Here is a 112,696-nt window from a genome sequence, read left to right on the forward strand (position 1 = left end):
CGCCGAGCACCTCGCGGACCTGCACCATGTCGATCTGCTTGGTCCAGGTGCCGACGAGGAGGGTGGCGACCGCGTTGCCGGTGAAGTTGGTGACCGCGCGGGCCTCCGACATGAAGCGGTCGATGCCGACGATGACGCCGACGCCGTTGACCAGGTCGGGACGGAAGGACTGCAGACCGCCGGCCAGGGTGGCGAGGCCGGCGCCGGTGACGCCCGCGGCGCCCTTGGACGCGACCATCATGAAGAGCAGGAGCCCGATCTGCTCCGGGATCGACATCGGGGCGCCCGTCGCCGAGGCGATGAAGAGCGAGGCCATCGTCAGGTAGATCGCGGTGCCGTCGAGGTTGAAGGAGTAGCCGGTCGGGACGGTGATGCCGACGACGGGCTTGGAGACGCCCAGGTGCTCCATCTTGGCGATCAGGCGGGGCAGAGCGGCCTCGGAGGAGGAGGTGCCGACGATGAGCAGGTACTCGCGGGCCAGGTACTTCATCAGCGAGAAGATGCTGACGCCGGTGACCAGGCGCAGCAGCAGGCCGAGGACGACGACCACGAAGATCGCGCAGGTGAGGTAGAAGCCGATCATCAGGGTGGCGAGGGCGACGACCGCGCCCCAGCCGGTCTTGCCGACCACCGCGGCGATCGCGCCGAACGCGCCGATCGGGGCGACCCAGAGCACCATCGAGAGGATGCGGAAGACCAGCACCTGCAGCTGCTTGATCGCGCCGAGGATCGGCTGGCCCTTGGCGCCCATCTTCTGCAGCGCGAAGCCGACCAGGAGGGCGACGAAGAGCGTCTGCAGGATGCTGCCGTCCACGAGCGAGGAGAACAGCGAGACCGGGATGATCCCGAGGATGAAGTCGCTGGTCGACTCCGCCTTGAGGTCGGTGGTGTCGTAGGTGGCGCTCGAGATGTCGAGGCCCTCGCCCGGGTGCAGGATGTTGCCGACGACCAGGCCGATGGCCAGCGCGAAGGTCGACATCACGATGAAGTAGCCGAGCGCGAGGCCGCCGACCTTGCCGACCGTCGCGGCCTTGGCGATCGAGCCGATGCCGATCACGATGGTGCAGAAGATGATCGGCGCGATCATCATCTTGATGAGGCCCACGAACGCCTTGCCGACGGGCTCGAGCGTCGCGGCGAACGCGGGGGCGACGAGGCCGACGATCACGCCGGCGACGACCGCGATGATCACGGCGATGTAGAGCCAGTGGTTGCGGTCGATCCGCCGGCGGGTCTTCACGGGGGTGAGGGAGGGGCTGAGCCTGTCGGTGCGGGGCCGGTCGGGGCCGCCGGGCGTCTTCGCCATGCGCGTGTCCTGTCTCTTCGTCGAGCTGGGAGGGGGTGAGACGATGCTCGCCCCCGCGGTCCGCCCGGCCGATGTTGCGTTCATACTGTTCACGGACACCGAGCTGTTCACGGACACCGAGCTGTTCACGGACATCGCGGTCCAGGTCGCGGACGAGGAGGTCGGATGCCCGGAACGAGCCCCCGCGGCAGCATCGCCGCGCGGCTGTTCGCCGTGCAGCTGATCTGCATCCTCGTGATCGGCGCGATCGCGGTGCTGGTCCTCGCGTTCGACGCCCGCGGGCGCGCCGGCGACGACGCGGCCCAGCGGAGCCTGGTGGTCGCGCGCACGGTCGCCGACAACCCGTTCGTCCTCGACGCGGCGCAGGGCGCGGACCCGTCCGCCTCGCTCCAGCCCTACGCGGAGGAGATCATGGCCGACACCGGCGTCGACTTCCTCACGATCATGAACCCCGACCGCACCCGCTACACCCACCGCGACCGCGCGCAGATCGGCCTGCCGTTCATCGGCACCATCGCGCCGGCGATCGAGGGCCGCACCTTCACCGAGACCTACACCGGCACCCTCGGCCCCTCGGTGCGCGCCGTCGCCCCGATCGAGAGCGCCGACGGCACCGTCGTCGCGCTGGTGTCGGCGGGCGTGACCCTCAGCCGGGTCGACGCCTCCTTCCTCCCCCGGCTCCAGGTCGTGGCCGGCGGCGTGCTCGGCGCGGTGGCCCTCGGCGGCATCGGCTCCTGGCTGCTCGCCCGCTACCTCCGCCGGGTCACGGGCGGCCGGGGGCCCGAGCAGATGAGCCAGGTCTTCGCCTACTACGAGTCGGTGCTGCACTCGGTGCGCGAGGGGCTGCTCCTCGTCGACGACCGCGGCCGGCTCGTCCTCGCGAACGACCACGCGCTCGAGCTGCTCGGGCTCGAGGGCGTGTCGATCCCGGTGCCCGTGGCCGAGCTCGACCTCCCCGACGCCCTGCGCGCGGTGCTGCTCGCCGACGAGCCGGTCGCCGACCGCCTGGTCGTGGCGCACGAGCGGATCCTCGTGGTCAACGAGCGACCGGCCGCCTCCCCCGGTGCCCGGCCGCTCGGCACCGTCACGACGCTCCGCGACCGCACCGAGCTGCAGCGGGTGTCCGGCGAGCTGGAGTCGATGCGCACCCTCTCGGACGCGCTGCGCTCGCAGACCCACGAGTTCTCCAACCGCCTGCACACCATCGCCTCGCTGATCGAGCTCGGCCGACCCGAGGAGGCGCTCGCCTTCGCGGCCGGCGAGCTGAACCTCAGCCAGCGGCTCGCCGACCGGGTGCTCGGCTCGGTGCAGGAGCCGGTGATCGCCGCGCTGCTGCTCGGCAAGGCCGCTCAGGCCCGCGAGCGCGGGGTCGAGCTGCACCTCGAGACGCACCTCGAGCCGGGCGCGCAGGGCTTCGAGCCCGGCGACCTGGTGACCGTGCTCGGCAACCTGATCGACAACGCGCTCGACGCGGCCGCCTCCTCCGCCGCCGACCGCGAGCCGTGGGTCGAGGTCTACCTCGGGCTGGCCGAGGACGCAGGTGCCGAGGGAGCCGAGCTGGTGCTGCAGGTCTCCGACAGCGGACCCGGCGTCGCCGAGGCGGCCGACGTCTTCGCGCGCGGCTACTCGACGAAGGAGTCGGACGCGTTCGGCCGCGGCATCGGCCTCGCGCTGGTGCGGCAGGTGGTGCAGCGGCTCGGCGGGAGCATCGAGGTGACCCGGCACGTCGGCGCGGTGTTCACGGTGCAGCTGCCGCTGCGGGACCCGGCCGGGGCGACCCGGTGACCGCCGCGCCGATCCGCGTCCTCGTCGTCGAGGACGAGCCGCTGACCGCGAGCGCGCACGCCGACTACGTCCGGCGCGTCGAGGGTTTCGAGGTCGCGGCGGTGGCCGGCAGCGGCGCGGAGGCGATCCGGGCCCTGCGCGCCGATCCCGCGATCGCGCTGATCCTGCTCGACATGAACCTGCCCGACATGGGCGGGCTCGACCTCTGCCGTGCCGTGCGCACCGCGGGCCTGGACGTCGACGTGATCGCGATCACCGCCGTGCGCGACGCCGCCGTGGTGCGCGCCTCCGTCGCCGCCGGGATCGTGCAGTACCTGATCAAGCCGTTCGTCTTCAGCGTCTTCGCGGCGAAGCTCGCCAGCTACCGCCAGTACCGCGAGCGGATGCACGGTGCCGACGTCGCGAGCCAGCACGAGGTCGACGGCGCCTTCGCCGCGCTGCGGACGTCCAACGCTCCGGGGCTGGCGAAGGGGCTCTCCGCCGAGACACTCGACGCGGTCACCGCGCTGCTCGGCCCGGTCGGCCTGTCCGCCGGGGAGCTCGCCGCCCGGCTCGACGTCTCGCGGGTCACCGCGCGGCGCTACCTCGAGCACCTCGCCGATTCGGGCGTCGCCGAGCGCGCCCCGCGCTACGGCTCGCCGGGGCGGCCGGAGCTGGAGTACCGCAGGGTCTGAGCGGCTACTGCACGTACGACGACAGGAAGTTCCCCAGCCGCTCGATCGCCTCGGAGATGACCCGCTCCTCCGGCAGCGTGACGATGCGCAGGTGATCGGGCGTCGGCCAGTTGAAGCCGGTGCCGGGCACCAGCAGGATGTGCTCGGCGAGCAGCAGGTCGTAGACGAGCCGCCCGTCGTCGCGGATCTCGTGCACCTCCGGATCGAGCCGCGGGAACGCGTAGAGCGCGCCCATCGGCAGCTCGCAGGAGACGCCGGGGATCGCCTGCAGCCCCTTCCACGCGGCGTCGCGCTGGCGCCGCAGCCGCCCGCCCGGCGCGATCAGCGCCTCGATCGACTGCACGCCCGAGAGCGCCGCCTGCACCGCGTACTGCCCCGGCACGTTGGGGCAGAGCCGGGTCGAGGCGAGCAGGGTGATCCCCTCGAGGAACCCCGCGGCGTGCTCGCGCGGCCCGGTGATCGCGAGCCAGCCGGAGCGGTAGCCCGCGACGCGGTAGGTCTTGGAGAGGCCGTTGAAGGTGAGGCAGAGCTGGTCCGGCGCGAGCGACGCCAGCGGGATGTGCTGGGCGTCGTCGTAGAGGATCCGGTCGTAGATCTCGTCGGCGAGCAGCAGCAGCGAGTGCTCCTCGGCGAGCGCGACGATCCCCTCGAGCACCTCGCGGGTGTAGACGGCGCCGGTCGGGTTGTTGGGGTTGATGACGACGATCGCCTTCGTGCGCGCGGTGATCTTCGAGCGGATGTCCTCGAGGTCGGGCTGCCAGCCGTCGTCCTCCGCGCAGCGGTAGTGCACCGCGGTGCCGCCCGCGAGGCTCGTCATCGCCGTCCAGAGCGGGTAGTCGGGCGCCGGAATGAGCACCTCGTCGCCGTCGTCGAGCAGCGCCTGCAGCGTCATCGTGATCAGCTCGGACACCCCGTTGCCGAGGAACACCCACTCGGGGTCCACCGGCGGGAAGCCGGGGACCTCCTCGTAGCGGTAGGTCACCGCGAGGCGGGCCGAGAGGATCCCGCGGCTGTCGCTGTAGCCGTGCGCGCTGGGCATCGCGGCGATCATGTCGCGGACGATCTGGTGCGGCGCCTCGAAGTCGAAGCCCGCCGGGTTGCCGGTGTTCAGCTTGAGGATGCGGTGCCCCTCGCTCTCCAGCCGCGACGCCTCCACGAGCGCCTTGCCGCGGATCTCGTAGAGGACGTTGCGGAGCTTGGAGGACTGCTCGAGGGGGCGCGGCGGGGTCATCGGTCCAGTATTCACCGGCCGACGACCCCGAGCGCCGGTCAGCCCCTCGTGGCGCGGACCGCGGCGGCGATCTCCTCCTCGATGAGGTCGTAGTTGATCGCGGCGGCGACGCGCAGGCCGTCGGCGGCGGCCGCCATCACCTGCGACATCGGCTCGACCAGCGAGCCGGCGGCGAAGACCCGCGGCGCGGTGGTGCGGCCCATCGGGTCGACGGTGATGTGCCGGGCGGCGCCGGAGGGGTGGTCGACGAGCTCGAGGCCGAGGCCGTCGGGCAGGTTGCCCTCGACGCGGGGGCCGACGACCAGCGCGTCGAGCTCGAGCCGGCGGCCGTCGACGACGACGCCGACCAGGCGGTCGTCCTCGACGAGGACCTCGGTGACGGCGCCGTCGATCAGCTCGATGCCGCGGGCGGCGAGTCCCTCGGCCTCCTCCGCTCCCGGCGCGAAGACGCCGTTGGTGAGGATCGACACCCGGTCGCTGAGCTGGCGGAACATCTGCGCCTGGTGGCCCGAGAAGCCGCTGCCGAGCACGGCGATCCGGCGCCCGCGCACCTCGAAACCGTGGCAGTACGGGCAGTGCAGCACGTCGCGGCCCCAGCGCTCGGCGAGCCCCGGGATCCCGGGCAGCCGGTCGGTGGAGCCGCTGGCGAGCAGCAGGCGGCGGGCGCGGAGCACGGTGCCGTCGGCGAGGGTCGCGGTGACGCCGCCGTCGGCGGCCGAGGCGGAGACGATCCGCCCCGGGACGACGCGCACTCCGTAGCCCTCGGCCTCGATCCGGGCGAGGCGGGCGAGCTCGACGGGCGCGGTGCCGTCGCGGGTGAGCACGTTGTGGGCGCCGGGCGAGGGCGCGTTGCGGGGCGGCCCGCCGTCGACGACGAGCACGTCGCGGAGGCTGCGGCCGAGGGCGGTGGCGGCGGCGAGTCCGGCGAAGGAGGCGCCGGCGATGAGGACGTCGGGGAGGTCTGAAGCGGTCATGTCCCGAGCATCCGGTGGCGGCCGCGGTCCGTCGAGGATCCGTGCCGTTCCGGCACGACCGCGCGGCCCGCGTGCCAGGATCGGGGCATGCACCCCGAGCACGACTCCCCCTCCGACGACGAGATCGTCGCCGCCGTCGGACCGCGGCTGAAGCGCCTCCGCCTGCGCCGCGACCGCACGATCGCCTCGCTCGCCGCGGAGACCGGCATCTCGGCGAGCACGCTCTCGCGGCTGGAGAGCGGCGGCCGGCGCGCGACGCTCGAACTGCTGCTCCCGATCGCCCGCGCGCTCGGCACGCCGCTCGACGAGCTGGTCGGCGCCGCGCCCGAGGACCCGCGCGTGCACGGCCGGCCGTTCACCCGGCACGGGATGCGGATCCAGCCGCTCAGCCGCGACGCCGGCGCCCTGCAGGCCTTCAAGACCACGATCCCCGCCGGTCCGGTCCCCGCGCCGGAGCAGCAGCGCACCCACGAGGGCTTCGAGTGGCTCTACGTCCTGAGCGGGCGGCTCCGGCTGCGGCTCGGCGAGCACGACATCGTCCTGCCGGCGGGCGAGGCCGCGGAGTTCGACACCCGGGTGCCGCACTGGTTCGGCCGGGCCGACGAGCAGCAGGTCGAGTTCCTCAGCCTGTTCGGGCGCCAGGGCGAGCGGATGCACGTCCGCGCCTCGACGCGGCGCTGAGACGGCGGCACTGAGACCGCGGGGCGGCTCAGCTCTCGCCGAGCACCTCGCGGACGAAGCCGGTCGTCTTCACGCGCAGGGTCGCGATCCGCTCGGCCTTCGCCGCCTCGACGTCGAAGCCGACGTAGGCGACCGAGGGCCGGGTGCGGACGTTGGCCGAGCACTGGAAGTCCGCGCAGACCAGCGTGCCGAGGGTGTCGCCCGCGCGCCCGGCCGGGCCGGCCTTCTTCGCGCCGAAGAAGACCACGTCGTTGGGCAGGCGGATGTCGCGGCACCAGGAGCACTGCGCCCGCGAGCGCGGGTTCGCGTCGGCCTGGCGGAGCAGGACGCCCACCAGCCGGTCCTCGAGCGGCACGACGACGTAGGCGCGGCGCCCGATCTTCCTGTCGCGCCAGCCGAGATGGTCGAACGACTCCCAGTCGAGGTCGTCGAAGCCGGCGGGGAGCGAGAGATCCGCGACCTCCTTGCGTGAGGCGTTCACGAAGGAGTCGCGGATCTGCTGGTCGGTGAGGGCGCGCATGTCCTCTCCAGCCTAATCAGCCGAGGTGCGCGACGGCCTCCCGCGGTGCCTGCGCGAGGAACTGCTCCTTCTTGATCCGGATCATCGTGAACGCGATGACCGCGGCGAGCACCAGGCCGACGGCCGCCGCGACGAACACCGCGGAGTAGCCGTCGACGAAGGCGACCGGCGAGGACTGCTCCCCCGCCACTCCCGCGTAGAGCGTGGTGAAGACGGAGAGGCCGATCGAGCCGCCGATCTGCATCGCGGCGTTGGCGGTCGCGCCGGCGGCACCGGCGTCGTGGCCGGCGATCCCGGTCAGCGCCACGTTCTGAACCGGCACGAAGATCATCGCCATGCCGACGCCGAGCAGGATCAGGCCGGGCAGCACCTGCACGAGGTAGGAGCCGTCCGCGGTGATGCGGCTGAGGTAGAGCAGGCCGGCGGCCGCGATCAGCGGGCCGACGATCATCAGCAGGCGCGGGCCGACGGTCGGCAGCAGCTTGGTGGCGATGCCCGCGACGATCATGATCGTGACGGTCATCGGGAGATTGGCGAGGCCGGACTCGAGCGGCGCGAGGCCGAGCACGAGCTGCAGGTGCAGCGTCAGGTAGAGGGTCGAGCCGATCATGACGCTGCCGACGATCGCCTGGATCAGGAACGCGCCGCCGCGGATGCGGTCGGTGACGATGCGCAGCGGGAGCAGGGGGTGGTCGGAGCGGGCCTGGATGCGGACGAAGACCGCGAGCAGCAGGACACCGGCGAGCAGGAAGCCGAGGGTGTCGACGCGGAGCCAGCCCTGCTCGGCGAGCGTGAAGCCGTAGACGAGGCTCGCGAGGCCGAGCGCGACGGTGATCGTGCCGGCGATGTCGAAGCGGTTGCGGCCCTCGGCGCGGCTCTCGGTCACCAGCAGGGCGCCGGCGACGACGCCGATCAGCACGACGGGGACGTTGACCAGGAGGCACCAGCGCCAGTCGGCGAACTCGGTGAGCAGACCGCCGAGGACGAGGCCGACCGCGGCGCCCGCCCCGGCGACCGCGCCGAAGACGGCGAAGGCGGTGTTGCGCTCGCGCCCGCCGGGGAAGGAGACGGTGAGCAGCGCGAGGGCGGCCGGGGCGAGCAGCGCGGCGAAGGCGCCCTGCAGACCGCGGGCGGCGATCAGCTCGGTGCCGGAGGAGGCGACGCCGCCCCAGGCCGAGGCCGCGCCGAAGCCGACCATGCCGATGAGGTAGGTGCGCTTGCGACCGGTGTAGTCGGCGATGCGGCCGCCGAGCAGGAGGAGGGCGCCGAAGGCGAGCGCGTAGGCGGTGACGACCCACTGGCGCTCGACGTCGGTGAGGCCGAGGTCGGCCTGCGCGGCGGGCAGGGCGATGGTGACGATCGTGCCGTCGAGGACGACGACGAGCTGGGTCATCGCGAGGATCACGAGGACCCACCAGCGGCGGGAGGAGGAGGGCGCGGGCATTGCTGAGCCTTTCGAAGCGGAGGGAGCGGGACCGGCGGGTCCGGATCCGAGCCGCGTCTCTGGGGCTGAACCACCCCAACTGGTTGGTTGGGCATCGACGAGTGTACAGTTCGAGCGCCCGGAGGTGTAAGCGTGAGCGAGAAGAAGATCGAGCACGATGCGGCGGTCCCCGCCCGCGAGCGCATCCTCCGCGCCGCGACGGCCGAGTTCGCCGAGCACGGGTTCGCCGGCGCCCGCGTCGACCGGGTCGCCGCGGCGGCCGGCCTCAACAAGGAGCGGCTGTACGCCTACTACGGCGGCAAGCGCGGCCTGTTCGTCTCGACCGTGGTCGGCGCCCTGGAGGCGCTCGACGCGACGCTGCTCGCCGAGGCGGCCGACCTGCCGGACCTCGCCGGCCGGATGTTCGACCACGTCTGGGACCGCCCCGAGTTCCTCCGCCTGCTCACCTGGGCGCGCCTCGAGGGCGGCGGCGTCTGGGAGGAGGCGGGCGAGCGCCTCGGCAGCCGCCCCGCGCCGGAGGCCCGCGTGCTCGAGTGGCAGCAGGCCGGGATCGTCGACGCGAGCTGGTCGGCGGAGGACCTCTTCATCGCCCTGCTCGGGCTCTGCGAGATCTGGCACCTGACGCCGTTCGCGCAGCGCGGGGGCGACGGCACCCGCGAGCGCCGCCGCGCCTTCGTCGTGCACGTGGCGGCGCTGGTGGGGTCGCCGGCCAGCGGGCCGACCGGGGTCAGTCCGCGGTCGTGAGCCGCTCGAGGTAGCCGGCGAAGGCGAGCAGGTCGGCCTCGGGCCAGCTGCTCAGCGCCTCCTGCATCCGCTGGCGCTGCTGCCCGCCCAGGTCGCCCATCCGCTCGCGGCCGGCCGCGGTCAGCGTGAGGAAGCGGGCGCGGCCGTCGGCCGGATCGGCGGCGGTCTCCACCAGCTCCAGCGCGCAGAGCTGGCGGATCTGCCGGCTGATCACGCTGCGGTCGACGCCGAGGCGCTCGGCCGCGACGCTCGAGTGCACGGGACCGCAGCGCTCCAGCATCCGGAGCAACCGCAGCCCGAACGGCGGCAGCCCGGGGTCGATGCTCGCCGCCGCGTCGCGCACGGCCGTCCGGACCTGCACGGCGAGCGCGGTGATCTGCTCCTCGACCTGGAGCAGCGCGCTCGCCGGGGCAGCGGTCGGGACGGCCGGTGCGGCGGTCATCAGGGGCGCTCGGCCACGTCGATCGCGCCGGTGGCGGCGTGCCGGGCGTGGGCGACGGGCGCGGCGTGGCGGCCGTGTCCGCTGTCGTCGCGAGCGCGGTCGACGGTGACGCGGTCGACGTGGGTGCGCTCCTCCGCGTGCACCGCGTTGTCGCTCCGGACGCTCTGCCCGACCGGACGCAGCGCGGCCTGGCCGTCGGAAGCGGCGATCCGCGCGTCCTCCGCGCCGGCGACGACGCCCGAGGGCGCCGCCTTCAGCTGCACCGCGTTCTTGGTGCCGAGGTCGACGTTCGGCAGCAGCGTGACCGCGATCAGGGTGATGACGGCCAGCGGGATGCTGAAGAGGAAGACGTCGCCGATGCCGATGCCGTAGGCGCCCTCGACCACGAGGCGCACGGCGTCGGGCAGGGTCGACACCTGCGGGATGGTGCCGCTGCCGAGCGACGCGGCGGCGGCGGCCTGGTCGGCCGGAGCGAGTCCCGCGATGCCGCTCGCGGTGCGGTCGGCGATGACGGTGCCGAGGATCGAGCCGAGCACCGAGACGCCGATGGTGCCGCCGAGGCTGCGGAAGAACGTGACGGCGCTGGTCGCGACGCCGAGGTTCTTCACCTCGATCGAGTTCTGCACCACGAGCACCAGGTTCTGCATCAGCATGCCCAGGCCCGCGCCGAGGATCGCCATCGAGAGGCCGACGTACACGAAGCTCGTGTCGTAGCGGAGCTGGCTGAGCAGCGCCGTGCCGAGCACCGAGAACGACGCCCCGGTGATCATGATCGCCTTCCACTTGCCTGTGCGCGAGATGATCCCGCCGAAGATCGTCGAGGCGATCAGCAGTCCCGCCATCAGCGGGATCGTCAGCAGACCCGACTGGGTGGGCGTGGCGCCGCGGGCGAGCTGCATGTACTGCGCGAGGAAGACGGCGGTGCCGAAGAGCGAGACGCCGACCGAGATGCTCGCCACGACGGCGAGGCTGAAGGTGCGGTTCTTGAACATCCCCATCGGGATGATCGGCTCGGCGACGGTGAGCTCGGTGATCACCGCGGCGACCAGCAGCACGACGGAGCCGCCGACCATGACCGCGGTCTCCCAGGAAGCCCAGTCGAAGTTCTTGCCGGCCAGCGAGACCCAGATCAGCAGCAGCGAGACGCCGCCGGCGATGAGGACCGCGCCGAGGTAGTCGATCTTGACGGTGCGCTTGGGGTGCGCGGGGAGGCGCAGCGTCACCTGGAGCAGGATGATCGCGATGATCGCGACGGGCAGCGCGATGAAGAAGTTCCAGCGCCAGCCGAACGCGTCGGTGACGACGCCGCCGAGCAGCGGGCCGCCGACGGTGCCGATGGCCATCACGCCGCCGAAGAGGCCGGCGTACTTGCCGCGCTCCCGGGGGCTGATGATGTCGGCCATGATGATCTGGCTCAGCGCGGCGAGTCCGCCGGCGCCGAGGCCCTGGAAGACGCGGAACACGATGAGCATGTTCGTGTCCTGCGAGAAGCCGGCCGCGGCCGAGCCGATCACGAAGATCGCGAGCGCGAGCTGGATCAGCAGCTTGCGGTTGAAGAGGTCGGCGAACTTGCCCCAGAGCGGGGTGGAGACGGTGGTCGCGAGCAGCGTCGCGGTGACGACCCAGGTGTAGGCGTTCTGGTCGCCCTTGAGGTCGGAGATGATCAGCGGCAGCGAGGTCGACACGACCGTGCCCGCGAGGATCGAGACGAACATGCCCAGCAGCAGTCCGCTGAGGGATTCGAGCACCTGGCGGTGCGACATGGCCCCGTCGGGGCCGGTGGGGGTGGTGCGCTCTTCTCGAGTGCGCGTGCGCTCTGCGCGGGACATACGGCTCCTTGTTCACGGTGCGGCACCGGTGGCGATGCGGCGGTACTAGTTGACGGCGGTCAACTATTGACCGAGTGCAACTATATAGCCGAGCGAGGTGTTTCCGCCAGTGCCCTGCCCGTGCTCGTGCGCGGGGTGCTCTCAGCGGGCGATGCCGCGCCGGCGCAGCAGCAGGACCGCCGCCACGACCGCGGCAGCGAGCGCGACGAGGACCGCGACGCCCAGCGGCGAGCCGGCCGCGGCGCCGATCACCGCCCAGAGCACGGCGAAGCCGACCGTCGCGTAGATCAGCGCCCAGGCCGCGCAGCCCGGCAGCATCGCGAGCAGGTAGACGCCGAAGCGCATCCGGGCCGCTCCGGCCGCGGCGTTGATCATCGTCTGGAGTCCGACAGTGAGGAAGCTCACCGTGACCGCGGGAGCGCCGTAGCGAGCGAGCAGTGCCGACGCGCGCGTCAGCGCCGGGGACTCCAGCCACCGCCCCCACCGCCGCGAGGCCGCCCCGGTGACGACCGCCCGCGCGAGCCAGTACGTCGCCTGCGCCCGCACCAGCACGATGACGAACAGCGCCGCGAGCAGCTCCACGAACCCCAGCTCGTCGAGGAAGGCGGGCATGCGACGCCTCCCTCTCCTCGCTCGGCAGAAGGCAAGGCTACCCTTCCCTCCCCCGCGCCGAGTCGTGCTGGTCGAGCAGCCCCGCAGGGGCGTATCGAGACCCACCGTCATCAGCAGGGCGGGCCTGCAGACTCGTCCTGCTGACGCTGGCGGATCTCGATACGCCCGCCGCGCGGGCTACTCGATCAGCATGAAGCGCTGACCCTCTCCCGAGGCGCCCGCTCCATGCTGGTCGACCAGCCGCCCTGGGCCGCCCTTCATGCTGGTCGACCAGCTGCCCTCGGCCGCTCCTGCATGCTGGTCGAGTAGCCGCCTCCGGCGGCGTGTCGAGACCCACCGTAGTCGGACACTCGGGAGCGAGCCTCCTCCACAACCTCCGATCCGACGACATCGTCCCCGAGTCGCTCGCAACCATGCCCCGGTGTCGGTGGTCCCTGCTTCAATACTCGTATGACGGAGTTCGGATCGACGGAAGAGGTGCTCGCGCACCTGCGCGTGCTCAGCGACCGTGCCGCCGCGAACGCCCGCGCCGCAGCCCAGCCGCGTCTCGCCGAGGCCCGATATCTCTACGATTTCCACCGCACCGCCCTCGCCCATCCCGACGCCTTCGCCCGCGGCGAGACCCCCGGCGAGACCCGCGATCTCGTCGAGCGCTCCATCCGCGCCGAGCTCGCGGTCGCGGAGGGTCTGTCGGAGCAGGTGATCGCCCGCCGTCTCGAGAACGCCCAGCTGCTCTTCGAGCACCTGCCGCTCACGCGCGCCCTGCTCGCGCAGGCGCGCCTGCACTGGGAGGAGGGTGAGGCGATCTGCGCGACCGCCAGCAGCCTCCCCGAGGGGTCCCGCGCCACTCTCGATGAGCGCGTCGCGGAAGCGGCGCCGTCGATGACGCTCACGCAGCTGCGCCGCGCCCTGCGCCGCTGGCGAGAGGAACTGCACCAGGAGTCCCTCGCGGCGCGGCACGCCCGCGCCCGGACGGACCGGGCCGTGTGGGTCACGCCGGACGTGGACGGGATGGCGACGCTCTGCGTGTACGGGCCGGCCCCTGCGGTGATGGGCGCCTACGACCGCGCGGACCGGATGGCCCGTTCTCTACGCGATGCCGGAGACGAGCGCACGCTCTCGCAGCTGCGCGCGGACGTCGCTGTGGACCTGCTCTGCGACGGCGACATCATCGGCACCACTCCCGACGCCGAGGACCGGCCCGACCCGACGTTCGTCCCCGGCGTGCGCGCGGAGGTGCGGCTCACCCTCGCGGCGTCCACGGCCGTCGACCTCGACGACGAACCAGCGGAGCTGGACGGCTACGGCCCCGTGCCCGCGGCGGTCGCGCGGGAGCTCATCCGGACGGCGGCCTCCTTCACGCGCGTCCTGACCGATCGGGACACGGGTGCGGTCGTCTCCGTCGGCCGCACGCAGCGCCTCCCGCCGTCCCGCATGCGCCTGCACATGCAACTGCGCGATCAGACCTGCCGCTTCGCCGGCTGCCAGCGCACCTCCGCCCGCAGCGAAGCCGACCACACGATCGAGTGGCGCAACGGCGGCGAGACCTCCCTCGAGAACCTCGTCTCGCTCTGCACGGCGCACCATCATCTCCGACACGGCGACCGATGGACCTACACGAAGGACGACGACGGGACGATCGTGTGGACGACGCCGACCGGGCGGCGCGTCAGCAACCGGCCGCCCCCGCTGCCCGGGCGGCCGCCGGACCCGCCCCGGCGACCGCGCTTCGTCGACGCACCGCCGCCGTTCTGACGGTGGTGGATCTCGATACGCCCGCTCCGCGGGCTACTCGATCAGCATGCAACGCCCTCCCCTCACGGAGGCGCCCCTTCCCTACCACCGCGGATCCATGGGGAAGAGACACCCGCCTGCATGCTGGTCGAGCAGCCCCGCAGGGGCGTATCGAGACCCACCGCCATCAGCAGGGCGGGTCTGCAGACTCGTCCTTCCTAGGCTGGCGGATCTCGATACGGCCGCCGCGCGGGCTACTCGATCAGCATGAAGCACTGAACCGCTCCCGAGGCGCACCTTTCATGCTGGTCGAGTAGCCCGCAGGGCGTATCCAGACCCGCCGTGATCAGGCGCGGACCCGCCGTGATCCCGCGGGTGCCCGGCGCGGCTCCGACCCCGCCCCTAGGCTCGACGCATGGACAACATCGATCGGAAGATCCTCGATCTGCTGCGCCAGAACGCCCGCGCGGGCTACGGCGACATCGGCGGTGTCGTGGGGCTGTCCGCGTCGGCCGTGAAGCGCCGCGTCGACCGGCTGGTGGCCGACGGCGTCATCCGCGGCTTCACGATCAAGGTCGACCCCGCCGTCGACGGCATGGCCACCGAGGCCTACGTCGAGCTGTTCTGCCGCGGCACGGTCGCCCCCGACGAGCTGCGCCGCATCCTCTCGGCCGTCCCCGAGGTCGTCGACGCGGGCACGGTCACCGGCTCGGCCGACGCGATCGTGCACATCCGCTCGCGCGACATCCCGAGCCTCGAGCTCGCCCTCGAGAAGGTGCGCATCGCGCCGAACGTCGACCACACCCGCTCCGCGATCGTGCTCTCCCGCCTGATCCAGCGCGGCGAGGCGTAGCGGGAGCGCTCCCGCCTCAGTGCGAGCGGCCCGCGACCACGTCGGCGAGCGTCGCGAGCGGTGACGTCGTCGCCCGGCCCCTCGCCTCCGCCGCGTCGGCCAGGCCGTAGGCGCGGTAGAGCGACGTGACCGCCAGCCAGCGCAGCGGCTCCGGCTCCCACGGCCGCACCCGGTGGCCCACCCACGGCAGCTCGGTGAGCGGCGTGCTCTCGCCGAGCACGAGGTCGCGCAGCGTGCGCCCGGCGAGATTCGTCGCCGTGACGCCGGTGCCGACGAAGCCGCCCGCCCAGCCGAGACCGGTGGCGCGGTCGAGCCCGACGGTCGCGTGCCAGTCGCGCGGGACACCGAGCACGCCGGACCAGACGTGCTCGATCCCGACGCCGCGCAGCACCGGGAAGAACCGCTCGAGGATCTCGCGCAGCCGGCCGACCGTGCGCGGGTCGGTCGCCCCGTCGCGGTCGATCCGGGAGCCGAAGCGGTAGGGCACGCCCCGCCCGCCGATCGCGATGCGGTCGTCGGCCGTCCGCTGCGCGTACATGTAGGCGTGCGCCGCGTCGCCGAGGGTCTCGCGACCGGCCCAGCCGATCTCGTCCCAGACCTCGGGCGCGAGCGGCTCGGTCGCGATCAGCGACGAGTTCATCGGCAGCCACTCGCGGTGGTGCCCGGAGAGCCCGGCGGTGAAGCCCTCGGTCGCGCGCAGGACGATCGGCGCACGGACGACCCCGCGGGGTGTGACGGCCGCGCCGGGTCGGATCTCCTCCACCCGGGTGTCCTCGAAGATCCGCACGCCCAGCGCCTCGACCGTGCGGGCGAGCCCGGCCGCGAGCTTCGCGGGGTGCAGGCGCGCGCAGTGCGGGTGCCAGAGGCCGGCCGACGCGCCGCTGACCGCGATCCGCGCGGTCGTCTCCCGCGCGTCGAGCAGCTCGACGTCGGTGTGCGCGCGGGCGCGGGCCGCCGCCGCGGTGGCCAGGAGCCGGGCCCGCTGCGCCCCGCCGCGCGCCACCTGGAACTCGCCGCCCTTGACGATGTCGGCGTCGATCCCCTCGGCGGCCGCGGCCGCGATCACCGCGTCGACCGTCTCGTTCATCGCGAGCTGGAAGCGGTCGACCGCCTCCGCCCCGTGCGCGCGGGCGTAGGAAGCGACGCCGCCGGTGATCTCGTTCGTCAGCCAGCCGCCGTTGCGACCGGAGGCGCCGAAGCCGGCGAAGCGCTGCTCGAGGATCGCGATCCGCAGCGACGGGTCGGCCTTCGCGAGCGAGTACGCCGTCCACAGGCCGGTGTAGCCGGCGCCGACGATGCAGACGTCGACGTCGAGCGGACCGGGAAGCGCGGCCCGGGGCGTGGAACGACCGAGGGAGGCCCACCAGAACGACACGTCGCCGTTGATCACAGTGGGCCTCCCCCGGTTTCGCGGATCTCAGCGGGCGAGAGTCCCGCGAAGGATCAGAGTCCCGAGCTCGGGAACGTCTGCATCATCTCCGAGAACAGCGCCGCGGTCCAGCCGATCGCGATGATGAAGGAGACCGCCACCACGCCGAGGAAGATCCACAGCGGGAGCAGGCCGCCGCCGGTCACGCGCTTCACGACGACGCTGCGCCCGATCACGTAGACGTACGGAGCGGCGAGGAACGCCCAGGCCCAGTGGAACGGGCGCTGCACGCCGGCCTTCTTCAGCTGCCGGTAGTCGAGGAACGCGAAGACGACCTCGGCCGCGTAGATCAGGAAGCCGACGACCTGCACGGCGCCGAGCCCGACGAGGTAGGCGGTCGACATCCCCATCGAGGCTCGCGGTCCGTAGGTCGACGAGACCGCCGAGTCGGCGATGGCCCCCGGCGAGAGCAGGAAGATCGACAGCGCCGACAGCAGCGGCAGGAGCACGACGACCCAGATCCACGGGGTGCTGGTGACGATGCCCGGGTCGCGCGGCTGCGGCGCGGGGCGGCCGGCGTAGGCGGGCTGCTGGCCGGGCTGCTGGCCGTACTGCTGCGGGTACTGCTGGCTGTACTCCTGCGGCGGCTGCTGGCCCTGCGGCGACTGCTGGCCGTACGGAGCCTGCTGGCTGTACGGCGTCTGCTCGCCGTACCGCGGCTGCTGCGGGATCTCGCGCTCGGGCGCGGACTGACCGGACGCCGACTGGCCGTAGCTCGTGGCCTGGCCGCTCGAGGTCTCGCCGTAGGCGGGGCCGGAGACAGGCGGCACGATCGGCGGCTGCGGCGCCGCGGGCGGCTGCGGTGCGCCCTGCGCAGCGGGAGGGGTCGGGGCAGCGGGAGGGGTCGGGGCGGCGGGAGCCGCGGCGGGAGCGTCGCGCAGCGAATCGGTCCAGCCCTGGCCGTCCCACCAGCGCTGGCGCGGCGAGCCCGCGGGATCCGGGTACCAGCCGGCGCGCGGTCCGGAGGCCGAGGCAGCGCCCCGCTCCTGCTCGCCGTTCCGGTCGTCGCCGTGCTCGTTGCCGCCCTGGTCGTCCGTCATCGCGTCCTCCGCTCCCCTTCGGGCGCTCTGCCCGCCATCGGAGACGAGCGTATCGCCGCGATCCCCGATCGCACCTGGACGCGGCCTTGCCACGACCTCTGCCACGCCTGAGCGGACGCCGTGCGCCCACCTCCGCCAGGATGGACGGATGCCGCACCTCCTCCGCGCCCGCGCCCTGCTCTTCGACATGGACGGCACCCTCGTCGACTCCACCGCGATCGTGGAGACGATCTGGCGCTCCTTCGCCGAGCGCTTCGCCCTCGACCCCGCCGTCGTCCTGGGCGCCGTGCACGGTGTCCGCGCGGAGGACAGCGTCCGCCGCTTCGCTTCCGCGGGCAGCGACGTCGCCGGGATCGTCGACGAGCTGAACGCCTACGAGCTCGAGCACACCGAGGGCACGGTCGAGATCCCCGGCGCCGTCGCCTTCCTCGCCGCGCTCCCCCGCGACCGCGTCGCGCTGGTCACCTCGGCGAGCCCCGCGCTGGCCGCCGGCCGGCTCGCCGCCGCCGGCGTCCCCTCCCCCGCCGCCGTCGTCACCGCCGACGACGTCGTGCACGGCAAGCCGGCCCCCGACGGCTACCTCGCCGCCGCCGGACTCCTCGGGGTCGACCCGGCCGACGCGGTCGTCTTCGAGGACGCCGAGGCCGGGATCCTCGCGGGTCTCGCCGCCGGCATGCGCGTCGTCGTCGTCGGCGCGCACGAGTCCGAGACCACCCGCGGGCTCCCGCGGATCCCGCACTACTCCGACGCGGGCGTCGAGCGCGACGGCGACGAGCTGGTGCTCACCCTGCCCTGAGCCGGCACGCGCCTCCGGCGCTCAGTACCGGATCGCGTCGATCACCTTCACCCGGACCGCCACGATCGCGGGCACGAGCCCGGCCAGCGCGCCCACGAGCGTCGCCGCCCCGAGCCCCAGCAGCGCCGCCTCGACCGGGAACGGCGGGATGTCGCTGATCCCGTTCTCCTTGACGAGCGCGACCGTCCACGGGTTCGTCACCAGGATCACCGCGATCGTCACGCCGACCACGCCGGCGACGACCGTCGCGACGACGCTCTCCATCATGATCGAGAAGAAGATCCGCCCCGAGGAGGCGCCGAAGCTGCGCCGGATGCCGATCTCGCGGATCCTCTGCCGCACGGTGACGAGCGCGATGTTGAGCAGTCCGAGCGCGCCGAGCGCCAGCACGAGGCCGGCGACACCGCCGATCACCCAGGTGAGCACCGCGAACGGGTCGGAGTCGTAGCTGAGGTAGTCCTGCCGGTAGACGTCCGCCTCGAAGCCCGGGCCGAGCGCCGCGGTGACGTCGCGCTTGACGGCCTCGATCAGCGGGTCCGCGATCTCGAGCGGCACCCACATCTCGTAGTTCGGCAGCTGCGGCCCGCCGAACGCGGGGTCCGCCTCGGGCGCGACGGCCGAGTAGGCGTCGACGAGCATCATCGCGCTCGGAGTGGTGTCGTACTGGTTCGAGGGCGTCACCCCGATCACGACCGCGGTCGTGTCGTGCTCGCCGCCGAGGAGGGTCGCGGTCGGGTGGGTCCGCAGGTCCGGGCGCCCGAGGCGGTCCCAGAAGACCTCGTTGATCACGAGAGCGGGAGCGAGCCGCCGCTCGTCGCCCTCGGCGAACCAGCTGCCGCTCGTCAGCTCCACCCGGTGCATCTCCGCATAGGGCTGGTCGACCGCGGTGATCCCGACGTCGACCGCGCCGTCGGTGAACTGGACGCGGGTGCCGCCGTAGGTCGTGCGGCTCGCGTAGTCGATGCGGTAGCGCTCGAGCACCTTCTCCCAGGCGTTCTGCATCACGACCGGGTCGACGACGCCCTCGGGGCCGGTCGTGTAGGCGCTGATGTACAGGCTCGCGGGCCGGCCGCCGCTGCGCTCCGAGACCTCGATGTTCGCCTGCCGGGCGATCCCGCCCGCGGCGACGACGCCGGTGAGCGCCGCGACGGCCACCGCCACGCCGATCAGCGAGAGCAGCACGCGGCCGCGGTGGATCCGCAGCTCGGTCCACGCCTCGACGATCGCGCCGACGACGCCGGTGAGGCCGCCCATCAGTGCCGCCCCGAGCTCGTCGCGGGGGCGGCGGTCGCGGACGTCGAGGCGCTGAGCCTGCCGTGGTCGAGCCGGTAGTGCCGCTCGGCGCGGGCCGCGATCGCCGGGTCGTGGGTGATGGTGACCAGGGCCGAGCCGGACTCCTGGGCGATCTCGTCGAGCAGGCTCATCACGCTCTCGCCGGTGTCGGTGTCGAGCGCGCCGGTCGGCTCGTCGGCGAGGATCAGCCGCGGACGGCGGACGAGAGCGCGCGCGATGGCGATCCGCTGCTGCTCGCCGCCGGACATCCGGCCGGGCATCGAGTCGACCCGGTGCCCCAGCCCGACCCGCTCCAGCATCTCGGCGGCCAGCGACGCCCGCCGCCAGAACTCGGTGCCGGTCGCGTAGAGCAGCGGCGTCATCACGTTCTCGCGGGCGGTGCGGCCCTCGAGCAGATTGAACTGCTGGAAGATGAAGCCGATGCTGCCGCCGCGGATCCGCGCGCGGGCCCGCGAGGAGAGCGACTCGGTGGGCTTCCCCTCGAGCAGCATCCGCCCCTCGGTCGGCTCGTCGATCAGGCCGAGGATGTTCAGGAGCGTCGACTTGCCGGACCCGCTGCGGCCGACGACCGAGACGTGGTCGCCCTCGCCGACCTCCAGGTCGACGCCGTCGAGGATCGTCAGCGGGGGCGCGTCGGGCAGGGGGACGACCTTGCGGATCCCCTCGAGCCGCAGGATCGTGCGCTTCCCGTCGGTCACGAGCCCGTCCGTCACGAGCAGTACACCGAGCCGTCGGCGTTCTGCACGCAGTTCCCCTCGAGCTGCTCGCCCTCGCCCGCGGCGGCGCCCGGCACGAACTGCAGGATCTCGGCGCCCTCGTCCACGCCGCCGGTGACCTCGATGCTGATCCCGTCGGTGAGGCCGAGGGTGACCGGGACCTCCTCGGTCGAGCCGTCCTCGGCGAGGCGGTAGACGACGCCCGACTCGGCGGTGCCCTCGACGGCGGTGGTCGGCACGACGAGCACGTTCTCGGCGAGGCCGCCCGCGAGGGTGACGGTGGCGGCGAGGCCGGGGAACACGGTCACCTCGCCCGGGACCTGGCAGCGGAAGCTGGTGCCGGATCCGCCGGTCGCGCCCGTGCCGCCGGTCTCGCCCGCGGGCGTCTCGCCCTCGCCTGCGAGCGGGGTGGTGATGGTGAGCCCGGTGCAGGTGAAGGCGGCGGGGCCGCCGGTGACGGCGATCTGCGCCTCGGTCGGCCGGTTCTGGATCCGGTACAGCTGCTCGGCGTCGATCGAGCCGGTGACCGCGTAGGTCGGCGGGGCGACCTGGCCGGTGACCTCGCCGACCGCGACGGCCTGGTCGTGGATGACGCCGAGGGCGCTGAGCACGCCGGCCGCCGGGGCGTAGACGCGCTCGAAGCGGACGGAGGGCGGCGGCTGGGTGACGGTGACGAGGCCGTCGGGGCCGGTGGTCTCGACCGGCTCGCGCACGGTCTCGACGCGGATGTCGTAGATCAGGTCGCCCGAGGCGACGGTGGCGCCCTGGGTGATGTAGACGTCGTCGACGGTGCCGACGGCGGTCGCCTTGACCGGCACGGCCGGGTCGGCGGCGACGGTGCCCTGCAGCGTGAGGTCGTTGGTGACGGTGCCGCGGCCGACGACGACGGTCGGCTCGGTCAGCTCACCGGTGGGGACGGTCGGGTCGGCCTCGGCGGACCCGTCCGGGAAGAACGCGATCTTGACCAGCGCGACCGCGACGGCCCCGATGACCACCAGCCAGAGGATCGGGAACACCCATCGTCGAACCGCACCCATGTCTGTCCCCCGACTCCGGCGCCCGTGCGCCCTGCGGCACTCCCCCGTGGCGTGCCGCTCGGCAGCCTATCGACCGCGTGACGCACCGCGCGTCAGCCGCTGTGACTACTCCGGGGGCGGGTCTCGATACGCCCCTCCGGGGCTACTCGACCAGCATGGTGCGGCGGGCCCATGCTGATCGAGTAGCCCGCGCAGCGGGCGTATCGAGATCCACCGGCGTCAGGCGCCGAGCTTCGCGACGACCGCGGCGACGCGGCGCGCCCGCGTCTCGGCGGCCTTCGCGCCCTCGACGGCGGTGACGTGGGCCTTCCGCGCACTCGGCGAGAGGGCGTCGAAGGCGGCGGTGGCCCCGGCCGCGCTCAGCGCGGCGGCGAGGTCCTCCGGCACGGCGACCGTGCGCGGGGCGGAGTCGAGCTCGAGGTCGACCTCGATCGCGTCCCTGCCGGCAAGACCCGACGCGGCGCGCTTCTCCGACGAGAAGGAGATCAGCGCACGGCCGCCCATCGCACCGACCGTGCCTCGGAAGGCGTAGCCGTTGACGACGACGCTCACCGCGGGCCGCTTGCCGCCGCCGAGGGCGTCGAGCACCTCGGACGGAACCTCGATGCCGGTGTTGTTGCCGATCTGGAAGAGCGTCGTCGTGTAGCGCACGGGACGAGGATGGCACGCGGTGGGGATGCCCGCCAGGGGCTCAGCAGTCGCGGTCGGCCGGGTCCTCGCCGTCCTGCCGGCCGGGATCGCCGAGCGCCGAGCGCACGGCGTCGACGGTCATCCGGCCCTCCGGATCGAGGCGGGTGAGCATCCGCGTCATGATGTCGGCGAGCTGCGGGATCTGCTCCGCGTCGAGCGGGTCGATGACGTCCGCGAGCACCGTCGCGACGTGACCCGGGGCGGTGTCGACGATCTTTTGCAGCCCGGCATCCGTGAGCACCGCGTTGGTCGCGCGCCCGTCGGTCGGGCACGGCCGGCGCTCCAGGTAGCCGCGGGCGACGAGCCGGGTGACGACGTGCGAGAGCCGCGGGAGGGTGGCGTTCGTGCGGGCGGCGAGCGTCGTCATCCGCAGGGCCCGGTCGGGCGCCTCCGACAGCATCGCGAGCGTCATGTACTCGAAGTGGGTCAGCCCCGCGTCGCGCTGCAGCTGGGTGTCGAGCGCGCCGGGCAGCAGCTCGACCACCGCGACGAACCGCAGCCACGCCGCCAGCTGCTCCTGCGTGAGCCAGCGCGTACCCGCCGCACCCGCCGCTCCCCCGTCATCCATCCCCCCACCCTACCGCTTTGTTGCCGCGACAAGTAAGCGGAGCGAGCGAACGCCCGTGACAGGAAGCCTCCGAATCGGCGCCCACTCTCAAGGCGATCCGCGGATTCGCGTGCCAGCGAATCCGCGAAGCCGAACGCACCCCGCTCTGCGAAACGCGCCCGCCTCGCGAGCCGACCGCGCCGAGCCGCACAGGGGGCGGCTCGGAAGACAACTCAGACGACGTCGTCGGACAGATCGATCGACGCTCCGAAGCGGTGGTTGGTGATCGAGATCGACTGCTCCCGGAGGAAGGGCAGCAGCTCCACCCGGCCGGCCGGAGTGACGGGGTCGGCGTAGATCGCGACGTCGGGCGAGCCGCCGAGCGCCTCGGCGAGCGCCGTCGACAGCGGCACCCGCGAGCCGTCCGCGCGCACGAGCGGGACGGGCTTGCCGGTGCTGCCGCGGGTCATGCCGCTGACCACGTCGGTGAAGGAGCGGGTGGAATCGCGGACGCTCTGCAGCGCCTCGATCGAGGAGTCCGGGCCGAGCGACGGCGCGGTGCCGCCCTGGGGTCCGCCGAACTCGTCGACCCGGTCCGAGACGATGTCGCCGACGATCCGGATCCGCGAGGCGGTGATCCGGCCGGCCGCGGCGCGGGCGAGCCACTGCGCGTCCGACTCCACGATCACCTTCGGCGCCAGGCCCGCCATCTCGAGCAGCTCGTCGCCGGCGAGCATCCCGGCGACCTTGGGCGGCAGCGGGATCGACGTCGACACGTCCAGGCGCGCCCGCACGAGCAGCGCCGCGGCGATGACGCGGAGGAGCTCGCCGAGGTCGCCGCCGTCGGCCAGCCGCACGGCGACCGGCACCCGGAGGTAGCGGAACAGATTGCGCTCGACGCCGACCTTCGAGATGTCGGAGACGACGCCGAACTCGGTCGCCCAGGCGAGCTGGTCCGAGAGCGCCGAACGGCGCAGCAGGTCGAACTGCTCGAACTGCAGCGAGGACTGCGCGGCCTCGATGAACTGCCGGGCGCGGTCGTCCAGGCCCCGGAGGTGCAGGGTCGTCGACGGGCGGGCCGGCGAGGGCTTCCAGGAGCCGAGCCCGATCAGGTGGTTCGGCCCGCCGGCCTTGGCCCCGCCACCGACGGAGGAGCGCTTCCAGCCGCCGAACGGCTGGCGGCGGACGATCGCCCCGGTGATGCCGCGGTTGACGTAGAGGTTGCCGGCCTCGACCGAGTCGAGCCAGAGCGCGAGCTCGTCCGAGTGCAGCGAGTGCAGCCCGGCGGTGAGGCCGTAGTCCGTGGCGTTCTGCAGGCGGATCGCGTCCTCGAGGGTCGCGGCGTGCATGATGCCGAGCACCGGGCCGAAGAACTCGGTGAGGTGGGCGTAGCTGTTCTCGGTGACGCCCTCGCGCACACCCGGCGACCACAGCCGCCCGGTGTCGTCGAGGCGCTTCGGCTCGACGAGCCAGGACTCCCCCGCGCCGAGGGTGGTCAGCGCGTGCGCGAGCTTGCCGGTCGGCTTCTCGATCAGCGGGCCCATCGCGGCGGCCGGGTCGCTCGGCCAGCCGACGCGGAGGGACGTGACGGCGTCGACCAGCTGCGCGCGGAACCGCTTCGAGCGGGCGACCGAGCCGACGAGGATCACCAGGGAGGCGGCCGAGCACTTCTGCCCGGCGTGCCCGAAGGCGCTCCGCACGATGTCGGCGACAGCGAGGTCGTAGTCCGCGTGCGGGGTGACGACGATCGCGTTCTTGCCGCTGGTCTCGGCGAGCAGCGGCAGGTCGGGGCGCCAGGAGCGGAAGAGCTTCGCCGTCTCGTAGGAGCCGGTGAGCAGCACCCGGTCGACCAGCGGGTCGGTGATCAGGGCGCGGCCGAGCGTCTCCTCGTCGAGGTCGACGAGCGCGACGAGGTCCTGCGGGATCCCGGCGTCCCAGAGCGCCTCCACGAGCACCGCGGCCGAGCGCCGGGCCTGCGGGGCCGGCGTGACGACGACTCCGGAGCCCGCGGCGAGCGCCGCGAGGATCGAGCCGGCCGGGATCGCGACGGGGAAGTTCCACGGCGGAGCGACCACGGTGACCCGCTCGGGCACGAAGGTGGCGCCACCGACGGCGTCCAGCTCGCGGGCGCGGGTGGCGTAGTAGTGGGCGAAGTCGATCGCCTCGGACACCTCGGGGTCGGCCTCGGCGACCGTCTTGCCGGTCTCGGAGGCCATCACCTCGATCAGCCGGTCGCGGTTGGCCGCGAGCGCGAGCCCCGCGCGGTCGAGGATCGCGGCGCGGTCGTAGCCGAGGCGCTCGCCCCAGCGCTCCGCCCGGAGCGCGACCCGGCGCAGCAGCTCCTGCAGCTCCGCCGCGTCGGTGATCCGGGCGCGGTCGGCCGCGAGGGTGCCGATGGTCGATCGCGCGATGCGGTCGGTGATCAGCCGGGCCCAGCGGCGGTTGCCCGGGAGCGCCGGGTCGGTGTCGGGCTCGTTGCGGAAGGCGCTGGTCGCCGCGGTCGCCCCGGAGCCGCGGCGCAGCCCCAGCACCGCCTCGGTGAGACCCTCGGCGGCCGGATCCTGCACACGGGCGCCGGCGCCGGCGTGCTCGCGCACGAGACGGACACCGGAGCCGGACGACCACTCGCGGAGGCGGTCCTGAATGCGGTTCGGGGTCGGCACCGTGTCGTCGAGCGCCTCGAGCGAGGCGCGGAAGCGGCCGAGCTCGCGCTGCAGCACGCTCTCGTCCTCGAGCTCGAAGACGGCCGAGAGGAAGTTCTCCGGGCTGGAGTTCTCCTCCAAGCGGCGGATCAGGTACGAGATCGCGACGTCGAATTCGCGCGGGTGCACGACCGGCGTGTAGAGCAGGAGCCGGCCGACGTCCTCGCGGACGGCGCGCGCCTGACCGGTCGCCATGCCGAGCAGCATCTCGATGTCGACCGCGTCGGCGACGCCGCGCTCGTTCGCGGTGATCCAGGCCCAGGCGATGTCGAAGAGGTTGTGACCGGCCACGCCGATCCGGACCGCGTCCGTCCGCTCGGGCCGCAGCGCGTAGTCGAGCAGCCGCTTGTAGTTCGTGTCGGCCTCGGCCTTGCTGCCGACCGTCGCGAGCGGCCAGTCGTGGATCGCCGCGTCCACCCGCTCCATCGCGAGGTTCGCGCCCTTCACCACGCGGACCTTGATCGGCGCTCCGCCGAGCCGCCGGCGCTCGGTCGCCCACTCCGTCAGCGAGGCCAGCACGCCGAGGGCGTCGGGGAGATACGCCTGCAGCACGATGCCGGCCTCGAGCTGCTGCATCCCCGGCTGCTCGAGGAGACGGCGGAACACCGCGACCGTGAGGTCGAGGTCCTTGTACTCCTCCATGTCGAGGTTGATGAACTTGGGCTCCGGGCTCGCCGCGGCGAACTGGTAGAGCGGGGTCAGCCGCTGCACGACGCGGTCGACGGCCTCGTCGAACGCCCACATCGAGAGCTGGCTGGCGATGCTGGAGACCTTGATGCTCACGTAGTCGACGTCGTCGCGCTCGAGCAGCCGCCGGGTGCCCTCGAGGCGCCGGTCGGCCTCGCGCTCGCCGAGCACGGCCTCGCCGAGCAGGTTGAGGTTGAGGCGGTCGCCGCCCTCGCGCAGCCGGCGGATCGCCGAGCCGAGCCGGGCGTCGGAGGCGTCGACGACGAGGTGGCCCACCATCCGGCGCAGCACCTGGCGGGCCGCCGGGACGACGACCCACGGCAGCACCGGGCCGACGGCGCCGCCGGTCGCGACCGCGGCGCGCAGGTAGGAGGGGAGGAACGCGGGGGTCTTCGCGGTCAGCGCGGCGAGGTTCTCGGCCGCGACCACCGGGTCCTCCGGGCGGGCGACCCCGTCGACGAAGCCGACCGTGAAGTCGAGACCGTTCGGATCCTGCAGGACACCGGCGAGGCGCTGCGCCGCGGGGTCGACCGGGAACGCCCGGCTGCGCACCAGCCAGCGGCGCACCAGCGCCTCGACGCGGGACAGGATCGGCGCCTCGACGTCGAACTCGGGCTTCTGCCGGGGCAGCCGCAGCGCCATGCCGGTCTGGTACTGGCCGGTGTCGCTCAGGGCGTGGCGGTCGACCTTCTCGTCGCGCTCGGTCGGCTCGTCGTGCTCGGTCGGCTCGTCGTGCTCGGTCGGCTCGTCCGGCTCGTCCGTCCGGTCCTGCGGGTCGATCGTCTCGTCCTGCTCCGGGTCGTTCCCGGGCACGGCTGAGGGCGTCGACTTCTCCATCCCCCGAGGCTATGCCCGAGCCGGTGCGACGGCCGGTCGTGTCGCCCCGTCTGTGGACACTCGACGGAGAACTGCCGCTGTGGACGGCCCCCGTCGAGTGGCGATGGACGCGAGCCCGGTGGAGGAGCACCATGGGCGCACCCGACACTCCCGCTCCCGATCGGAGACCCCGATGGATCCGCTGCCCATCCCCCGCGCCGCGATGATCGCCGCGCAGGCCCTGATCGACAGCTCCGCGTCCTACGACGGCGAGGCGACCGGCACCGTCAACCGCGCCGTCCTCGAGCGCGCGCTGAGCCCGATCGAGAACGGCGTGCTGGACGAGGACGGCGTCGTCGTGCCCACCTCCTCGGACGTCGCCGGCGCCGCGGTGATCTGCCTCACCTGGCTGACCGGCCGCCTCGTCGAGGCGAGCGGCCGCTCGAGCGAGGAGATCCTCTTCTCCCTGCGCGAGTTCGTCACCGAGGCGCTGCGCAGCGACGAGCCCTGACCGCCGCGCGCCACACTGGGAACCATGGCCCGACGCGACAGGCACCGCACCCGAAACCTCTCCGAGCGCAGCGGCACCGCGCCCGGCCCGCTGCGCTCCGACACCCCCGCCGCGGTCGATCCCTCGGTCGACGTCGTGATCGTCGGCGCCGGTCACAACGGACTGGTCGCGGCGGCCTACCTCGCCCAGGCCGGACTCGACGTCCTCGTCCTCGAGCGCGGTGCGCGCGCGGGCGGCGCGACCGTCTCGGAGTACCCGTTCCGCGGCGTCGAGGCGCGGCTCAGCCGCTACTCCTACCTCGTCAGCCTCCTGCCGCCGTCGATCCTCGCCGATCTGCGGGTCGACGTGCCGCTCGTGCGCCGCCGCTACTCCTCCTACACGCCCGACCCCGCCGATCCGACGCGCGGGCTGCTCGTCGACACCGGCGACGAGGCCGCGACCGCCGCCTCCTTCGCGCGGATGGGCACCCCGGAGGACGCCGAGACCTTCGCCGACTTCTCCCGGCACACCTCGCGGCTGGCGCGCGCGCTCTGGCCGACCCTCACCCAGCCGCTGCTGCGGCGGGAGGAGGCGCGGCGGCTCGTCGGCGAGGACGCGATCTGGCGGGCGATGATCGAGCGGCCGATCGGCGAGGTGATCGAGCGGAACATCGCGGGCGACGCGGCGCGCGGCGTCCTGCTCACCGACGCGCTGATCGGCACCTTCGCCGGGGCCGGCGACGCCGACCTCGCGCAGAACCGCTGCCTGCTCTACCACGTGATCGGCGGCGGCACCGGCGACTGGGACGTCCCGGTCGGCGGCATGGGCAGTGTCTCCGGTGCGCTGGAGCGAGCGGCCCGGAACGCCGGCGCGCGGATCCTCACCGGCGCCGAGGTGACGAGCGTGGATCCGGCCGGCGAGGTCGTCTACCGCCGCGGACCGCGCAGCCGCCGGGTGCGGACGCGCTTCGTGCTCTCCAACGTCGCCCCGTTCGTCCTCGACAGGCTGCTGGGCGACGGCGAGGCCCTGCGCCCGGGAGTCCGGCGCCCCGAGGGCGCGCAGGTGAAGGTCAACCTGGTGCTGCGCCGCCTGCCGCGCCTGCGCGACGAGAGCGCCGCCCCGGAGGCGGCCTTCGGCGGCACCTTCCACGTCAACGAGGGCTACCGCCAGCTCGACGAGGCCCACCGCGCCGCGGAGCAGGGCCGCGTGCCCTCGCCGATCCCCTGCGAGATCTACTGCCACTCGCTGACCGATCCGACGATCCTCTCCCCGGAACTCGCCGCGAGCGGCGCGCACACGCTCACCGTCTTCGCCCTGCACGTCCCCGACCGGCTGCTGACCGGCGACGACGCTCCGACGCGCGAGCAGCTCGAGACCGCGATCCTCGACTCGATCGACTCCGTGCTCGCCGAGCCGATCCGCGAGCTGCTGCTCCTGGACGCCGACGGGAACCCCTGCATCGAGACGCGCACGACCCGCGACCTGGAGGAGAGCCTCGGCCTGCCCGGCGGCCACATCTTCCACGGACCGCTGTCCTGGCCGTTCGCGGAGGACGACGAGCCGCTGGACACCCCCGCCCAGCGCTGGGGCGTGGCCACCGAGCACCCGCGGGTGCTGCTCTGCGGCGCGGGCGCGCGCCGCGGCGGCGGGGTCTCCGGGATCGGCGGCCAGAACGCGGCGATGGCGGTGCTGGAGGCGCTCGGCGCCTGAGAGCGGGACCGCCTCAGTGCACTCGGCGGATCAGTGCACTCGGCGGATCAGTGCCACCGGTGGTCCTGGATCGTCATCCGCGGGCCGTGCCGCGGCTTGCGCGCGCCGCTCGTCCCGATCAGGCGGATGATCCGCTGCCGGTGCCCGCGCCACGGCTCGAGCAGCTCGAGCATCCCGTCGTCGTCGACCCCGAGGCGCCCGGTCAGCGCGAAGCCGACCGCCGCGGCCAGGTGGTAGTCGCCCACGCTCACCGCGTCCGGGTCGCCGTGGGCCCGCATCATCACCTCGGACGCCGTCCACGGCCCGATGCCGGGCACCGACTGCAGGCGCTGCGCCACCACCTCGCCGCCGCGGCCGAGGGCCAGCGTGCGCTCGAGCCCCTTCGCCACCAGCGCCGCCGTGAGCACGGTGCGCGAGCGCCGCGGGTCGACACCCGCCCGGTGCCAGTCCCAGGACGGGACCCGGCGCCACTGCTCGGCCGACGGCGCCACGTGCAGCGGCACCGGCCCGGGAGCCGGCTCGCCGTGCAGCCGCACCAGCGCGCGGTAGGCGCGCCACGCCTCCGTGCTGGTGACCTTCTGCTCCAGGATCGACGGCGCCAGCATCTCGAAGACGAGGTTCGCCCGGGTCAGCCGCAGCCCCGCCGAGCGGCGCAGCACCTCGGCCAGCGGACCGTGCGCGGAGAGATCGAGCGCGCTCCAGTCGTCGCCGTGGCCGAGCAGCTCGGGCACGTGATCGATCAGCCACTCCGCGCCCTCGCCCCAGGCCCGCGCGTGCACGGCGCCGTCGGCCGCCTGCCGCAGGTGCAGCGTGCCGGGGCCGAGCGGCGTGCGGAAGGCGCGCCAGAAGCCGGTCGCGTCGATGAGCATCGTCGGGTCGCCCGAGCCGCGCAGCAGCGTGCGGAGGGTGAGCGCGAGGCTCACCGGCACGGCGGGCGCGTAGACCGTGGCCAGGAACGGCACGGGAGCGGGGACGGCGGACGACACGCAGCGATGGTAGCCGCGGCCGCCGACACTCGCGGAGGGACCCGGAACGGCGGGCTGATCAGGTGTCCCGCAGAACTGCCATCCACGACGTGTTCGGAGCGGCGGGCGCCCCGGATTGGTTCAGACCGGATGAACACATGCGCAATCTGGATCGCCCGATTCCGCTAGGCAGTGCCCCGATTCCGGGCGTAGTTTCGCGCTGTCGCGGCACAGTCCGTCAGCCCGGCCAACCGCCTATCACTGGAGATGCGCACATGTTCGACACCACATTCATCCGCAACGCGATCGTCAGGAGCTCGGAGACGGCTCTCGACCGTCGCCGCTTCTTCGAGGCCACCGGCGTCGCCGGACTCGGCATCGGAGCGGCGGCCCTGGCCTCCGCTCCCGCCGCCTCGGCCGAAGAGGTCGCCGCTGAGGGCCCCGGCGACGCCGCCGTCCTCAACTTCGCGCTCAACCTCGAGTACCTCGAGGCCGAGTTCTACCTCCGCGCCGTCACCGGCTCCGGCCTCGCGAGCAGCGACACCGGCGGCACCGGCAAGCTCGGCGGCGTCAAGGGCGGCCGCGCCGTCCCGTTCAAGACCCCGTGGCTGAAGTCCTTCGCCCGCGAGGTCGCCAACGACGAGAAGGCGCACGTCAAGTTCCTCCGCGGCCAGCTCGGCGCTGCCGCCGTCGCCCGCCCCTCGATCAACCTCGAGGCCAGCTTCAACGCGGCGGCAGCCGCGGCCGGCCTCATCCCCGCGGGCGGCACGTTCGACCCGTTCCTCAACGAGCAGAACTTCCTGCTCGGCGCCTTCGTCTTCGAGGACGTCGGAGTCACCGCCTACAAGGGCGCTGCCCCCCTCATCCAGTCGAAGCTCTACCTGGAGGCGGCCGCCGGCATCCTCGCGGTGGAGGCGTACCACGCCGGTGCCATCCGCTCGGCGATCTACAGCGCCGGTCTCGACGTGCAGGCGGGCAAGCTGTCCGACGCGCGCGACAGCCTCGACGGCCCCACCGACGACGACCAGGGCGTCAAGGTCGACGGGCAGGCCAACATCCAGCCCACCGACGCCAACGGCATCGCCTTCAGCCGCAACCCCGGCCAGGTCCTCAACGTCGTCTACCTGAACAGCAAGGCCGCGACCTCCGGTGGATTCTTCCCCGCCGGCGTCAACGGCGTCGTCAACACCAGCCAGGCCAACTAGTCACTGACACTCTCTAGTCCCTGAACGACGAAGGGCCCTTCCTCGAGGCGGCGAGGAGGGGCCCTTCGTCGTATCCGGCCGGAGCGGGCGACCCGACCCCGTGCCCGCGTCCTCTACTCTGAGCGGGTGAAGATCGGGATCCTGACCTCCGGGGGCGACTGCCCCGGGCTGAACGCCGTCATCCGCGGTGCCGTGTACAAGGGCATCAAGGTGTACGACCAAGAATTCGTTGGCTTCCGCAACGGGTGGCGCGGAGTGGTCGACGGCGACCTCCTCCCCCTCGGGCGGCCCGAGATCCAGGGCATCGCCAAGCAGGGCGGCACGATCCTCGGCACGAGCCGGACGAACCCCTTCGAGGGCGACAACGGCGGCCCCGAGAAGATCGCCGAGATGATGGACCGCAACGGCATCGACTCGATCATCGCGATCGGCGGCGAGGGCACCCTGGCCGCGGCGAAGCGCCTCACCGACGCGGGCCTCAAGATCGTCGGCGTCCCGAAGACCATCGACAACGACCTCGGCGCCACCGACTACACCTTCGGCTTCGACACCGCCGTCGGCATCGCCACCGACGCGATGGACCGCCTGCGCACCACCGGCGACTCGCACGGCCGCTGCATGGTCGCCGAGGTCATGGGCCGCCACGTCGGCTGGATCGCCCTGCACTCGGGCATGGCCGCCGGCGCGCACGTCATCCTCATCCCGGAGAAGAAGACCTCGATCGAGCAGATCGTGGAGTGGGTGCAGAGCGCCCAGGACCGCGGTCGCGCCCCGCTCGTCGTCGTCGCCGAGGGCTTCTCGCTCGACTCGATGGACGATGCGCACTCCGAGCGCGGCCTCGACGCCTTCGGCCGTCCGCGCCTGGGCGGCATCGGCGAGATGCTCGCTCCGATGATCGAGGACCGCACCGGCATCGAGACCCGCGCCACCACGCTCGGCCACATCCAGCGCGGCGGCACCCCCAGCGCCTTCGACCGCGTCCTCGCCACCCGCCTCGGCATGGCCGCGGCCGACTCCGTCGTCGCCGAGCACTGGGGCCGCATGGTCGCCCTGCGCGGCACCGACATCTACCACGTCGACTTCGCCGAGGCCCTCGGCACCCTGAAGACGGTGCCCGACTCCCGCTACGAGGAGGCGCGCACCCTCTTCGGATAGCGCGGATCTCGAGACGCCCGCTGCGCGGATGCTCGGTCAGCACGCTGCATGCTGGTCGAGTAGCCGCGCAGCGGCGTATCGAGACCCGCCGTCGTCAGCCCTTCGCGCCGTCCGGGGTCGCCGTCGCGACCAGCACCGCTCGCGCGAGCGTGTGGAAGTGCGCGTTGAAGCCGAGGATCGCCGGCGTCGACTCCGGGTCGAGCTCGAGCTCCTCGACGTCGAGGGCGTGCACGACGAAGAAGTAGCGGTGCTCGCGGTCCGGCGGCGCCGCTCCGATGAACTGGCGCAGCCGCATCTCGTTCGGCAGGGTCTGCGCGCCCGCGGGCAGCAGCTCGAAGCCGGCCGCCCCTGCGCCGGTCGGCAGCTCGGTGGTGTCGGCCGGCAGGTTGTAGACCGCCCAGTGCCAGAAGCCCGAGCCGGTCGGCGCGTCCGGGTCGAACACGGTCACCGCGAAGCTCTTGGTCTCGGCGGGCGCTCCCGACCAGCGCAGCTGCGGCGAGACGTCCTCGCCGCCCGAGCCCTCGCCGTAGTGGCGCGGGGCGAGCGCTGCGCCGTCGCTGATGTCGTCGCTCTCGAGGGTGAAGGTCGGCACCTCGCCGAGGCGGGCGTAGGGGTCGTAGTTCCAGTCGGACATCCGGTTCTCCGTTCGGGCGCGGCAGTCGCGCGCCTGGGTCCAGCCTAGGAACCGACGGCCGCAGGTCGAGGGCTTGCGCCGCTCACGCTGCGCCGCTCAGGAACCGAGGTAGCGCCCGGGCCGGTGGTTGAAGGCGAGCACCAGATTCAGCACCACGACGCCCGCGGCCGAGATCAGCACGTTCAGCGGCGGCACCACCAGCAGCGCCGCGACGACCACGCAGGCGTCGAGCGCCATCATCACGTAGCCGGCCCGCCAGCCCAGCCGCTCCTGCGCGAGGAGGGCCAGGATGCTGAAGCCGCCCAGGCTCGAGCCGTGCCGGAACAGGATGAGCAGTCCGATCCCCGCGAGCACGTCGCCGGTGAGCACCCCGTAGACCGGGTCGATGCGGATCGTCCCGAAGGCGAGCGGGTGCAGCCCGGCGAGCACCGACACCAGCAGGATCGAGGACATCGTGCGCAGAGTGAACCGCCAGCCCTTCTTCCACAGCGAGAGCGCCAGGAACGGCAGGTTCACCACGACGAGGATCACGCCGAACGGGATCGGCGCCGCGTAGCCCAGCAGCAGCGCGAGCCCCGCGGTCCCGCCGGTCACCGCCTCGCTCGCACGGAGCAGGAACAGGCCGAGCGAGACGACGAACGCACCGGTCACGAGGCCGAAGACGTCCTCGAAGCGGCTGTGCGGCACGGGGAGAGGAGCGTCGGTCACCGGGAGATGCTGTCATACCCGCGTTGCCGGAGCGTTTCGGCCGACCCGGCCCGGCCCTCGTAGGATGACCCGGTGCTGCCGAAGATCCTGCTGTTCTACCGCTTCGTGCCGCTCGCCGACCCCGAATCCGTCCGGCTGTGGCAGCGCGAGCTCGCCGAGCACCTCGGCCTGCGCGGCCGGGTCCTGCTCTCGAAGGACGGCGTCAACGGCACCCTCGGCGGGGAGATGGGCGCGCTCAAGCGCTGGGTCCGCCGCACCCGCGAGCACTCCGCCTTCCGCGGTCTCGAGGTGAAGTGGAGCGACGGCACGGGCCTGGACGACGAGGGCCGCAGCGTCGACTTCCCCGGGCTGTCGGTGAAGGTGCGCGAGGAGATCGTGTCGTTCGGAGCGCCCGAGGAGCTGCGCGTGGACGGGTCCGGCGTCGTCGGCACCGGCGTCCGGCTCGCGCCCGACGAGGTCGACGCCCTGGTCGCCGAGCGGGAGGACGTGGTCTTCTTCGACGGCCGCAACGCCTTCGAGGCCGAGATCGGCCGCTTCGACGGCGCGGTCGTGCCGGGCGTCGCGAGCACCCGGGAGTTCGTCGAGCAGCTCGACTCCGGCGCCTACGACCACCTCAAGGGCCGGCCGGTCGTCACCTACTGCACCGGCGGGATCCGCTGCGAGGTGCTCTCGAGCCTGATGCTCGCCCGCGGCTTCGGCGAGGTGTACCAGCTCGACGGCGGCATCGTCCGCTACCAGGAGGCCCGCCGCGACACGGGGCTCTGGCGCGGTGCGCTCTACGTCTTCGACGGGCGCGGCTCGCTGACCTTCTCCCCGGACGCCGAGGTGCTCGGCCGCTGCGCCGTCTGCGCGGAGCCGACCAGCCGGATGCGCAACTGCACCGATCCCGCCTGCCGCGCTCAGCTCGTCGTCTGCGAGGGCTGCGGGAGCGCGGCCTGCGCGGCGCACGGCGGGGGCGTCGTGGAGCGGGCTACGGTGCTCGGATGAGCATCGAAGCGCGCGGCCGCACCCTCGTCGACCTCCACACCGCCCCCGAGCTGCTGAGGGTGGTGAACGTCTGGGACGTGGTCTCGGCGACCACGATCGCCGCCCTCCCCGAGACCCGGGCGCTCGCGACGGCGAGCCACTCGATCGCCGCGACCTTCGGGTACGAGGACGGCGAGCGGATCCCGCTCGACCTGCACCTGAGCATGATCGAGCGGATCGTCGCCGCGGTCGACGTCCCCGTCTCGGCGGACCTCGAGGCCGGCTACGGCGACGCCGGCGAGACCGTCCGCCGCGCCATCGAGGTCGGCGTCGTCGGCGCGAACCTCGAGGACCAGGCGAAGCCGCTCGCCGAGGCGCTGCGCTCGGTCGAGAAGGCGGTCGCCGCCGCCGAGGAGGAGGCCGTGCCCTTCGCCCTCAACGCCCGCACCGACGTCTTCCTCCGCGCCGGCGACCGCGACCGCGGCGAGGTGCTCGCCGACGCGATCGAGCGCGGACGCGCCTATCTCGACGCGGGGGCGACCTGCTTCTTCGTCCCCGGCCTGCTCCAGGACGCGGAGCTCGAGGCCCTCGTGGCCGAGCTCGGCCGCCAGCGGGTCAGCGTGATCGGCGTCCCCGGCTCGCAGTCGCCCGCCCGTTTCGAGGAGCTCGGCCTGGCCCGCGTCTCCTACGGACCGTGGACGCAGCGCGTCGCGCTGACCGCGCTGCAGGACGCGGCGACCGCCCTCTACGCCGGCGGTGCGCTGCCCGAGGGCACCCGGCCGCTGAACTGACCCCGCCGCCCGGGCGCGTTCCGCGCGCTCGGGCGTAGCGTGGGCTCATGTTCCGAGCCGTCGTCGTCGAGCAGCACTCCTCCTCCGACACCGAGACCCCGAATCGCGCACGACTGACCGAGCGGGACGATCCCGACCGCTCGCACGGCGACGTGACCCTCGCCGTCGAGTACTCGAGCGTGAACTACAAGGACGCCCTCGCTCTCGCCGGCCGGCCGGGTGTGGTCCGCCGCACCCCGCTGATCGCGGGCATCGACGTCGTCGGCACGGTCGAGTACGCGGACGGCGCCGCGGCCGAGCGCTTCGACTCCGGCGACCGCGTGGTGCTCAACGGCGCCGGCCTCGGCGAGCGCTTCGACGGCGGCTTCACCGAGCGGGCCCGCGTCGACTCCGCGTCGCTGCTGCGCATCCCCGGCGCGATCTCCTCCGCCCGCGCCGGCGCGATCGGCACCGCCGGCTTCACCGCGATGCTCGCCGTCCTCGCCCTCGAGCGGCACGGCGTCCGCCCCGGCGACGGACCGGTGCTGGTCACCGGCGCCTCGGGCGGCGTGGGCTCCCTCGCCGTCGCGCTGCTCGCGAAGCTCGGCCACGAGGTGGTCGCCTCGACCGGGCGCGCGGGCGAGCACGGCGAGCTGCTCCAGCGCCTGGGCGCGACGGAGGTCCTCGACCGGGCCGAGCTGTCCGAGAAGGGCAAGCCGCTGCAGTCGGAGCGCTGGGCCGGCGCGATCGACTCCGCCGGCTCGCACACCCTCGCCAACGCGCTCGCGCAGACCCGCTGGGGCGGCACCGTCGCCGCCTGCGGTCTCGCGCAGGGCGGCGACCTGCCCGCGACGGTGATGCCGTTCATCCTGCGCGGAGTGACGCTGGCGGGCATCAACTCGGTGGAGGCGCCGCGGAAGCTGCGCGAGGAGGCCTGGCGCCGGCTGGCCCACGACCTCGACCTGGAGCTGCTCGACGGCCTGACCACGGCGGTGCCGCTCGCGGGCGCGATCGACGCCGCGGCCGACCTGCTGGAAGGGCGCGCGCACGGGCGCACGCTGGTCGACGTCCGGGGCTGACGCTCCGCAGCTCGGGTCGCGCGGCGGTCCGAGCTACTCGGCGGCCTCGGTGGCGCCGCTGGGCTCGGCGGAAGCGTGACCGACGGAGGAGTCGGGGCGCGGCTTCGCGGCGGGCTTCTTCGGGGTGGGCTTCTTCGCTGCGGGCTTCTCGGGCGCAGGCAACTCGGCGGCGGGCTTCTCAGGCGCCGGCGCCTCGGTGCCGGGCTTCTCGGCGACCGGCTTTTCGGGCGCCGGCTTCTCGGGCGCCGGCTTCTCGGGCGCCGGCTTCTCGGGCGCCGGCTTCTTCGCGGGCGCCTTCTTCGCCGCGGGCTTCTTCGCGACGGTCTCCTTCTCGGCCGGCGTCTCCTCCGCAGGCGTCTGCTCGTCCCTGCGCTCCGCCTCCGCCTGCGCCGCGGCCAGGCGCTCGGCGGCCTGCTCGGCGACGGCCGGCACGACGACGAGGTCGTCGGTGTCGATCACGGGGATCGCCGAGGTCGCGGTCCCCAGCTGCAGCGCCGCGATCAGCTCGGGGGCGTGCTTCGTGCTGACGATCAGTCGCGAGTACTCCTCGTCGACCAGGTCGATCACCACCGCCGCGGCCGTGCGCTTGATCAGCAGGAAGTCCTTGCCGCCGTGGAACTTCCAGGTGCCGGCCGCGAGGGTCAGCGGCACCGCGGTCCCCGGCGCCCGGATGCCTCGCACCCAGATCCACGGATCCTCGGTGACGGTCGCCGAGCGGATGCTCGAGCGCTCGACGACGACGTCGCCGCGGTGCAGGGCGAGCAGCCGTTCGGCGCGGGTCAGGCGGAGTTCGAGGCGGTCGGGGAGCACGGTCACGACGGGCATGCCCCTAGTCTGCCCCGCCCATCGCACTCGGCGCCCGGGGGTCGCGGTGGCAGCATGGAGGGATGGCCACGGATCCGGACGAGCGGCGTCTCCTCGACGCGCGCCTCGCCGAGCGGCAGGCCGAGGCCCGCCGCGAGGCGGAGCGCCTGGACGAGTCCCTCCGCGAGCTCCTCCTCGACCGCGCCGACGGCACCGCCGACGACGAGCACGACCCGGAGGGCACCCCGCTCTCCGCCGAGTGGTCGCGGATGGCCGGGGTGCGCGACGCTCTCGCCCGCACTGAGCGCGATCTCGCCGCCGCCCGCGCGCGCCTCGCCGCCGGCGACTACGGCGACTGCGCCCGCTGCGGCCGCCCGATCGGCGCCGCCCGCCTCGAGGCCCGCCCCACCGCCGACCTCTGCATCGCCTGCGCCCGCGCCGCCGAGTCCCGCCACCGCTGACGGCGCTGTCCACGCCCGCACCTGAAGGCCCCCACAGGCCAAGGCATGCAGAAACCCGGGTGCTCCTGCGAGAGTTCACATGCGGTCGTACCCCCGATGGGTGGTCCCGCTCCCCCTCCCCCTTTCTCCCGCCTCTCGAAAGGCCTCCCTCCGCATGACCGAGACGTCGTCCGACCGCGTGACCGGCGCCCCGCCGGCCCCCGACCGCCGCGCCTGGCGCTCCCTCGTGGTCCTCCTGGCGGGCATGTTCATCGCCCTGCTCGACACCACCATCGTGAACGTCGCGCTGCCGACGATCCGCACCACCCTCGACGCCTCCGAGTCGACGCTCTCCTGGATCATCTCGGGCTACGCGCTCGCCTTCGGCCTCGCGCTGATCCCGGCCGGCCGCCTCGGCGACCGCTTCGGGCACAAGTGGGTCTTCGTCAGCGGCGTGGCGCTGTTCACCGTCGCGAGCTTCGCCTGCGGCCTGGCCGCCGACGACGTCCAGCTCGTCATCGCGCGCGTCGTGCAGGGCCTCGCGGGCGGGATCTTCGTCCCGGCGGTCAACGCCTACATCCAGATCCTCTTCCGCGGCCCCGCCCGCGGCAAGGCGTTCGCGGTGATGGGCGCCGTCCTCGGCGTCTCGTCGGCGCTCGGCCCGATCATCGGCGGTCTGATCATCCAGGCCTTCGGCGACGAGAACGGCTGGCGCCTGGTCTTCTGGGTGAACCTGCCGATCGGCGTCGCGACGCTCATCGCCGCCGCGATGCTGCTGCCGACCCGCCGCGAGCTCCAGGACGGCGACCGCGCCCCGAGTGGGGGCGTCGACTGGCTCGGCCTGATCCTCGTCTCGGGCGGACTCGTCGCCCTGCTCGTGCCGCTGATCCAGGGCGAGGACGAGGGCTGGCCGCTCTGGACCTTCCTCTCGATCGCCGGCGGCGTGATCCTCCTCGCCGCGTTCGGCGCCTGGGAGGTCGCGTACACCCGCCGCGGCCGCGCGCCCCTCGTTCCGCCGACCCTGTTCCGCCACCCCGCCTTCACCGGCGGCGTGATCCTGGCGCTGGTCTACTTCGCGGCCTTCACGAGCATCTTCTTCACCATCTCGCTGCTCTGGCAGTCCGGCCTCGGCCACACGGCGCTGGAGTCGGGCCTCGTCTCGATCCCCTTCGCGATCGGCAGCATCGTCAGCTCCTCGCAGAGCAACCGCCTCACCGCGAAGCTCGGCCGCAACGTCCTGGTGCTCGGCAGCGGACTGCTCGCCGTCGGCCTGATCTGGGTGTGGCTGGTGCTGCTGACCGCGACGCCCGACTCGATCACCAACTGGCAGCTGCTCGCGCCGCTGTTCATCGCGGGCATCGGCAACGGCTTCTTCATCGCGCCGAACGTGCAGTTCATCGTCTCGACAGTCGACCCGCAGGACGCGGGCGCGGCCAGTGGCGTGATCTCGGCGATCCAGCGGATCGGCTCGGCGGTCGGCATCGCCGCGATCGGCAGCATCCTCTTCGGCGGCCTGGTCATCACCGGCCCGGACACCGTCGCCTCGGGCTTCCTCGACGCCGCGGCCCCGGCGATGCTGGTCAGCGCGCTGATGGCGATCGCCGCCTTCGCGCTCGTCTTCGTGCTGCCGAAGTCGGTGTCGCGCCGGGGCTGATCCCCGGCGCGACCGCCTACTCCTGCGGGCGCGCCGCCGCCGCGGCCTTCGCGGCGGCCGGCAGCGCGTCGACGATCCGGCCGATCGCCGCGTCGTCGTGCGCGGCCGAGACGAACCACGCCTCGAACACCGACGGCGGCAGCGAGACGCCCGCGTCGAGCATCGCGTGGAAGAAGGCCGGGTAGCGGAACGACTCCTGCGCCTGGACCTGGGCGTAGTCGCGCACCGGTCCACCGATGTCGGTGAACATGAAGCTGAAGAGGCTGCCCGCGCTCTGCACCGTGTGCACGACGCCCTCCGCCGAGAGCGCGGCCGAGACCTCGCGCTGCAGCGTCAGGGCGGTGCGGTCGAGCGAGGCGTAGACGGCGTCGTCGGCGAGCTGCAGGGTGCGGATGCCGGCGGCCACGGCGACCGGATTCCCCGAGAGCGTGCCCGCCTGGTACACCGGCCCGAGCGGGGCCAGGTGGTCCATCACGTCCGCGCGGCCGCCGAGCGCCGCGACTGGCATGCCGCCGCCGATGACCTTGCCGAAGGTGTAGAGGTCGGCGACGTAGGGCGCCTCGGCGCCATCGGCACCGGCGCCCGCGTTCTCCAGTCCCCACCAGCCGCCGGCGCTCACGCGGAAGCCGGTGAGCACCTCGTCCATGATCAGCAGCGAGCCGTTGGCGTGCACGAGCTCGGCCAGTGCCGCGTTGAAGCCCGGCATGGGCGGGACGACGCCCATGTTCGCGGCGGCCGCCTCGGTGATCACGGCGGCGATCTCGGAGCCGCGCTCGGCGAGGACCGCGCGCACCGCATCGAGGTCGTTGTAGGGCAGCACGATCGTCTGCGCCGCGGTGGCCGCGGTGACGCCGGCGGAGGCGGGCAGGGCGAGCGTCGCGAGGCCGGAGCCGGCGTCGGCGAGCAGGCCGTCGGAGTGGCCGTGGTAGTGACCCGAGAACTTGATTAGCAGATCGCGGCCGGTGACCCCGCGGGCCAGGCGGATCGCGGTCATCGTCGCCTCGGTGCCGGTGGAGACCAGGCGGAGCTTCTCGATCGGCGAGACCCCGCCGGCCGTGATCCGCGCCTCCACCAGCTCGGCGAGCTCGGTCTCGGCCGGGGTCGACGCGCCGAAGGAGAGCCCGCGGGCCGCCGCCTCCTGCACGGCGGCGACGACCTCGGGGTGCGCGTGGCCGAGGACGGCCGGACCCCAGGAGCAGACCAGGTCGACGTACTCGCGGCCGTCGGCGTCGGTGATGTACGGGCCGGTCGCCGACACCATGAACCTCGGGGTCCCGCCGACCGAGCGGAAGGCGCGGACCGGCGAGTTCACCCCGCCGGGGATCGCGTGCCGGGCACGCTCGTACAGGGTGTCGTTCGCGGTGGGAGTCACCCGACCACGATACGGCGCGCGCCTCAGCGGACGCCGGACGCCGGACCGCCCTGCCTACTTCAGCAGATCGTTCGCCAGCTCGACGGCCCAGTAGGTGAGCACGGCGTCGGCGCCGGCGCGGACGATGCCGGTGACCGACTCCACGATCGCGGCCTCGCGGTCGATCCAGCCGTTCGCAGCGGCGGCCTCGATCATCGCGTACTCGCCGGACACCTGGTACGCCCAGACCGGCACGTCGGAGATCGCGGCGACGTCCGAGAGCACGTCGAGGTAGGACATCGCCGGCTTCACCATCACGACGTCCGCGCCCTCGGCGAGGTCGAGCGTCGCCTCGCGCAGCCCCTCGCGGCGGTTCGCCGGGTCCTGCTGGTAGGTGCGGCGGTCGCCCTCGAGCGTCGACTGCACGGCCTCGCGGAAGGGGCCGTAGAAGCTGGAGGCGTACTTCGCGGAGTAGGCGAGGATCGCGGTGTCGAGGTGGCCGGCGCCGTCGAGGGCCGCGCGGATCGCGCCGACCTGGCCGTCCATCATCCCGGAGAGCCCGAGCAGGTGTGATCCGGCCTCGGCCTGCGCGAGCGCCATCTGCTCGTAGCGGAGCAGCGTCGCGTCGTTGTCGACCCGGCCGTGCGCGTCGAGCACGCCGCAGTGCCCGTGGTCGGTGAACTCGTCGAGGCAGAGATCGGTCTGCACGACGAGCGCGTCGCCGACCTCCTCGACGACGACCCGCGTGGCGGCGTTGAGCACGCCGTCGGGGTCGGTCGCTCCGGAGCCCACCGCGTCGCGGGTGGTCGGCACGCCGAACAGCATGACGCCGCCGAGCCCCGCCTCGGCCGCCTCGGTCACCGCACGGCGGACGCTGTCCAGCGAGTGGTGCGACACCCCCGGCATCGAGCCGATCGGCTGAGGTTCCGTGATGCCCTCGGCGACGAAGAGCGGGAGGACGAGCTGGGCGGGGTGGACGCGCGTCTCCCGCACGAGCCGGCGCAGGGCCGGGGTCGTGCGGAGGCGCCGCGGGCGGATCGCGGTCATGCCTCCAGCCTAAGCCGGGCTCGCGTCGCGCCCCCTGACCGTCGACATCCACTCCTCCACAGGATCGTCTCGTCGTCCTTCCTGCACAGATCACCGACGAGCGCCCGCACCCGAGGCGGTGTTCCGCCACCGTCGACACCATGGACGGAGTCGGCTCTCTCCTCGCCTCGGGCGGCGGGTTCGCTCCCGCGAGCGCCTTTCGCGCCGCCGGCGTGGACCGGTCCGCGGTCGAGCGCGCCCTGTCGACGGGCGAGATCGTCCGCGTGCGGCGCGGCTGGTACGCGATGGCAGGAGCGCCCGAGGCCGAACTGGCCGCCGTGCGTGCGGGCGGAGTCCTCACGTGCGTCTCTCTGCTGCACGCTCTCGGGCTCTGGACCACCGAGCGGCCAGGCCTGCACATCGCGCTCGGCGACTCCTTCGTCCATACCCTGCGTCCGGGGGCGGTCGGCCACTGGCGGCGATGGCCGGGTCAGGGCCGGCGCTCGTTCTCGCAGGACGGGATCGGTGCGGCGGTCCTGAATCTCATCACCTGCATCGGTGAGGACGACGCCGTCGTGACGATCGACTCGGCTCTCAACCTGAGCCTGCTCGCTGAGGACGACCTGCCGACGCTCCGCGCGCTCGCTCCGGCGGGGAAGCGGGAGGTCTTCGCCCGCGTCGACGGCCGCAGTCAGTCCGGCCTCGAGACGAAGACCCGCTTGAGCATGCGCAGCCGCAACGTGCCGGTCCGCCCGCAGGTCCTCGTCCCGCGTGTCGGCCGTGTGGACGAGGTGATCGGTGAGCGGATGGTCCTCGAGACTGACGGCTACCGCTACCACTCCAGCATCGAGCAGTTCCACGAGGACCGGCGACGCGACCTCGAGCTCGCCCGCCAGGAGTACCTCTGCATCCGGCTCGACAACCACCAGATCATGGACGACTGGCCCCGCACCGAAGCGGCCCTCTTCGAGATGATCCGCCGGAACGAGCACATGTGGACTGCAGCGCAGCGCAGGCGCCGGGCACTCGAACACCGGTGAGCGTCCACCTCGACCAGCGACGGCCGCACAACATCAGCTGAGAAGGGGGTCCCTCCTCTGTCAGCGGAGGCCCACCCGTCTCAGCTGATGTTGTGCGCGAAGAGCGCCGGTCAGCGGGGCGCGCGCTCCGCGGCGACGCCGGCGACGGCCTCGATCAGGGACGAGGCCGAGCGCTCGTCGGCGACGACGTCGACGCGCAGGCCGAAGGCGCGCGCGTCCTTCGCGGTCTGCGGGCCGATCGCGGCGACCAGCGTCGACTCGGGCACCGGGCCGAGCTGCTTCTGCACCTGCTCGGCCACGCTCCCCGAGGTGATCAGGATGGCGTGGACGGCGCCGCTCGCGACATCGGCGACGACGCGGTCCTCGACCTGCACGCCGACGGTGCGGTAGGCGACCACCGAGCGGACGTCGTGGCCGATGCGCTTCAGGCCCTCGGTCAGCAGCGGCTTCGCGATCTCGGAGCGCAGCGTGAGCACCCGGAGCGGGTGCTGCCCGCCGGTCGCCTGCTCCCACTCGGCGAGCAGGCCCTTGGCGGAGTTGTCCTCGGAGGGCACGAGGTCGACGGAGTAGCCGGCGGCCACGAGCGCCGCGGCCGTGGTCTCGCCGACGGCGGCGACCTTCGTCCCCGCGGGCACGGTGGTGCGCAGCAGGGACAGCACGTCGACCGTGGTCGCGCTCGTCACCGTCATCCAGTCGAAGGCGCCGGCCTCGAGGTCGGCCAGGGCCTGCTCGAGCGCCGGGAAGTCGTCGGTCGGCGCGAAGTTGATCATGGGCGCGACGACGGGCGACGCTCCCTTCGCACGGAGGGCACCGGCGACGCCGTCGCCCCACGGACCTCCGCGGGGGACGAGGACACGCCAGCCCTGCAACGGCTTCTCCCACTGGGAGTAGGCGGCGGGCACGATCACGAAGAGGCTCCCAGAGGTGCGAGTTGGGCGGCACCCGCACCGAGAAGCGCGTCAGCGAGCAGAGAGCCGCAACGGAACGCGGCTTCGACGACGGGCAGTTCGCGACCACCATACTGCGAAACCGCCAGGTGTCGAGGTCCGTCGACCGAACCGTTATCGATCGGCTCCGCCACCTCCCGAGAGAGGGACGCCGAGCCGTCCACCGCGAAGACCACGCCGCGCGTCACCACACGGCCGGCCTCGACCGTCGCGCTCGCGCCGATCGGCGCCGCGCAGCCCGCCTCGAGCACGGCGAGCAGCGCCCGCTCGGCGGTGATCGCCGCCCGGGTGGGGGCGTGCTCGACGGCCGCGAGCGCCGCGCGCAGATCGTCGGACGGCTCCTCGTCCCGGACCTCGATCGCCAGCGCACCCTGACCGGGCGCGTGCGGCGAGACGCCGAAGTCGAGCACCTCGGTGACGGCGTCGGTGCGCCCGAGGCGCCGCAGCCCCGACAGGGCGAGCACGATCGCGTCCAGCGGCGACGAGCTCCCGTCGGCCACCCGGCCGAGCCGGGTGTCGATGTTCCCGCGGATGTCCACGATCTCGAGGTCGGGGCGCGCCGCGAGCAGTGCCGCGCGACGCCGCGGAGACCCGGTGCCGACCCGCGCACCGCGGGGCAGCGTCGCGAGGGTCGCGCCGTCGCGGGCGCAGAGCGCGTCGCGCGGATCCTCGCGCTCGGGCACCGCGCCGAGGACGAGGCCCTCGACCGGTGCCGTCGGCAGATCCTTGAGCGAGTGCACGATCGCGTCGCAGCGCCCGGCCAGCAGCGCGTCGCGCAGCGCGCTCACGAAGACCCCGGTGCCGCCGAGGGAGGCGAGCGAGCCGCGCATCCGGTCGCCGTCGGACTCGATGCGCACCAGCTCGACGGGCACGCCGGCGGCCTGCGCCATCCGATCGGCGGTCATCCGGGTCTGCGCCACCGCGAGCGCGCTCGCGCGGGTGCCGACTCGGATGCTCACGGGGCGATGCTCCCCGTCACAGGGCGACCCCGCCCGTCACGGCGCGATCCCCGCCAGCGCCGGCTTGAAGCCCGCGCGCACGTTCTCGCAGCAGCCGGGACGGCAGACGTCGTACCAGGGGCCGAGCGCCGTCATCGACGGACGGTCCTCCACCGGCGTGCCGTTGACCCGCTCCATCACCAGGTCGACGAGACCGGAGACGTAGACCGGGTCGGTGCCCGGCGTCGCCACGCGGACGGCGACGAGGCCGTGCTCCTCCGAAGTCTCGAGCGCCTCGTTGTCGAGGTCCCACATGACCTCCATGTGGTCCGAGACGAAGCCGAGCGGCACGATCACCAGCGCCTTGCGGCCCTTGGCGGGCAGCTCGGCGATCGCGTCGTTGATGTCGGGCTCGAGCCACGGCTGGGTGGGCGGGCCGGAGCGCGACTGGTAGACGAGCTGCCACGGCACGTCCTCCGCGCCGGCGGCCGCCATCACGACCTCCGCGACCGCGAGGTGCTGCGCCTCGTAGGCGCCGCCGTCGCCGAAGTGGTGCACGTCGACGACGGTGCCGTCCTCGTGCCGCTCGTGCGGGCCGCTGCGCGCGGCGTCGGTGGAGGGGATCGAGTGCGTCGCGAAGAGCACCTCGACCTCGGTCGCCACGTCCAGCCCGGGCAGGCGCGAGCGCAGCTCGTCGAGCCCGTCGTGGACGGCCTTCACGAACGGCATGACGAAGCCGGGGTGGTCGAAGAACTGGCGGACCTTGTCGATCCGCAGCTCGCCCTCGAGGCCGGTCGCGTCGAGGGCGGCCGCGAAGTCCTCGCGGTACTGCCGGCAGGAGGAGAAGGAGGAGTAGGCGCTGGTGGCGATGGCGATCAGGTTCGAGAAGCCGCGCTCCTTCGCCTCCGTCACCGCCTCGCTCATGTACGGCGCCCAGTTGCGGTTGCCCCAGAGCACCGGGAGGTCGATGCCGCGGTTCGCGAGCTCGGCCTCGAGGGCGGACTTCAGCGCGCGGTTCTGCGCGTTGATCGGGCTGACGCCGCCGAAGTGGCGGTAGTGGTGGGCGACCTCCTCGAGGCGCTCCTCCGGGATGCCGCGGCCGCGGGTGACGTTGCGCAGGAACGGGATGACGTCGTCCTGGCCCTCGGGGCCGCCGAAGCCGGCGAGCAGGATCGCGTCGTAGGCAACCGGCTCGGTGACGTGCTCGGGGCCGGACGCCGCCGCCGGCGTGGCACCGCGGACGAGGACGCCCTCGGCGACCTCGGGGACGGGTTCGGCGAAGTCGCGCGCCTCGGGGGCGGGGACCGTGCTGCTCATCGGAGGACCTCGGCGATCTGGTCGGCCTCGATGCGCCGACCGGTGTAGAAGGGGACTTCCTCGCGCACGTGGCGGCGGGCCTCGGTGGCTCGCAGATCGCGCATGAGGTCGACCAGGTTGACCAGCTCCTCGTCCTCGAGCGCGAGGATCCACTCGTAGTCGCCGAGCGAGAACGAGGCCACCGTGTTGGTCAGCACGGAGCGGAAGCGCGAGCCCTGACGGCCGTGCTGGGCGAGCATCGTGCGGCGCTCCTCCTCGGGGAGGATGTACCACTCGTAGGAGCGGACGAACGGGTAGACCGTCAGCCAGCGGGCGGGCGCCTTCCCGCGCATGTAGGCGGGGAGGTGATTCGCGCTGAACTCGGCGTCGCGGTGCACGCCCATCGCGTTCCAGGTGGGCAGCAGCGCGCAGAGCATCTCGGTGCGGCGCAGCTCACGGTAGGCGTGCTGCAGCTCCTCGGGCGCGGCTCCGGTGAGCCAGAGCATGATGTCGGCGTCGGCGCGCAGGGCCGAGACGTCGTAGGTGCCGCGCACCGTGACGCCCTCGCCCGCGAGCCGCGCGACGGTGTCCTCGTAGCCGGCGGCCGCCTGGGCGGCCTCGTCGGCGGAGAGGGTGAACGGACGTGAGGGATCCCTGCGGAGAACCGCCCAGAGCGTGTATCCCAGGGCCTGATCGGAGCGATCCTGATCGGCGGGGGGCTGCGGCGCCGGAGCGGCGCTCGTGTCGGGGGCGGACTGAACGGGACCCGCCGTGTCGGCGGTCTGATCGGTCATTGATCCATCATCCCTCCGCTCGTGCGGATGCACAAAAGCGGGAGGGGCTCTGGCGCCGAGGGGTCCGGAGCGCTAGCGATCCGGACCCCTCCGCGCCAGGAGGTGACGCGGGTGCAGTCAGTCCTCGACGACGGCGCGGACGATGCCCCAGACGACGAGGCCGACCGCGGCGGCCGCGCCGGCGGCACCGGCGATCAGGGCCTCGGGGTGGTGCTTGCGCACGACGGAGACCTTGCGCTCGAGCGTCCGCTGGACGTTCCGCACCTTGCGCGGGACGTTCACCTTGTACTCGATCGCGTCGAGCGTCGCGGCGAGCTCGGTGCGCGCGCGCTCGATGTCGGCCTTCAGCTGGCTCGGCTGGAGCTCCGCCGGGTCGACGAAGCGGGGCGTGGTGCTGGATACAGCGCGATCAGTTGTCATAGCTGCCGACTCCCTTGAACGCCTGGACGTCCTTCTTGATGCTCTCGATCGAGTCCTGCGGAACGGGCGGGACGGCCTTCTTGATCGACTTGACGCCGACCAGGATCAGCACGACCGCCACGAGCAGGAAGAACACGGTCACGATCAGCGCCGACAGCCAGGCGGGGAGCCAGGAGGCGATGCCGATGATCGCGAAAGTGACGAGGGTCGCCCACGCGGTGAGGAGGAAGAAGGCCGCGACCGCGAACAGCGCGACCGCGAGTCCGGCGCTCTTCGCCTTCCCGGACAGCTCGTTCTTGAGGGACGCGATCTCGGCCTTGACGAGCTCGATCACGAGACCGGGGAGGTCGCTGACCAGCTCGCCCAGCGATCGGGCGTTCTTCGGATTGCGTTCGTTCACCACGGGGGCTCCTCGGAGGGTGGTCGTGCCGGGCCTCGGCCGAACGGACGGCCCGGAGGGATGAGGACTACGCCTTGCTGGTGGAGGACGACGACGTCGATCCTCCGGAGCCGGCCGCGGCGGCGGCCTCGTCGACCTTCGACGCGGCCGAGCGGGCCGCGGCGGTCGCCTCGGCCGAGGAGGCGCCCTGGGCCTTCTTGCCGCCGGAGACCGCCTTCACCACGACGGTGCGGACGAGCTCGTAGGCCTTGTCCGAGACGGTGCTGAGCTGCGTCTTCGCCGCTCCGCCGACGGCACCCGCGACGTCCTGCACGGGCTGCGTCTGCCAGAACTTGTTCGCCGCCGAGGCGATCTGCTCGTACCGCTTGCGACCGGCACGCGCTCCCAGCACGTAGCCGGCTGCGGCTCCTGCCACGAAAAGAATCTTGCCCTTCACGCCTACTCCTCGTCCTGGGCCGCTCTCGCGGCTCGTTCACGCGGTCGATGACCACTCGTGTCGGGGCACGCCGCAGTCATGCGGGAGCCTCCGACCCAGAGTAGCCGTCGCCGTCATATTCTTCGCGCGGTATGGCGACGCCTTGACGCACCAGTCGGCGGCGGATAAGAGCGGCGGTCTCGGCGGCGTGCGGGAGCACCGAGGCCAGCCCGGTCCCCGCGAGCCAGGTGCCGGTGACGGCGATCCCGGCGACCGGGGCGAGCGCCGCGCGGAAGGCCTCCAGGTGCGCGCGGCGGCCGAGCGCCGCGGCCGGGCGGACGTTCGCCCAGCGCACCCGGGCCGAGTCGACGAGGGTCGCCGGGTCGAGCTCGATCCCCAGCAGGATCGACGCGTCGCGCAGGGCGGTCGCGGCCGCCTCGGCGTCGCTCGCGCCCTCCAGCGGCGGATGCTCGCCCGGGCGCCCGTAGGAGAGGCGGAGGACGTGCCGTCCCGCGGGCAGGCCGGCCGCCAGCCAGGCCCACTTCGCGGTGGCGTGGGTGATCGCCTTCGCCGTGACGTCCCGGGCGGTCGGCGCGACGAGCACGCCGGAGCCGCGCGGGGCGGCGTCCAGGCGGGCGTCGTCCACGACGAGGGTGACCAGCTCGACGGAGTCGTGCAGCACCTCGGCCGCCTCGTCGCGCACGGCGGGGACGATGCCGGCGAGCAGCTCGCGCGCGTCGCGCTCGGGCGTCGCGACGATGACGGCGCGGGCGCTGAGCACCGCGCCGTCGCCGAGGGTGAGCAGGAACGGCTCGCCGTCGCCCTCGAGCCGGGTCACGCCGGTCCGCACCCGGATCTCGCCGGAGAGGTAGTCGATCCGCTCGACGAGCGCGGCGACCAGCCGGTGCATCCCGCCGTCGATCCCGCGGACGGCCACGCCGGCCGGGAGGTTCGCGCGCAGGGCCGCGACCGCGCCCGCCAGGGAGCCCGCCCGGGTGATCGCCCCGTTCAGTCCCGGAGCCGCCGCGTCGACGTCGATGTCCTCGGGGCGGCTGGAGTAGACGCCGGAGACGACGGGCGCCACGAGATCGTCCAGGACCCGCTGCCCCATCCGGGTGCGCACCAGCTCGGCGAGGGAGTGGGCCCGGCCGATCCGCAGCACCGGCATCACGGCGTCGAGCCAGGCGCGCGCAGCGCCGCGGCGGCCGATCGCGCGGACGACGTCGGGTGCGAGCGGGGTGCCGGGGATGCCGAGGATCCCGGCTCGCGGCGAGGGGACGGAGCGCCCGCCCGCGAGGTGCAGCCAGGAGCCGCCGGTCCGCGGCTCGACGATCGACTCGGCGAGCGGCCGGCCGTCGAGGGTGAGCGCGGCGAGCGCCTTCTCGACGTGACCGCCGCGGGTGGCGAAGCTCTCGGCGCCGGCGTCGAGGACGGCTCCGGCGATCTCGAGGGGGGCGACCGAGCCGCCGACCGCGTCGCCCGCCTCGAGCACCACCACGCGCAGGCCGATCCGCAGGCACTCGGCGGCGGCGGCGAGCCCCGCCACTCCCCCGCCGACGACCGCGACGTCGTAGTCGGCGCCGGCCCCGCTGCCGTGCTCCTCGGTGCTGGTCCCCTCGGTGCTGGTCCCCTCGGTCATGGCCGCCAGGCGTGCACGTGCGCGACCAGGCGCGTCAGCACGTCGGGGTCGGTCTCGGGCGGCACGCCGTGGCCGAGGTTGAGCACGTGCGCGGGCGCGCTGGTGCCGCGGCGGAGGACGTCGTCGACGTGCGCGGCCAGCACCTCCCACGGGGCGGAGAGCAGCGCCGGGTCGACGTTGCCCTGCACCGGCACGAAGCCGCCGAGCCGGTGGTTCGCCTCGTCGAGCGGGATGCGGTAGTCGACGCCGACGACGTCCGCGCCGATCCCGTGCATCGCGCCGAGCAGCTCGCCGGTGCCGACGCCGAAGTGCACGATCGGCACGTTCCGGCGGGTCTCGCCGTGATCGTAGGCCAGGTCGCGCACGTGGGTCAGCGCCCGCGAGGAGGCGGGAGCCACGTGCGCCGTGTAGTCGGCGAGGGACAGCGCGCCGGCCCAGGAGTCGAAGAGCTGCGCGGCGCTCGCCCCGGCCAGCACCTGCGCGCGGAGGAAGCGGCCGGTGACCTCGGCGGTCCACTCCATCAGCCGAGCCCAGGCCTCGGGGTCGGCGTGCATCAGGGTGCGGGCGCGGATGTGGTCCTTGGACGGCCCGCCCTCCACGAGGTAGGCCGCGAGGGTGAAGGGGGCGCCGGCGAAGCCGATCAGCGGTGTCCCGCCCTCGCCGATCTCCCGCAGGCCCTCGACCGTGCGGCGGACGCCCTCGCGGATCGGCTCGAGCGTCTCGTCGAGCAGGGCCGGATCGAGCGCGACCAGCTCGTCGACGTCCGCGGCGGTGCGCACCGCCTTCTCGAGAACGGGTCCGCGCCCGGGGACGATGTCGACCGCGACGCCCGCGAGGCGCAGCGGGATGACGATGTCGCTGAAGAAGATCGCCGCGTCCACGCCGTGACGGCGGATCGGCTGCAGGGTGATCTCGCTCGCGAGCGCCGGGTCGAGGCAGGCGTCGAGCATCTGGGTGTCGGTGCGCAGCGCCCGGTACTCGGGCAGGCTGCGACCGGCCTGGCGCATGAACCAGACGGGCGTCGACTCCGGTCGATCGGAGCGGTAGGCCCGCAGGAGGGAGGAGTCGGCCGTGCGCCCGGAGGCGAGCGGGTGCAGCGGATCGAGCAGGCCGGCGATGGGGGAGGTCACCGCGGCATTATTCCAGGCCCCGCTGATCCGGGAGCATTCGTGCAGTCTTCCCCAGGACCGCGGCCGACCCCCGGACGCCCCGGGTAGACTGCCCGGGTGCTTCTGTGTCTGACGGCGTCGCACAAGAACGCCAGCTTCGATCTCCTCGAGAAGCTCTCCGTCGACTCCTCCGCCGTCGCGTCGGCGCTCTCGGACGGGATCGACTTCGTCTCCGGGGCCGTGGTCGTCGCGACCTGCAACCGCTTCGAGGCCTACCTCGACATCGACGAGCCGCTCACCGCCGCGCAGGCCGTGACCGTCGAGGCCGCCACCGCCGCGGTGAGCGCCGCGACCGGCGTCGAGCAGGACGAGCTGCGCAGCTCGGTCACCGTCGTCTCGGGCGACCGCGTCGCCGAGCACCTCTTCGCCGTCTCCAGCGGGCTCGAGTCCGTCGTCGTCGGCGAGGGCGAGATCGCCGGCCAGGTCCGCCGCTCGCTCGAGGAGGCCCGCCGCCTCGGCACCACCTCGTCCGAGCTCGAGCGCCTCTTCCAGCGCGCCTCGCAGACCTCGCGCGGGATCAAGAACCGCACCGGCCTCGGCAGCGCCGGCCGCTCGATCGTGCGACTCGCCCTCGACCTCGCCTCCAGCCGCATCACCGACTGGCGCGCCGCCCGGGTGCTGCTGATCGGCACCGGCAGCTACGCCCGCGCGACCGTCGCCGCGCTGCGCGACCGCGGCGTGCTCGAGATCGCCGTCCACTCCCCCTCCGGCCGTGCCGAGGGCTTCGCGACCCGCCGCGCGCTCCGCCCGATCGACGGCGCCGAGCTCGCGACCGAGGCCGTCGCCGCCGACGTCGTCATCACCTGCACCACCACCCAGGAGCCCGTCCTCGACGCGGCGATCCTCGCGGAGGGACGCCTGCGCGGCTTCTCCCGCGAGCGCCAGCTGGTCATCGACCTCGGCCTCCCCCGCAACGTCGCCGCCGACGTCACCACCGTGACCGGCGTCGAGCTGCTCGACCTCGAGACGATCAGCCTGCACGCCCCGCTCGACGTGCTCGACGCGTCGACCCAGGCGCGCGCCCTGGTCGACAAGGCCGTCCGCAAGTTCTCCGACGTCGCCGACGAGAAGAGCCTCACCCCCGCCGTGGTCGCCCTCCGCGCCCACGTCTTCGACGCGCTCGACGCCGAGATCGAGCGCGCCCGCTCGCGCGGCGACGAGGACGGCCGCACCGAGCAGGCGCTGCGGCACCTCGCCGGCGTGCTGCTGCACACCCCGAGCGTCCGCGCCCGGGACTACGCCCGCGCCGGCGAGCAGGAGGCGTACCTCACCGGCCTCGAGGCGCTGTTCGGCATCGAGGTGCCGGCCGAGCGCACCGCCGCCCGCCCGCTCGAGGCCGGCGGCGCGTCCGCGGCCTCGGCGTGACGGCGCTCCGGCTCCCGTACGAGGCGGAGCCGATCGAGACGGAGCGGCTGCTGCTGCGTCCGCTCTCGCTCGACGACGCCGAGGACCACGCCCGCTACCAGGGCGATCCGGAGGCCGTCCGCTATCTGCGCTGGCCGCTTCGGACCCCCGAGGAGTCGCGCGCGCACCTGGCCGTCCGGCTGCCGTCGGACCGGCTCGCGGCCGACGGCGACGTCGTCGTGCTCGCGATCGTGCCGCGCTCCGGGCCGTTCGCCGGCCGGGTCGTCGGGGATCTCACGCTGATCGCGACCTCGACGGAGCAGGCCGGCGTCGAGATCGGCTGGGTCCTGCACCCGGAGGCGCAGGGTCGGGGCCTCGCGACGGAGGCCGCCCGCGCCCTGATCGACCTGTCGTTCGACCGCCTCGGCGCCCACCGGGTCGTCGCGCAGCTCGACGCGCGCAACACCGCCTCCGCCCGCCTCTGCGAGCGGCTCGGCCTGCGCCTCGAGGCGCACCACCTCGACGACGAGTACTGCAAGGGCGAGTGGACGTCGACCCTCGTCTACGCCCTCCTCGCCCGCGAGCGCTGACGCCCTCCGGGTCTCGATACGCCCCTGCGGGGCTACTCGACCAGCATGATCCTCCGCTGATCGAGTAGCCCGCGGAACGGGCGTATCGAGATCCGAGAAGGGTCAGGCGCCGCGCAGGCCCGTGAAGAGGTGGGTCTCCAGCTGGCCGAGCGGGATGCGCTCCTGCTTCATGGTGTCGCGGTCGCGCACGGTCACCGCGTTGTCCTCGAGCGAGTCGAAGTCGATGGTCACGCAGTAGGGCGTGCCGATCTCGTCCTGGCGGCGGTAGCGGCGGCCGATCGCGCCGGAGTCGTCGAAGTCGACGTTCCAGAGCGCGCGGAGCCGGTCGGCGACCTCTCGGGCGAGCGGCGAGAGCGCCTCGTTGCGCGAGAGCGGCAGCACGGCGACCTTCACCGGCGCGAGGCGCGGGTCGAGGTGCAGCACGGTGCGCGTCTCGACCTTGCCCTTCGCGTTCGGCGGCAGCTCCTGCTCCTCGTAGGCGTCGACGAGGAACGCCATCAGCGCGCGGGTCAGGCCGAAGGACGGCTCGATCACGAACGGCACGAAGCGCTCGTTCTTCGTCTGGTCGAAGAAGGAGAGGTCCTTGCCGGAGTGCTCCATGTGCGTCTTGAGGTCGAAGTCCGTGCGGTTCGCGACCCCCATCAGCTCGCCCCACTCGCCCGACGCGAAGCTGAAGCGGTACTCGATGTCGACGGTGCGCTTGGAGTAGTGGGAGAGCTTGTCCTTCGGGTGCTCGAACTGGCGGATGTTCTCCGGCGAGATCCCGAGGTCGACGAACCAGTCCCAGGCCAGCTGCATCCAGGTCTCCTGCCATTCCTCGTCCGTGCCGGGCTCGACGAAGAACTCGAGCTCCATCTGCTCGAACTCGCGGGTGCGGAAGATGAAGTTGCCGGGGGTGATCTCGTTGCGGAACGCCTTGCCGATCTGGCCGATGCCGAACGGCGGCTTCTTCCGCGCGCTCTGCAGCACGTTGGCGAAGTTGGTGAAGATGCCCTGCGCCGTCTCGGGGCGGAGGTAGTGCAGCCCCGACTCGTCGTCGACGACGCCGAGGTAGGTCTTCATCAGCCCGGAGAACTGCTTGATCTCGGTCCACTGGCCGATCTTGTCGGGGTGCTCCGGGTCCGGGATGTCGGCGAGGCCGTTCTCGGGCGCGTGCCCGTTGACCTCCTCGTACTTCTCGAAGAGGTGGTCGGCGCGGTAGCGCTTGTGCGTGATCAGCGACTCGGTCAGCGGATCGGAGAAGACGCCGACGTGACCGGAGGCGCTCCAGATCGCGGTCGGCAGGATCACGGCCGAGTCGAGGCCGACGACGTCGCCGCGGCCCTGCACGAACGCCTTCCACCACTGGCGCTTGATGTTCTCCTTGAGCTCGACGCCGAGGGGGCCGTAGTCCCAGGCGGAGCGGGTGCCTCCGTAGATCTCGCCCGAGGGGAAGACGAACCCCCGGTGCTGGGCGAGGGTGACGACCTTGTCGAGGGTGGTGGGTTCTGCCACGGGGAGCTCCTAGCTGTTCGGGCGCACGGGGCCCTGGCGCGCGCCGGCTGCGCGCGTCCTTCTGGTGTGCGTCCATGGTAGCCGCGGGCCCCGGCGGCCGACCGCGGGCGGGGTCCGTCCGCGGGCATGATGGCGGGATGAGCAGCCTCCCTCCCCTCATCGTCTCCGCGGTCGCCGTCCTGCGCGAGCGCCGCGTGCTGATGGTGACGGCTCGCGGGCGCGACGTCGTCTACCTCCCCGGCGGCAAGGTCGACCCGGGCGAGACGAGCGCCGAGGCGGCGGCGCGCGAGACGGAGGAGGAGCTCGGCACCGCGCCCACGGCCCTGCGCGAGCTCTTCACCGTCCGCACCCAGGCGCACGGCGAGCCGGAGGGGCGGGAGGTGCACATGACGGTCTTCGCCGCGGAGCTCGCCGGCGAACCGCGCGCGAGCGGCGAGATCGACGCGCTGCACTGGATCACCGGCGCCGATGCGCACCGCTGCCCGCCGGCCGGGGTCGACACGCTCGAGCGGCTGCGCGCCCTGGACCTCGTCGACTGAGCGCGACCTCGTCGACCGACGCCGCTGGCGAAGGGCCCTCGCGCAGGCGGCTAGCCTCGTGGCGTGGAGACGAGACGACGCGCCAGAGACCATCCGACCGGAGGCGACGTTCCGCGCCTGGAAGCGGTCCGGCTGGAGGCGGCTGTGCCGATCCTGAGGATCTTCTCCGTCGCCAAGGCGGGCGAGTTCTACGTCGACTACCTCGGCTTCACGGTCGACTGGGAGCACCGCGCCTCGCGCGACGCACCGCTCTACCTGCAGGTCTCGAGGTCGGGTCTGCGGCTGCACCTCAGCGAGCACCACCGCGACGGGAGCCCCGGAGCGGCGGTGCACGTGGCCCTCCGCGGGGTGCGCGAGCTGCACGCCGAGCTCGACTCGAAGGAGTACCCGTACCTCAACCCACGGATCACGCGATCGCCGTTCGGCTTCGCTCTCGATCTGATCGATCCGTTCGGGAACCAGCTCCGCTTCGCCGAGGCCGCCCCGGACGCCGCTAACGCCTGAGAGTCCGCTGGTCAACCGTTCACCGCCTGTCCACCGCTTTCCGATGCGGGTCCCCTAGCGTGGCCGGGATGGTGACTCGGGGGACGACACGACGACCGGACGAGGTCCGGACGCAGGGCATCCGCCTGCGCGCGCCGCTGCTGTCGACGGCGGCGCCCCTGGCGGTCGGGCTGATCGGCTCGCTCGCGATCCTCGCGGGCTCCCTCGCGGTCGGCTACCTGCCGCTCGACTCGCCGATCCGGAGCTGGCCGCTGATCGCGGCACTGCGCGCCTCCGCCGGCGCCACCGAGCTCGGCGTCGTCGCCGTCGTCGGCGGCGGGATCCTGCTGCTCGTCGCCTGGCTGCGCCTGCGCGCGGTCGCGCTGGACGACCGGCCCGGCTCGGTCCGGGCGATCCTGGTCGCCGCGCTGGCCTGGGCCGCTCCCCTGCTGCTCGCCGTCCCGCTGTTCAGCCGCGACATGTTCTCCTACGTCGCGCAGGGCCGGCTGATGACGGCCGGCGTGAACCCGTACTCCAGCGGGGTCGCCACCCTCCCCGGCTGGTTCGCCCTCGGCGTCGATCCGCGCTGGGCCGACACCCCGACGCCCTACGGCCCGCTCTACCTGCTCGCCGAGCAGACCGCCGTGCACGTCGCCGGCTGGACCTTCCCCGAGCTCTCGATCGCGATGCTCCGCGCGCTGTCCGTCGCCGGGGTTGCGGTCAGCGCCGTCTACGCGCTCCGGCTCGCCCGGCTGCGCGGGCTGTCCGTCCCGCTCACCGCCTGGAGCCTCGTCGCCAACCCGCTCACCCTCGTCCTCTTCGTCGTCGCCGGGCACAACGACTCGGTGATGATCGCGCTGATCCTCGCCTCGCTCTACTACGGGCACACCGACCGCCGGGTGGCGGCGGTGCTGCTGATGGGAGCGGCGATCGCGGTCAAGCCGGTGGCGGTCATCGCGCTGCCGGTGCTCGCGCTGCTCTGGCTCCGCCACGACGCGACGCTGCGCGAGCGGATCCGCGCCTGGGCCTGGAGCGGCGCCGGCGCGCTCGCCGTCGTGGTCGCGATCGGCCTCGCCGCGGGCGTCGGCGTGGGCTGGATCGGCGCGATGATCGTGCCCGGCTCGATCCTGCACTGGTACGCGCCGATGTCCGCGGTCGTCGTCGCGGTCTCCACGGCCGTGCAGATGACCGGCCACGACCCGGCGACGGCGATCGCCGTGGTCAAGATGCTCGCCCTGCTCGCCGCCGGGCTGATCGCCGGCGCACTGATGCTGTCGCGACGGGCGATCGACCCGCTCGCCCGCCTGACCGGCGCGCTGCTGGCCTTCGTCACCGCGTCGACCGCCATCCACCCGTGGTACGCGCTGTGGATCCTGCCGATCGCCGCGCTCTCACGGCCCTGGCGCAGCACCCACCGGCACCTGGCGGTCTACGCCACGGTCTTCCTGATGTGCGTCACGCTCGCCGAGCCGGTCGACGGCGGAGGCGGCGCGGTCGACCAGATCCCGGTCCGCGTCGCCACCATCGCCGCGATCGTCGTCGTCGGCGTCTACGTGCTCGTGAGCTACTCCGACGAGGAGCACGTCGACGCGCGCCGTCTCGTCGGCGCCGTGCCCTTCGGCTCCGAGATCCTGCAGCGCCTCAGCGGCGGCCGCCTCGGCGCCCCGGCACCCCTGCGCATCCCGGCCCGCAAGTAGCCGGCGGCCCTCGCCTTCACATGCTGGTCGAGTAGCCCCGCAGGGGCGTATCGAGACCCACCGTCCTCAGCAGGGCGGGTCTGCAGACTCGACTTCCGACGATGGTGGATCTCGATACGCCCGCTCCGCGGGCTACTCGATCACCATGCACATCATGCTGGTCGAGTAGCCCCGCAGGGGCGTATCGAGACCCGCCGGCCGCAGCAGGGTGGTCAGGTGCCGTCGGTCCGGCGCGCGCGGCGCTCGAGCGCCGCCTGCGCGGCGGCCGCGGCGGTGTCCTTCTCGGTGCCGCCGAGGACGCCCGAGAGCGAGGAGAGCCAGTCGGAGTCGTTGCGCCGGTCGGCCACCGCGTCCGCGAAGAGCGGCAGCTCGCTCCGGGTCGCGTGGATCGCGTAGTCCTCGCGGCTGTAGTCGGAAGTCTCGGCGTCCGGCGTCGCGGCGTCGTCGCCGCGGTCGTCCTGAGTCATGGTGCCCTCTCAGCGGCCCGGTCCGTTCCGAGCACCCCGTCAGGCTAGCCCTGTTCAGGGGGTGTCGGCATCCCCGTCGGCACCGTGCGGCAGCGGCCGCCAGACCACGAGCTCGGTCCGCCGCTGCGCGCGCGTGCCGTGCCGGAGGGTGACGACGTCGCCCTCGAGACCCGCGGCGAAGACCCGGCGGCCGGGGCGGTTGAGCAGCTCGTCGGCCAGCGCGGACTCCAGCTCGCGCACGCGCTGCGACAGCGAGAGCACCTGGTTCTCGAGCTGGAGGATGCGCGCGATGCCCTCGAGCGAGACGCCCTCGGAGGAGAGCCGGGCGACCTCGCGCAGCTGCACGACGTCGCGCATCGAGTAGCGGCGGGACTTGCCGGCCGTCCGGGTCGGCCGCACGAGGCCCAGCCGGTCGTACTGCCGCAGGGTCTGGGGGTGCATGCCGGCGAGGTCGGCGGCGACCGCGATCGCGAACACCGGGGTGCTCTCGTCCACGTCTCCTCCTCTCCGGCCGGCCCGGACGGGCCGGACCGCCCTCGTGCCGATGCCGCGCTAGTAGCGGGCCTTCTCCAGGATGTCGTCCCGCGGGTTGTCCGACGGCTCGGCTGCCGCGTAGGCCTCGAGGGCGTCGCGCGCCGCGCCGGACAGGTGGTCGGGCACCGCGACCTGGATCTCGGCGAGCAGGTCGCCCGTGCCCTTGCCGGTCGCGACGCCGCGGCCCTTGACCCGCAGCACGCGGCCGCTCGGGGTGCCGGGCGCGACGCGGAGCTTGACCGGGTCGCCGCCGAGGGTCGGCACCTCGATCGTCGCGCCGAAGACGGCCTCGACGAAGGTGACGGGGACGGTGACGCGCAGGTTCAGGCCGTCGCGCTCGAAGACCGGATGCTTGCGCACCGCGACGGTGAGCACGAGATCCCCGGGCTCGCCGCCGTCGGGGCTCGGGCGGCCCTTGCCGCGGACGCGGATCTTCTGCTGGTCGGCGACCCCGGCCGGGATCCGGACCGAGAGCGCGCGGCCCTCGCCGGTCTGCAGCTGCACGGTGTCGCCCTGGGTCGCGGTGCGGAAGTCGATGGTGGTGCTGGCGGTGACGTCGGCGCCCTTCTGCGGGCCGCCGAAGCCGCGGAATCCGCCGCTGGGCTGGCCGAAGCGGCCGCCGCCCGCGTTGCCGAACATGCCGCCGAGGATGTCCTCGAAGCCGGCGGGCGGACCCTGCTGGGTGCTGTACGAGGTGCGGCCGCCGCCACCCTGGTTGAAGACGTTGCCGAAGACGTCGTCGAAGCCGCCGGGCTGGCCGCCGGCCGTGAAGCGGGCGCCGGAGCCCATGGCGCGGATCTGGTCGTACTCCTTGCGGTGCTCGGCGTCGGAGAGGACGGTGTACGCCTCGCTGATCTCCTTGAAGCGCGCCTCGGCCTTCGCGTCCCCCGGGTTGGAGTCGGGGTGGAACTGCCGGGCGAGCTTGCGGTAGGTCTTCTTCAGGTCCGCCGCGGAGACGTCCTTCGAGACACCGAGGATCTTGTAGAAGTCCTTGTCGAACCAATCCTGGCTGGCCATGCGCCTCTTTCTTCTCGGTAGTGCGGCCTGTGCCGTCCTGCGGCCCGGGTCGTCGTGGGGCCCGGTGCCGTCGTGCGGCGTGCGTCGTGGTGCGCGGCCCCCGCCGCCCGGCAGGGGCCGCCCGTGCTCGGGACGGCCCCTGCTCGGGAGCGGAGGCTCCGCAGTGGTGCGGGAGGCGGGTCAGTCGGCGGGGACCGCGACGACCACCTTGGCGGCGCGCAGCAGCGAGCCGCCGAGGTAGTAGCCCGACTCGACGACGTCCGCGACCGTGGAGGTCTCGGCGCCGGGAGTGGGCTGCTGGAAGATCGCCTCGTGGATGTTCGGGTCGAACAGGTCGCCCACGGCGCCCGTCTTCACCAGCCCGAGCTTCTCGATGCCGCCGCGCAGCTTCTGCGCGATGGCGGTGAACGGGCCGCCCTCGGCGAGGTCGCCGTGCTTCTCGGCGCGGTCGATGTCGTCGAGCACGGGGAGGATGACCTTCACCGCGTCGCCGATCGCCCGCTCCTTGTCGACCTGGCGGTTCGACTCCGTGCGCTTGCGGTAGTTCGCGTACTCCGCGGTGACCCGCTGGAGGTCGGCGAGGTGCTCGGCCGCGAGCGTCTCGGCGTCGGACTGACCGGAGAGGAACGAGAGGTCGGCGTCGGAGAGCGTCGTCTCGACGTCGGGACCCTCGGCCTCGATCAGGCCCTCGGTGTCCTGGGCGGACTCGGCCGCCTCGGCTCCGCTGGTCGGCTCGTCCTCGGGCACGCCGTTGTCCGGCTCCTGGTTGTGCTTCCCCATCGCTACTTCGTGTCCTTCGGCTCGTCCTCGTCGATGACCTCGGCGTCGACGATGTCCTCGTCGTCCTTCTTCTCGTCCTCGGCCGGCGCGTCCTGCGGGGCGCTCTGCGCGGCCTGGTCCTGCGAGTAGATGGCCTGGCCGATCTTGGTCTGCGAGGCGTTGAGGGCGTCGAACGCGGTCTTGACGGCCGCGTCGTCGTCGCCGGCGAGCGCGGTCTTCAGCGCGTCGACGTCGCCCTGGACCTCGGTCTTGACGTCCTCGGGCAGCTTGTCCTCGTTCTCCTTGATCAGCTTGTCGATCGAGTAGGCGAGGGTCTCGGCGTTGTTGCGGACCTCGGCGGCCTCGCGGCGGGCCTTGTCCTCGGAGGCGTGCTCCTCGGCCTCGCGCACCATGCGGTCGATGTCGTCCTTGGGCAGCGACGAGCCGCCGGTGATCGTCATCGACTGCTCCTTGCCGGTGCCCTTGTCCTTGGCGGACACGTGCACGATGCCGTTCGCGTCGATGTCGAAGGTGACCTCGACCTGCGGGATGCCGCGCGGCGCCGGCGCGATGCCGGTCAGCTCGAAGGTGCCCAGGTTCTTGTTGTCGCGGGTGAACTCGCGCTCGCCCTGGAAGACCTGGATCGCGACGGACGGCTGGTTGTCGTCGGCCGTGGTGAAGGTCTCGGAGCGCTTGGTCGGGATGGCCGTGTTGCGCTCGATGAGCTTGGTCATGATCCCTCCCTTGGTCTCGATGCCGAGCGAGAGCGGGGTGACGTCGATGAGCAGGACGTCCTTGCGCTCGCCCTTGAGGACGCCGGCCTGCAGGGCGGCGCCGACGGCGACGACCTCGTCCGGGTTGACGCCCTTGTTGGGCTCCTTGCCGCCGGTGAGCTTCTTGACCAGCTCGGCCACGGCCGGCATGCGGGTCGAGCCGCCGACGAGCACGACGTGCGCGATGTCGTCGACCTTGACACCGGCCTCCGCGATGACGTCGGTGAACGGCTTGCGGGTGCGCTCGATCAGGTCGTTCGTGAGCTCCTCGAACTTGGCGCGGGTGAGCGTCTCGTCGAGGTTCGCGGGGCCGTTCTCGGTGAGCGAGAGGTACGGCAGCTGGATGCTGGTCGAGGTGCTCGAGGAGAGCTCCTTCTTGGCCTGCTCCGCCGCCTCCTTGAGGCGCTGGCGCGCGATCTTGTCCTTCGAGACGTCGACGCCGGTCGAGTCCTTGAAGCGCTTGACCAGGTAGTCGACGACGCGCTGGTCCCAGTCGTCGCCGCCGAGGCGGTTGTCACCCGAGGTCGCGCGGACCTGGATGGTGGAGAAGTCGTCGTCCTTGCCCACCTCGAGGAGGGAGACGTCGAAGGTTCCGCCACCGAGGTCGAAGACGAGGATGAGCTCGTCCTCCTTGCCCTTGTCGAGGCCGTAGGCGAGCGCCGCGGCGGTCGGCTCGTTGATGATGCGGAGCACGTTCAGGCCGGCGATCTCGCCGGCGTCCTTCGTGGCCTGGCGCTCGGCGTCGTTGAAGTAGGCCGGGACGGTGATGACCGCGTCGGTCACCTTCTCGCCCAGGTACTGCTCGGCGTCGCGCTTGAGCTTGCCGAGGATGCGCGCCGAGATCTCCTGCGGCGTGTACTTCTTGTCCTCGACGGCGAAGGTCCAGTCGGTGCCCATGTGGCGCTTGACGGAGGCGAGGGTGCGGTCGACGTTCGTCACGGCCTGGCGCTTCGCGGTCTCACCGACGAGCACCTCGCCGTCCTTGGTGAACGCGACGACGGACGGGGTGGTGCGGAAGCCCTCGGCGTTGGCGATGACGGTGGGCTCGCCACCTTCGAGGACGGCCACGACCGAGTTGGTGGTTCCCAGGTCGATGCCTACGGCACGGGACATATGCGTGTTTCTCCTTCGCGGGCGGCCGTCGGGCCGCCCCTCACTGGTGGATCTTCTGCGGGAAAGTCGTTCGCGGGAGTTGAGCCCCGCACGCTCAAGTTTACGCATGGGTCGCGGGGAGTCAAGTCGAGAGCCGAGAACCTGAGTCGCATCGACTCAACTCTCAGGCTGCAGAAAACGTCACGCTACCTTCCGTTCTCCGGCTCCCCCTACGGTGAGTCCATGACCGCCGGAACCGCCCCCCGCCCCCGCACCGGCCGCTGGCCCGTCCTCGCCTGGGGGCTGTGGGACTGGGGCAGCGCCGCCTTCAACGCCGTCGTCACGACCTTCGTCTTCACCGTCTACCTCACCACCGACGGCCTCTTCGGCACGCCGAGCGGTGTCTCGGCCGCGCTCGGCTGGACCCTCGCGGGCGCCGGTGTCGTCGTCGCGGTGATCGCCCCGGTCACCGGTCGCCGCGCCGACCTCGGCGGGAGCCGGCGCCGCTGGCTCGGCCTGCACTCCGCGGTCGTCGTCGCCTGCATCCTGCTGATGTTCCTCGTCCGCCCCGACCCGGCCTACCTCTGGCTCGGGCTCGGCCTGCTCGCCGTCGGCACAATCTTCTTCGAGTTCGCGAGCGTCAACTACAACGCGATGCTCAGCCAGGTCTCCACCCGGGCGAGCGTCGGTCGTGTGTCGGGCTTCGGCTGGGGCATGGGCTACGTCGGCGGCATCGCGCTCCTGCTGATCCTCTACTTCGGCTTCATCTCCCCCGAGGTCGGGCTCTTCGGCGTCACGGGCGAGGACGGCCTCGACGTCCGCGTCTCGATCCTCCTCGCCGGCGTCTGGTTCGCCGTCTTCGCACTGCCGGTGCTGTTCGCGGTGCCGGAGCTCCCGGGACGGGTCGGCGGCGGGGAGCGGGTGAGCGTGCTCGAGTCCTACCGCGCGCTCTTCCGCCAGATCGGGGCGCTCCGCCGCGAGAGCCCGACGACACTCGCCTTCCTGCTCGCGAGCGCCGTCTTCCGCGACGGCCTGACCGGCGTCTTCACCTTCGGCGGCGTCCTGGCGCAGGGCACCTTCGGCTTCAGCGCGGGCCAGGTCATCCTCTTCGCGATCGCCGCGAACATCGTCGCCGGGGTCGCGACGATCGCCGTCGGCGCCCTCGACGACCGCCTCGGGCCCAAGTCCGTCATCGTCGCCTCGCTGATCGGGCTGATCGTCTGCGGCGGCGCCGTCTTCCTCCTGCACGACGCCGGCGCGACCGCGTTCTGGGTCTTCGGCCTGCTGCTGTGCCTGTTCGTCGGCCCCGCGCAGTCGGCGAGCCGCAGCTACCTCTCCCGGCTGATCCCGGAGGGGCGCGAGGGCGAGATCTTCGGTCTCTACGCCACGACCGGTCGTGCCGCGTCGTTCCTCGCGCCGGCCGCCTTCGCCGCGGCCGTCTCGATCGCCGCGGGCGTCTCCGACGACGCCGACGTGCAGTACTGGGGCATCCTCGGGCTGGTCGTCGTGCTGGCCGCGGGGCTCGCGCTGCTGCTGCCGGTCAAGACGCCGGCCGCCGCCGCCCGGACGAGCGACTGATCTGCTCGCGAACTCGTGTCAGCCCGCGAGCTCCGATCAGGTCGCGAGCCAGAACAGGATCAGGAGCAGCGTCACCAGGAACCCGGTGAGGAAGTTCAGAGCGAGGAAGCGCTTCCAGCCCGCGTTCGCCCGCTCGGCCTGCTCGTCGGACAGCGAGCGGTACGGCCAGACGCTCAGCGCGTAGGGGATCGCCAGCAGCGCGGCGAGGGTTCCCGGCCAGGGCAGCAGCAGCAGGAGCAGCCCGCTGGCGACGTACGCGCCGATCGCGAAGCGCACCGTCGCCTTCGCGCCGATCACCGTGGCGATCGAGCCGATGCCGCCGGCCCGGTCGGCGAGGATGTCCTGCACCGCACCGAAGGCGTGGCTGGCGATCCCCCAGAGGAAGAACGCGACCAGGAGGGCCCACAGACCCGGCGTCGCCGTCGTGCCCGCGAGCGCGAGGCCGTAGACCGCGGGGCTGACGAAGTGCGTCGCCGAGGTGAGCGAGTCGACGAAGGGTCGCTCCTTGAAGCGCAGTCCGGGCGCGCTGTAGGCGATGACGGCGAAGACGCTGATCGCCAGCACCAGCCAGGAGAGCGGCGAGCCGAGCAGCACGAGCGCGATCAGGAACGGGACGTTCGTCGCCACGGCCGCGATGAGCGTCGCGCGGTGCTCGCTGCGGTCGAGGACAGCGCCCTCGACGCCGCCCTTCCGGGGGTTCCGCAGATCGGACTCGTAGTCGAAGACGTCGTTGATCCCGTACATCGCGAGGTTGTAGGGGATCAGGAAGTAGAGGGTGCCGAGCACGAAGGCGAGGTCGAGCTCGCGGGTGGTCAGCAGGTAGGCCGCGGCGAACGGGTACGCCGTGTTGACCCAGCTCAGCGGGCGGCTCGAGACGAACAGCGCGCGCAGCCGCTTCACGGGGCGCTCCGGCGGCGGGCGGGCAGAAGGGTCCAGAGCGCCGGCAGGGCGAGCGCGGCGGCGATCGCGTAGGCGAAGTCCTCGATCGGCGCGACGCCGATGCGGATGCCGGAGATCAGGTCGTCGTCGTAGGCGACGAGGAGCCCGACGCCGATCATGATGTTGTCGAAGACGGCGGTCATCACGAGCAGCACCGCGAGGGTGCCGAGCAGCGCAGGCAGCCGGAGCCGGCCGCGGCGGAGCGCGACCACGAGCAGCACCGCGACCACCGCGAGGAACACCGCGTTCAGGAGCAGGTAGGTCACGCGCGCGCCTCCGCCCGCTTCGCGAGGAACCCGTGCACGTCCATCGACAGGTAGCAGAGCAGCGTGAGGAAGAGGACCTCCTCGATCGGCAGCTCCGGCGCGATCTGCAGCCCGGTCATGTACGGCGTCTCGCCGCGGAAGAAGACCCCGAGTCCGATCCCGGCGAGGTCCCAGAGCAGGAAGAACGCGACGCCGGCCGGGAGCACGATCGCGGCACGGCGGGCGTCCGCCCAGAAGAACAGGCCGAAGCGCCGGTCGAGCACGACCATCCCGGTGATCGAGACGACGAGCGCGAGCAGGTAGAGGACCCCCACGCGCTACTCCCCCGCGACCGCGACGACCGACTCGGGCACGGGCTCGGGCTCGGCCACGGGCTCGGGCTCGGGAGCCACGCTCGGAGCGACCGGCGCCGAGGGCGCCTCGCGCACCGGCAGCGGCTCGGTCGACACGTCGCCGCGCACGCGCTTGAGCATCACCTCGGCGCTGATCACGCACATCGGCAGGCCGATGCCCGGGATGGTCGAGCTGCCCGCGAAGAGCAGCCCGTCCACGTGCGCGCTGGCGTTGCCGGAGCGGAAGAACGCGCTCTGCGAGAGGATGTGCGCCGGTCCGAGCATCGAGCCGCGCCAGGCGCCGAGGTCGCTCTCGAAGTCGGCCGGTCCGATGGTGCGGCGCACCACGATCCGCTCGGCGAGATCCTCGGCACCGGTCCAGGTCGCGATCTGGCGGATCGCGGCGTCCGCGATCGCCTCGACCTGCGCGTCGCCGGCGCCGTCGACGCCACCGTGGCCGATCGAGGTGTCGGCCGGGATCGGCACGAGCACGAAGAGGTTCTCGTGGCCCTCGGGAGCGACGCCGGGGTCGGTCGCGCTCGGGCGGCAGACGTAGATCGACGCGGGGTCGGGGACGGAGGGGGTCTCGCCGAAGATCCGGCCGAAGTTCTCGCGCCAGTCGCTCGTGAACAGCAGCGTGTGGTGCTCGAGCTGCGGCAGCGCGCCGCGGACGCCGAGCAGCACCAGCACGGCGCTCGGGCCGGGCTCGCGGTTCTCCCAGTACTCCGGTGGGTAGCTGCGCAGCTCGTCGGGCAGCAGCGACTGCTCGGTGGTGAAGAGGTCCGAGGCGTTGACGACGAGCTCGGCCGGGAGCCGCTTCGTCCCCTCCGGCCCCTCGTACTCGACGCCGACGACCTCGGCGCCGCGCCGGCTGCCGCGCGGGGCGCGGGTCGTGAGGATGCGGGTCGCGGGCGAGGAGGTGCGGACGGTGACGCCCGCCTCCTCCGCCACCTCGGCGACCGCCGCGATCAGGCGGGTGAAGCCGCCCATCGGGTAGAGCACGCCGTCGGCCAGGTCGAGGTGGCTCATCAGGTGGTACATGCTCGGCGCCGCGAACGGCGAGGAGCCGAGGAAGACGGCCGGGTAGCCGAGGATCTGCCGCAGGCGGTTGTCGGTGACCGCGGTCGCCGCGAAGGTGTCCAGCGGGGTGAGCAGGAGGCGGCCGAGCCGCCCGGTGCGGCTGAGCACGTCGCGGCGCAGCAGGGGGAGGAAGGACGCGAAGCTGGTGTAGAGGAAGCGGCGCTTGGCGACCTCGTAGGTGTCGCGGGCCGACTCGAGGTAGACCCGCATCCGGGCGCCGGCGCCGGGCTCGATGCTCTCGAACAGGGCGAGGTTCGACTCGAGATCGGCGAGCACGTCGATCGGCTCCTCGATGCCCTGGCTGTACACCCGGTAGCCCGGGTCGAGGCGCTGGAGGTCGAGGCGCTCGGCGGCGCTCGTGCCCATCAGGCGGAAGAAGTGGTCGAACACCTCGGGCATCAGGTACCAGGAGGGGCCGGTGTCGAAGCGGAAGCCGTCGCGCTCCCAGGAGCCGGCGCGGCCGCCGACGACCTCGCGCTGCTCGAGCAGCGTGACGTCCCAGCCGTCGCGGGCGAGCAGGCCGGCGGAGGCGAGTCCGCCGATGCCGCCGCCGATCACGACGGCGCGGTGCGGGCCGCTCGCCGAGCGCGAGGCGCGGGCGGGGCCGGTGCCCAGGCGCGGGCCGATCGTCGAGACCGCGGCGCGGGCGGCGAGCGCCGCCTTCGTCGCGGTCGGGACACTGACCCGGGCACGGAGGAGCTCCTCGGCGGGGGTCGCGCGGATCCGGTCGGCGAGGGCGGCGAAGAGGGAGTGCGCGAGCAGCACGGCACGGCGGCTCGAGCGCGGCAGCTCCGGCACGATCGCGCCGGCGGCGGCGAGGTCGTCGTCGAGGTCAGCGAGCAGGACCGCCTTGTCGGTCTCCGAGAACGCCCGCGGGTCGACCCCGGGGAAGTAGCTGCGGCCGAGGCCGTCGACGTCGGCGGCCAGGTCGCGGAGGAAGTTGACCTTCTGGAACGCGGAGCCCAGGCGACGGGCACCGGCGACGAGGCGGTCGCGCGCGGCGGGCGAGACGAGCCCCGCGTCGGGTGCGGCGAGGAAGACGTGCAGGCACATCAGCCCGACGACCTCGGCGGAGCCGTAGACGTAGCTCTCGAACGACTCCGGGGTGTGCACCGTCTCGCGGAGGTCCGCGCGCATCGAGGCGAAGAACGGCGCGGTGAGCTCGGTGCCGAAGCCGGTCGCCCGCGCGGTGCGGGCGAAGGCGTGGATCACGAGGTTCGCGCTGTAGCCGCTGGCGAGGGCGCGCTCGGTCTCGGCCTCGAAGGCGTCGAGCGACTCCTCGACGGCGGCGCGGTCGAGGTGCGCCTCCTCGGCGACCCCGTCCACGATCTCGTCGGCCACGCGCACCAGCGCGTAGACGTCCTCGACGCGCTCGCGCACGCCGGCGCCGAGCAGGCGGGTCGCCAGGCCGAAGGAGGTGGAGTAGCGCCGGATCACCTGCGCGGACGCCTCATGGGCGACCCGGTCGTACAGTTCGCTCTGCCGGCTCATCGTGCCACCGTACGGCGCGCGCGGGCGTCGAGAAGCATCGGGCCCGAGATCCGCGCGTGGCGGGCGGCCGACGGCTGCGAGGCGGCCTGTCCGGCGGTCATCGGGTGCGCCCGAGGACGCTGGAGACGAGTGGCCGCATCTCGGTGCGGAACGCCTCCGTCACCGCGGGGGTGTGCAGCGCGTCCCAGGCCCGGTTCGCGAAGTCGCTCGCGAGCGCCTCCGCGTAGCCGCGCGAGCCGCACTCCTCGAGGATGCAGCGCACCCGCTCCGCCGTGTCCGGGTCGAGGTGCTCGTCGCCGATCAGCCCCTCGATCTCCGGCCAGCGGTCGGTGCCGGCCGCGTGCGCGATCAGCACCGTGCGCTTGCCCTCGCGGAGATCGCCGAGCGTGGTCTTGCCGGTCTGCCCCTCGGAGCCGAAGACGCCGAGCAGGTCGTCGACGATCTGGTAGGCGATGCCGATGCCGCGGCCGAACTCGCCGAGCGCCTCGACCGCCGCGTCGTCGGCGCCGGCCAGGATCGCGCCGGCCTGCAGCGGTGCCTCGAACGAGTAGACCGCGGTCTTCATCCGCTCCATCTCGAGCACCTCGTCGACGGAGGGCATGCCGGGCATCAGCGAGAAGTCGACGTCGGCCAGCTCGCCCGCGGCGGAGGCGAAGACGGCCTCGTCCAGCAGGGTGAGCAGGCGGGCGCGGACGCCGTCGGAGGCGCCGACGCCCTCGACCAGGCGGTGCGCGCCGGTGAGCGCGAGATCGCCCGCGATGACGGCGACGGAGGTGCCGCGGTGCTCGGCGATCGGGATCGAGAGGCCGGCGGTCGTCGCCTCGTCGCGGTAGCTGCCGGAGACGTTCGGGCCGCCGCGGCGGACGAAGTCGCGGTCGATCACGTCGTCGTGCACGATCAGCGCGGTGTGCAGCAGCTCGAAGGCCGCGCCCAGGTGGGCGGACGCCTCCGGGTCCTGGCCGCCGTGCGCCTCGTAGGCCGAGATCACCATCAGCGGGCGGAAGCGCTTGCCGCCGCGGGTGTTCGCCTCGATGGTCTGCCAGAGGGTCAGGTAGCGGGGTCCGAGCCGGGTCGCGCGCGAGCGCGCCAGCGAGAAGAACCGATCGAGGACAGCATCGACGTGCTCCTGCCGCCTTCGGGAGAGAACCACGGGGTCGCGCGTATCCACGGGGTCGAGGCTAACAAACTCGCTTCTCTAGCAATAAGCCGGCTGAGTTCCGCCGTCGTGCTTGACTTACGGTCATGACTTCGGAAGGAATCGCCGTGCGCACCGACGAGCTCGAGCAGCTGGATCTCCTCGAGGAGGTGGTCCTCCTGGACGAGTCCGGGGCCGCCGTCGGCGTGGCGGACAAGGCGACCGTGCACGACACGCAGACCCGCCTGCACCTCGCGTTCTCCTGCCACGTCTTCGCCCCCGACGGCGCGCTGCTGGTCACCCGGCGCGCGCTCGGCAAGCGCACCTGGCCCGGCGTGTGGACCAACTCGTTCTGCGGGCACCCCGCTCCCGGCGAGCGGATCGAGGACGCGGTGGTGCGCCGCGCGGAGCGCGAGCTCGGTGCCCGCCTCGAGACGCTCGAGGTCGCGCTGCCGGACTTCCGCTACCGCGCGGTCGACGCCTCCGGGATCGTCGAGAACGAGATCTGCCCCGTCTACACCGCGACCGTGTCGAGCCGCGATGCCCTGAACCCGCGCGCCGACGAGGTCATGGACGTCGAGTGGGTCGACCCCGAGGCGACGCTCGCCGCCGCCCGAGCGACCCCCTGGGCCTTCTCCCCCTGGCTCGTGCTGCAGCTCCCCCGCCTGCTCGGCTGACCGCTCCCCGCCCGCGAGATGCCACTTGTGCACGCCTTTCACGGCGTGTCGTGTGCACAAGTGGCATCTCGCGGAGGGGGTCAGTCGTTGTAGACGTCGGTGCGGTGGAAATTCAGGGACGAGCGGGAGGCGGTGGGGCCGCGCTGGCCCTGGTAGCGCGAGAGGTAGGCGGCCGAGCCGTAGGGCTGCTCGGCGGGCGAGCTCAGGCGGAAGAAGCACATCTGGCCGATCTTCATCCCGGGCCAGAGCATGATCGGCAGCGTCGCGACGTTGCTCAGCTCGAGCGTCACGTGACCGGTGAAGCCCGGATCGATGAACCCCGCGGTCGAGTGGGTGAGCAGCCCCAGCCGCCCGAGCGAGCTCTTGCCCTCGAGCCGCGCGGCGATGTCGTCGGGGAGCGAGACCTCCTCGTAGGTCGAGCCGAGCACGAACTCGCCGGGGTGCAGGATGAACGCCTCGCCCGCCGGGGTCTCGACCAGGCGCGTCAGCTCGGGCTGGTCCTCCGCCGGGTCGATGTAGGGGTAGCGGTGGTTGTCGAACAGCCGGAAGAAGCGGTCGAGCCGCACGTCGACCGACGACGGCTGGATCATCGCGGGGTCGTGGGGCGAGAGCCCGACGCGGCCGGAGGAGAGTTCGAGCTTGATGTCGCGATCGGAGAGCAGCACGAGGCGAGCTTAGGGCGCGGGGCTTGCTACCATGGGGCGGTGCGCCCGAGCGGCGCCGCGCGAGTGTAGTTCAATGGTAGAACTTCTGCTTCCCAAGCAGATGGCGCGGGTTCGATTCCCGTCACTCGCTCCGACTCCCCTCCCCCGCCGGCTCCGTCTCGGCGAACAGCGCGAGGATCTCCGCCGCGATGATCGCGTGGCCGCGCCCGTTCGGGTGGTTCACCTGCGACATCAGCCCGGCCAGGGGCTCGCCGCGCTCGTGCAGGCCGAGGAAGACGCGGAACGGGTCCGCGAGCAGCACACCGTCCCGCTCGGCGAGTCCGCGGATCTGCTCGGCGTGCCGCACGAGCTCGTCGGCGGGGTCGGTCGGATCGGCGGTCAGGTCCGGCGAGGGCGTGACCAGCACGGGGACGGCGCCGGCCCCGAGCACGGAGTCGATCATCGACTCCCACGCGCGGCCGGCCCGGTCGAGCCCGATCGCCCGGTCGTTCAGCGCGTAGTCGAGGACCACGACGTCGGGGCGGTGGCCGAGCACCTCGCCCATCCGGCGAGCGCCCGACTCCGAGTGCTCCCCGCCGACAGCGGTGACGATCGCGTTGAGGACGGCGTGCGGGTGGCGCTCGGCGAGCCGGCCGGCGACCACGTGCGGGTAGGACGCTCGCCGATCGATCAGGGGCGTCGCGAAGTAGCCCGCGGGAACGCTGTGCCCGTGGAAGACGAGATTCACCGCCCTGTTGCCGGGCCATGTCAGCTCCAGCGCGGCGATCACCGCGGCGAGGCCGGCCACGCTCGACGGCCTAGCGGGTCGCGGGCGGCGCGGTGCTCGCCCGGACGATCAGCGAGGTCGGCACCAGCTCGAGGACGGGGTCGTCGCTGACGCCGTTCGCGAGCTGGCCGAGCAGCAGCTCGACGCACTTCGCCCCGACCGCCCGGTAGTCCTGCCGGACGGTCGTCAGCGGCGGGGAGAAGTCCTGCGCCTCCGGGATGTCGTTGAAGCCCACCACGCTGACGTCCTCGGGGATCCGCAGGCCGTGCTCCCCGAAGGCGCGGTAGACCCCGAGCGCCGCCTCGTCACTGGAGACCAGCACGGCCGTGCAGTCGCCCGCCTCGGCCAGGGCCGCGCCCTGGAGATAGCCGCCGTCCGAGCGCCAGTTGCTGTAACGGGTCGGCGGCACGGGCGCGCCCGCCGCGAGGAGCGCCTCCCGCCACGCCGTCTCCCGGCGCTCGGCGGCGAAGGAGCCGCGGGGGCCCGCGATGTGGTGCACCGTGCGGTGCCCGAGCCCGAGCAGGTGCTCGACCGCGGCCCGGACGCCGCCCGCCTGGTCGGCGTCGACCACGGGCCCCTGGGCGCCGGCGGCCGCATTGACGAGCACGCGGGGGATCTCGGGGAGGACCAGCTCCGCCGTGTCCCGCAGATACGTCTCCACGACCACGATCAGGCCGTCCACCGCCAGCTCGCCGAAGCGCGTGAAGGCGCCGTTGAGCCCGGTCTGGCTCGGTGCCGAGACCGGCACCAGCGTGATCGCGTAGCCCGCCTCCGCCGCCGCAGTGGCGATCGAGTCCACGGTCCGCATCATCCCGAGGGTGTCCAGGCTGAAGACCGCGACGCCGAGGGTGCGGAACGAGCCGCTCTTCAGGGCGCGCGCGGCGCTGTTCGGCCGGTAGCCGAGGGTGCGCATCGCCTCCAGGACGGCCTGCCGCGTCGCGGGGACGACGTTCGTCTGCCCGTTCGCGACCCGCGAGGCCGTGACGGGCGCGACGCCCGCGAGGCGTGCCACGTCAGCCAGTGAGGGGCGGCGCGGAACGTCGGTCATCTCCCCATAGTGGCTCCTCCGGAGCCTCAGCTCGTCCAGGAGCTCGTCGAGGAAGTCCGGCGGGGGGATCGCCTCGAGCGCGTCATCTGCAGACATGAGGGCATGGTAAGGCAACCATCCCGGCCGGGAGTCTCGTAGGATCGGCGACGGCCTCCCCCTTCCGGGACGGCACCACGATCGAGCGAAGGACGACGATGTCTCTCCGGCACCACTCCCGCCCGGCGGCGGCACTCGCCGTCGCCGCCCTCGCGGCCGCGCTCACGGGCTGCGCCGACCGCACGGAGGCGGAGGACGACTCCCTGCTCGTGTGGAGCTGGGACGAGCAGCTGCCCGAGGTCGCGGAGCTCTACGAGGAGGAGCATCCGGGGGTCGAGATCGACGTGGTCGACGTGGGCACGGGCGACGAGCAGTACACCGCCCTGCAGAACGTGATCGCCGCCGGATCGGGACGTCCCGACATCGCCTTCCTCGACTCGACCGCGCTCCCCCAGTTCGCCCTCTCGGGCGCCCTCGCCGACCTCGGGCCGCTCGGCGCCGACGAGCTCTCCGAGGAGTTCGCGCCGGGGCCGTGGGCGGCGTCCCAGGTGGACGGCACCGTCTACGGACTGCCGTGGGCCTCCGGGCCGATGGTGCTGTTCTACAACCGCGCCGTCTTCGAGCGGCTCGGCGTGGCGGTGCCCGGCACCTGGGAGGAGTACGTCGGCGCCGCGGAGCAGCTGCACGCGGCGGACCCGGAGGTCTACATCCTCAACGACGTCGGCAATCCCGGACTCGCCACCAGCCTCATCCAGCAGGCCGGCGGCCGGCCCTTCTCCGTGGACGGCACCGCCGTCGCCATCGATCTCGCCGACCCCGGCACCGCGCGGTACGCCGAGAACTGGCAGCGCCTGCTCGACGGCGGGCTGCTCGCCCCGGTCGCCGACTGGAGCGACGAGTGGCGGAAGATGCTCGCGGCGGGCCGGATCGCGACGCTCCCGGCCGGCAGCTGGATGGCCTCCGCCCTGACCCAGAGCGCCCCCGACGCCGCCGGCGACTGGCGCGTGGCGCAGCTGCCGCAGTGGGAGCCGGGCGGCAGCGTGGCCGCCGAGCACGGCGGCGGCGGCTTCTCGGTGCTCGAGAGCAGCGTCAGCAAGGAGCTCGCCGTCGACTTCCTGACCTACGCCACCGCGGGCGACGGCGTGGACATCATCCGGGACTCCGGGCTCTGGCCCGCCCACCGGGCCGCGACCGAGTCGCCCGCGTTCCTCGACCGGCCGAGCGAGTACTTCGGCGGGCAGGCCGTCAACCGGGAGTACGCGACCGCGTCGGAGAACGCCCCCGACGACGTCCGCTTCCTCCCCTACCAGGTCTACGCGGCCGCGGTGTTCAACGACTCCGTCGGCACGGCCTACACCGGCGAGACGACCCTCCAGGCGGGGCTGCTCGACTGGCAGGCCGAGCTGGAGGAGTACGGCGCCGAGCAGGGTTTCACCGTCGAGCGGTGAGTCCGGACCGCGACACGCCGACGGGATCGGCGCCGACAGGCCGATCGGGCCGTCCCGCGGTGCAGGGTGGAGGGATGAGCGAGCTCGTCCAGATCCCGTCTCCGGGCATCGCCCTCGAGTACGGGCACCCCGGCCGCCCCGTCGTGGTGATCCTGCACGACGTGTTCGGCCGGCTGCCCTGGCTGGAGCCGTTCGCAGAGGCCGTCTCGAAGCACGGCTACCACGTGCTCGTCCCCGACCTCTACGACGGCTGGGCCACGCTCGCAGCCGAGGACGCGCGGGACCTCGCCGCGATGGCCGCGCAGGACCGCGCCCTCGCCTCGGTCGCCGACGCGGTGCGCACCGGATCGGCCGCCGGCGCGGCCCGCTCCGCCCTCATCGGCTTCGGCTTCGGCGGGCGGCTGGCGCTGCTCGTCGCCGCCACCGGTCTCGTCGACGCCGTGGTCGCCTACTACGCGACCCTCGGCCGGGAGGAGCACGCGCTGGTGCCCTGCCCGACGCTGCTGCACTACGCGCAGAGCGACGAGTGGCCCGAGGGCGACGACCCGGAGTCGTTCGTCGGCCGGCTGAAGGAGGCGGGCACGCCCGTCACCGCGCACACCTACCCGGACACCGGGCGGCACTTCGCGAACGCCACCCTGCGGGAGTCGGTCAGCCCGTCCGCCGCCGCGCTCGCCTACGCGCGGACGCTGTCGTTCCTCAACCCGCAGCTGATCGACTGCTGACGGCCCCGCGACGAGACGGGCCCGGGGTACTCAGCCCTGGACGTCGTGCAGGTGGTGCTGGACGTCGTGCAGGTAGTACTTCGCGATCGTCTCGACCGTGAAGGACGCGCCGTCGCTGCGGCGACCCGGTCGCTGCCACTGCCGGCCGTCGACCCCCTCGAAGACGTCGCTGATGCGGGCCGCCTCCTCGACGAGCTCGCGGCCGACCGCCGCGGGGTCCTGCTGGTCGTAGCGCTCCTCGACCGCCGCCACGTCCTGGTCCCAGTTGGGGAAGAGCGGGTCGTCGCCCTCGAGCATCAGCCCGAGGCGCAGCCGGTAGATGCGGTGCACGTCGCGCACGTGCGCGGCGTACTCCAGCGGCGACCAGGTCTCGTCGTCGGGGCGGCCGGCGGCGTCCTCGCGCTCGAGGACGTACGGCCAGGCGGCGGCGTTCTGACGGATCAGCGCGGGAACGGCGTCGGACTCCACGAGCGAGGCGTCGAAGCCGCACTCGAGGCAGGGGCGCTCGAGCACCCAGGTCCAGTCCTTGGTATCGGGAGTGATGGGCATGGACCCAGGGTAGGACGGCTCAGCAGCGCGGCTGCGCGCCCTGCACCGCGCCGCGCTCGCCGTCGGCCGTCCAGGGCAGCTGCGGCAGCCCGGCGGCGCCGGACGCCGCCCCCTGCTCGACCGCGATTGCCGCGAGGGCACGCGCAGTCGTGGCGGCGAAGCCCTCGCCGGCGGTCGAGCTGTTGAAGGCGACCGCGACCGTCAGCCCCGACTCCGGGTCGGAGTAGGCGGCGGTGAGGAAGCCCGGCGCGATGCCGGAGAAGCCGCGGAGCGGGCCGGCCTCGTGGCCGCCGAGCCCGGCGAGCAGCCACTCCGCGCGCCCCTGCCCCTGCGGGACGGGATCGGCCCACATCGCGTCGCCCGCGGGCTCGGTCGCCAGTCCCTGCGCGAGGCGGCGCAGATCGTCGAGATCGGTGACGGCGCCGCCGGCCGCGCCGAGCGAGGAGGGCGACGCCGCGGAGAGGTCACGGCGGACCTCGCACTGGACGGCGCCGGAGCGCGGATCGAGGGCGGCGGAGAAGCCGAGCATCGCCGGGGCGGGCAGCTCGAGCTCCGAGTCGCCGGGAAGGCCGGTGCTGCTCAGGCCGTAGCGGGGCACGACGTACTCGTCGTAGAGCGACTGCATGCTGCGACCGGTGGCCTGCGTCGCCACCACGCCCGCGAGGAGCGGGCCGGTGGAGGACTCGGACCAGGCGGCGCCCGGCTCGGCGATCGGCGCGCTGACCTGCGCGGCCGAGATCAGCTCGAGGGTGGGCCACTCGCGGGCGGGGTTCTGCACGACGGTCGGCCAGAGGACGGAGCGGAAATCGGCGAGGCCGGAGGTGTGCGAGCAGAGCTGGCGGAGGGTCATCCCCTCGATGCCGGGGAGGGAGGTGAGCGCGTCGCCGACGTCCGCGTCGAGGTCGAGGGTGCCCTTCTCGGCGAGCGCGACGACGACGTCGCAGGTCATCGCCTCGGTGCCGCCGGTGCCGAGCCGCACGTGCGCGTCGGTGGTCACCGGGGTGTTCGCCTCGTCGCCGATCGTGCCGATCGCCGTCTCCCAGCCGCCGGCCCAGGGCGACCAGACCCCCGCGACCACGCCGGAAGCCCCGGCGACGCTCTGCGCCTCGACGAGGAAGCCAGAGAGGGCGATGGCCAGGTCGTCGGGCACGGGCCCGGGCAGCGCATCGGGGACGACGGAGTCGGCACCGCCGGTGCAGCCGGTGAGGGCGAGGACCAGGGCGGGCACGACGAGAGCTCCGACCCGGGTCGGCCTGCGGCCACCGATCATGCCGTTCGACTCCCCCCGAAGACGCGTGCTGGAACTCCTCCACTGTACGGGCGCGGTCTCGCGCAGCACGGGGCGGGGGCCGTGCGCGGGGGCTTTCGTGTCCCGACCGTGACCCGCGACCACGCGGATCCGGATCCGGCCACCCCTTTTCCAAACCATCTGAGCGGCTGCTACGAAGAAGGGACAAGCGACGCGGAGGCGTTGCCCGGAAGGAGAAGAGGAATCATGCGCACATCACCGAACCGGCTGCTCGCCACGCTCTTCGGCGCGGTCTACGTGGTCGTCGGACTGCTCGGCTTCGTCGTCACCGGCGGCGTCCAGTTCCTCGCGACGGAGGGCGGACTGCTTCTCGGGATCTTCGAGGTCAATCCGCTGCACAACATCGCACACTTGCTCATCGGCGGCGCACTGCTGATCGCCGGCCTCTCCACCACCTCGGCGGCCAAGACGGTCAACACGACCGTCGGCGCGGTGTACCTGCTGCTCGGAGTCGTCGGCTTCTTCCTGGTCAACACCGCCCTCAACGTGCTCGCGCTGAACACCGCCGATCACTTCCTGCACCTCGCCAGCGCGCTCGTCCTCCTCGGAGTCGGGCTCACCGCCGACAAGGGCGCCCGGGCGCGCACCGCGACCGCCTGACCCGCATCCTATCCGTCCGCTCCCCCTAGACTCCGTCCGCCGTGGGCCCGCCGTTTTCCGCGGCGGACGGACCGAACGGCCCCGGACGACACGATGCGGTGTGTCGATCCGGGGCCTCTTCTTCTTGCACCTCCACCACGATCGGAGACCGCGATGAGCACCGTCGCCCGCGGAAACGCCGCCTTCGCCGGGATCGGCGCCGGTCTCGTGCACCTCTCCCTCGCCGCCGGGCAGCTCGACGCGGGGACCCTCCCGCTCGCCGCCCTCGGCGTCGCGGAGCTGGCCTGGGGCGTCGTCGTCCTCGCCCGCGGCCGGATCGTCCTCCCGCGGACCGCGCTCGCCGTCACCGGCGTCACCGTCGCCGGCTTCGTGCTCGCGATCGCCGCCGGTCTGCTGCGCGATCCCCTGCCGGCTCTCGCGGCGGGCGCCCTGCAGCTCGTGGCCGCGGCCGTCGTCGCCGCCGCCCTCCGCTCGCAGCGCACGGTGGAGCGGCCCGTCTCGGCCCCGCGCGCGGTCCTCGGCCTCTTCGCGGGCGCGCTCCTCGTCTCCGCCCTCGCGACGCCGGCGCTGTCCGCCTCCTCCGAGGGCTCCCACGACATGGGCGGGATGATGACGACGGTCACCGACAGCGGGCACTCGCACTGAGACCCGCCCTGGCGACCGCGGTGCCTTCGAGCTAAGGTAAGGGCAACCTAAGACGCCGAAGGAGGCCGCCGTGCCGAACGTCTCGAACGTCACCTCGTTCTCGCAGGCCCTCCGCACGCGCCTGGCTACGTCCGGCGCGGACGACGAGGTCTCGGCCTTCATGACCGCGCTGATGACCGGGTCCGGCAGCCGCGACGACTACGTCGCGATGATCGCGCAGCACTACTTCGTCTACGAGGCGCTCGAGGCCGTGGCGGAGGCGATGGCGGGCGACCCGGTCGCCGCACCCTTCATCTCGCCCAAGCTCACCCGCCTGCCGGCGATCGCGGAGGACCTGCGCTTCCTGGTCGGCGAGGACTGGCGCTCGCGCATCAGCCCGCTCCCCTCGACGGCGGCCTACGTCGAGCGGATCCGCACCGTCGCGAGCGGCTGGAGCGGCGGCTTCGTCGCCCACCACTACACCCGCTACCTCGGCGACCTGTCCGGCTGCTCGATCGTCCGCACGCTGCTCCAGCGGCGCTTCGGCTTCGAGACCAACGGCGTCGGCTTCTACCTCTACGGCGAGATCGCGACGCCGTCGGCCTTTCGCGCGGTCTACCGCGAGCAGCTCGACGCCGCCGGCTGGGACGAGGACGAGCGCGAGCGCGTCATCGCCGAGGTGGCGGAGGCGTACCGGCTGACCACCGCGGTGTTCCGCGACCTGGCCGGCTCGCGCGCCGCGGCCTGACGTGCCGCTCCGGCGCTCAGGCGCTCAGGAGGACGCGGACTCCGGCTCCGCGACGGCCGCGGGCTCGGCCCGGCGCTCGGACATGAAGCGCAGCACGTCCTTGTCGACGATGATGTCGCTCGGCCGGAGCGGCCGGGTGAGGTAGAGCCCCTCGAGGCTCGTGATGCGGCTGAGCGCGACGTAGGTCTGACCGGGGGCGAACGCGCGCTGCCCGAGGTCGACCACGGCGGAGTCGTAGGTCTTGCCCTGCGACTTGTGGATCGTGACGGCCCAGGCCAGGCGCAGCGGGAACTGCGCGAACTCGGCGACGATCTCGCGGGTCAGCTTCTTGGTCGCGGCGGAGTAGGAGTAGCGGTAGCGCTCCCAGGTCGCGGGCTCGACCTCGTGCACCTCGCCGTCCACCTCGACCCAGACCGTGCCGGCGACCTTGGTCACGCGGCCGATCGTGCCGTTCACCCAGCGCTGCTCGGCGTCGTTGCGCAGGAACATCACGTGCGCCCCGATCTTCAGCTCGAGGTTCTGATCGGCCGGGTACGCGCGGCCGCCGAAATCGCCGCTGATCTCGGCCGAGGCGGTCTTGACCGGGCCCTTGAGCCGCGCGAGGGCGGTCTGGTTGATCCGGTTGACGGTGTCGTTGCGGGTCGCGAGGGTGATCGCGTCGTTCTCGGGCGGCGTGCGCGCGCCGGCGGCGTTGAGGACGTCCGCGATCTCCTTGGTCACCATGCCGAAGCGCACGGCGTTGAGCATCCACTTGAAGCGCTCGTCGCTCTGACGGTGGATCCTCCCGAGCTCGATGATCCGCAGCGTCGCCTCCTGCCAGACCAGCGCGTCGAAGAACCAGAGCGAGCGGTAGCGGTCGGCGAAGTAGGCGCGCTCCTCCGGATCGCCCGGGACGGGCGCGAGCTGGAACGGGTCGCCGAAGAGGACGACCTGGACGCCGCCGAACGGCTCGGACCGGCGCTGCCGCGCCTGGCGGAGGCTGCGGTCGATGCCGTCGAGGAGATCGGCGTTGACCATCGAGATCTCGTCGATGACGAGGGTGTCGATGGTGTTCAGCAGCTTGCGCAGCTCGGGCGGCTGATCGAGGTCGGAGTCGGCGATGACCCCGATCGGGAGCCGGAAGAGCGAGTGGATCGTCTGCCCGCCGACGTTCAGCGCGGCGACACCGGTCGGTGCGCAGATGACGATCTGCTTGTCGGTGTTCCAGCTCAGGTGGTTGAGCAGGGTCGACTTGCCGGTGCCGGCGCGGCCCGTCACGAACAGGTGCTCGCGGGTGTTCTCGATGAGGTCGAACACCCGCTGCTGCTCGTCGGAGAGGGTCGGCTGGGTCACCGCTCCACTGTACCCAGCCGACCCCCGCACCCCGGCGCCGCGGTCAGACGTCGCGGACGCGGGTCGCCGTCAGCGCCGGGACCCAGACGGCGAGGAGCCACCCGGCGCTGGCGAGCAGCGCGGACGTCGTGCTGATCTGCTCCACGCCCGAGCCCTCGCTCGGGACGCTGGACAGCGCCAGCCCGAGGTTCGAGAGCAGATAGGGGCTGACGTCGATGATCCACTGGGCCTGCAGCAGACCGCCCGCGATGCTCGCGAGCAGCGGCAGCACGAAGAGCACGCCGACCGAGAGGCCGATGGCGGCCGCCGTGCTGCGCAGCAGCGCCGCCACGGCGACCGAGAACGCCCCGATGACCGCCAGGAAGAGGCCGCCGCCGAGCAGACTGCCGAGCACGCCGTCGTCGAGCAGCGACGTGGGCGTGCCCTTCACCGCGAGCATCCCGCCGATGACGGCGAACGAGCCGACGCAGGTGAGCACGCCCACCACGAAGGACGCGACCGCCACGACGACCCCGCGGGCGAGGAGGGACGGGACCCGGCGCGGCACGGCGGTGTAGGTCGAGCGGATCATCCCGGTGGAGTACTCGCCGCCGAGCGACAGCGCCCCGAGGACGGCGATCACCAGGCCGACGAACTGCAGGTGCAGGGTCGCGCCGCCCGCGACGAACGCGGAGACGGAGCCCTCCTTCGGCGGCTCGACGACGGCACCCAGGGCCAGGGCCAGAGCGAGCGCGAGGAGCACCGAGACGACGATCGACCACCAGGTGGAGCGGACGGTGACGAGCTTGAGCAGCTCGGAGAGGACGACCCCGTCGAGGCGGAGCCTCACCCCGCTCGAGGCGTCGCGGACGGGTCTCGGGGCGGTCGCGGTCATCGGGTGGCTCCTTCGAGGGGCTGGGATCCGTGGGGACGGGCGGCGGTGTACTCGACGGCGTCGGCCGTCATCGCGACGTAGGCCTCCTCGAGCGAGCGGGTCAGCGCGGTGAGCGCGTGCAGCACCGCTCCGGCCTCGTGGGCGAGCGCGCCGATCACCGGCGCCTCGAGCCCCTCGATCTCGAGCCCGCCGCCCGTGAGAGCGACCGCAGCACCGCGGGCGGCGAGGAGCGCGGCGAGCCGCACCGAGTCCGGGCTCTCGACGCGCACGCGCGGCCGCGCCTCGGCGAGGAAGTCGTCCAGCGGGGCGTCGGCGAGGATCCGGCCCCGGCCGAGGACGATGATGTGGTCGGCGGTCTGCGCCATCTCGCTCATCAGGTGCGAGGAGAGCAGCACGCAGCAGCCCTCCGCCGCCTTCGCGCGGACGAAGTCGCGGACCCAGCGGACGCCCTCCGGATCGAGGCCGTTCACCGGCTCGTCGAGCAGGAGGGTCCGCGGGTCGCCGAGCAGCGCGGTCGCGATGCCCACCCGCTGGCCCATGCCGAGCGAGAAGCCGCCGACGCGCTTGCGCGCGACGCTGCCGAGGCCGACGACCTCGATGACCTCCTCCACCCGGGAGCGCGGGATGCGGTGCGTCGCGGCGATCACGCGCAGGTGGTCGCGGAGGGTCCGGCCGCGGTGCGTCGCCTTCGCGTCGAGCAGGGCGCCGACCTCGGCGAGCGGCGCGGCGTGCTCGCGATAGGGCCGGCCGTTGACCAGCACCGAGCCGGCGGAGGGCCGGTCGAGACCGACGATCATCCGCATCGTCGTCGACTTGCCGGCGCCGTTGGGTCCGAGGAAGCCGGTCACCCTCCCCGGCGCCACGGTGAAGTCGATCCCGTCGACCGCGGTCTTCGCTCCGTACCTCTTGGTCAGGCCTCGTGCCTCGATCATGCGCTCCCCTTCTCGCAGCGCTGCGCCTCGAGCCCGCGGGACGCGGGCGAGGTCGGACAGCAGCGGCCAGCCTAGGAAGCGCCCGCGGAGCCCGCTCGGGGCTGTCGCGGGACGTCCGTCGACAGGGGACGACTCGACCGGGGACGACTCGACCGGGGACGACTCGATCGGGGACGGTCCGGATCGTGCAGGGCCCGGCTCAGCCGCGCTTCTGCAGGGCGGCCAGGCGGTCGTTGTACGCGGTGAGCTCGGCCTCGCCGGTGCGGTCGGCCTGGCGGTCGAGCCGCTTGGAGTCGCGCGCGTCCGAGCGGCTCCACATCACCGCGACGATGATCGCGAGGGCGAGCGTGGGGATCTCGCCGATGCTCCAGGCGATGCCGCCGGCCGCCTGCTGGTCGTCGAGGGCGTTCGTGCCCCAGCCCATCGCGCCGTACCAGTCGGCGAGCAGGAGGCCCTCCCCCGTCATCAGCGCCAGGCCGAAGAAGGCGTGGAACGCCATCGTGCCCAGCAGCAGCAGCAGGCGCATCGGGTAGGGCACGCGGTGCACGCTCGGGTCGACGCCGATCAGGACGCTCACGAAGAGGTAGCCGGTGATCAGGAAGTGGACGATCATCCACTCGTGGCCGATGTGGTCGGTCGTCGCCCAGCGGAAGAGCGGCGAGTAGTAGAAGCCCCAGAGCGAGCCGACGAACAGCAGCGCCGCGACGATCGGGTGCGAGATCGCGGTGGCGAAGCGCGAGTGCACGGCGAGCAGGACCCACTCCCGGCCGCCGCGGGAGCCGTCGGTGCGCCGGGCCGCGGCGCGCGCGATCAGCGTGACCGGCGCGGCCGGGACCAGCAGCACCGGGACGGCCATGGTCAGGACCATGTGCGCGAGCATGTGCGCGCTGAACAGGTACTTCTCGTAGGCGTTGACGCCGCCGTTGGTGATGTACGCCAGCAGCAGCATGCCCGCGATCCAGAGCACGGTGCGGTGCACGGGCCAGCGGTCGCCGCGGCGGTGCAGGCGCACGACGCCGGCGACGTAGAACGCGATGCCGAAGCCGCAGACCAGCAGCCAGACCAGGTCGACGTTCCAGAGGGTGAGGAAGTTCAGGGCGGACGGCGCCGGCGGCAGCGGCTCGCCGGTGAGCAGCTCCGCGGGGGTCGGGTTCGTCAGCTCGGTCGCGGCGACCTGGTCGACCGGCGTCGCAGTGCGCGCGAGGGCGGCGGCGACGCCGGAGGCGATGCCCATGAAGGCGACCTCCGCGGCGACGAGCCACCAGAAGCTGCGCCCGCCCGCTCCGCCGGCGCTGCGCATCCGGGCGATCAGGAAGCGGCGCTGGACGAGGCCGAAGACGCCGAGCGCGGTCAGCGCCGCGACCTTCACGAGCACCAGCACGCCGTAGCCGGTGAGCAGGTTGCCGAGCGTCGCGAGCCGCAGCTCGGCGCTGATGTAGCCCGAGGCGGCGACCACGATGAAGCTGACGAGCGCGAGGCTCGAGTAGCGCCCGATCACGGGCAGCAGGCGCGCGCCGCCGAGCAGCGGGCGCAGCACGATGATCGTGACCAGCCCGCCCAGCCAGATCGCGGCGAAGACCAGGTGCAGGCCGAGGGCGGTGACGGCGGCGTCGTGGCCGCTCGCTCCGGCCGCGTGGCCCTGCTGCGCCATCGGCAGCAGCGTCAGGAGCGCGATCGCCGTCACGAAGACGAGCGCGGTCTGGTTGCGGACCGCGAAGCAGAGGACGGTGACGACGGCGGCGAGCAGTGTGGTGATCAGCCAGGCCTGGCCGACCGGGATGCTGCCGATGAAGTAGCTGAGCTTCGTGCCGAAGTCGCGGTCGAGGCTCAGCGGCGTCTGGGTGACGTTGAGGAAGGTGAAGAAGCCGGTCAGCGCGGAGGCGGCGGCGAAGAACGCGGCGCTCGCGGCGGCGACGTCGAGCGCGATCGTGTACTCGGTGCGCGGCTCCGCCTCGGCGGGGGCGCCGGTGCGCTTCGCGATCGCGCGAGGGCTCAGCGCGAACAGCGTCAGGACGAGCGAGCCGATCATGCCGGCGGCGCCGAGGTTGACCGCGAGCTTGGCGACCGGGAGGCCGAAGCGGACGACGGGCCCCGGGTCGTTCAGGAGCGGTGCGGCCGAACCGCCGCCGAACGCGAGCGCCGCCAGGAGCGCGACGAGGGCGGCGACCACGAGCAGGAGCGCCGGGCCCGCGATCCGGACGGTTCGATTCACCCGGCAAGCCTACGTTCTTGCGGCTGGGGGGCGGCAGGACGACGAAGACCCCGGCGGAGGGCCGGGGTCTTCGTGTGGAACTGCTGCGCCGTGAGGGCGCGGACCGCGACTACTTGGCGGCGGCCTTGAGCTTGGTGCCGGCCGAGACCTTGACCGAGTGGCCGGCGGCGATCTGGATGGTCTCGCCGGTCTGCGGGTTGCGGCCGGTGCGCGCGGCGCGGGACGTGCGCTCGACGGCGATCCAGCCGGGGATGGTGACCTTCACGTCGTTGGAGACGGAGTCGGCGAGGGTCGAGAAGAGCGAGTCGAGGACGCCGTTGACGGCGGCCTGGCTCTGGCCGGAGTCGGCGGCGATCTTCGCGACGAGCTCGGTGCGGTTGAGCGACTTGTCAGCCATTGGAGTGTCCTCCCAGGACGTTCGCGCTGTTGAGAACAGCTGGTGGTTGTGTGTCGTCCAACGGCCGGGGACGGACCCCGTCGACCGGTCGGACCGTCCGTAACCTACCAGCCCGATCCCGGATCGGCGGCGATTCGCGCGACGGAATCCCCGGAAACACGCCGATCGGCAGCCCGCGGAGCCGTCGGGAGCGGCTGGGAGGCGATGTCAGGGGCCGTCGCTACACTCGCCGACGGCGCGCACCCGAGCCCGCCGGGAGAGGCGGCCGCGGTGGCGGAGACGACGACGGACGGCTGGATCTCGACGGCGATCTGGTGGCAGATCCACCCGATGGCGTTCCTCGGGGCCGAGGCGACCTCGGCCGACGGGCCGCAGCCCGGGGAGGAGCCGCAGCACCGCCTGCGCCGGATCCTGCCCTGGCTCGACGACCTGCTCGCGCTCGGCTGCAACGGCCTGCTGCTCGGGCCGGTGTTCGCCTCGATGACGCACGGCTACGACACCGTCGACCACTTCCGGGTCGACCCGCGCCTGGGTGACGAGCGCGACCTGGACGATCTGATCGCGGCCTGCCGCGAGCGCGGGATCCGCCTGGTCTTCGACGGCGTCTTCAACCACGTCGGCCGCGAGCACCCGTGGTGGCGCGAGGCCGTCGCGGCGGGCGAGGGCTCCCCCGCCGCCGCGCGCTTCCGGCGGACCGACTCGGCGCGCGAGGTCGACGGCCTGCCGGTCGACGTCTTCGAGGGCCACGAGGCGCTCGTCGAGCTCGACACCGCGAACCCCGAGGTCGCCGCGCACGTCTCCGCCGTGATGAGCCACTGGCTAGAGCGCGGGATCGACGGCTGGCGGCTCGACGCCGCCTACGCGGTGGACCCCTCCTCCTGGCGCGCCGCGATCGACCCGGTGCGCGAGCGCTTCCCCGAGGCCTGGTTCGTCGGCGAGGTCATCCACGGCGACTACGCCGGCTACGTGCGGGAGTCGGGTCTGGACTCCGTCACGCAGTACGAGCTCTGGAAGTCGGTGCGCAGCTCGATCGAGGAGGGCAACCTCTTCGAGCTCGACTGGACGCTGCAGCGGCACGCGGAGTTCCTCGAGACGTTCGTGCCGCTGACCTTCGTCGGCAATCACGACGTGACCCGGCTCGCCAGCGCGATCAGCGACCCGCGCCACCACGGGCACGCCGTCGCGATCCTCGGCTTCGTCGGCGGTGTGCCGAGCATCTACTCGGGCGACGAGCGCGGGCTCGAGGGCGTCAAGGAGGAGCGGGCGGGCGGCGACGACGCGATCCGGCCGGAGTTCCCGGCGGACCCGGCCGAGTGGCCGCGGAACGACGCCTACCGCGTGCACCAGGAGGTCATCGCCTTCCGCCGCCGCCACCCGTGGCTGGTCGCCTCGCGGACCGGGAGCGTCGATCTGTCGAACACCGCCGTGCTGCTGGTGGCCGAGGGGCCGGCCGGCGAGAGCGCCCGGCTCGCGCTCAACCTCGGCGACGAGGCGACGAGCGTCGGCGGCGTGCGGGTCGAGGCGCACTCCTGGCTGCTGCTCGACTGAGCCGCGATCGACACGCCGTGATCTACGCTCGGGGCAGCGGCGGGAGTGCACGGCCCCCATCCGGGACGACGCTGCCGCGAGGAGACGGACGAGGAGCGACGATGCCCCAGGGGTCGGAGTCACAGCACGAGCAGGCGCGGCGGATCGAGCACGAGCCGGAGGCCGGCGTCGAGCGGACGGGACTGGAGGCGGCGCTGGCCGCTCCGGTCGACGAGCTCACCGATCCCGGGCCGGGCGAGCGCAGCGGGCTCTCGAGCCGGATCGCCGAGGATCTGCTCGACGGCGTCTCGGAGATGGTCGGCGGTGACGCGGACCTCGCACCGGGACGCGCCGTCGAGATCGACGACCCGGCGCGCGCGGTCGGCGACGACCCGGCGCACCCGATCCACGGGACGCTCCGCCAGGAGTTCGAGTCGCGCTGAGCGGCGGGTCTCGATACGCCCCTGCGGGGCTACTCGACCAGCATGCAAGGGCCCCTGCGGGGCTGCTCGACCAGCATGCAGGGGGCGCCGCCGCGTCCTCTTCCTCACCGCCGGGACGCGCTGGTCAGGGGGCGCCGAGCGACTCCGTGAGGAAGTGCAGGAGCTCGCGCAGCAGCGTCTCCTTCGAGTCGGCACGGCGGTACTCGTGGCCCTCGCCGTCCAGCTGGAGGCAGCGGACCGGGCGGCCGAGCTCCTCGAGCGCCGCGACGATCTGCCGGGCCTCGCCGATCGGGACGTTGGTGTCGAGCTCGCCGTGCACGACGAGCAGCGGCACGTCGATCCCGGCGGCCGCGTTCAGCGGCGACAGCTCCTCGAGCAGCTCCGCGTCGTGCTCGGGGTGGCCGTACTTGGTGACGGCGGCCGAGGCGATCCACGGCTCGGTGTCGCGGTAGAAGGTCTGCAGGTGCGACATCCCGCAGATGTCGACGCCGGCGGCGAAGACGCCGGGCGAGAAGGCGAGCGACGCGAGCGTCAGGTAGCCGCCGTAGGAGCGGCCGGTGACGGCGATCCGCGCCGGGTCGGCGATCCCGGCGTCGACCAGGTGCGCGGCGGCGGCGAGGACGTCGTCGAAGGCGCCGCGGCGCTTCTCCACGTCGTCGGCGTGCACGAAGTCGCGGCCGAAGCCCGAGGAGCCGCGCACGTTCGGCGCGAACACGGTGATCCCCGCGGCGGCGACCGCCTGGTGCTGGGCGGAGAAGGTGGGCCGCTCCTGCGACTCCGGACCGCCGTGCAGGCTGAGCATGGCCGCTCCGGGCCCGGTCGACCCGGGCGCGCGGTAGAGCCAGCCGGAGAGCGCGAGACCGTCGCGGCCCGTGAAGCGCTCGAGGGTCGGCACGATCAGCGGCGGCGCATCGAGCGTCGGCACCCCGGTGATCCGGGACCACTCGTGGGTCGCCGTGTCCAGCCGCCACAGCTCGCGCGGGCGCTCCGGGCCCTCGACACCGAGGATCACCGCGCCACCGTCGCGGGAGAGCACCGGCGTCGTCGCGACCAGTCCCGGGAGCCCGGCGACCGGGACCCGGGCGCCGGTGGTGGTGTCCAGCAGCTCGATCTCGCTCGAGCCGGCGACGTTCCAGACCAGCATCAGCATCCGTCCGGCGTCGTCGGCGTCCAGGCCCTCGAGCTCGGCGTCGTCGCGGGCCGCGAGGCGGCGGATCCGGCCGCGCCAGCCGTCCGGGCCGAGCGGCATCGCGACGAGCTGGCGCCGCGGCAGGTCGACGTCGGTCGCGAGGTAGGCGACCATCGGGCTCTCGGTGTCGTGCAGCGGCGACGGGCGCAGCAGCGCGACGTCCGTGGATCCGGTGCCCGAGTCGGGCAGGAGCGCGTGGTTCTCGTTCGTCAGCCGGTCGACGACCACGCAGTACTGCTGGCCGCGCTGGCCGTCGCGGACCACGACGAGACGCTCCTCCACCGAGAGGTCGAGCACCGAGATGAGGTCGCCGTCGACGAGCGGCTTCCGCTCGCCCGTCACCGGGTCGACCAGGAAGGAGCGGGTCGGCTGCTCCGGCTCGGCCGACGGGATCGTGACGACGACGTGGTGGCCGCTGCGGGTCCACGGCCCGAGCTCGGCGTGGGCGTCGCGGGAGCCGGCGATGCGGCGGGCGTCCGAGCCGTCGGGGCGGACCACCCAGACCTGGCTGCGCACGCCGCCGTCGGTCGCGACGAGGCAGGCCAGCCAGGCGGAGTCGGCGGACCAGGAGACCTCGAGCACCGGATCCTCGGTGAGGGCGATGCGGCGCGCCTCGCTCGGCTCGGCCCCGACGACGACGTCCTGCACCCAGACCTCCGGCGACCCGCTGCGATCGCTGAGGAAGGCGACGCGGGCGGCGTCCGGGGTCATCGTCGGACCCCAGCTGCCCCAGGCGTGCACGAGTCCGAGCGCGAGCTCCTCGGCGGCGGCCACGCGGTCGACCTGCGGCGAATCGATGAGAGGAGGCGTCATGCTTCCATCCTCCGGCACCGCTCAGCCGACGCCGTGCTCCTGGAGCCACATCTCGAGCAGGGCGAGCTGCCAGAGCTCGTTCGAGCCCAGGCGGGTGCGGGTCGCGTTCGGGTCGGCCAGCAGCGCGTCGACTGTCGCGGGATCGAAGATCCCCCGGCGCCGCGCGGCGGGGTCGGTCAGCGCCGCCCGCACCCGCTCCAGGTAGGGCCCCTCCAGCTGACGGATCGCGGGCACCGGGAAAGATCCCTTGGTGCGGTCGATCACCTCGTCCGGGACGATGCCGCGCACGGCCCGCTTGAGGATCCCCTTGCCGCCGTCGGCGAGCTTGAGCTCCGGCGGGATCGTGCCGACGAGCTCGACGAACTCGTGGTCGAGGAACGGCACGCGCGCCTCCAGGCCCCAGGCCATGGTCATGTTGTCGACCCGCTTCACGGGGTCGTCGACGAGCATGACCGCGGTGTCGTTGCGCAGCGCCGCGTCCACGGCCGTGTCGGCGCCGGGGCGGGCGAAGCGCTCGGCGAGGAAGGCGGTCGCCGCATCGGGGTCTCCGCGCCAGGCCGGCGCCAGCAGCGCCTGCAGCGCGGAGAAGGGGCGGTCGACGAAAACGTCCGCGTAGGCCTCGACGGCGCGCTCGCGCGGCACCCGCGCCAGGGGCGGGTACCAGTCGTAGCCGCCGAGCACCTCGTCGGCGCCCTGACCCGACTGAACGACCTTCACGTGCTGCGAGACGTCCTCGCTGAGCAGGTGGAAGGCGACGGCGTCGTGCGAGACCATCGGCTCGCTCATCGCGCCGACCGCCGCGTCGATCCCGGGCAGCAGGCGCGCGGAGTCGATCGGCAGGCGGTGGTGGTCGGTGCCGAAGCGCTCCGCGACCAGGCTGGAGTACTCGAACTCGTCGCCGGACTCGCCGCCCGCCGCGTCGAAGCCGATCGAGAAGGTCTGCAGCCCGGTCTGGCCGGCCTCGGCCAGCAGCGCCACGATCAGGCTGGAGTCGATGCCGCCGGAGAGCAGCACGCCGACCGGCACGTCCGCGACCATCCGGCGCGAGACGGCGGTGCGGAAGGACGCGAGCAGCGCCTCCTGCCAGTCGCGCTCGGTCCAGGCGGCGCGGTCGGGATCGCGGGCGAACACCGGCTCCCAGTAGACGCGCTCGCGGCTCGTGCCGTCCGGCTCGATCACGCGGACGGTCGCCGGCGGCAGCTTGGTGACTCCGGCGAGGATCGTGCGCGGGGCGGGCACGACCGAGTGGAAGCTCAGGTAGAGCATCAGCGCCGTGCGGTCGATCGAGGTGTCGACGCCGCCGGCAGCGAGCAGGGACTGGACGGTCGAGGCGAAGCGGATCCGCTCGCGGGTCTCGTCGAGGTAGAGCGGCTTGATGCCGAGGCGGTCGCGCGCCAGCACCACGCGGCCGGACTCGCGCTCGACGATCGCGAAGGCGAACATGCCGAGCAGGTGGTCGACGCAGTCCTCGCCCCACTGGGCGTAGGCCTTGCCGATCACCTCGGTGTCGGAGTGCGAGAAGAAGCGGTGCCCCTTCCCCTCCAGCTCGGCGCGCAGCTCCCGGTGGTTGTAGATGCAGCCGTTGAAGACGATCGTCAGGCCGAGTGCGGCGTCGACCATCGGCTGGGCGCCGGCCGCGGAGAGGTCGATGATCGCCAGCCGCCGGTGCCCGAGCGCCACACGGCCCGCCGCCCAGAGCCCGTCGCCGTCCGGGCCGCGGTGCACGAGGCAGCCGGTCATCCGGTCGACGGCGCCGATGTCGGCGCGCGCGCCGTCGAACCGGATCTCGCCCGCGATGCCGCACATCTCAGCCTCCGACGATCCAGGTGTCCTTCGCGCCGCCGCCGCGCGAGGAGTTGACGATCATGCTGCCCTCCGCCGCGACGCGGGTGAGCGCGAGGTCGGCGAGGCGGACGTCGCCGGGACCGGTGCCGGTGACGAAGACGAAGGCGCGGAGGTCGATGTGCCGCGGCTGCAGGTCGGTGCCCGAGAACGCGGGCAGCGAGGAGAGCCGGACCACCTCCTGAGCGACCCAGGCGCCCGGGTCCGCCGCGATCTCGGCGCGCCGCTCGGCGACCCGCGCCGCGGGGGCCGACGGGCCGATCATCACGCCGCGGCCGCCGTAGCCGTCGACCGGCTTGGTGACCAGCTCGCCGACCCGCTCGAGCACGATCCGGCGCTCGGCCTCGTCCTCGGGGCGGTAGGTCGGCACGGACTCGAGCAGCGGGCGCTCGTCGAGGTAGTAGCCGATCAGCTCGGGGACCGCGCAGTAGAGGGCCTTGTCGTCGGCGACGCCGTTGCCGGGCGCGTTCGCCAGGTACACGTCGCCGGCCGCCGCGACCTCGAGGATCTCCCGGCCGATCGCGCGATCGCCGGCGACGAGGTCGGCCAGCTCGACGTCGAGCCGCAGATAGAGCGCGTCGACGACCGTGCCGCCGGCCAGGACGCGGCCGCCCTCGACCGTGACGTCGCCCGCCTCGAGCAGCAGGAGTCCCGCGCCCTCGGCCAGCCGGCGGTGCTCGAACCAGGCCGAGCTCGACGCTCCGCTGGAGAGCAGCCCGAGCACCGGGTCGGCGCGCTTCGTCCCGTGGGCGAGCGTCGCGCGCAGTCCGGCGAGCGCCGTCGACGCGTCGAGCAGGCCCGCGGGTCGCGGCAGATCGGGCAGCACGTCGTCGAGCAGCGCGCGGATGCCCAGGGCGTAGGCCAGGCCGCTGGGGTTCCGGAGGTTGTCCTCCAGCACCCGCCAGCCGCCGAACTCGTTGCGGACCAGGTCGAAGCCCATCACGGCGCCGCGGACGGTGCCGGCGGGCAGCCGTGCCGCGTCCTCGCTCCAGCCCGGCGCGCCGCGCAGATCGCGGACCACGCCGGCCCGGACCGCCCGGCCCTCGCCGTAGACGTCCCGCAGGAAGCACTCGAGAGCGCGGGCGCGCTGCTCGAGCCCGGCGGCGAGCTCGCTCCACTCGTGGGCCTGGAGCACGCGCGGGACGAGGTCGACCGGGAAGGGCCGGTCCTCCTCACCGACGCGGAAGGTGAGCCCGGCCTGCTCGACGAGCCGGTCGCGGGACTCGTGCAGGGTCTCGAGCCGCTCGGGGCCGAGCCCGCGGAAGTGCTCGAGGATCGGCTGGTAGGCGCTCTTCGCGCGGCCGCCGGTCGCGACGGCCTCGTCACCGGCGCGGACGCGGTAGGTGCGCAGGCTCGGGGCGGGCAGGATCGGGCCGCTCGCCGGGCCGTGCGTCTCGGCGACGACGGCGTCGACCACGGCGTCGAGGGTGCCGCGCTCGGCGAGGACGGCGCGCTGGCGGTCGGCGGAGTTGCCGCGCGCGATCAGCGCCTCGGCGAGCGCGCGCACCTGCTCCAGGTCGCCGAGCTCGTCCAGTGCGGGCTGCAGGCGGGCGATCAGGCTGCGCAGCGCCTCGGCGGCGGGGACGGGGCGGGGGTGCTCGGTGTGGTCGAGCAGCGGCCCCGAGAGACCGCCGCGGGCGGCCTGCCAGGTGGCGGCGCGCTGGATCGGCGGCGGCGTGTGCCGGAACGGGCGGCCCGCCTCGATGTCGAGCTCGGCGCTGCGGACGAGACCGCGGAAGAGCCCGGCGATCAGCACCGCGTCGTCGACGATCGGCATCGCGTCGCAGACCCGCAGCTCGAGGGTCGGCGCGTGCGAGGACGGCCGGACGTCGAAGTAGGCCATCTTCGAGTCGGCGATGACGCCGGTGGCGATCAGGTCGTCGAGGAGGCGGTCGTACTCGGCCGCGGACTCCAGCGGCCCGGTCGCGCCGGCGCTCGGCCAGCGCTGCCAGATGATCGTGCGGATGCTGGCGTAGCCGGTGTCCTGACCGTTCCAGTAGGGGCTGCTCGCGCTGGCGGAGAGCAGCACCGGCAGGTCGCGGGCGATCCGCTGCGCGATCTGCACGGCGAGCTCGCGATCGGAGACGCCGACGTGGATCTGAGTGCCGCAGATCAGCTGCTCGTCCACGAGCATCCGGTACTGCTCCTGCATGCGGCCGTAGCGGCCGGTGCTGGTGAGCTCGAAGTCGCCGTGCTCGGAGCGCGGCGCGGTGCCGACGGCCGCGATGCCGATGCCGTCGGGCGCCGCGGCGTCGATCACCGCGCGCCGGAGCGAGATCAGCTGCTCCCGGAGCCCGTCGAGCGAGTCGACCACCGCGGTGTTCGTCTCGACCGTGGTCCGCTGCAGCTCGGCCGAGAAGCTCTCCTTCGGCAGCCGGGCGAGCACCTGGGGGGCGTGGGGGGAGAGCTGCCTCGACTCGAGATCGATGAGGTGGAGCTCCTCCTCCGCACCGAGGGTCAGTTCTGCGCGCATGCGCTCACCGTACGACCCTCATGTTTCGGGCGGCTACCGGGTCGCCCGCGAGCGGCGCGCGGAACCGGGATCAGCGGGCGGTGCGCGCGCGGATCTCGAGGTCGATCTGCGAGGCGTCGAGGGCGGCGAGCACCGAGGCGAGGACGTCGGCGTCGAAGGTGCCGTTGTCGCGGGCGTCGAGGAGGTCGGCGCGTTGCGCCGCGATCACGGCCAGCCGGTGCCGCTGCGCCTGGAGGAACGCCTCGGTCCGCGGGGCGTCCGGGGCGGGCGGCGGCTCCTGGACGGCCTCGGCGCTGGTGCGCAGGAGGGCGAAGACGCGGGTGCGCTCCTCCTCGCGGGCCACCGCCTCGGCCGCCTCGTCGACGTCCGGGGCGATGGCGCGCAGCAGCGGCCCGACCGTGCCGCCCTGCAGCAGCAGCGACAGCGCGGCCACCGCGAACGCGATCAGCACGAGGACCGAGCGCTGCGGGGTGTCCTCGGGCAGGGTCTGCGCGGCGGCGACCGTGACGGCGCCGCGCATCCCGGCCCAGACCACGGCCGTGCCCTCGCGCCAGCCGAGCGGCGCGCGGACGAAGTACTCCATGTCGGCGAGCATCCGGGTCAGCCGGGTGCCGAAGCGCTCGAGATCGCGGGCGGTCGGCGACCGGCGCCCGCGGCTGATCCGCTTCAGGCTCTCCTCGCGACCCTCCTCGGTGCCCATCTGCTCCTGCAGGCCCTCGACGCGGGGGCGCATCCGCTCGCGCAGCCGGCCGCGGCTCCTCAGCACGCCGAGCAGCGGGGCGACGTAGGCCGCGCGCACCAGGATCGTCAGCAGGAGCGCGCCCGCCGCGATCAGCACGGCCGGGCCGACGCCGGCGTGGTCCTCCTCGACGCTCGTCACGATCGCCCGGACCTGCAGGCCCATCGTGAGGAACACCGTGCCCTCGAGCACCAGCTCGACCGTCCGCCAATTCTGCGAGTCGGACAGGCGGTTCTGCGGCGAGAGCTCGCGCGGCGCGCGGATGCCCGTGACGACGCCGGCGACGACCGCCGCGACCAGTCCCGAGGCGCCGAGGAGCTCGGCCGGAACGGAGGCGAGGAAGGGCACGGTGAAGGACAGGATCGTGTTGACCGTCGGGTCCTGCACCCGCCGGCGCACGGCCAGGTTCAGCCAGCCGACGAGACCGCCGACGACAGCGGCGATCAGCACGGAGTAGCCGAACGAGCCCAGTGCGCCCCAGAAGGAGAAGCTCGCCGCGGCGGCCGCGATCGCGGTGCGCAGCAGCACCAGGGCCGTCGCGTCGTTGAGCAGGCTCTCACCGTCGAGCATCGCGACGACCCGGCGCGAGACGGAGGTGCCCTTGACGATCGACGTCGCCACCGCGTCCGTGGGGCTGACGATCGCGCCGAGCGCGACGCCCCAGGCGAAGCCGAGATCCGGCAGGACCAGCTGGAAGAACAGGCCGAGCACGAGCGAGGTGCCGACGACCAGCAGCACCGAGAGTCCGCTGATCGCACCGAACTCGCGGCGGAAGTTCATCGCCGGCATCGACACCGCGGACGAGTAGAGCAGCGGCGGGAGCACCCCGGCCAGGATCCACTCCGGCTCGATCTCGATCGGACCGACGACGGGCAGGAAGCTCGCGGCCACCCCGATCCCGACCAGCACGAGCGGCGAGGCGACGCCGAGGCGCGGGCCGACGACGGCGGCGCCGGCGATCACGACCAGCGCGAGGACCAGCACCACCAGGAACGGGGTCATGCGTGCCCGGCGGCGTCGGGGACGGGTCCGACCGCACCGCGGCGGACGTCCTCGAAGAAGTCGGGGCGGAGCACCCGCCTCTCGATCTCGAACGCGCCGCTGGTCCAGCCGTCGCCGAGGGGGTGCTCGGGGTCCAGCAGCACGTGGCCCGGGGTGGCGCCACGACCGAGGGCGGCGGCGATCGACCGATCGGGGTCGTAGAGCGCGTGCTCGACGAGCGGGGCGAACACCTCGTGGGCGGCGAAGTCGGCGGGGGCGCCGAGGAAGACGGGCATCAGCTCCTCGCCCTCGCGCAGGCCGTTCGGCCACCAGCGGAAGCGCTCGACCAGCTCGTGGCAGGAGATGCAGGACGGCGAGAAGAAGACGAGGTGCGTCGGCGGGTCCGCCCACTCGGCGAGGGCGATCGGCTCGCCGGCGGCGGTGAGGAAGGCGAGGTCGCCGATGCCGCTCGGGGACACGGGTGCCGGCGCGGGCGTCGAGGCGGCGGGTGCTCGGGCGGCGAGCCGATCGCGGACCGGGACGAGCGCGAGAGCGAGCAGCACGGCGATCAGCGCCGGGACCCCGGGGACGAGCAGCTCCGCCGGCGCGGCGGCCCCGACGAGCCCGGCGAGCGCCAGCGCGAGCAGGACGGCGTTCCGCGCGACCGTGCGGCCGGTCATCCTGGCGTCGCCGAGGCCGCCGAAGCACTCGCACTCGACCGGCTCCGGGGCGCGGACAGCCCGGATCGCGACGACGAGGAAGACGACGTCGACCGCGACCGCGCCGAGCAGCGCGCCCCGGTGCAGCGGCGCGGGGGCGAGCAGGATCGCCAGGCCGAGCGCGATCTCGACGACGGGGAAGGCACGGGCGAAGAGCGGGCCCGCGGAGAGCCGGGCGGGCAGACCGAGCGCGGCGAGGCTCGCGCGGAACCGCTCCGTCCGCCCGAGCTTCAGCACGCCGCTGACGACGAGGACGGCACCGGCGGCGGCCCCTGCGACCGCGAGCAGGACCTCGAGCGCTGACGCGAGCATCCGTGTCCCTCCCGCACCCGACGGTGCCCTCGCAGAGCACGCTACCGGGCGGAGGGCGCCGTCAGGAGTCGGGGCCGATCACGAGCCGGGCGGATCAGGAATCGCGGCCGATCAGGAGTCGCGGCCGATCAGGAGTCGAAGCCCAGCCCGAGCGCGTCGAGGGTCCGCAGCAGCGGATTCCGCCGGCCGCCGTCGTGGTCGGCGCGGTCGAGCGACCAGCGCGTGGCCTGGATCCCCGCGGTGGCGAACGGCTCGGGCGGGAACGGCAGCGGGCGCTTGCGCACCATCTCCAGCTCGGTCCGCTCGGTCGGCTCGCCGGCCAGGAGGTCGAGGAGCACGTCGGCCGCGAAGGCGGTCGTCCCGACGCCGAGGCCGGTGTAGCCCGCGGCGTAGGCGACGCGACCGGCGAGCGCGGTGCCGTAGAAGGCGGCGAAGCGGGTGCTGGTGTCGATCACCCCGGCCCAGCGGTGGCTGAAGCGGAGGCCCTCGAGCTGCGGGAAGGTGGTCAGGAAGTGCGCGGCGAGGGCGCGGTCGGTCTCCGGGCGGTCCTCGTAGGCCGAGCGGATCCGGCCGCCGGGGTGGTACACGGCGTCGTATCCGCCCCAGAGGATGCGGTCGTCGGCGGTGCGGCGGTAGTAGTGGAACTGGTTGGCGACGTCGCTGAGGCCCTCGCGGCCGGTCCAGCCGATCGAGGCCAGCTGGGCGGTGTCGAGCGGCTCGGTCATCAGGACGTGGTCGTAGACCGGGACGGTCATCAGCCGGGTGCGCGCGAGCAGCGAGGGGAAGGCACTGGTGCCGAGGATCGCCTGATCCGCCGCCACGGAGCCGCCCGCGGTGCGGACGAGCACGCCGGCGCCGTCGCGCTCGAGGCCGAGCACGCGGCTGTCCTCGTGGATCTCGACGCCGAGCTCCTCCGCGACCCGCGCGAGCTCGCGGACGAGCTTGCCGGGGTGCACCAGGGCGCACTGCTCGGCGGGCGCGGCGAGGCCGGCCAGGAAGGTCGGCGAGTCGACCAGGGCGCGCACCTCGGCGGTGTCGAGGAAGCGGCCGCCCGCGACGCCGTCGCCGTCCGCGAGCGGGCCGACCTGGTACTCCTCCACCGCGACCGCGAGCGAGCCGGTGCGCTCGAAGTCGCAGTCCATGCCGTAGCGGGCGACGGTCGCCTCGATGTCGTCGAGGTTCCGCACGCCCAGCTCCTCGAGGCGGGCGGCCTCGGCGGGCCAGCGCGCGAGGCCGTTCTCGCGGCCGTGGGTGAGGCTCGACTCGACGAAGCCGCCGTTCCGACCGGAGGCGGCCCAGCCGAGCGAGCGGGCCTCGAGCAGCACCACGCGGCGGCTCGGCTCGCGCTCCTTCGCGCGCAGGGCGCTCCACAGGCCGGTGTAGCCGCCGCCGACGACCACCAGGTCGGCGCGGACGGCGCCGGCGAGGGCCGGTCGCGGGGCGCCGGGGTCCTCGAGCCAGAACACGGCGCGGCGCGCGCCCGTCAGGGCGGCGTCGACGACGGTGGGATCGGGGGCGGATCGTTCGAAAACCGTGCTCGTGAGGGCCATAGTGCCTCCATTACGTCAGTTTCCATATCATTTTGCAACCGGATCCGTCGTTCCGGCGCCGGACTCCCGGGCAGGTCGTCCGCCGCAGTCGTACACTGCGAGGGAAATCGGAGGGGACATGCGAGGACGCCGGCCGCGCGACGGGAGACGCGACGCGACGGCGACCCCTCCGGCCGCGACTCCTCCCGGCGCGACTCCGCCTGGCGCGACTCCCCCGGACGCCGTCGGCGACGCGCCGCACGATGTCTCCCCCGGCATGCGGATCGCCGCCGCCTGGGGCTGGCGGGTGCTGGCCGTCGCCGCGCTGCTCTGGCTCGTCGTGAAGCTCGTCGCGCTGGTGCCGGTCGTCGTGGTGCCGGTGCTGATCGCGATCCTGGTCACGGCGCTGCTCACTCCGCTGCGCGACCGGCTCGAGCGCTGGCGGCTGCCGCGCCCGCTGGCCGTGCTCGTCTCGATCCTCGCGCTCCTGCTCGCGCTGGTCGGCCTCATCGGGCTCGTCGTCGTCCAGTCCCGCGCGGGCTTCGGCGGCGTCGGGCAGCGGGCGCTCGACGCGGTCGACGACGTGGAGGCCTGGCTGCAGGGCCCGCCGCTCGGCTTCTCCGACGTGCAGCTCGGCGACTGGGCGCAGAAGGCGATCGACTGGGCCGACACCCAGGCGTCGACGATCGCCTCAGGGGCCCTCGCCGTCGGCTCGCAGGTGGCCGAGGTGTTCGCGGGCGCGCTGCTCACCCTGTTCTCGCTGATCTTCCTGCTGCTGGACGGCCGGCGGATCTGGACCTGGTTCCTCCGCCTGATGCCGCGCGCCGCGCGCCTGCCGCTGGACACGGGGGCTGCGGCCGGCTGGCGGACGCTCAGCCAGTTCGTCCGGGCGCAGCTCGGAGTCGCGGCGATCAACGCGATCGGCATCGGGATCGGCGCGCTCGCTCTGCAGCTGCCGCTGGTCGTGCCGATCGCGATCGTGGTGTTCCTCGGCTCCTTCGTGCCGTTCCTCGGCGCGATCGTGACGGGGGCGCTCGCGGCGGTCGTCGCGCTGCTGTTCAGCGGACCGGTGGCGGCGCTGATCATGATCGGCGTCGTCGTCGTCGTGCATCTGCTCGAGGGGCACGTGCTGCAGCCGCTGATCCTCGGCTCGGCCGTGAAGGTGCATCCGCTCGCCGTCGTGCTGGGCGTCGCGACCGGGCTCGAGGTGGCGGGACTGGCCGGCGCGCTGTTCGCGGTGCCGGTGATCGCGACGCTGAACTCGGCGATCACGGCGATGCGGCACGATCCGGAGCAGCCCGACTCCGTGCCCCGCGATCCGGGGCGCTCCGCGTGAGCCGGCACCCCTTCGACCCGGCGGGCGTCCCCGGGTCGGCGGTCCTGCCCGCGCTCGCCTGCCCGGTCTGCGGGGCGCCGCTCGCGCCGGACGCGCTGCCGCGGCCGACCCTGCTGCGCTGCCCGCTCGGCCACAGCGCGGATCTGGCGCGCCAGGGCTACGTCTCGCTGCTGCGCGGCCGGCACGCGACCTCGGGCGACACCGCGGCGATGGTGCAGGCGCGCGACGTGCTCCTGAGCTCCGGGCACTACCGGCCGATCCAGGACGCGGTCGCCGCGGCGGTGCCGGCGGACGCGCGGCTGGTCGTGGACCTCGGCTGCGGGACCGGCGCATACCTCGCGGCGGTCCTCGAGGCGCGGCCGGAGGCGAGCGGGCTGGGGCTGGACCTGTCGGCGGCGGCGGCGCGCCGGGCTGCGCGCGCGCATCCGCGGGCCGCGGTGGCGACGGCGGACCTGTGGCAGCCGCTGCCGCTCGCCGACGGCTGCGCGGACGCGCTGCTGACCGTCTTCGCGCCGCGGAACGCGCCGGAGATGCGGCGGGTGCTGCGGGCGGGCGGCGTCGCGATCGTGGTGACGCCTCGCGAGCGGCACCTGGGCGAGATCCGCCCGGTGTTCGGGATGCTCGGCATCGACGCGGGCAAGGCGGAGCGGCTCGACGAGCAGCTGCAGGGCTTCGAGCGGGTGGCGCGCGAGGAGCTGGACTACGCGGTCGCGATGACCCCGGACGAGCTGCGGGCCGAGGTGCTGATGGGGCCGAGCGCGCACCACGTCGACGCGGCGGCGGTGGACGCGCTGCTGGCGGGGCGCGAGGAGACGACGGCGGTGACCGTCGCGGTGACGGTGTCGGTGTACCGCGCGGGCTAGGCGGAGCCGGAGACGCTCGCGTCGCGGGGGCGTTCCGACGGGCCCGATCTCGATACGCCCGCTGCGCGGGCTACTCGATCAGCATGCAGTGCGCCCACAGCGCGTCGACGCGGGTCGGCTCCTGCTGGTCGAGCAGCGCGCAGCGCGTATCGAGACCTGGCTCCTGCGGGCAGCGGGGTCAGTAGCTCTCGCGGTGGCGCTCCTGGTCGACGACGGCGGCGCGGTCGGAGAGGGCGCGCAGGCCCGCGAGGGGCTGGGCCATCCGGTGGTTGCCGCGGAGGACGGGCTCGGTGCGGTCGAGGAAGGCCCAGTAGCCGGCGGTGACGGGGCAGGCGTTCTCGCCCAGGCGCACCTTCGGGTTGAAGCGGCAGCCGCCGCAGTAGTCGGACATCTTGTTGATGTAGGCGCCGCCGGAGGAGTACGGCTTGGTCGCCACGACACCGCCGTCCGCGTGCTGGGACATGCCGATCACGTTCGCGGGCATCACCCACTCCGTGCCGTCGACGAAGACGTCGACGAACCAGTCGTTCAGCTCGGCCGGGTCCCAGCCGCGCTGCAGGCCCCAGTTGCCGAGCACCATCAGCCGCTGGATGTGGTGCGCCCAGCCGTGGTGGCGCACGTCGTCGAGGGTCTCGTGCAGGCAGTTCGCCTCGATGCCGGCCGGATCGAGGTCGAGCAGCTGCTGCGGCAGCGAGGCCTTCGCGCCGAGCGCGTTGCTGCGCTCGCGGTAGTCCGGACCGAGGTGCCAGTAGAGGTGCCAGACGTAGTCGCGCCAGCCGAGGATCTGCCGGACGAAGCCCTCGACGCTCGCGAGCGGGGCGCCGCCCGAGGCGTGCTCGGCCGCGGCGGCGTCGATGACGGCGCGCGGATCGAGCAGGCCGAGGTTGAGCGGGGCGCTCAGCAGCGAGTGCGCCATCGTCCAGTCGCCGGAGAGCATCGCGTCCTCGTAGGTGCCGAAGTCGCCGAGCCGCGACGAGACGAAGTCGGCGAGCGCCGCCTCCGCCTCCGCAGGGGTCGCCGCGAACCGGCGCGGGCCGTCCTCGCCGACGAGCCGGATCGCGCCCTCGCGCTCCCAGCGGGCGAGATCGGCGCGCACCTCCTCGTCGATGTCGTCCTCCTCCGGCCACCACGGATCGGGCAGGCCGAGCCGCGACGCGCCCTTGGGCGGCGGGTTGCGGTTGTCGTGGTCGTAGTTCCAGCGGCCGCCCTCCGGCTGGTCGCCGCGCATCAGCACCCCGGTGCGCTCGCGGCTCCAGCGGTAGAAGTCCTCGAGGAGGAGTCGCTTGCCGGACTTCGCGAGCGCCCACTCGCGGAAGTCCTCCTCCTCCGTGACGAAGCCGCGGCTGGGCAGCACGCTCATGCCCAGCCGGCGGGCGAGGCGGCGGCCGCCCCGGGTCGGCGGGTCGATCACCTCGAGGTCGTCGCGGCCCGCGAGCCCCTCGGCGAAGGTCTCGGCGCGGACGTACTCGACGCGGTCGCCGAGCTCGCGGCCGCGGTGGCGCAGGGCCGAGAGCAGCAGCTGCGCCTTCGCGCGGTGCATCGGCCGCCGCCCGAAGGCCGAGCGGGCCTCGACGAGCAGCATCGGGCCGCCGTCGTCGAAGAGGGGGCCGAGCTGGCCGATGACGCTCCAGCGGGTGCGTGCAGTCCGTGCAGTCATGCTCGGAGGCTAGGCGGCGGCGGACGGGTCGCGACAGGAGTTGCGCTCGGGGCGGGGAACGGCGAAGTGCCCGGGACGCCGACGTGCCCGTGACGCGGACGTGCGCCGGATGTCAAGGTGCGCGGATGTGCAGCCGCGACGGCTTGCACCGGCGGACCGGGTGCAGGATCGTCGACTGCATCCACCCGACGCGATGAGGCGAGGAGCCCCGCCATGGCACACGACGACGAGTTCGAGACCACCACGACCACCGAGAGCGGCGGCACGACCGAGGCGACGACCCGACGCGGCCGCCACCTCGCGGACGGCGACGCGGACGGCCACGGCACGGGCGGCCACGGCACCGACGGCCACAGCACCCACGAACACAGCACCGACGGACACAGCACCGACACCTCGGCCGAGGGCGAGTACACCGAGACCGACGGCGTCTCGCACACCGACGGCGAGCGGGAGGGCAGCTACGTCGACACCTCCTCGCACGAGGAGTCGAGCACCGAGAAGGGCAGCTACGTCGACACCGAGGGCTCCGGTCCCGACTCCACCGGCGAGGGCGAGTACACCGACCGCGACGAGTAGTCCGCGGGTGCGGGCCGGCCGTCGGTGCTGGCCGGCAGTCAGTGCTGGGCGGCCGCCCGCTCCGCCGCGATGAACGCGGCGATCGCGTCGGCGCCCGGATGGTCGTCGGCGCTGATCGTCACCACTGCGTCGCCCGCGAAGACGAGCAGCTGGCCGTAGGCGCCGTGCAGGCGCCAGCTCGCGCCGGGGCCGTCCCAGCCGGCGAGCGCGTAGCGCCGGTAGCCCGGGCCGGTGCCCGCGGCGACCCACTCGGAGTGCATCAGGTCGCTCCACTCGGGCGCGAGGATCCGCTCGCCCCGCCAGACGCCGCGATCGCGGAGGAGGCGGCCGATCCGGGCGGTCTCCTCCGTGCGGAGCGCCAGTCCGCTGCCGGCGACGATGCGGCCGTTCGGGCAGCGCTCCCACTCCGCGCCCTCGATCCCGAGCGGCTGCAGGAGCCTGCGGTCGACGTAGTCCCCCACGTCGCCCACCCGCGTCTCCAGGAGCCGCATCGCGGTGTAGCTGCTGGCATTGGAGTACTGGAAGACGGGCCCGGCGGAGGGCCGGCGGAGGAACTCGACGGCGAGGTCCGGCCAGTCCGTCATCAGGGTCGGCGACCACGGCAGGTCGATGCCGCTCGTCATGCTGAGCAGCCGGCGCAGCGTGAGGTCCGCGACTCCCTCGCCGAGATCCGCTGAGACGTCTGCGGCCAGCGGTCCCAGCGGCTCGTCGAGCGAGATCAGGCCCTCGTCGACGGCCAGCCCCGCGGCCAGCACGCAGACGCCCTTGGCGACGGAGTGCACGTCCTCGCGGACGTCCGGCGTCCAGCGGTGCTCGGCCGTGTCGTCGCCGATCAGCACGTGCAGGCCGTGCGCACCGAAGCCGACGGCGTCGATGTGCTCGACGAGGCGGTCGCGGAAGATCTGCGCTGCGGTCACCGGAACAGTCTGCCCGGCGCGGGCGCTTCCTAAGATCGTGGGCATGGACGAGGACAGCGCACGGGGCACCTGGCGGCGCGAGCCGAGCACCGTCGTCGTCGCGGACACCGGTGCGCCGACGCGCATCGCCGAGCCGTTCGCGATCGCGGCCGGCAGCGTCCGGCTCGAGGCGCCGCACGAGTTCGCGCCGCACCGGCACGCGCTGCACGAGCTGGTCTGGGTCCGCGGCGGCACCATGACCGTCCGGCTGGAGCACCGGATCCTGACCGTGCCGGACGGCTTCGGCGTCTGGATCCCGGCCGGCACGGAGCACGCCGGGCGGACGACCGCGCGCACCGCGCTCTGCGACGCGCTGTTCGATCCGGAGCGCTCGCCCGTGCCGATCACGGCGCCGGTCCTCGTCGAGATCACCCCGGTGCTCGCCGCGCTTCTCACCCGGCTCGCGCGGACCGACCTCGAGGCGGCGGCGCGACTGCGGGCGGAGGCGGTGGTCTTCGACGTCATCGCGCCGTCGGCGGAGCAGTACTCCGTCACCGTGCCGCAGGGCGAGCGGCTCGCGCCCCTGGTCGCGGCCCTCCTCGACGACCCGACCGACCGGCGGACGCTCGCCGACTGGGCGGAGCACCTCGGCGTCGGCGAGCGGACCCTCTCGCGGGTCCTCCGCGCGCAGACCGGGCTGTCGTTCCTGCAGTGGCGGCAGGCGCTGCGGGCGCACCGGGCGCTCGCGCTGCTGGCGGAGGGGCGCAGCGTTCAGGACGTCTCGGAGCTGATGGGCCACACGCACCCGAGCACCTTCATCGCGGCGTTCAAGCGGGTGATGGGGACCACACCGGGTGCCTTCGCGCAGGATCAGCGCACGGCCGCGGCATCGGCCGCGGGCTGAGGCGGGGCGTTCGACCGCGTCGGGTCTCGATACGCCCCTGCGGGGCTACTCGACCAGCATGAATGGGAGGGAGAGCGGATCCGGAGCATCATGCTGATCGAGTAGCCCGCGCAGCGGGCGTATCGAGATCCACCCCTGTCGGAGCCGCCGCTTCGAGCGGCGCCGTCCCGTGCCACGCAGAGGCGGCCCGGGTGGCCGGAACGCTCTATCCGGTGTCGTCGGCAGTCGATTGCGGACGGTGGGGCGGCCGCCTAGCCTGAGGAAGGTAAGCCAACCCTTACTCAGCGGATCCCCTCCCGCTTCCCCCTCCGACGCAGGAATCCGCTCCTCCCATGCCTCCCTCCTCCGAGCCCGCGCGCGCGTCCTCGCGCCTCGCCGGCACCGACCTCGTGCTCGGCTTCGGCCGGCGCACCGTCGTCGACGGCGTCTCGGTGGAGCTCGAGCCCGGCCGGGTGACCGCGCTCGTCGGGCCGAACGGCTCGGGCAAGTCGACGCTGCTGCGCGCGCTGGCGCGGCTGCACGCCCCGAGCGGCGGCGCCGTCACCCTCGACGGCGACCGCCCCGCGACCGCGCTGAGCAGCCGCGACTTCGCCCGCGAGGTGACCCTCTTCGCGCAGAGCCGCACCGCCCCGCAGGGCCTCAGCGTCCGGGAGGTCGTCGCCTTCGGCCGCCACCCGCACCGCCGGGCCTTCGCCGGGCCGTCCGCCCGCGACCGCGAGGCGGTGGAGCAGGCGATGGCCACCACCGGGGTGCTGTCGATGGCGGAGCGCGCGGCCGGCGAGCTCAGCGGCGGCGAGCTGCAGCGGGTCTGGCTCGCGGCCTGCCTCGCGCAGGACACCGGCGTGGTGCTGCTCGACGAGCCGACCAACCACCTCGACCTCCGCTACCAGGTGGAGACACTCGACCTGATCCGCGATCTCGCCGAGGTGCACGGCGCCGCGATCGGCGTCGTCCTGCACGACCTCGACCACGCCGCGCGCGTCGCCGACCGCCTGCTGCTGCTGAGCGACGGGCGCGTCCTCGCCGAGGGCGACCCGCTCGCCGTGCTCACCGCCGAGCACATCGAGGCGGCCTACGGATTGCGGGTCGAGGTCGCCGTGGACGAGCGGACCGGACACCTGCGCATCGACCCCGTCAGCCGGCACACCGTCTCGAAGCACAGCAGCCGCCTGCACGACCCGCTCCACCCGACCCCTGCCCGTTCCCGAGAGGACACCGAAGAATGACCCGAGCCCCCCTCCTCCCCGCCGCCCTGGCCGCGGCCGCCGTCGGAGTGCTCCTGCTCACCGGCTGCGGAACCACCGCCGTCGAGAGCGCCGACGCGGCCGGCACCGTCGACTCCGCCGAGTGCGCCGCCGACGACACCGCGACCGCCACCGGCGCCGTCTCGCTCACCGACAGCCTCGGCCGCACCGTCGAGCTCGACGCGCCCGCCGAGCGGATCGTCGTGCTGGAGTGGCAGCAGACCGAGGACCTGCTGACGCTCTGCGTCGCCCCGGTCGGCGCCGCCTCGACCGAGGACTACGCCACCTACGTCAGCGCCGAGACGCTGCCCGCGAGCACCGCGGACGTGGGCGAGCGCGGCGAGCCGGACCTCGACACCCTCTACGGCCTCGACCCCGACCTGATCGTGATGGAGGCCTACAGCGCCGACGACGAGCTGCTCGCCCAGCTCGAGGAGCGCGACGTGCCCGTGCTCGCCACCATCGGCGCGGACGCGAGCGGCCAGATCGACAACATGAAGGAGGTGTTCTCGCTCCTGGGCGAGGCCACCGGCCGGACCGAGCGCGCCGACGCGGTGCTCGCCGAGTTCGACCAGCACCTCGCCGACGCCAAGAGCGAGGTCGCCGAGGCGGCGCTCGCGACGCCGGAGTTCGTGTTCTTCGACGGCTGGATCGAGAGCGGCAACGTCGTCATCCGCCCCTACGGGAAGGGCGCGCTGTTCACCGAGCTCGGCGAGGAGCTCGGCCTGGAGGGCGCCTGGACCGACGAGATCAACGACTCCTACGGCAGCGGCGGCGTCGACCCCTCCTACGGACTCGCGCAGACCGACATCGAGGGGCTGACCGCGGTCGGCGAGGCGAACCTCGTCTACTCCAACGACGGCACGCCCGACAGCTACGTCACCGAGCTCGCCAAGAGCCCGGTCTGGTCCGCGCTGCCCGCGGTGCAGCAGGGCCGTGCCTTCGAGTTCCCGCCCGGCGTCTGGGGCGCGGGCGGACCGAAGTCGGGCGAGCAGGCCATCGACGCCTTCGTGGACGTCATCGTCGGCGAGTGACGACGACGCCGATTGCCGCCGAGCGCCGCGCGACCGCCCCCTCCGGGCGGCGCGCGGCGCTCGGCGGCGTCGGCGTGCTCGCGGCCCTCGCGGTCGCGGTCGGGCTCATCGGGCTCTGGCACCTGACCCAGGGCACCTCGGGCATCGGCGCGGACGGGCTCCTGCGCGCCCTGCTCGGCGAGGACGTGTCGGTCGGCGGAGTCTCGGCGGGCGACGTCTTCGCCGGCTCGCGGCTGCCGCGCCTGTCCGCGGGCATCGCCGTGGGCCTGGCTCTCGGCGCCGCCGGCGCGCTGCTGCAGTCGATCTCGCGCAACGCGCTCGCCTCCCCCGACACGCTCGCGGTGACCGCGGGCGCCTACTTCGCCCTGACCGCGGTGGCCGCCTTCTCGCTGACCGTGCCGCTCTGGGCGTCCAGCGGGGTCGCCTTCCTCGGCGGTCTCGCCGCGGCGGCGCTGGTGCTGGCGCTCACCGGGCGGGCCGCGGGCACCTCCAGCACCCGGCTGATCCTGGCCGGCTCGGCCATCGCGATGGCGCTCGACTCCGGCACCGCGATGCTGCTGATCCTCTTCCGGGAGAACACCACCGGGCTCTTCGCCTGGGGCAGCGGCTCGCTCGGGCAGCTCAACATCGACGCGTCGGCGCGCGCCGCTCCGCTGATCGTCGTCGTCCTCGCGCTCGCCCTGCTGCTCTCGCGCCGCCTCGACGTGCTCGGCCTCGGCGAGGACGGCGCCGCCTCACTGGGCGTCCCGGTCCGCTCGACGCGGGCGCTCGCCGTGCTCTGCGCCGTCCTGCTCACCAGCACGTCGGTGACGCTGGCCGGGCCGATCGCCTTCGTCGGTCTCGGCGCCCCCGTCCTCACCCGGCTCCTGGCCGCGCGGGTGCCGGCGCTGCGCCGCCACGTCTTCCTGGTGCCCGCGTCGGCGCTGATCGGCGCCGCGCTGATCGTGCTCGCCGACGCGCTGCTGCGCGCGATCCTCAGCCCGGAGGGAGCCACGGCGATCCCGACGGGCATCCCCACCGCGGTGCTCGGCGGGCTCGTCATCGTGGTCCTCGCCCTGCGGATGCGCGACGCCGGCGCGGCGCGGTCGGCGCGGACGGTCCGCTCGACGCTGCGGACGGCGCGGCGGTTCCGGGTCGTGCTCGGGGTCGTCGCCGTCCTGCTCGCCGGGACGATCGTGCTCGCCCTGCTCGCGGGGAGCCTGCAGCTGCGGCTCGGCGACGTCGTCCTCTGGCTGCAGAGCGCGGCACCGGACCTCGTCGCCCGCGCCCTCGACGAGCGGGCGCCGCGCATCGCCGCGGCCGTGCTCGCGGGCGGGGCGCTCGCTCTCGCCGGCACCGCCGTGCAGGGCACCGTGCGCAATCCGCTGGCCGAGCCGGGGCTGCTCGGGATCACGGCCGGCGCCGGGCTCGGTGCCGTGATCGTCGTCACCACCGGGCTGGGCGGCGGCGGCCGGCCGGTGCTGATCGCGATGGCGATCGCCGCGGGGCTCGCGACCTTCGGCGCGATCGCGCTGCTCTCCTGGCGCGGCGGGCTGCAGCCGGACCGCTTCGTGCTCGTCGGCATCGGTGCCGGCTACGCGCTGAGCGCCGTGACCGCCTTCCTGCTGCTGAGCTCCGACCCGTGGCGGACCCCGCGGATCCTCACCTGGCTCTCCGGCACGACCTACGGCCGCTCGCTGCCGGATGTGCTGCCGGTCGCGCTCGGGATCCTGGTGCTGCTGCCGGTGCTCCTCGGGCTGCGCCGCCGCCTCGACCTGCTGGCGATCGACGAGGACACGCCGCGGATCCTCGGCGTCCGGCCCGAGCGCACCCGCCTGGGCGTGCTCGCCCTCGCCGCCGTGCTCGCCTCGCTGGCCGTCGTCGCCGTCGGCACGGTCGGCTTCGTCGGACTGGTCGCGCCGCACCTGGCCCGGACGCTGGTCGGCGCCCGCCACGGACGCATCGTCCCGGTCGCGATGCTGCTCGGCGGCCTGCTCGTCCTCGTCGCGGACACCCTCGGCCGCACCCTGATCGCGCCGTCGCAGCTGCCCGCGGGGCTGATGATCGCGCTGGTCGGCGCGCCCTACTTCGTCTGGCTGCTCCGCCGCACCCGCGACTGAGCGACACGGCTGCGCCGGTGGCGCAGAAACGAGAAGAGGGACCCCCGCGGGGATCCCTCTTCCGATTCGATCGTCTGCAAGGGGAGGCCGAAGCCAGCAAGTCTCGCAGCTCTTGGGAGCGATTGTACCCTCGCTCCATGCCGCTCGCCATGCCTCAGAACGTCCCGGCGATCTGCGCAGCGCTCAGCGCACCCCGCATGGGAACGTACCTGGTGGCAGCGGCCGGCGACCAGGCGAGGGCGGTCGAGCTGTACGGCTGGAACGCCCGGATCTCGTCAGCACTGATCCTTCCCGCGCACTTCGCCGAGGTCTCGACGCGGAACGCGGTCGATGACGCGCTGACCACCAAGTACGGCCCACGATGGCCGTGGAACGCCACCTTCGAGCAGAGTCTGCCGGACGGTGGCGGGCCCGCCTTCAACGCACGGCGGAACCTGAGGAGCGTGAGAGCCGTCGAGCGCTCGACCGGGAAGGTCATCGCGGAGCTGAAGTTCATGTTCTGGCAGGCGATGTTCACCGCACGTCACGATCAGCGCCTCTGGAATCGGCAGATCGCCGCACTCTTCCCGCACGCCGACACCGACAGTCCGCAGCAGCTCCGCGCGAGGATCTACGACGACCTGGAGACGATTCGACGCCTCCGCAACCGGATCGCGCATCACGAGCCGATCTTCGCCCGCGATCTTGCAGACGACCTCGCGAAGATGATCGACCTCTGCAGGATCAGATCCGCCGCGACAGCCCGTTGGGTCCAGGCGCTGGAAGACGTGACAGCTACTCTCGCGGAGCGACCCTGACCGGCTCGGTCGCGCTCCCGTCGGGCCGCGCACGCGACTGAGCGACAGCCCGATACGCCGCGCCCGCGGCGAGCACCGCGACGCCGCCCGCGATCGAGGCGGGCGGGAGGGTCGCCACGAGGAGGAGGCAGCCGGCGACGCCGACGACCGCCAGCGGGCGCGGGTAGCGGCGGTGCGGGGCCTCCTGGGTCAGCGCCGCGACGTTCGCGACCAGGTAGTAGAGCAGCACGCCGAACGAGGAGAAGCCGATCGCCGAGCGCAGGTCGGCCACCAGCACCAGGACGACGACGACCAGGCCGACGGCGATCTCGGCGCGGCGCGGGACGCTGCGGACCGGATCGATCACGGCGAGCGCCCGCGGCAGATCGCCGTTCCGCGCCATCGCCAGGCTCGTGCGGCCGATCCCGGCGATCAGCGCGAGCAGCGCGCCGAGGCTCGCCGCCGCCGCGCCCACGCGGATCGGCACCGCGGTCCACGGCCAGGCGGCGGCCGCGTCGACGAGCGGCTGCGTCGAGGCGGCGAGCCGCTCCGGGCCGAGCGCCGCGAGCAGCCCGGCGCCGACGACCGTGTAGAGCAGGACCGCGAGCACGAGGGCGCCGAGGATCGCGCGCGGGATCGTGCGGGCGGGGTCGCGCACCTCCTCCCCCATCGTCGCGAGGCGGGCGTAGCCGGCGAAGGCGAAGAACAGCAGGCCGGCCGACTGCAGCACGCCGTAGGCGTCGAAGGGCCGGGCGGCGCCGGTGACGGACGCCGGTCCGGACGCCGGTCCGGACGCCGCTGCCGCCGCCATCGCGACGACGAGCACCACGAGCACGATCGAGAGCAGGATCCGCGTCGCGAGCGCCGTGCGGGTCACCCCGAGCACGTTCACCGCGACGAGCGCCACGACCGCGGCGCCCGCGACCGGCCGCTCCCAGCCCGCGGGCGCGGCGTAGGCGGCGACGGTCAGCGCCATCGCGGCGCAGCTCGCGGTCTTGCCGACGACGAAGCTCCAGCCGGCCAGGAAGCCGGGCCACTCGCCCAGCCGCTCCCGGCCGGAGAGGTAGGCGCCGCCCGAGCGGGGGTACTGCGCGGCGAGCTGCGCCGTGGAGGAGGCGTTCGCCCAGGCGACGATCGCGGCCAGCGCGAGGCCGACCAGCAGCCACGGCCCGGCCGCCGCGGCGGCGGGGGCGAAGGCCGAGAAGAGACCGGCGCCGATCATCGAGCCGAGCCCGATCACGACGGCGTCGCGGAGGCCGAGGCGGCGGGCGAGGGAGGCGTCGGCTGTCACCGGACCGTCTTAGCGCACGCGGGGAACGCGCGGGTTAACCTGGGCGTCCGCGCCGAGACCGGGAGGCTCCCATCCGCATCCTCATCGTCGACGACGAGATCAATCTGCTGGGCGCGCTCGAGGCGGGGCTGCAGGGCGAGGGCTTCGCGGTCGACACCGCGACGAACGGCACCGACGCGCTCTGGCTCGCGCAGGAGGCGGAGTACGCGGCGATCGTGCTCGACCTGATGCTCCCCGACATCAGCGGCTTCCGCGTCTGCGAGCGGCTGCGCGCGGCCGAGGACTGGACGCCGATCCTGATGCTCACCGCGAAGGACGGCGACCTCGACCAGGTCGAGGCGCTCGACACCGGCGCGGACGACTACCTCACCAAGCCGTTCTCCTTCCCCGTGCTGGTCGCGCGGCTGCGGGCGCTGATCCGCCGCGGCGCCGCCGAGCGGCCCACCGTGCTGACCGTCGGCGATCTCGTGCTCGATCCGGCCGCGCGCCGGGTGGAGCGGGGCGGGGTCGCGATCCCGCTCACGGCCCGCGAGTTCAGCGTGCTGGAGTACCTCGTCTCGCGGGCGGGCGACGTCGTCTCCAAGCGCGACGTGCTCGGCGCGGTCTGGGACTTCGACTTCGACGGCGATCCCAACATCGTCGAGGTCTACATCCGGACGCTCCGCAACAAGATCGACCGGCCGTTCGGCCGCGAGACGATCCGCACCCAACGCGGCGCGGGCTACTCGGTGCTGCCGTGAGGGGCGGGACGACGCGGCGGCGCTCCCTGCGCTCCCGGATCACGCTCGCGGCCACCGCCGTGGTCGCCCTCGCGGCGGTGCTCGGCGCGGCCGGCTTCCTGCTGGTGCTCTCCTCGGTGCTCGCGGGCAGTGCCGCGACGGCCGCCGAGACCGAGGCGGAGCGGGTCGCGACCCTGGTCGAGCGCGGCGGCGCGGACGCGGTGCGGGCCTCGGAGGGCGTGGTGCAGCTGATCGTCGACGGGCGCGTGGCCGCCGCCGGCGAGGACGCCGACGACCTGCCGGCGCTCGCGACCGAGGAGCGCGACGAGCCGTTCACGACCACGCCGGCGGACGAGGATCCGCTGGTCGTCGCGACGCAGGAGCTCGACGACGGCTCACTCGTCGTCGTCGGCGTGCCCGACGAGGGCCGTGCGGAGGCGCTCGCGACGACCGCGGGTCTGCTCGCGGTCGCCGTCCCGCTGCTGGTCGCCTTCGTCGCGATCGTCTGCTGGATCGTCGTCGGCCGCGCCCTGCGGCCGGTGGACCGGATGCGCGCGGAGGCGGACGCCGTCACCGCCGCGGCACTGGACCGCCGTGTCGCGGAGCCCGGCTCCGGCGACGAGATCGACCGGCTCGCGCAGACCCTGAACCGGATGCTAGGCCGCCTCGAGGACGGCCAGGAGCGGCAGCGCCGGTTCGTCTCGGACGCCTCGCACGAGCTGCGCTCGCCGGTCGCGGCGCTGCGGCAGAGCGCGGAGGTCGCGCTCGCGCACCCCGACCGGCTCGACGCGGCCCGGCTGGCGACGACGGTCGCCGAGGAGTCGGTGCGGATGGGCGGCCTGATCGAGGGCCTGCTGCTGCTGGCGCGCGCCGACGAGGCGCGGCTGGCCGTGCTCGCGGCGCCGGTCGACCTCGACGACCTGGCGCTGCGCGAGGTCCGGCGGCTGCGCGACTCCGGGATCGCCGTGGACGCCTCAGGCGTCTCGCCGGTGCAGGCGGTGGCGGACGAGGCGCTGCTCGGGCGGGCGCTGCGGAACCTCGTCGACAACGCGGTGCGGCACCGCGCCGCGCGGCTGGCGATCGCGACCCGCGGGGCGGGCGACTCGGCCGTGCTCGTCGTCGACGACGACGGGCCGGGGATCCCGGCGGCCGACCGCGAGCGGGTGCTCGAGCGCTTCGTGCGGCTGGACGAGGGGCGCGCCCGCGACGCCGGCGGCTCGGGTCTCGGGCTCGCGATCGTCGCCGAGATCGCGGCGGCGCACGGCGGGAGCGTCGCGATCGAGGAGTCGCCGTGGGGCGGCGCGCGAGTGACGCTGCGGGTGCCGCTGCGCTGACCGGTGGCGGGTCCGCTCCGCTTCAGGCTGGCTTCAGCGGCGCCGCGGGACAGTGGCTGCGGCGTCGAGGAACGGCGCCGGAGACGGAGCGGATCATGAAGAAGAAGACCGGGATCATCGTCGGAGTCGCGGGCGCGATCGTGCTCGTCGGAGCCGGCACGGGCATCGCCTTCGCCGCGACCGACGGCTTCGAGCGCTCGGACGCGCTGACCGGCGCCGACCTCGACCGCGCCAGCGAGGTCGCGATCGCCGAGATCGGCGGCGGGACCGTCACCTCGGCCGAGCGCGACGACGACGGCACGCCGGGCTACGAGCTCGAGCTGCGCGGCGACGACGGCCTCGAGTACGACGTGCGGCTCGACGACTCCTTCGGCGTGCTGGTCGTCGACCCGGACGACGACGCGGTGCGCGGCACCGGCGGCAGCACGGACGACGGCACGACCGGCACCACCGGAGACAGCACCGACGACAGCACCACCGGCGTCACCGGCGCAGTCGATCCCGACGACCTCGTCGGCGAGGAGCTGACCCGCGCGAGCGAGGCCGCGATCGCCGCGGTCGGCGGCCGCACGGTCACCGAGGCCGAGCGCAGCGACGACGCCGACCACGCCTTCGACGTCGAGGTCACCCGCGCCGACGGCACGGACGTGGACGTCGACCTCGACGCGTCCTACGCGGTCGTCCGCACGGAGGAGTAGGACGCGGGAGCGGAGGGGCTCAGCCCTTCCCCGGGCCGTTCCCGTTCCCGGGGTTCTGGCCGCTCTCCGGGCTGCGGCCGTTGCCGTTCCCGCCGCCGTTCCCGCCGGAGTTCCCCGGTCCCTCGACCGGCTCCTCGACCGGAGCCTGCGTCGCCGGAGCCTGCACGGCGGGCGCACCGGCGGCCGGCGTCGTGGCGGCCGGCGCCGGCGACTCCTCCTCGGGCGGCTCGGTCGGCTCGACGGGTTCGGCCGGCTCGGTCTCCTCGGGCGTCGGCGACGGCTCCTCCTCGGGACTCTCGACCGGGGCCGGCGTCTCCTCCTCCGGGGTCTCCTCGGCGGGCGGCTCCTCCTCGACGGGAGTGGTCTCCTCCGGCTCGGGCTCGGTCGACTCCTCGGGCGCCGGCACGGCGGCGATCAGCGCGGCGAGGTCGGCGCGCACGAGGTCGGCCTGCGCCCGGATCGACGTGGCCCGGTCCTCCCGGACGTTCCCGCCGGCGACCGCCGCGTCGAGCGTCGCCTGGAGCGCGTCGAGCTCGGTGAGCGCTCCGTCCCAGTCGTCGGCCGACGCCTTCTCGGCGACCGCCACGACCGCGTCGTCGAGGGCCTGCGCGGTGCCGTCGTCGATCGACGGATCCGCGGCGGAGCAGCCCGACAGCACGAGGACGGCGGCGAGCACCGCACCCCCGGCCCGCAGTCGAAGGCCCCGCCGGCCCACGCCCCGTCGGCCCGGCCCCCTCACGAGCGGATGCTCTCGCGCAGCTGACGGAGGTGCTCGCCGAGCTCCCCGTCGACGGCGGGCAGCGGCGACTGCGGACCGTCGAACAGCACGATCACGAGGCCGACCGCCACGGCGACCAGCGCGAGCACCACGACGATCAGCCACGGGCTCGGCCCGGTGCGGCGCCGGGCGACGGCGGCGGGCGGCGTGACCCCTGCGCTCGGCGCGACCCGCGTGGTCGTCGCGGTCGCGGGAGCGGCGCCGGGCAGCAGCTCGGTCGCCCCCACGGGCAGCACCGACGTCGCGTCCAGCAGCTCGGTCGCGGCCGCGGTCGGAGCGAAGCGCTCGGTCGCGGGCATCCGCTCGGTCGGCGGCGGTCCGGCGGGCTCCCGGACCGGCACGTCGGGGACGACGATCGCCGTCGGCGGTCCGTCGCGACGCGGATCGATCAGCGCGCGCGCCGACTCCGCGACCTCGATCGCCGTGGGCCGCTCGGCCGGCTCGCGCCGCGTCATCGCGTTCAGCAGCGCCGACCAGCCGCCGCCGAGCGAGTCCGACACCTCCGGGTCGCGCAACAGGCGCGCGAGGGTGACCTCGATCGCCGACCCGGTGAACGGGCGGCGGCCGGTCAGCGACTCGAGCAGCACCAGGCCGAGGGAGTAGACGTCGCTCGCCGAGGTCAGCACGTCGCCGTGCGCCTGCTCGGGGCTGAGATAGGCGGCGGTGCCGATCAGCGTGCCCGGCGAGGTGATCCGGGTGGCGTCGATCAGGTAGGCGATGCCGAAGTCGGCGAGCTTGGGCCGGAACTCGCGGCTCGTCAGCGGGCTCGGCA

105 protein-coding genes and 1 tRNA gene (2 of these 106 only partly in view) are annotated in these 112,696 nt (G+C 73.5%); 43 read left to right on the top strand and 63 right to left on the bottom strand.

The genetic code is table 11. From position 1 onward, the window contains the following. Window positions 1–1,306: the 5' portion of a cation:dicarboxylate symporter family transporter gene (locus MT351_RS00540; RefSeq protein WP_123734922.1), read on the bottom strand. 146 nt of this gene lie to the left of the window's left edge; the window shows 1,306 of its 1,452 coding nt (coding positions 1–1,306); the start codon lies at window positions 1,304–1,306; its stop codon lies beyond the left edge, outside the window. A 165-nt stretch (window positions 1,307–1,471) separates the two neighbouring features. Here MT351_RS00540 and MT351_RS00545 point away from each other — a divergent pair, with 165 nt between their 5' ends. Next, complete coding sequence (locus MT351_RS00545; RefSeq protein WP_243580980.1) at window positions 1,472–3,091, top strand: sensor histidine kinase; 1,620 nt, start codon at window positions 1,472–1,474, stop codon at window positions 3,089–3,091. Continuing rightward, on the top strand, window positions 3,088–3,765 hold the full coding sequence (locus MT351_RS00550; protein WP_173287141.1) for a response regulator: 678 nt from the start codon (window positions 3,088–3,090) through the stop codon (window positions 3,763–3,765). The genes MT351_RS00545 and MT351_RS00550 overlap by 4 nt, the downstream gene beginning before the upstream one ends. A gap of 4 nt (window positions 3,766–3,769) precedes the next feature. Here MT351_RS00550 and MT351_RS00555 read toward each other — a convergent pair whose 3' ends face one another. Then, entirely contained in the window at window positions 3,770–4,996 is a 1,227-nt protein-coding gene (locus MT351_RS00555; protein WP_243580981.1) for a pyridoxal phosphate-dependent aminotransferase, read from the bottom strand. Window positions 4,997–5,034: 38 nt separating this feature from the next. Beyond that, entirely contained in the window at window positions 5,035–5,970 is a 936-nt protein-coding gene (locus MT351_RS00560; protein WP_243580982.1) for an NAD(P)/FAD-dependent oxidoreductase, read from the bottom strand. Window positions 5,971–6,057: 87 nt separating this feature from the next. Between MT351_RS00560 and MT351_RS00565 the strand changes: the two genes are divergently transcribed. Further along, window positions 6,058–6,651, top strand: a complete 594-nt coding sequence (locus MT351_RS00565) for a helix-turn-helix domain-containing protein (RefSeq protein ID WP_243580983.1) — start codon at window positions 6,058–6,060, stop codon at window positions 6,649–6,651. A gap of 28 nt (window positions 6,652–6,679) precedes the next feature. Here MT351_RS00565 and MT351_RS00570 read toward each other — a convergent pair whose 3' ends face one another. Together MT351_RS00570 and MT351_RS00575 are read right to left on the bottom strand one after the other, a co-directional pair. Further along, complete coding sequence (locus MT351_RS00570) at window positions 6,680–7,171, bottom strand: FBP domain-containing protein (RefSeq protein WP_160087347.1); 492 nt, start codon at window positions 7,169–7,171, stop codon at window positions 6,680–6,682. Window positions 7,172–7,187: 16 nt separating this feature from the next. After that, the gene (locus MT351_RS00575) at window positions 7,188–8,615 is read right to left on the bottom strand and encodes an MFS transporter (RefSeq protein ID WP_243580984.1); all 1,428 of its coding nucleotides are present in this window, start codon (window positions 8,613–8,615) and stop codon (window positions 7,188–7,190) included. A gap of 132 nt (window positions 8,616–8,747) precedes the next feature. Here MT351_RS00575 and MT351_RS00580 point away from each other — a divergent pair, with 132 nt between their 5' ends. Further along, a complete protein-coding gene (locus MT351_RS00580; protein WP_243580985.1) occupies window positions 8,748–9,359 on the top strand; it encodes a TetR family transcriptional regulator in 612 nt (203 codons plus the stop codon). Here MT351_RS00580 and MT351_RS00585 read toward each other — a convergent pair. The 3 genes from MT351_RS00585 to MT351_RS00595 form a co-directional block, all read right to left on the bottom strand. Then, window positions 9,343–9,801: a MarR family winged helix-turn-helix transcriptional regulator gene (locus MT351_RS00585; protein WP_243580986.1), complete on the bottom strand. Its 459-nt coding sequence runs from the start codon at window positions 9,799–9,801 to the stop codon at window positions 9,343–9,345. The genes MT351_RS00580 and MT351_RS00585 overlap by 17 nt on opposite strands. Beyond that, complete coding sequence (locus MT351_RS00590) at window positions 9,801–11,564, bottom strand: MDR family MFS transporter (RefSeq protein ID WP_243581133.1); 1,764 nt, start codon at window positions 11,562–11,564, stop codon at window positions 9,801–9,803. Before MT351_RS00590 ends, MT351_RS00585 begins: the two co-directional genes overlap by 1 nt. Window positions 11,565–11,771: 207 nt before the next feature. After that, on the bottom strand, window positions 11,772–12,242 hold the full coding sequence (locus MT351_RS00595; protein WP_243580987.1) for a DedA family protein: 471 nt from the start codon (window positions 12,240–12,242) through the stop codon (window positions 11,772–11,774). A 450-nt stretch (window positions 12,243–12,692) separates the two neighbouring features. Between MT351_RS00595 and MT351_RS00600 the strand changes: the two genes are divergently transcribed. Continuing rightward, a complete protein-coding gene (locus tag MT351_RS00600) occupies window positions 12,693–13,997 on the top strand; it encodes an HNH endonuclease signature motif containing protein (protein WP_243580988.1) in 1,305 nt (434 codons plus the stop codon). Window positions 13,998–14,391: 394 nt separating this feature from the next. Continuing rightward, complete coding sequence (locus MT351_RS00605) at window positions 14,392–14,829, top strand: Lrp/AsnC family transcriptional regulator (protein WP_055786568.1); 438 nt, start codon at window positions 14,392–14,394, stop codon at window positions 14,827–14,829. A 16-nt stretch (window positions 14,830–14,845) separates the two neighbouring features. Here the strand turns inward: MT351_RS00605 and MT351_RS00610 are convergent, their stop codons facing one another. Further along, window positions 14,846–16,219, bottom strand: coding sequence for an FAD-binding oxidoreductase (locus MT351_RS00610; RefSeq protein ID WP_243580989.1), 1,374 nt, complete (start codon window positions 16,217–16,219; stop codon window positions 14,846–14,848). A gap of 53 nt (window positions 16,220–16,272) precedes the next feature. Beyond that, window positions 16,273–17,298: a DUF2510 domain-containing protein gene (locus MT351_RS00615; RefSeq protein ID WP_243580990.1), complete on the bottom strand. Its 1,026-nt coding sequence runs from the start codon at window positions 17,296–17,298 to the stop codon at window positions 16,273–16,275. Window positions 17,299–17,446: 148 nt separating this feature from the next. Between MT351_RS00615 and MT351_RS00620 the strand changes: the two genes are divergently transcribed. Continuing rightward, entirely contained in the window at window positions 17,447–18,094 is a 648-nt protein-coding gene (locus MT351_RS00620) for an HAD-IA family hydrolase (protein WP_243580991.1), read from the top strand. Between the two features lie 21 nt (window positions 18,095–18,115). Here the strand turns inward: MT351_RS00620 and MT351_RS00625 are convergent, their stop codons facing one another. From MT351_RS00625 to MT351_RS00650, 6 genes are all read right to left on the bottom strand, one after another. Continuing rightward, a complete protein-coding gene (locus tag MT351_RS00625) occupies window positions 18,116–19,348 on the bottom strand; it encodes an ABC transporter permease (protein ID WP_132434806.1) in 1,233 nt (410 codons plus the stop codon). After that, a complete protein-coding gene (locus MT351_RS00630; RefSeq protein ID WP_123735562.1) occupies window positions 19,348–20,085 on the bottom strand; it encodes an ABC transporter ATP-binding protein in 738 nt (245 codons plus the stop codon). Before MT351_RS00630 ends, MT351_RS00625 begins: the two co-directional genes overlap by 1 nt. Window positions 20,086–20,096: 11 nt before the next feature. Then, window positions 20,097–21,119 (bottom strand): efflux RND transporter periplasmic adaptor subunit, encoded by a 1,023-nt coding sequence (locus MT351_RS00635; protein WP_123734906.1) that lies wholly within the window; start codon window positions 21,117–21,119, stop codon window positions 20,097–20,099. A 240-nt stretch (window positions 21,120–21,359) separates the two neighbouring features. Next, window positions 21,360–21,791 carry a DUF1905 domain-containing protein gene (locus MT351_RS00640; RefSeq protein WP_243580992.1) on the bottom strand — a complete coding sequence of 144 codons (432 nt, stop codon included), beginning with the start codon at window positions 21,789–21,791 and terminating at the stop codon, window positions 21,360–21,362. Between the two features lie 40 nt (window positions 21,792–21,831). Next, complete coding sequence (locus MT351_RS00645; protein WP_123734904.1) at window positions 21,832–22,398, bottom strand: MarR family winged helix-turn-helix transcriptional regulator; 567 nt, start codon at window positions 22,396–22,398, stop codon at window positions 21,832–21,834. 212 nt (window positions 22,399–22,610) lie between these two features. Further along, on the bottom strand, window positions 22,611–26,408 hold the full coding sequence (locus MT351_RS00650; RefSeq protein ID WP_132435637.1) for a bifunctional proline dehydrogenase/L-glutamate gamma-semialdehyde dehydrogenase: 3,798 nt from the start codon (window positions 26,406–26,408) through the stop codon (window positions 22,611–22,613). Window positions 26,409–26,775: 367 nt separating this feature from the next. On the opposite strand from MT351_RS00650, the gene MT351_RS00655 reads away from it, so the two are divergent. Both MT351_RS00655 and MT351_RS00660 read left to right on the top strand, forming a co-directional pair. Further along, window positions 26,776–27,093, top strand: coding sequence for a hypothetical protein (locus tag MT351_RS00655; protein WP_123701821.1), 318 nt, complete (start codon window positions 26,776–26,778; stop codon window positions 27,091–27,093). Between the two features lie 24 nt (window positions 27,094–27,117). Further along, a complete protein-coding gene (locus MT351_RS00660) occupies window positions 27,118–28,782 on the top strand; it encodes an NAD(P)/FAD-dependent oxidoreductase (protein ID WP_243580994.1) in 1,665 nt (554 codons plus the stop codon). A 47-nt stretch (window positions 28,783–28,829) separates the two neighbouring features. Here the strand turns inward: MT351_RS00660 and MT351_RS00665 are convergent, their stop codons facing one another. Beyond that, window positions 28,830–29,768 (bottom strand): DNA-3-methyladenine glycosylase, encoded by a 939-nt coding sequence (locus MT351_RS00665; protein WP_132434812.1) that lies wholly within the window; start codon window positions 29,766–29,768, stop codon window positions 28,830–28,832. Window positions 29,769–30,022: 254 nt separating this feature from the next. Here MT351_RS00665 and MT351_RS00670 point away from each other — a divergent pair, with 254 nt between their 5' ends. Both MT351_RS00670 and MT351_RS00675 read left to right on the top strand, forming a co-directional pair. After that, the gene (locus MT351_RS00670; protein WP_123701817.1) at window positions 30,023–30,952 is read left to right on the top strand and encodes a ferritin-like domain-containing protein; all 930 of its coding nucleotides are present in this window, start codon (window positions 30,023–30,025) and stop codon (window positions 30,950–30,952) included. Window positions 30,953–31,078: 126 nt separating this feature from the next. Continuing rightward, entirely contained in the window at window positions 31,079–32,107 is a 1,029-nt protein-coding gene (locus tag MT351_RS00675; protein ID WP_123701816.1) for a 6-phosphofructokinase, read from the top strand. 94 nt (window positions 32,108–32,201) lie between these two features. Here the strand turns inward: MT351_RS00675 and MT351_RS00680 are convergent, their stop codons facing one another. Both MT351_RS00680 and MT351_RS00685 read right to left on the bottom strand, forming a co-directional pair. Continuing rightward, a complete protein-coding gene (locus MT351_RS00680; protein WP_123701810.1) occupies window positions 32,202–32,741 on the bottom strand; it encodes a YbhB/YbcL family Raf kinase inhibitor-like protein in 540 nt (179 codons plus the stop codon). A gap of 96 nt (window positions 32,742–32,837) precedes the next feature. Beyond that, on the bottom strand, window positions 32,838–33,449 hold the full coding sequence (locus tag MT351_RS00685; protein WP_123734901.1) for a YitT family protein: 612 nt from the start codon (window positions 33,447–33,449) through the stop codon (window positions 32,838–32,840). A 72-nt stretch (window positions 33,450–33,521) separates the two neighbouring features. Between MT351_RS00685 and MT351_RS00690 the strand changes: the two genes are divergently transcribed. Genes MT351_RS00690 through MT351_RS00700 form a run of 3 tightly spaced genes read left to right on the top strand, consistent with a single transcriptional unit; the run spans window position 33,522 to window position 36,264 of the window. Next, entirely contained in the window at window positions 33,522–34,436 is a 915-nt protein-coding gene (locus MT351_RS00690; RefSeq protein ID WP_243580995.1) for a rhodanese-related sulfurtransferase, read from the top strand. Continuing rightward, window positions 34,433–35,206, top strand: coding sequence for an isocitrate lyase/phosphoenolpyruvate mutase family protein (locus MT351_RS00695; RefSeq protein ID WP_243580996.1), 774 nt, complete (start codon window positions 34,433–34,435; stop codon window positions 35,204–35,206). Before MT351_RS00690 ends, MT351_RS00695 begins: the two co-directional genes overlap by 4 nt. A gap of 47 nt (window positions 35,207–35,253) precedes the next feature. Beyond that, window positions 35,254–36,264 carry an MDR family oxidoreductase gene (locus tag MT351_RS00700; RefSeq protein WP_132434822.1) on the top strand — a complete coding sequence of 337 codons (1,011 nt, stop codon included), beginning with the start codon at window positions 35,254–35,256 and terminating at the stop codon, window positions 36,262–36,264. A 33-nt stretch (window positions 36,265–36,297) separates the two neighbouring features. Here the strand turns inward: MT351_RS00700 and MT351_RS00705 are convergent, their stop codons facing one another. Next, window positions 36,298–37,089, bottom strand: coding sequence for a hypothetical protein (locus tag MT351_RS00705; protein WP_243580997.1), 792 nt, complete (start codon window positions 37,087–37,089; stop codon window positions 36,298–36,300). A 62-nt stretch (window positions 37,090–37,151) separates the two neighbouring features. On the opposite strand from MT351_RS00705, the gene MT351_RS00710 reads away from it, so the two are divergent. After that, entirely contained in the window at window positions 37,152–37,529 is a 378-nt protein-coding gene (locus tag MT351_RS00710; protein ID WP_243580998.1) for a TraR/DksA C4-type zinc finger protein, read from the top strand. Between the two features lie 154 nt (window positions 37,530–37,683). Further along, the gene (locus tag MT351_RS00715; protein ID WP_243580999.1) at window positions 37,684–39,162 is read left to right on the top strand and encodes an MFS transporter; all 1,479 of its coding nucleotides are present in this window, start codon (window positions 37,684–37,686) and stop codon (window positions 39,160–39,162) included. 16 nt (window positions 39,163–39,178) lie between these two features. Here MT351_RS00715 and hemL read toward each other — a convergent pair whose 3' ends face one another. Next, window positions 39,179–40,534 carry a glutamate-1-semialdehyde 2,1-aminomutase gene (gene hemL / locus MT351_RS00720; RefSeq protein WP_243581000.1) on the bottom strand — a complete coding sequence of 452 codons (1,356 nt, stop codon included), beginning with the start codon at window positions 40,532–40,534 and terminating at the stop codon, window positions 39,179–39,181. A 54-nt stretch (window positions 40,535–40,588) separates the two neighbouring features. Next, window positions 40,589–41,560: a porphobilinogen synthase gene (hemB, locus tag MT351_RS00725; protein ID WP_123444876.1), complete on the bottom strand. Its 972-nt coding sequence runs from the start codon at window positions 41,558–41,560 to the stop codon at window positions 40,589–40,591. 140 nt (window positions 41,561–41,700) lie between these two features. On the opposite strand from hemB, the gene MT351_RS00730 reads away from it, so the two are divergent. Next, on the top strand, window positions 41,701–42,579 hold the full coding sequence (locus tag MT351_RS00730) for a type IV toxin-antitoxin system AbiEi family antitoxin domain-containing protein (RefSeq protein ID WP_243581001.1): 879 nt from the start codon (window positions 41,701–41,703) through the stop codon (window positions 42,577–42,579). Between the two features lie 110 nt (window positions 42,580–42,689). Here the strand turns inward: MT351_RS00730 and MT351_RS00735 are convergent, their stop codons facing one another. The 9 genes from MT351_RS00735 to hemE all read right to left on the bottom strand — a co-directional run bounded on the left by MT351_RS00735 (window position 42,690) and on the right by hemE (window position 50,558). Further along, window positions 42,690–43,484 (bottom strand): uroporphyrinogen-III synthase, encoded by a 795-nt coding sequence (locus MT351_RS00735; protein ID WP_132435642.1) that lies wholly within the window; start codon window positions 43,482–43,484, stop codon window positions 42,690–42,692. Beyond that, window positions 43,484–44,431, bottom strand: coding sequence for a hydroxymethylbilane synthase (gene hemC / locus MT351_RS00740; protein WP_243581134.1), 948 nt, complete (start codon window positions 44,429–44,431; stop codon window positions 43,484–43,486). The genes MT351_RS00735 and hemC overlap by 1 nt, the downstream gene beginning before the upstream one ends. A 90-nt stretch (window positions 44,432–44,521) precedes the next feature. Continuing rightward, window positions 44,522–45,781 carry a ferrochelatase gene (locus MT351_RS00745; protein WP_243581002.1) on the bottom strand — a complete coding sequence of 420 codons (1,260 nt, stop codon included), beginning with the start codon at window positions 45,779–45,781 and terminating at the stop codon, window positions 44,522–44,524. Continuing rightward, entirely contained in the window at window positions 45,778–46,554 is a 777-nt protein-coding gene (hemQ, locus tag MT351_RS00750; protein ID WP_243581003.1) for a hydrogen peroxide-dependent heme synthase, read from the bottom strand. The genes MT351_RS00745 and hemQ overlap by 4 nt, the downstream gene beginning before the upstream one ends. A 117-nt stretch (window positions 46,555–46,671) precedes the next feature. Further along, window positions 46,672–46,974, bottom strand: coding sequence for a DUF3618 domain-containing protein (locus MT351_RS00755; RefSeq protein WP_123444872.1), 303 nt, complete (start codon window positions 46,972–46,974; stop codon window positions 46,672–46,674). Then, window positions 46,964–47,377 (bottom strand): phage holin family protein, encoded by a 414-nt coding sequence (locus MT351_RS00760; protein WP_123733381.1) that lies wholly within the window; start codon window positions 47,375–47,377, stop codon window positions 46,964–46,966. The genes MT351_RS00755 and MT351_RS00760 overlap by 11 nt, the downstream gene beginning before the upstream one ends. A gap of 64 nt (window positions 47,378–47,441) precedes the next feature. Continuing rightward, a complete protein-coding gene (locus tag MT351_RS00765) occupies window positions 47,442–47,789 on the bottom strand; it encodes a YtxH domain-containing protein (RefSeq protein WP_185020476.1) in 348 nt (115 codons plus the stop codon). A 97-nt stretch (window positions 47,790–47,886) separates the two neighbouring features. Beyond that, window positions 47,887–49,428 carry an NAD(P)/FAD-dependent oxidoreductase gene (locus tag MT351_RS00770; protein WP_243581004.1) on the bottom strand — a complete coding sequence of 514 codons (1,542 nt, stop codon included), beginning with the start codon at window positions 49,426–49,428 and terminating at the stop codon, window positions 47,887–47,889. Further along, complete coding sequence (hemE, locus tag MT351_RS00775; RefSeq protein WP_243581005.1) at window positions 49,425–50,558, bottom strand: uroporphyrinogen decarboxylase; 1,134 nt, start codon at window positions 50,556–50,558, stop codon at window positions 49,425–49,427. The genes MT351_RS00770 and hemE overlap by 4 nt, the downstream gene beginning before the upstream one ends. Before the next feature lie 96 nt (window positions 50,559–50,654). On the opposite strand from hemE, the gene MT351_RS00780 reads away from it, so the two are divergent. Continuing rightward, window positions 50,655–51,962: a glutamyl-tRNA reductase gene (locus tag MT351_RS00780; RefSeq protein WP_243581006.1), complete on the top strand. Its 1,308-nt coding sequence runs from the start codon at window positions 50,655–50,657 to the stop codon at window positions 51,960–51,962. Beyond that, on the top strand, window positions 51,959–52,531 hold the full coding sequence (locus MT351_RS00785; protein ID WP_243581007.1) for a GNAT family N-acetyltransferase: 573 nt from the start codon (window positions 51,959–51,961) through the stop codon (window positions 52,529–52,531). Before MT351_RS00780 ends, MT351_RS00785 begins: the two co-directional genes overlap by 4 nt. A 102-nt stretch (window positions 52,532–52,633) precedes the next feature. Here the strand turns inward: MT351_RS00785 and MT351_RS00790 are convergent, their stop codons facing one another. Then, window positions 52,634–54,025 (bottom strand): glycine--tRNA ligase, encoded by a 1,392-nt coding sequence (locus tag MT351_RS00790; protein WP_243581008.1) that lies wholly within the window; start codon window positions 54,023–54,025, stop codon window positions 52,634–52,636. A gap of 137 nt (window positions 54,026–54,162) precedes the next feature. Here MT351_RS00790 and MT351_RS00795 point away from each other — a divergent pair, with 137 nt between their 5' ends. From MT351_RS00795 to mptB, 3 genes are all read left to right on the top strand, one after another. Then, on the top strand, window positions 54,163–54,564 hold the full coding sequence (locus MT351_RS00795; RefSeq protein ID WP_123701781.1) for an NUDIX domain-containing protein: 402 nt from the start codon (window positions 54,163–54,165) through the stop codon (window positions 54,562–54,564). Window positions 54,565–54,627: 63 nt separating this feature from the next. Continuing rightward, window positions 54,628–55,068 carry a glyoxalase superfamily protein gene (locus MT351_RS00800; protein WP_260300714.1) on the top strand — a complete coding sequence of 147 codons (441 nt, stop codon included), beginning with the start codon at window positions 54,628–54,630 and terminating at the stop codon, window positions 55,066–55,068. A gap of 68 nt (window positions 55,069–55,136) precedes the next feature. Further along, on the top strand, window positions 55,137–56,744 hold the full coding sequence (mptB, locus tag MT351_RS00805) for a polyprenol phosphomannose-dependent alpha 1,6 mannosyltransferase MptB (RefSeq protein ID WP_132434838.1): 1,608 nt from the start codon (window positions 55,137–55,139) through the stop codon (window positions 56,742–56,744). A gap of 212 nt (window positions 56,745–56,956) precedes the next feature. Here the strand turns inward: mptB and MT351_RS00810 are convergent, their stop codons facing one another. The 5 genes from MT351_RS00810 to dnaK all read right to left on the bottom strand — a co-directional run bounded on the left by MT351_RS00810 (window position 56,957) and on the right by dnaK (window position 61,407). Further along, a complete protein-coding gene (locus tag MT351_RS00810) occupies window positions 56,957–57,211 on the bottom strand; it encodes a hypothetical protein (RefSeq protein WP_123734888.1) in 255 nt (84 codons plus the stop codon). A gap of 54 nt (window positions 57,212–57,265) precedes the next feature. Then, window positions 57,266–57,706: a heat shock protein transcriptional repressor HspR gene (locus MT351_RS00815; protein WP_132434840.1), complete on the bottom strand. Its 441-nt coding sequence runs from the start codon at window positions 57,704–57,706 to the stop codon at window positions 57,266–57,268. Window positions 57,707–57,763: 57 nt separating this feature from the next. Further along, entirely contained in the window at window positions 57,764–58,762 is a 999-nt protein-coding gene (locus tag MT351_RS00820; RefSeq protein WP_123444863.1) for a DnaJ C-terminal domain-containing protein, read from the bottom strand. A gap of 180 nt (window positions 58,763–58,942) precedes the next feature. Beyond that, window positions 58,943–59,542, bottom strand: coding sequence for a nucleotide exchange factor GrpE (locus MT351_RS00825; protein ID WP_123444862.1), 600 nt, complete (start codon window positions 59,540–59,542; stop codon window positions 58,943–58,945). A gap of 2 nt (window positions 59,543–59,544) precedes the next feature. Next, a complete protein-coding gene (gene dnaK / locus MT351_RS00830; protein ID WP_123444861.1) occupies window positions 59,545–61,407 on the bottom strand; it encodes a molecular chaperone DnaK in 1,863 nt (620 codons plus the stop codon). Between the two features lie 222 nt (window positions 61,408–61,629). Here dnaK and MT351_RS00835 point away from each other — a divergent pair, with 222 nt between their 5' ends. Further along, window positions 61,630–62,964, top strand: coding sequence for an MFS transporter (locus MT351_RS00835; protein ID WP_132434842.1), 1,335 nt, complete (start codon window positions 61,630–61,632; stop codon window positions 62,962–62,964). Window positions 62,965–63,000: 36 nt separating this feature from the next. On the opposite strand, the gene MT351_RS00840 is transcribed toward MT351_RS00835, so the two are convergent. The 5 genes from MT351_RS00840 to MT351_RS00860 all read right to left on the bottom strand — a co-directional run bounded on the left by MT351_RS00840 (window position 63,001) and on the right by MT351_RS00860 (window position 68,240). Next, on the bottom strand, window positions 63,001–63,864 hold the full coding sequence (locus MT351_RS00840; RefSeq protein WP_132434844.1) for a prenyltransferase: 864 nt from the start codon (window positions 63,862–63,864) through the stop codon (window positions 63,001–63,003). Then, window positions 63,861–64,169 carry a lycopene cyclase domain-containing protein gene (locus tag MT351_RS00845; RefSeq protein ID WP_123701769.1) on the bottom strand — a complete coding sequence of 103 codons (309 nt, stop codon included), beginning with the start codon at window positions 64,167–64,169 and terminating at the stop codon, window positions 63,861–63,863. Before MT351_RS00845 ends, MT351_RS00840 begins: the two co-directional genes overlap by 4 nt. Continuing rightward, on the bottom strand, window positions 64,166–64,483 hold the full coding sequence (locus tag MT351_RS00850; protein ID WP_132434848.1) for a lycopene cyclase domain-containing protein: 318 nt from the start codon (window positions 64,481–64,483) through the stop codon (window positions 64,166–64,168). The genes MT351_RS00845 and MT351_RS00850 overlap by 4 nt, the downstream gene beginning before the upstream one ends. A 3-nt stretch (window positions 64,484–64,486) precedes the next feature. Next, window positions 64,487–67,072, bottom strand: coding sequence for a phytoene desaturase family protein (gene crtI / locus MT351_RS00855; RefSeq protein WP_243581009.1), 2,586 nt, complete (start codon window positions 67,070–67,072; stop codon window positions 64,487–64,489). Window positions 67,073–67,169: 97 nt separating this feature from the next. Continuing rightward, complete coding sequence (locus tag MT351_RS00860; protein ID WP_243581010.1) at window positions 67,170–68,240, bottom strand: polyprenyl synthetase family protein; 1,071 nt, start codon at window positions 68,238–68,240, stop codon at window positions 67,170–67,172. A 74-nt stretch (window positions 68,241–68,314) separates the two neighbouring features. Between MT351_RS00860 and idi the strand changes: the two genes are divergently transcribed. Then, window positions 68,315–68,884 (top strand): isopentenyl-diphosphate Delta-isomerase, encoded by a 570-nt coding sequence (gene idi, locus MT351_RS00865; protein WP_132434852.1) that lies wholly within the window; start codon window positions 68,315–68,317, stop codon window positions 68,882–68,884. 80 nt (window positions 68,885–68,964) lie between these two features. On the opposite strand, the gene dcd is transcribed toward idi, so the two are convergent. Then, a complete protein-coding gene (gene dcd, locus MT351_RS00870) occupies window positions 68,965–69,549 on the bottom strand; it encodes a dCTP deaminase (RefSeq protein ID WP_123734881.1) in 585 nt (194 codons plus the stop codon). 59 nt (window positions 69,550–69,608) lie between these two features. Here dcd and MT351_RS00875 point away from each other — a divergent pair. After that, a tRNA-Gly gene (locus MT351_RS00875) sits at window positions 69,609–69,679 on the top strand. Here the strand turns inward: MT351_RS00875 and MT351_RS00880 are convergent. Next, complete coding sequence (locus MT351_RS00880; RefSeq protein WP_243581011.1) at window positions 69,671–70,336, bottom strand: SGNH/GDSL hydrolase family protein; 666 nt, start codon at window positions 70,334–70,336, stop codon at window positions 69,671–69,673. The two genes, MT351_RS00875 and MT351_RS00880, sit on opposite strands and share 9 nt — an antisense overlap. Window positions 70,337–70,346: 10 nt before the next feature. Then, the gene (locus MT351_RS00885) at window positions 70,347–71,459 is read right to left on the bottom strand and encodes a LacI family DNA-binding transcriptional regulator (RefSeq protein WP_243581012.1); all 1,113 of its coding nucleotides are present in this window, start codon (window positions 71,457–71,459) and stop codon (window positions 70,347–70,349) included. A 98-nt stretch (window positions 71,460–71,557) separates the two neighbouring features. On the opposite strand from MT351_RS00885, the gene MT351_RS00890 reads away from it, so the two are divergent. Further along, entirely contained in the window at window positions 71,558–72,847 is a 1,290-nt protein-coding gene (locus MT351_RS00890; protein WP_243581013.1) for a sugar ABC transporter substrate-binding protein, read from the top strand. Between the two features lie 74 nt (window positions 72,848–72,921). Next, on the top strand, window positions 72,922–73,572 hold the full coding sequence (locus MT351_RS00895) for a dienelactone hydrolase family protein (RefSeq protein ID WP_123734878.1): 651 nt from the start codon (window positions 72,922–72,924) through the stop codon (window positions 73,570–73,572). Between the two features lie 30 nt (window positions 73,573–73,602). On the opposite strand, the gene MT351_RS00900 is transcribed toward MT351_RS00895, so the two are convergent. Both MT351_RS00900 and MT351_RS00905 read right to left on the bottom strand, forming a co-directional pair. Next, window positions 73,603–74,121: a DinB family protein gene (locus MT351_RS00900; RefSeq protein ID WP_132434862.1), complete on the bottom strand. Its 519-nt coding sequence runs from the start codon at window positions 74,119–74,121 to the stop codon at window positions 73,603–73,605. Between the two features lie 19 nt (window positions 74,122–74,140). Beyond that, window positions 74,141–75,349, bottom strand: coding sequence for a serine hydrolase (locus MT351_RS00905; RefSeq protein ID WP_243581014.1), 1,209 nt, complete (start codon window positions 75,347–75,349; stop codon window positions 74,141–74,143). A 267-nt stretch (window positions 75,350–75,616) separates the two neighbouring features. On the opposite strand from MT351_RS00905, the gene MT351_RS00910 reads away from it, so the two are divergent. The 3 genes from MT351_RS00910 to MT351_RS00920 all read left to right on the top strand — a co-directional run bounded on the left by MT351_RS00910 (window position 75,617) and on the right by MT351_RS00920 (window position 77,402). Further along, window positions 75,617–76,030: a DUF4383 domain-containing protein gene (locus MT351_RS00910; protein ID WP_123734875.1), complete on the top strand. Its 414-nt coding sequence runs from the start codon at window positions 75,617–75,619 to the stop codon at window positions 76,028–76,030. 153 nt (window positions 76,031–76,183) lie between these two features. After that, on the top strand, window positions 76,184–76,675 hold the full coding sequence (locus tag MT351_RS00915) for a hypothetical protein (RefSeq protein WP_243581015.1): 492 nt from the start codon (window positions 76,184–76,186) through the stop codon (window positions 76,673–76,675). A gap of 70 nt (window positions 76,676–76,745) precedes the next feature. Then, on the top strand, window positions 76,746–77,402 hold the full coding sequence (locus MT351_RS00920) for a heme oxygenase (biliverdin-producing) (RefSeq protein WP_243581016.1): 657 nt from the start codon (window positions 76,746–76,748) through the stop codon (window positions 77,400–77,402). A 24-nt stretch (window positions 77,403–77,426) separates the two neighbouring features. Here MT351_RS00920 and MT351_RS00925 read toward each other — a convergent pair whose 3' ends face one another. The 5 genes from MT351_RS00925 to MT351_RS00945 all read right to left on the bottom strand — a co-directional run bounded on the left by MT351_RS00925 (window position 77,427) and on the right by MT351_RS00945 (window position 83,149). Further along, complete coding sequence (locus MT351_RS00925; RefSeq protein WP_243581017.1) at window positions 77,427–78,734, bottom strand: ATP-dependent RecD-like DNA helicase; 1,308 nt, start codon at window positions 78,732–78,734, stop codon at window positions 77,427–77,429. Window positions 78,735–78,777: 43 nt separating this feature from the next. Next, window positions 78,778–79,608 carry an ABC transporter permease gene (locus tag MT351_RS00930; protein WP_243581018.1) on the bottom strand — a complete coding sequence of 277 codons (831 nt, stop codon included), beginning with the start codon at window positions 79,606–79,608 and terminating at the stop codon, window positions 78,778–78,780. Next, entirely contained in the window at window positions 79,605–80,540 is a 936-nt protein-coding gene (locus MT351_RS00935) for an ABC transporter ATP-binding protein (protein WP_243581019.1), read from the bottom strand. Before MT351_RS00935 ends, MT351_RS00930 begins: the two co-directional genes overlap by 4 nt. Window positions 80,541–80,739: 199 nt before the next feature. Continuing rightward, window positions 80,740–82,752 (bottom strand): cytochrome c oxidase assembly protein, encoded by a 2,013-nt coding sequence (locus MT351_RS00940; RefSeq protein ID WP_243581020.1) that lies wholly within the window; start codon window positions 82,750–82,752, stop codon window positions 80,740–80,742. A 109-nt stretch (window positions 82,753–82,861) separates the two neighbouring features. Next, on the bottom strand, window positions 82,862–83,149 hold the full coding sequence (locus tag MT351_RS00945; RefSeq protein ID WP_055786347.1) for an HU family DNA-binding protein: 288 nt from the start codon (window positions 83,147–83,149) through the stop codon (window positions 82,862–82,864). Between the two features lie 270 nt (window positions 83,150–83,419). Between MT351_RS00945 and MT351_RS00950 the strand changes: the two genes are divergently transcribed. Further along, window positions 83,420–84,697, top strand: a complete 1,278-nt coding sequence (locus MT351_RS00950; RefSeq protein ID WP_243581021.1) for an alpha-amylase family glycosyl hydrolase — start codon at window positions 83,420–83,422, stop codon at window positions 84,695–84,697. Between the two features lie 101 nt (window positions 84,698–84,798). Continuing rightward, window positions 84,799–85,119: a hypothetical protein gene (locus MT351_RS00955; RefSeq protein ID WP_123734868.1), complete on the top strand. Its 321-nt coding sequence runs from the start codon at window positions 84,799–84,801 to the stop codon at window positions 85,117–85,119. Window positions 85,120–85,243: 124 nt separating this feature from the next. Here the strand turns inward: MT351_RS00955 and MT351_RS00960 are convergent, their stop codons facing one another. The 6 genes from MT351_RS00960 to MT351_RS00985 all read right to left on the bottom strand — a co-directional run bounded on the left by MT351_RS00960 (window position 85,244) and on the right by MT351_RS00985 (window position 95,737). Then, window positions 85,244–87,121 (bottom strand): S9 family peptidase, encoded by a 1,878-nt coding sequence (locus MT351_RS00960; protein WP_243581022.1) that lies wholly within the window; start codon window positions 87,119–87,121, stop codon window positions 85,244–85,246. Window positions 87,122–87,142: 21 nt separating this feature from the next. Then, a complete protein-coding gene (locus MT351_RS00965; RefSeq protein ID WP_243581023.1) occupies window positions 87,143–88,927 on the bottom strand; it encodes an N-acetylglutaminylglutamine amidotransferase in 1,785 nt (594 codons plus the stop codon). A gap of 1 nt (window position 88,928) precedes the next feature. Further along, window positions 88,929–91,436, bottom strand: coding sequence for a glutamate--cysteine ligase (locus tag MT351_RS00970; protein WP_243581024.1), 2,508 nt, complete (start codon window positions 91,434–91,436; stop codon window positions 88,929–88,931). Between the two features lie 70 nt (window positions 91,437–91,506). Next, complete coding sequence (locus MT351_RS00975; RefSeq protein WP_243581025.1) at window positions 91,507–93,177, bottom strand: sodium:proton antiporter; 1,671 nt, start codon at window positions 93,175–93,177, stop codon at window positions 91,507–91,509. Then, a complete protein-coding gene (locus MT351_RS00980) occupies window positions 93,174–94,187 on the bottom strand; it encodes a MauE/DoxX family redox-associated membrane protein (RefSeq protein ID WP_243581026.1) in 1,014 nt (337 codons plus the stop codon). The genes MT351_RS00975 and MT351_RS00980 overlap by 4 nt, the downstream gene beginning before the upstream one ends. A 128-nt stretch (window positions 94,188–94,315) precedes the next feature. Further along, on the bottom strand, window positions 94,316–95,737 hold the full coding sequence (locus MT351_RS00985) for an FAD-binding oxidoreductase (protein ID WP_243581027.1): 1,422 nt from the start codon (window positions 95,735–95,737) through the stop codon (window positions 94,316–94,318). 118 nt (window positions 95,738–95,855) lie between these two features. Between MT351_RS00985 and MT351_RS00990 the strand changes: the two genes are divergently transcribed. Then, window positions 95,856–97,052 carry an AI-2E family transporter gene (locus MT351_RS00990; protein ID WP_243581028.1) on the top strand — a complete coding sequence of 399 codons (1,197 nt, stop codon included), beginning with the start codon at window positions 95,856–95,858 and terminating at the stop codon, window positions 97,050–97,052. Then, window positions 97,049–97,915 (top strand): methyltransferase domain-containing protein, encoded by an 867-nt coding sequence (locus MT351_RS00995; RefSeq protein ID WP_243581029.1) that lies wholly within the window; start codon window positions 97,049–97,051, stop codon window positions 97,913–97,915. Before MT351_RS00990 ends, MT351_RS00995 begins: the two co-directional genes overlap by 4 nt. A gap of 178 nt (window positions 97,916–98,093) precedes the next feature. Here the strand turns inward: MT351_RS00995 and MT351_RS01000 are convergent, their stop codons facing one another. Continuing rightward, window positions 98,094–99,572, bottom strand: a complete 1,479-nt coding sequence (locus MT351_RS01000; protein WP_243581030.1) for a cryptochrome/photolyase family protein — start codon at window positions 99,570–99,572, stop codon at window positions 98,094–98,096. 213 nt (window positions 99,573–99,785) lie between these two features. Here MT351_RS01000 and MT351_RS01005 point away from each other — a divergent pair, with 213 nt between their 5' ends. Further along, window positions 99,786–100,151, top strand: a complete 366-nt coding sequence (locus MT351_RS01005; protein WP_132434890.1) for a hypothetical protein — start codon at window positions 99,786–99,788, stop codon at window positions 100,149–100,151. 38 nt (window positions 100,152–100,189) lie between these two features. Here the strand turns inward: MT351_RS01005 and MT351_RS01010 are convergent, their stop codons facing one another. Then, window positions 100,190–101,068, bottom strand: coding sequence for a serine hydrolase (locus tag MT351_RS01010; RefSeq protein ID WP_243581031.1), 879 nt, complete (start codon window positions 101,066–101,068; stop codon window positions 100,190–100,192). Window positions 101,069–101,111: 43 nt separating this feature from the next. Here MT351_RS01010 and MT351_RS01015 point away from each other — a divergent pair, with 43 nt between their 5' ends. The 5 genes from MT351_RS01015 to MT351_RS01035 all read left to right on the top strand — a co-directional run bounded on the left by MT351_RS01015 (window position 101,112) and on the right by MT351_RS01035 (window position 107,125). Beyond that, window positions 101,112–101,951 carry a helix-turn-helix domain-containing protein gene (locus MT351_RS01015; RefSeq protein WP_127888350.1) on the top strand — a complete coding sequence of 280 codons (840 nt, stop codon included), beginning with the start codon at window positions 101,112–101,114 and terminating at the stop codon, window positions 101,949–101,951. 332 nt (window positions 101,952–102,283) lie between these two features. Continuing rightward, on the top strand, window positions 102,284–103,177 hold the full coding sequence (locus tag MT351_RS01020; protein WP_243581032.1) for an ABC transporter ATP-binding protein: 894 nt from the start codon (window positions 102,284–102,286) through the stop codon (window positions 103,175–103,177). After that, window positions 103,174–104,229, top strand: coding sequence for an ABC transporter substrate-binding protein (locus tag MT351_RS01025; protein ID WP_132434896.1), 1,056 nt, complete (start codon window positions 103,174–103,176; stop codon window positions 104,227–104,229). The genes MT351_RS01020 and MT351_RS01025 overlap by 4 nt, the downstream gene beginning before the upstream one ends. Beyond that, the gene (locus tag MT351_RS01030) at window positions 104,226–106,328 is read left to right on the top strand and encodes an iron ABC transporter permease (RefSeq protein ID WP_243581033.1); all 2,103 of its coding nucleotides are present in this window, start codon (window positions 104,226–104,228) and stop codon (window positions 106,326–106,328) included. The genes MT351_RS01025 and MT351_RS01030 overlap by 4 nt, the downstream gene beginning before the upstream one ends. A 137-nt stretch (window positions 106,329–106,465) precedes the next feature. Then, a complete protein-coding gene (locus MT351_RS01035) occupies window positions 106,466–107,125 on the top strand; it encodes a hypothetical protein (RefSeq protein ID WP_243581034.1) in 660 nt (219 codons plus the stop codon). On the opposite strand, the gene MT351_RS01040 is transcribed toward MT351_RS01035, so the two are convergent. Next, window positions 107,103–108,395, bottom strand: coding sequence for an APC family permease (locus tag MT351_RS01040; protein WP_243581035.1), 1,293 nt, complete (start codon window positions 108,393–108,395; stop codon window positions 107,103–107,105). The two genes, MT351_RS01035 and MT351_RS01040, sit on opposite strands and share 23 nt — an antisense overlap. A gap of 71 nt (window positions 108,396–108,466) precedes the next feature. Here MT351_RS01040 and MT351_RS01045 point away from each other — a divergent pair, with 71 nt between their 5' ends. The 3 genes from MT351_RS01045 (at window position 108,467) to MT351_RS01055 (ending at window position 111,146) form a co-directional block, all read left to right on the top strand. After that, complete coding sequence (locus tag MT351_RS01045) at window positions 108,467–109,135, top strand: response regulator transcription factor (protein WP_123701685.1); 669 nt, start codon at window positions 108,467–108,469, stop codon at window positions 109,133–109,135. Beyond that, window positions 109,132–110,448 (top strand): cell wall metabolism sensor histidine kinase WalK, encoded by a 1,317-nt coding sequence (locus tag MT351_RS01050; protein ID WP_243581036.1) that lies wholly within the window; start codon window positions 109,132–109,134, stop codon window positions 110,446–110,448. Before MT351_RS01045 ends, MT351_RS01050 begins: the two co-directional genes overlap by 4 nt. Window positions 110,449–110,543: 95 nt before the next feature. Continuing rightward, window positions 110,544–111,146: a PepSY domain-containing protein gene (locus MT351_RS01055; RefSeq protein ID WP_243581037.1), complete on the top strand. Its 603-nt coding sequence runs from the start codon at window positions 110,544–110,546 to the stop codon at window positions 111,144–111,146. A 19-nt stretch (window positions 111,147–111,165) separates the two neighbouring features. On the opposite strand, the gene MT351_RS01060 is transcribed toward MT351_RS01055, so the two are convergent. Both MT351_RS01060 and MT351_RS01065 read right to left on the bottom strand, forming a co-directional pair. Continuing rightward, entirely contained in the window at window positions 111,166–111,822 is a 657-nt protein-coding gene (locus MT351_RS01060; RefSeq protein WP_243581038.1) for a hypothetical protein, read from the bottom strand. 59 nt (window positions 111,823–111,881) lie between these two features. Continuing rightward, window positions 111,882–112,696: the 3' portion of a serine/threonine-protein kinase gene (locus tag MT351_RS01065; RefSeq protein ID WP_132434908.1), read on the bottom strand. It continues 460 nt past the right edge of the window; the window shows 815 of its 1,275 coding nt (coding positions 461–1,275); its start codon lies beyond the right edge, outside the window; it ends in the stop codon at window positions 111,882–111,884.

Source organism: Rathayibacter sp. VKM Ac-2926 (assembly GCF_022815565.1).
GTDB classification, from domain to species: Bacteria; Actinomycetota; Actinomycetes; order Actinomycetales; family Microbacteriaceae; genus Rathayibacter; species Rathayibacter festucae.

Bases quoted from the DNA above. Each gene is read 5' to 3' on its own strand.
- MT351_RS00545 (WP_243580980.1), top strand. From the start codon at position 1,472: ATGCCCGGAACGAGCCCCCGCGGCAGCATCGCCGCGCGGCTGTTCGCC.
- MT351_RS00555 (WP_243580981.1), bottom strand. From the start codon at position 4,996: ATGACCCCGCCGCGCCCCCTCGAGCAGTCCTCCAAGCTCCGCAACGTC.
- MT351_RS00560 (WP_243580982.1), bottom strand. From the start codon at position 5,970: ATGACCGCTTCAGACCTCCCCGACGTCCTCATCGCCGGCGCCTCCTTC.
- MT351_RS00565 (WP_243580983.1), top strand. From the start codon at position 6,058: ATGCACCCCGAGCACGACTCCCCCTCCGACGACGAGATCGTCGCCGCC.
- MT351_RS00570 (WP_160087347.1), bottom strand. From the start codon at position 7,171: ATGCGCGCCCTCACCGACCAGCAGATCCGCGACTCCTTCGTGAACGCC.
- MT351_RS00575 (WP_243580984.1), bottom strand. From the start codon at position 8,615: ATGCCCGCGCCCTCCTCCTCCCGCCGCTGGTGGGTCCTCGTGATCCTC.
- MT351_RS00585 (WP_243580986.1), bottom strand. From the start codon at position 9,801: ATGACCGCCGCACCGGCCGTCCCGACCGCTGCCCCGGCGAGCGCGCTG.
- MT351_RS00590 (WP_243581133.1), bottom strand. From the start codon at position 11,564: ATGTCGCACCGCCAGGTGCTCGAATCCCTCAGCGGACTGCTGCTGGGC.
- MT351_RS00595 (WP_243580987.1), bottom strand. From the start codon at position 12,242: ATGCCCGCCTTCCTCGACGAGCTGGGGTTCGTGGAGCTGCTCGCGGCG.
- MT351_RS00600 (WP_243580988.1), top strand. From the start codon at position 12,693: ATGACGGAGTTCGGATCGACGGAAGAGGTGCTCGCGCACCTGCGCGTG.
- MT351_RS00605 (WP_055786568.1), top strand. From the start codon at position 14,392: ATGGACAACATCGATCGGAAGATCCTCGATCTGCTGCGCCAGAACGCC.
- MT351_RS00615 (WP_243580990.1), bottom strand. From the start codon at position 17,298: ATGACGGACGACCAGGGCGGCAACGAGCACGGCGACGACCGGAACGGC.
- MT351_RS00620 (WP_243580991.1), top strand. From the start codon at position 17,447: ATGCCGCACCTCCTCCGCGCCCGCGCCCTGCTCTTCGACATGGACGGC.
- MT351_RS00625 (WP_132434806.1), bottom strand. From the start codon at position 19,348: ATGGGCGGCCTCACCGGCGTCGTCGGCGCGATCGTCGAGGCGTGGACC.
- MT351_RS00645 (WP_123734904.1), bottom strand. From the start codon at position 22,398: ATGGATGACGGGGGAGCGGCGGGTGCGGCGGGTACGCGCTGGCTCACG.
- MT351_RS00650 (WP_132435637.1), bottom strand. From the start codon at position 26,408: ATGGCGCTGCGGCTGCCCCGGCAGAAGCCCGAGTTCGACGTCGAGGCG.
- MT351_RS00655 (WP_123701821.1), top strand. From the start codon at position 26,776: ATGGATCCGCTGCCCATCCCCCGCGCCGCGATGATCGCCGCGCAGGCC.
- MT351_RS00660 (WP_243580994.1), top strand. From the start codon at position 27,118: ATGGCCCGACGCGACAGGCACCGCACCCGAAACCTCTCCGAGCGCAGC.
- MT351_RS00670 (WP_123701817.1), top strand. From the start codon at position 30,023: ATGTTCGACACCACATTCATCCGCAACGCGATCGTCAGGAGCTCGGAG.
- MT351_RS00680 (WP_123701810.1), bottom strand. From the start codon at position 32,741: ATGTCCGACTGGAACTACGACCCCTACGCCCGCCTCGGCGAGGTGCCG.
- MT351_RS00695 (WP_243580996.1), top strand. From the start codon at position 34,433: ATGAGCATCGAAGCGCGCGGCCGCACCCTCGTCGACCTCCACACCGCC.
- MT351_RS00700 (WP_132434822.1), top strand. From the start codon at position 35,254: ATGTTCCGAGCCGTCGTCGTCGAGCAGCACTCCTCCTCCGACACCGAG.
- MT351_RS00705 (WP_243580997.1), bottom strand. From the start codon at position 37,089: ATGCCCGTCGTGACCGTGCTCCCCGACCGCCTCGAACTCCGCCTGACC.
- MT351_RS00710 (WP_243580998.1), top strand. From the start codon at position 37,152: ATGGCCACGGATCCGGACGAGCGGCGTCTCCTCGACGCGCGCCTCGCC.
- MT351_RS00715 (WP_243580999.1), top strand. From the start codon at position 37,684: ATGACCGAGACGTCGTCCGACCGCGTGACCGGCGCCCCGCCGGCCCCC.
- hemB (WP_123444876.1), bottom strand. From the start codon at position 41,560: ATGACCGCGATCCGCCCGCGGCGCCTCCGCACGACCCCGGCCCTGCGC.
- MT351_RS00730 (WP_243581001.1), top strand. From the start codon at position 41,701: ATGGACGGAGTCGGCTCTCTCCTCGCCTCGGGCGGCGGGTTCGCTCCC.
- hemC (WP_243581134.1), bottom strand. From the start codon at position 44,431: ATGACCGCCGATCGGATGGCGCAGGCCGCCGGCGTGCCCGTCGAGCTG.
- MT351_RS00745 (WP_243581002.1), bottom strand. From the start codon at position 45,781: ATGAGCAGCACGGTCCCCGCCCCCGAGGCGCGCGACTTCGCCGAACCC.
- hemQ (WP_243581003.1), bottom strand. From the start codon at position 46,554: ATGACCGATCAGACCGCCGACACGGCGGGTCCCGTTCAGTCCGCCCCC.
- MT351_RS00755 (WP_123444872.1), bottom strand. From the start codon at position 46,974: ATGACAACTGATCGCGCTGTATCCAGCACCACGCCCCGCTTCGTCGAC.
- MT351_RS00770 (WP_243581004.1), bottom strand. From the start codon at position 49,428: ATGACCGAGGGGACCAGCACCGAGGGGACCAGCACCGAGGAGCACGGC.
- MT351_RS00795 (WP_123701781.1), top strand. From the start codon at position 54,163: ATGAGCAGCCTCCCTCCCCTCATCGTCTCCGCGGTCGCCGTCCTGCGC.
- mptB (WP_132434838.1), top strand. From the start codon at position 55,137: ATGGTGACTCGGGGGACGACACGACGACCGGACGAGGTCCGGACGCAG.
- MT351_RS00810 (WP_123734888.1), bottom strand. From the start codon at position 57,211: ATGACTCAGGACGACCGCGGCGACGACGCCGCGACGCCGGACGCCGAG.
- MT351_RS00820 (WP_123444863.1), bottom strand. From the start codon at position 58,762: ATGGCCAGCCAGGATTGGTTCGACAAGGACTTCTACAAGATCCTCGGT.
- MT351_RS00825 (WP_123444862.1), bottom strand. From the start codon at position 59,542: ATGGGGAAGCACAACCAGGAGCCGGACAACGGCGTGCCCGAGGACGAG.
- dnaK (WP_123444861.1), bottom strand. From the start codon at position 61,407: ATGTCCCGTGCCGTAGGCATCGACCTGGGAACCACCAACTCGGTCGTG.
- MT351_RS00835 (WP_132434842.1), top strand. From the start codon at position 61,630: ATGACCGCCGGAACCGCCCCCCGCCCCCGCACCGGCCGCTGGCCCGTC.
- crtI (WP_243581009.1), bottom strand. From the start codon at position 67,072: ATGAGCCGGCAGAGCGAACTGTACGACCGGGTCGCCCATGAGGCGTCC.
- idi (WP_132434852.1), top strand. From the start codon at position 68,315: ATGACTTCGGAAGGAATCGCCGTGCGCACCGACGAGCTCGAGCAGCTG.
- MT351_RS00885 (WP_243581012.1), bottom strand. From the start codon at position 71,459: ATGTCTGCAGATGACGCGCTCGAGGCGATCCCCCCGCCGGACTTCCTC.
- MT351_RS00890 (WP_243581013.1), top strand. From the start codon at position 71,558: ATGTCTCTCCGGCACCACTCCCGCCCGGCGGCGGCACTCGCCGTCGCC.
- MT351_RS00895 (WP_123734878.1), top strand. From the start codon at position 72,922: ATGAGCGAGCTCGTCCAGATCCCGTCTCCGGGCATCGCCCTCGAGTAC.
- MT351_RS00900 (WP_132434862.1), bottom strand. From the start codon at position 74,121: ATGCCCATCACTCCCGATACCAAGGACTGGACCTGGGTGCTCGAGCGC.
- MT351_RS00910 (WP_123734875.1), top strand. From the start codon at position 75,617: ATGCGCACATCACCGAACCGGCTGCTCGCCACGCTCTTCGGCGCGGTC.
- MT351_RS00915 (WP_243581015.1), top strand. From the start codon at position 76,184: ATGAGCACCGTCGCCCGCGGAAACGCCGCCTTCGCCGGGATCGGCGCC.
- MT351_RS00930 (WP_243581018.1), bottom strand. From the start codon at position 79,608: ATGACCGCGACCGCCCCGAGACCCGTCCGCGACGCCTCGAGCGGGGTG.
- MT351_RS00935 (WP_243581019.1), bottom strand. From the start codon at position 80,540: ATGATCGAGGCACGAGGCCTGACCAAGAGGTACGGAGCGAAGACCGCG.
- MT351_RS00945 (WP_055786347.1), bottom strand. From the start codon at position 83,149: ATGGCTGACAAGTCGCTCAACCGCACCGAGCTCGTCGCGAAGATCGCC.
- MT351_RS00955 (WP_123734868.1), top strand. From the start codon at position 84,799: ATGCCCCAGGGGTCGGAGTCACAGCACGAGCAGGCGCGGCGGATCGAG.
- MT351_RS00960 (WP_243581022.1), bottom strand. From the start codon at position 87,121: ATGACGCCTCCTCTCATCGATTCGCCGCAGGTCGACCGCGTGGCCGCC.
- MT351_RS00965 (WP_243581023.1), bottom strand. From the start codon at position 88,927: ATGTGCGGCATCGCGGGCGAGATCCGGTTCGACGGCGCGCGCGCCGAC.
- MT351_RS00970 (WP_243581024.1), bottom strand. From the start codon at position 91,436: ATGCGCGCAGAACTGACCCTCGGTGCGGAGGAGGAGCTCCACCTCATC.
- MT351_RS00975 (WP_243581025.1), bottom strand. From the start codon at position 93,177: ATGACCCCGTTCCTGGTGGTGCTGGTCCTCGCGCTGGTCGTGATCGCC.
- MT351_RS00980 (WP_243581026.1), bottom strand. From the start codon at position 94,187: ATGCTCGCGTCAGCGCTCGAGGTCCTGCTCGCGGTCGCAGGGGCCGCC.
- MT351_RS00985 (WP_243581027.1), bottom strand. From the start codon at position 95,737: ATGGCCCTCACGAGCACGGTTTTCGAACGATCCGCCCCCGATCCCACC.
- MT351_RS00990 (WP_243581028.1), top strand. From the start codon at position 95,856: ATGCGAGGACGCCGGCCGCGCGACGGGAGACGCGACGCGACGGCGACC.
- MT351_RS01000 (WP_243581030.1), bottom strand. From the start codon at position 99,572: ATGACTGCACGGACTGCACGCACCCGCTGGAGCGTCATCGGCCAGCTC.
- MT351_RS01005 (WP_132434890.1), top strand. From the start codon at position 99,786: ATGGCACACGACGACGAGTTCGAGACCACCACGACCACCGAGAGCGGC.
- MT351_RS01015 (WP_127888350.1), top strand. From the start codon at position 101,112: ATGGACGAGGACAGCGCACGGGGCACCTGGCGGCGCGAGCCGAGCACC.
- MT351_RS01020 (WP_243581032.1), top strand. From the start codon at position 102,284: ATGCCTCCCTCCTCCGAGCCCGCGCGCGCGTCCTCGCGCCTCGCCGGC.
- MT351_RS01025 (WP_132434896.1), top strand. From the start codon at position 103,174: ATGACCCGAGCCCCCCTCCTCCCCGCCGCCCTGGCCGCGGCCGCCGTC.
- MT351_RS01035 (WP_243581034.1), top strand. From the start codon at position 106,466: ATGCCGCTCGCCATGCCTCAGAACGTCCCGGCGATCTGCGCAGCGCTC.
- MT351_RS01055 (WP_243581037.1), top strand. From the start codon at position 110,544: ATGAAGAAGAAGACCGGGATCATCGTCGGAGTCGCGGGCGCGATCGTG.